Annotated in this window: 99 protein-coding genes; 65 read left to right on the forward strand and 34 right to left on the reverse strand. The window is 48.5% G+C overall.

The features are described 5' to 3' along the window. The 10 genes from ACO0K3_RS07055 to ACO0K3_RS07100 all read left to right on the forward strand — a co-directional run. Positions 1-129: ExbD/TolR family protein (locus tag ACO0K3_RS07055; protein ID WP_422956290.1), on the forward strand; the 129-nt coding region annotated here is incomplete at its 5' end. A gap of 255 nt (positions 130-384) precedes the next feature. Then, complete coding sequence (locus tag ACO0K3_RS07060; RefSeq protein WP_422983201.1) at positions 385-1,320, forward strand: BadF/BadG/BcrA/BcrD ATPase family protein; 936 nt, start codon at positions 385-387, stop codon at positions 1,318-1,320. A 10-nt stretch (positions 1,321-1,330) separates the two neighbouring features. Next, complete coding sequence (locus tag ACO0K3_RS07065) at positions 1,331-2,065, forward strand: GntR family transcriptional regulator (protein WP_422956269.1); 735 nt, start codon at positions 1,331-1,333, stop codon at positions 2,063-2,065. After that, positions 2,062-3,174, forward strand: coding sequence for an N-acetylglucosamine-6-phosphate deacetylase (gene nagA, locus ACO0K3_RS07070; RefSeq protein WP_422983203.1), 1,113 nt, complete (start codon positions 2,062-2,064; stop codon positions 3,172-3,174). The genes ACO0K3_RS07065 and nagA overlap by 4 nt, the downstream gene beginning before the upstream one ends. After that, on the forward strand, positions 3,167-4,177 hold the full coding sequence (locus ACO0K3_RS07075) for an SIS domain-containing protein (protein WP_422984027.1): 1,011 nt from the start codon (positions 3,167-3,169) through the stop codon (positions 4,175-4,177). The genes nagA and ACO0K3_RS07075 overlap by 8 nt, the downstream gene beginning before the upstream one ends. 324 nt (positions 4,178-4,501) lie before the next feature. Beyond that, the gene (locus ACO0K3_RS07080; protein WP_422983205.1) at positions 4,502-5,785 is read left to right on the forward strand and encodes an ABC transporter substrate-binding protein; all 1,284 of its coding nucleotides are present in this window, start codon (positions 4,502-4,504) and stop codon (positions 5,783-5,785) included. 2 nt (positions 5,786-5,787) lie between these two features. Then, on the forward strand, positions 5,788-6,657 hold the full coding sequence (locus ACO0K3_RS07085) for a carbohydrate ABC transporter permease (RefSeq protein ID WP_422983207.1): 870 nt from the start codon (positions 5,788-5,790) through the stop codon (positions 6,655-6,657). Then, on the forward strand, positions 6,657-7,484 hold the full coding sequence (locus ACO0K3_RS07090; protein WP_422983209.1) for a carbohydrate ABC transporter permease: 828 nt from the start codon (positions 6,657-6,659) through the stop codon (positions 7,482-7,484). The genes ACO0K3_RS07085 and ACO0K3_RS07090 overlap by 1 nt, the downstream gene beginning before the upstream one ends. Continuing rightward, positions 7,481-9,055, forward strand: a complete 1,575-nt coding sequence (locus ACO0K3_RS07095; RefSeq protein WP_422983211.1) for a glycoside hydrolase family 3 protein — start codon at positions 7,481-7,483, stop codon at positions 9,053-9,055. Before ACO0K3_RS07090 ends, ACO0K3_RS07095 begins: the two co-directional genes overlap by 4 nt. A 183-nt stretch (positions 9,056-9,238) precedes the next feature. After that, on the forward strand, positions 9,239-10,366 hold the full coding sequence (locus tag ACO0K3_RS07100) for an ABC transporter ATP-binding protein (protein WP_422983213.1): 1,128 nt from the start codon (positions 9,239-9,241) through the stop codon (positions 10,364-10,366). A 113-nt stretch (positions 10,367-10,479) separates the two neighbouring features. Here the strand turns inward: ACO0K3_RS07100 and ACO0K3_RS07105 are convergent, their stop codons facing one another. The 3 genes from ACO0K3_RS07105 to sodB form a co-directional block, all read right to left on the reverse strand. Then, positions 10,480-11,760 carry an MFS transporter gene (locus ACO0K3_RS07105; protein WP_422983215.1) on the reverse strand — a complete coding sequence of 427 codons (1,281 nt, stop codon included), beginning with the start codon at positions 11,758-11,760 and terminating at the stop codon, positions 10,480-10,482. 677 nt (positions 11,761-12,437) lie between these two features. Continuing rightward, complete coding sequence (locus tag ACO0K3_RS07110; protein WP_422983217.1) at positions 12,438-13,313, reverse strand: DMT family transporter; 876 nt, start codon at positions 13,311-13,313, stop codon at positions 12,438-12,440. A gap of 281 nt (positions 13,314-13,594) precedes the next feature. After that, positions 13,595-14,173, reverse strand: coding sequence for a superoxide dismutase [Fe] (sodB, locus tag ACO0K3_RS07115; protein ID WP_422983219.1), 579 nt, complete (start codon positions 14,171-14,173; stop codon positions 13,595-13,597). Positions 14,174-14,436: 263 nt separating this feature from the next. On the opposite strand from sodB, the gene ACO0K3_RS07120 reads away from it, so the two are divergent. Beyond that, positions 14,437-14,967 (forward strand): DUF3455 domain-containing protein, encoded by a 531-nt coding sequence (locus tag ACO0K3_RS07120; protein ID WP_422983221.1) that lies wholly within the window; start codon positions 14,437-14,439, stop codon positions 14,965-14,967. A 100-nt stretch (positions 14,968-15,067) separates the two neighbouring features. On the opposite strand, the gene xseA is transcribed toward ACO0K3_RS07120, so the two are convergent. Then, on the reverse strand, positions 15,068-16,429 hold the full coding sequence (gene xseA, locus ACO0K3_RS07125; protein ID WP_422983223.1) for an exodeoxyribonuclease VII large subunit: 1,362 nt from the start codon (positions 16,427-16,429) through the stop codon (positions 15,068-15,070). A 1,244-nt stretch (positions 16,430-17,673) separates the two neighbouring features. Here xseA and ACO0K3_RS07130 point away from each other — a divergent pair. From ACO0K3_RS07130 to ACO0K3_RS07200, 15 genes are all read left to right on the forward strand, one after another. Further along, positions 17,674-18,279: a MotA/TolQ/ExbB proton channel family protein gene (locus ACO0K3_RS07130; RefSeq protein ID WP_422956257.1), complete on the forward strand. Its 606-nt coding sequence runs from the start codon at positions 17,674-17,676 to the stop codon at positions 18,277-18,279. Continuing rightward, a complete protein-coding gene (locus tag ACO0K3_RS07135) occupies positions 18,279-18,728 on the forward strand; it encodes an ExbD/TolR family protein (protein ID WP_422959890.1) in 450 nt (149 codons plus the stop codon). The genes ACO0K3_RS07130 and ACO0K3_RS07135 overlap by 1 nt, the downstream gene beginning before the upstream one ends. 173 nt (positions 18,729-18,901) lie before the next feature. Next, complete coding sequence (gene lpxK, locus ACO0K3_RS07140; RefSeq protein WP_422983225.1) at positions 18,902-19,972, forward strand: tetraacyldisaccharide 4'-kinase; 1,071 nt, start codon at positions 18,902-18,904, stop codon at positions 19,970-19,972. Then, positions 19,953-20,123 (forward strand): Trm112 family protein, encoded by a 171-nt coding sequence (locus ACO0K3_RS07145; protein ID WP_262838570.1) that lies wholly within the window; start codon positions 19,953-19,955, stop codon positions 20,121-20,123. Before lpxK ends, ACO0K3_RS07145 begins: the two co-directional genes overlap by 20 nt. A gap of 23 nt (positions 20,124-20,146) precedes the next feature. Beyond that, positions 20,147-20,893 (forward strand): 3-deoxy-manno-octulosonate cytidylyltransferase, encoded by a 747-nt coding sequence (gene kdsB, locus ACO0K3_RS07150; RefSeq protein ID WP_422983227.1) that lies wholly within the window; start codon positions 20,147-20,149, stop codon positions 20,891-20,893. A gap of 308 nt (positions 20,894-21,201) precedes the next feature. Further along, positions 21,202-21,858, forward strand: a complete 657-nt coding sequence (adk, locus tag ACO0K3_RS07155; protein WP_422956253.1) for an adenylate kinase — start codon at positions 21,202-21,204, stop codon at positions 21,856-21,858. A 241-nt stretch (positions 21,859-22,099) separates the two neighbouring features. Further along, positions 22,100-24,355, forward strand: a complete 2,256-nt coding sequence (locus ACO0K3_RS07160; RefSeq protein WP_422983229.1) for a sodium-translocating pyrophosphatase — start codon at positions 22,100-22,102, stop codon at positions 24,353-24,355. A gap of 252 nt (positions 24,356-24,607) precedes the next feature. Next, on the forward strand, positions 24,608-25,366 hold the full coding sequence (locus tag ACO0K3_RS07165; protein ID WP_422983231.1) for a 3-hydroxyacyl-CoA dehydrogenase: 759 nt from the start codon (positions 24,608-24,610) through the stop codon (positions 25,364-25,366). A 159-nt stretch (positions 25,367-25,525) separates the two neighbouring features. Further along, positions 25,526-26,734, forward strand: a complete 1,209-nt coding sequence (locus ACO0K3_RS07170) for a patatin-like phospholipase family protein (RefSeq protein WP_422983233.1) — start codon at positions 25,526-25,528, stop codon at positions 26,732-26,734. Positions 26,735-26,820: 86 nt separating this feature from the next. Continuing rightward, complete coding sequence (locus ACO0K3_RS07175) at positions 26,821-27,207, forward strand: ribonuclease (RefSeq protein WP_422983235.1); 387 nt, start codon at positions 26,821-26,823, stop codon at positions 27,205-27,207. After that, on the forward strand, positions 27,207-27,671 hold the full coding sequence (locus ACO0K3_RS07180) for a barstar family protein (protein WP_422984029.1): 465 nt from the start codon (positions 27,207-27,209) through the stop codon (positions 27,669-27,671). The genes ACO0K3_RS07175 and ACO0K3_RS07180 overlap by 1 nt, the downstream gene beginning before the upstream one ends. A 153-nt stretch (positions 27,672-27,824) precedes the next feature. Next, entirely contained in the window at positions 27,825-28,433 is a 609-nt protein-coding gene (gene purN, locus ACO0K3_RS07185; protein WP_422983237.1) for a phosphoribosylglycinamide formyltransferase, read from the forward strand. An 85-nt stretch (positions 28,434-28,518) separates the two neighbouring features. Then, a complete protein-coding gene (locus ACO0K3_RS07190) occupies positions 28,519-29,775 on the forward strand; it encodes an RsmB/NOP family class I SAM-dependent RNA methyltransferase (RefSeq protein ID WP_422983239.1) in 1,257 nt (418 codons plus the stop codon). Positions 29,776-29,804: 29 nt separating this feature from the next. After that, on the forward strand, positions 29,805-31,112 hold the full coding sequence (locus ACO0K3_RS07195; RefSeq protein WP_422983241.1) for a mechanosensitive ion channel family protein: 1,308 nt from the start codon (positions 29,805-29,807) through the stop codon (positions 31,110-31,112). Positions 31,113-31,211: 99 nt separating this feature from the next. Next, entirely contained in the window at positions 31,212-32,414 is a 1,203-nt protein-coding gene (locus tag ACO0K3_RS07200) for a DesA family fatty acid desaturase (RefSeq protein WP_422983243.1), read from the forward strand. 170 nt (positions 32,415-32,584) lie between these two features. On the opposite strand, the gene rpmG is transcribed toward ACO0K3_RS07200, so the two are convergent. From rpmG to radC, 3 genes are all read right to left on the reverse strand, one after another. Next, complete coding sequence (gene rpmG, locus ACO0K3_RS07205; protein WP_110257750.1) at positions 32,585-32,752, reverse strand: 50S ribosomal protein L33; 168 nt, start codon at positions 32,750-32,752, stop codon at positions 32,585-32,587. Between the two features lie 26 nt (positions 32,753-32,778). Continuing rightward, the gene (gene rpmB / locus ACO0K3_RS07210) at positions 32,779-33,015 is read right to left on the reverse strand and encodes a 50S ribosomal protein L28 (protein ID WP_186947587.1); all 237 of its coding nucleotides are present in this window, start codon (positions 33,013-33,015) and stop codon (positions 32,779-32,781) included. A 160-nt stretch (positions 33,016-33,175) separates the two neighbouring features. After that, positions 33,176-33,850, reverse strand: coding sequence for a RadC family protein (radC, locus tag ACO0K3_RS07215; protein ID WP_422983245.1), 675 nt, complete (start codon positions 33,848-33,850; stop codon positions 33,176-33,178). An 85-nt stretch (positions 33,851-33,935) separates the two neighbouring features. On the opposite strand from radC, the gene ACO0K3_RS07220 reads away from it, so the two are divergent. The 6 genes from ACO0K3_RS07220 to ACO0K3_RS07245 all read left to right on the forward strand — a co-directional run bounded on the left by ACO0K3_RS07220 (position 33,936) and on the right by ACO0K3_RS07245 (position 39,504). Continuing rightward, positions 33,936-34,391, forward strand: a complete 456-nt coding sequence (locus tag ACO0K3_RS07220) for an FKBP-type peptidyl-prolyl cis-trans isomerase (protein ID WP_422983247.1) — start codon at positions 33,936-33,938, stop codon at positions 34,389-34,391. Then, a complete protein-coding gene (gene ispH / locus ACO0K3_RS07225) occupies positions 34,388-35,323 on the forward strand; it encodes a 4-hydroxy-3-methylbut-2-enyl diphosphate reductase (RefSeq protein WP_422983249.1) in 936 nt (311 codons plus the stop codon). Before ACO0K3_RS07220 ends, ispH begins: the two co-directional genes overlap by 4 nt. A gap of 539 nt (positions 35,324-35,862) precedes the next feature. Then, the gene (locus tag ACO0K3_RS07230; protein ID WP_422983251.1) at positions 35,863-36,792 is read left to right on the forward strand and encodes a branched-chain amino acid ABC transporter permease; all 930 of its coding nucleotides are present in this window, start codon (positions 35,863-35,865) and stop codon (positions 36,790-36,792) included. An 11-nt stretch (positions 36,793-36,803) separates the two neighbouring features. Then, positions 36,804-38,000, forward strand: a complete 1,197-nt coding sequence (locus tag ACO0K3_RS07235) for an ABC transporter permease subunit (RefSeq protein WP_422956239.1) — start codon at positions 36,804-36,806, stop codon at positions 37,998-38,000. Between the two features lie 11 nt (positions 38,001-38,011). Then, on the forward strand, positions 38,012-38,782 hold the full coding sequence (locus tag ACO0K3_RS07240; protein WP_422983253.1) for an ABC transporter ATP-binding protein: 771 nt from the start codon (positions 38,012-38,014) through the stop codon (positions 38,780-38,782). Continuing rightward, positions 38,782-39,504, forward strand: coding sequence for an ABC transporter ATP-binding protein (locus ACO0K3_RS07245; protein ID WP_422956237.1), 723 nt, complete (start codon positions 38,782-38,784; stop codon positions 39,502-39,504). The genes ACO0K3_RS07240 and ACO0K3_RS07245 overlap by 1 nt, the downstream gene beginning before the upstream one ends. Before the next feature lie 102 nt (positions 39,505-39,606). Here the strand turns inward: ACO0K3_RS07245 and ACO0K3_RS07250 are convergent, their stop codons facing one another. Continuing rightward, positions 39,607-40,170, reverse strand: a complete 564-nt coding sequence (locus ACO0K3_RS07250) for a phasin family protein (RefSeq protein ID WP_422959872.1) — start codon at positions 40,168-40,170, stop codon at positions 39,607-39,609. Positions 40,171-40,703: 533 nt separating this feature from the next. On the opposite strand from ACO0K3_RS07250, the gene ACO0K3_RS07255 reads away from it, so the two are divergent. The 3 genes from ACO0K3_RS07255 (at position 40,704) to pbpG (ending at position 43,165) form a co-directional block, all read left to right on the forward strand. Further along, positions 40,704-41,141 carry an acyl-CoA thioesterase gene (locus tag ACO0K3_RS07255; RefSeq protein WP_422983255.1) on the forward strand — a complete coding sequence of 146 codons (438 nt, stop codon included), beginning with the start codon at positions 40,704-40,706 and terminating at the stop codon, positions 41,139-41,141. Next, a complete protein-coding gene (locus ACO0K3_RS07260) occupies positions 41,141-41,836 on the forward strand; it encodes a nitroreductase (RefSeq protein ID WP_422983257.1) in 696 nt (231 codons plus the stop codon). Before ACO0K3_RS07255 ends, ACO0K3_RS07260 begins: the two co-directional genes overlap by 1 nt. A 318-nt stretch (positions 41,837-42,154) precedes the next feature. Beyond that, a complete protein-coding gene (pbpG, locus tag ACO0K3_RS07265; protein WP_422983258.1) occupies positions 42,155-43,165 on the forward strand; it encodes a D-alanyl-D-alanine endopeptidase in 1,011 nt (336 codons plus the stop codon). 95 nt (positions 43,166-43,260) lie between these two features. Here the strand turns inward: pbpG and glnE are convergent, their stop codons facing one another. Then, the gene (glnE, locus tag ACO0K3_RS07270) at positions 43,261-46,005 is read right to left on the reverse strand and encodes a bifunctional [glutamate--ammonia ligase]-adenylyl-L-tyrosine phosphorylase/[glutamate--ammonia-ligase] adenylyltransferase (protein ID WP_422983259.1); all 2,745 of its coding nucleotides are present in this window, start codon (positions 46,003-46,005) and stop codon (positions 43,261-43,263) included. Between the two features lie 318 nt (positions 46,006-46,323). On the opposite strand from glnE, the gene ACO0K3_RS07275 reads away from it, so the two are divergent. The 11 genes from ACO0K3_RS07275 (at position 46,324) to aroG (ending at position 67,205) form a co-directional block, all read left to right on the forward strand. Continuing rightward, positions 46,324-50,658, forward strand: coding sequence for a YhdP family protein (locus ACO0K3_RS07275; protein ID WP_422983261.1), 4,335 nt, complete (start codon positions 46,324-46,326; stop codon positions 50,656-50,658). Positions 50,659-50,702: 44 nt separating this feature from the next. Next, the gene (locus tag ACO0K3_RS07280; protein ID WP_422983263.1) at positions 50,703-51,500 is read left to right on the forward strand and encodes a carbon-nitrogen hydrolase family protein; all 798 of its coding nucleotides are present in this window, start codon (positions 50,703-50,705) and stop codon (positions 51,498-51,500) included. A 202-nt stretch (positions 51,501-51,702) separates the two neighbouring features. Continuing rightward, positions 51,703-53,163: a metalloprotease TldD gene (gene tldD / locus ACO0K3_RS07285; protein ID WP_422983265.1), complete on the forward strand. Its 1,461-nt coding sequence runs from the start codon at positions 51,703-51,705 to the stop codon at positions 53,161-53,163. Positions 53,164-53,218: 55 nt separating this feature from the next. Beyond that, the gene (gene bcsQ / locus ACO0K3_RS07290) at positions 53,219-53,992 is read left to right on the forward strand and encodes a cellulose biosynthesis protein BcsQ (protein WP_422983267.1); all 774 of its coding nucleotides are present in this window, start codon (positions 53,219-53,221) and stop codon (positions 53,990-53,992) included. 423 nt (positions 53,993-54,415) lie between these two features. After that, positions 54,416-54,913 carry a cellulose biosynthesis protein BcsD gene (gene bcsD / locus ACO0K3_RS07295; protein ID WP_422983269.1) on the forward strand — a complete coding sequence of 166 codons (498 nt, stop codon included), beginning with the start codon at positions 54,416-54,418 and terminating at the stop codon, positions 54,911-54,913. Positions 54,914-54,953: 40 nt separating this feature from the next. After that, positions 54,954-55,463, forward strand: coding sequence for a cellulose biosynthesis protein BcsP (gene bcsP / locus ACO0K3_RS07300; RefSeq protein WP_422983271.1), 510 nt, complete (start codon positions 54,954-54,956; stop codon positions 55,461-55,463). Beyond that, a complete protein-coding gene (bcsQ, locus tag ACO0K3_RS07305; protein ID WP_422983273.1) occupies positions 55,460-56,227 on the forward strand; it encodes a cellulose biosynthesis protein BcsQ in 768 nt (255 codons plus the stop codon). The genes bcsP and bcsQ (ACO0K3_RS07305) overlap by 4 nt, the downstream gene beginning before the upstream one ends. Beyond that, positions 56,227-60,759 (forward strand): UDP-forming cellulose synthase catalytic subunit, encoded by a 4,533-nt coding sequence (bcsA, locus tag ACO0K3_RS07310; protein WP_422983275.1) that lies wholly within the window; start codon positions 56,227-56,229, stop codon positions 60,757-60,759. The genes bcsQ (ACO0K3_RS07305) and bcsA overlap by 1 nt, the downstream gene beginning before the upstream one ends. 213 nt (positions 60,760-60,972) lie before the next feature. Then, positions 60,973-65,295, forward strand: coding sequence for a cellulose synthase subunit BcsC-related outer membrane protein (locus ACO0K3_RS07315; protein ID WP_422983277.1), 4,323 nt, complete (start codon positions 60,973-60,975; stop codon positions 65,293-65,295). 12 nt (positions 65,296-65,307) lie between these two features. Next, positions 65,308-65,715: a tetratricopeptide repeat protein gene (locus ACO0K3_RS07320; RefSeq protein ID WP_422959907.1), complete on the forward strand. Its 408-nt coding sequence runs from the start codon at positions 65,308-65,310 to the stop codon at positions 65,713-65,715. Between the two features lie 428 nt (positions 65,716-66,143). Next, positions 66,144-67,205: a 3-deoxy-7-phosphoheptulonate synthase AroG gene (gene aroG / locus ACO0K3_RS07325; protein ID WP_422983279.1), complete on the forward strand. Its 1,062-nt coding sequence runs from the start codon at positions 66,144-66,146 to the stop codon at positions 67,203-67,205. A 129-nt stretch (positions 67,206-67,334) separates the two neighbouring features. On the opposite strand, the gene ACO0K3_RS07330 is transcribed toward aroG, so the two are convergent. Further along, the gene (locus tag ACO0K3_RS07330; RefSeq protein WP_422983281.1) at positions 67,335-67,985 is read right to left on the reverse strand and encodes a retropepsin-like aspartic protease family protein; all 651 of its coding nucleotides are present in this window, start codon (positions 67,983-67,985) and stop codon (positions 67,335-67,337) included. A gap of 76 nt (positions 67,986-68,061) precedes the next feature. Next, entirely contained in the window at positions 68,062-68,547 is a 486-nt protein-coding gene (locus ACO0K3_RS07335; RefSeq protein ID WP_422956220.1) for a YajQ family cyclic di-GMP-binding protein, read from the reverse strand. Between the two features lie 85 nt (positions 68,548-68,632). On the opposite strand from ACO0K3_RS07335, the gene murB reads away from it, so the two are divergent. Next, the gene (murB, locus tag ACO0K3_RS07340) at positions 68,633-69,661 is read left to right on the forward strand and encodes a UDP-N-acetylmuramate dehydrogenase (RefSeq protein WP_422983283.1); all 1,029 of its coding nucleotides are present in this window, start codon (positions 68,633-68,635) and stop codon (positions 69,659-69,661) included. Between the two features lie 202 nt (positions 69,662-69,863). Here the strand turns inward: murB and ACO0K3_RS07345 are convergent, their stop codons facing one another. From ACO0K3_RS07345 to argF, 3 genes are all read right to left on the reverse strand, one after another. Further along, positions 69,864-70,181: a pyrimidine/purine nucleoside phosphorylase gene (locus tag ACO0K3_RS07345; protein ID WP_422983285.1), complete on the reverse strand. Its 318-nt coding sequence runs from the start codon at positions 70,179-70,181 to the stop codon at positions 69,864-69,866. Positions 70,182-70,254: 73 nt separating this feature from the next. Next, positions 70,255-71,487, reverse strand: a complete 1,233-nt coding sequence (locus ACO0K3_RS07350; protein WP_422959854.1) for an argininosuccinate synthase — start codon at positions 71,485-71,487, stop codon at positions 70,255-70,257. Positions 71,488-71,830: 343 nt separating this feature from the next. Then, on the reverse strand, positions 71,831-72,745 hold the full coding sequence (argF, locus tag ACO0K3_RS07355) for an ornithine carbamoyltransferase (protein ID WP_422983287.1): 915 nt from the start codon (positions 72,743-72,745) through the stop codon (positions 71,831-71,833). Between the two features lie 455 nt (positions 72,746-73,200). Between argF and ACO0K3_RS07360 the strand changes: the two genes are divergently transcribed. From ACO0K3_RS07360 to ACO0K3_RS07375, 4 genes are read left to right on the forward strand one after another with little or no spacing between them, the layout of a single operon-like run. Next, on the forward strand, positions 73,201-73,860 hold the full coding sequence (locus ACO0K3_RS07360; protein ID WP_422983289.1) for an SGNH/GDSL hydrolase family protein: 660 nt from the start codon (positions 73,201-73,203) through the stop codon (positions 73,858-73,860). 57 nt (positions 73,861-73,917) lie between these two features. Beyond that, positions 73,918-74,574 (forward strand): alginate O-acetyltransferase AlgF, encoded by a 657-nt coding sequence (locus ACO0K3_RS07365; protein ID WP_422983291.1) that lies wholly within the window; start codon positions 73,918-73,920, stop codon positions 74,572-74,574. Between the two features lie 38 nt (positions 74,575-74,612). Continuing rightward, positions 74,613-75,986 carry an MBOAT family O-acyltransferase gene (locus ACO0K3_RS07370; protein ID WP_422983292.1) on the forward strand — a complete coding sequence of 458 codons (1,374 nt, stop codon included), beginning with the start codon at positions 74,613-74,615 and terminating at the stop codon, positions 75,984-75,986. A 9-nt stretch (positions 75,987-75,995) separates the two neighbouring features. After that, positions 75,996-77,174 (forward strand): alginate O-acetyltransferase AlgX-related protein, encoded by a 1,179-nt coding sequence (locus ACO0K3_RS07375; protein ID WP_422983294.1) that lies wholly within the window; start codon positions 75,996-75,998, stop codon positions 77,172-77,174. 95 nt (positions 77,175-77,269) lie between these two features. Here ACO0K3_RS07375 and ACO0K3_RS07380 read toward each other — a convergent pair whose 3' ends face one another. The 6 genes from ACO0K3_RS07380 to ACO0K3_RS07405 all read right to left on the reverse strand — a co-directional run bounded on the left by ACO0K3_RS07380 (position 77,270) and on the right by ACO0K3_RS07405 (position 81,638). Next, positions 77,270-77,647, reverse strand: coding sequence for a DUF5329 domain-containing protein (locus ACO0K3_RS07380; protein ID WP_422983296.1), 378 nt, complete (start codon positions 77,645-77,647; stop codon positions 77,270-77,272). A gap of 12 nt (positions 77,648-77,659) precedes the next feature. Next, positions 77,660-78,121, reverse strand: coding sequence for a GNAT family N-acetyltransferase (locus ACO0K3_RS07385; RefSeq protein ID WP_422983298.1), 462 nt, complete (start codon positions 78,119-78,121; stop codon positions 77,660-77,662). A 90-nt stretch (positions 78,122-78,211) separates the two neighbouring features. Then, positions 78,212-79,036, reverse strand: coding sequence for a phosphonate ABC transporter, permease protein PhnE (gene phnE / locus ACO0K3_RS07390; protein WP_422983300.1), 825 nt, complete (start codon positions 79,034-79,036; stop codon positions 78,212-78,214). Then, entirely contained in the window at positions 79,033-79,890 is an 858-nt protein-coding gene (locus ACO0K3_RS07395; protein ID WP_422983302.1) for a PhnE/PtxC family ABC transporter permease, read from the reverse strand. The genes phnE and ACO0K3_RS07395 overlap by 4 nt, the downstream gene beginning before the upstream one ends. A gap of 13 nt (positions 79,891-79,903) precedes the next feature. After that, positions 79,904-80,755 carry a phosphonate ABC transporter ATP-binding protein gene (locus tag ACO0K3_RS07400; RefSeq protein ID WP_422983304.1) on the reverse strand — a complete coding sequence of 284 codons (852 nt, stop codon included), beginning with the start codon at positions 80,753-80,755 and terminating at the stop codon, positions 79,904-79,906. Positions 80,756-80,771: 16 nt separating this feature from the next. Beyond that, complete coding sequence (locus ACO0K3_RS07405; RefSeq protein ID WP_422983306.1) at positions 80,772-81,638, reverse strand: putative selenate ABC transporter substrate-binding protein; 867 nt, start codon at positions 81,636-81,638, stop codon at positions 80,772-80,774. A 200-nt stretch (positions 81,639-81,838) separates the two neighbouring features. On the opposite strand from ACO0K3_RS07405, the gene ACO0K3_RS07410 reads away from it, so the two are divergent. Beyond that, positions 81,839-83,296 carry an esterase/lipase family protein gene (locus ACO0K3_RS07410; protein ID WP_422983308.1) on the forward strand — a complete coding sequence of 486 codons (1,458 nt, stop codon included), beginning with the start codon at positions 81,839-81,841 and terminating at the stop codon, positions 83,294-83,296. A gap of 54 nt (positions 83,297-83,350) precedes the next feature. Here ACO0K3_RS07410 and ACO0K3_RS07415 read toward each other — a convergent pair whose 3' ends face one another. Genes ACO0K3_RS07415 through prpR form a run of 4 tightly spaced genes read right to left on the reverse strand, consistent with a single transcriptional unit; the run spans position 83,351 to position 87,042 of the window. After that, positions 83,351-84,349, reverse strand: a complete 999-nt coding sequence (locus ACO0K3_RS07415) for a diguanylate cyclase (RefSeq protein ID WP_422983310.1) — start codon at positions 84,347-84,349, stop codon at positions 83,351-83,353. Next, positions 84,349-84,960, reverse strand: coding sequence for a chemotaxis protein CheX (locus ACO0K3_RS07420; protein WP_422983312.1), 612 nt, complete (start codon positions 84,958-84,960; stop codon positions 84,349-84,351). Before ACO0K3_RS07420 ends, ACO0K3_RS07415 begins: the two co-directional genes overlap by 1 nt. After that, on the reverse strand, positions 84,961-85,341 hold the full coding sequence (locus ACO0K3_RS07425; protein WP_422983314.1) for a response regulator transcription factor: 381 nt from the start codon (positions 85,339-85,341) through the stop codon (positions 84,961-84,963). Positions 85,342-85,395: 54 nt separating this feature from the next. Next, positions 85,396-87,042, reverse strand: a complete 1,647-nt coding sequence (gene prpR, locus ACO0K3_RS07430) for a propionate catabolism operon regulatory protein PrpR (protein WP_422983316.1) — start codon at positions 87,040-87,042, stop codon at positions 85,396-85,398. Positions 87,043-87,369: 327 nt separating this feature from the next. On the opposite strand from prpR, the gene prpB reads away from it, so the two are divergent. The 6 genes from prpB to ACO0K3_RS07460 all read left to right on the forward strand — a co-directional run bounded on the left by prpB (position 87,370) and on the right by ACO0K3_RS07460 (position 96,643). Continuing rightward, complete coding sequence (gene prpB, locus ACO0K3_RS07435; RefSeq protein WP_422983318.1) at positions 87,370-88,260, forward strand: methylisocitrate lyase; 891 nt, start codon at positions 87,370-87,372, stop codon at positions 88,258-88,260. Between the two features lie 153 nt (positions 88,261-88,413). Then, positions 88,414-89,565 (forward strand): bifunctional 2-methylcitrate synthase/citrate synthase, encoded by a 1,152-nt coding sequence (gene prpC / locus ACO0K3_RS07440; RefSeq protein WP_422983320.1) that lies wholly within the window; start codon positions 88,414-88,416, stop codon positions 89,563-89,565. 281 nt (positions 89,566-89,846) lie between these two features. Continuing rightward, positions 89,847-92,438 carry a Fe/S-dependent 2-methylisocitrate dehydratase AcnD gene (gene acnD / locus ACO0K3_RS07445; RefSeq protein ID WP_422983322.1) on the forward strand — a complete coding sequence of 864 codons (2,592 nt, stop codon included), beginning with the start codon at positions 89,847-89,849 and terminating at the stop codon, positions 92,436-92,438. A gap of 65 nt (positions 92,439-92,503) precedes the next feature. Next, the gene (gene prpF, locus ACO0K3_RS07450; RefSeq protein ID WP_422983324.1) at positions 92,504-93,694 is read left to right on the forward strand and encodes a 2-methylaconitate cis-trans isomerase PrpF; all 1,191 of its coding nucleotides are present in this window, start codon (positions 92,504-92,506) and stop codon (positions 93,692-93,694) included. Between the two features lie 433 nt (positions 93,695-94,127). Further along, positions 94,128-96,017 carry a propionate--CoA ligase gene (locus ACO0K3_RS07455; protein ID WP_422983326.1) on the forward strand — a complete coding sequence of 630 codons (1,890 nt, stop codon included), beginning with the start codon at positions 94,128-94,130 and terminating at the stop codon, positions 96,015-96,017. Between the two features lie 152 nt (positions 96,018-96,169). Further along, positions 96,170-96,643, forward strand: a complete 474-nt coding sequence (locus tag ACO0K3_RS07460) for a cache domain-containing protein (RefSeq protein WP_422983328.1) — start codon at positions 96,170-96,172, stop codon at positions 96,641-96,643. Between the two features lie 110 nt (positions 96,644-96,753). Here ACO0K3_RS07460 and ACO0K3_RS07465 read toward each other — a convergent pair whose 3' ends face one another. From ACO0K3_RS07465 to ACO0K3_RS07475, 3 genes are all read right to left on the reverse strand, one after another. Next, the gene (locus tag ACO0K3_RS07465) at positions 96,754-97,632 is read right to left on the reverse strand and encodes an HDOD domain-containing protein (RefSeq protein ID WP_422984031.1); all 879 of its coding nucleotides are present in this window, start codon (positions 97,630-97,632) and stop codon (positions 96,754-96,756) included. A gap of 286 nt (positions 97,633-97,918) precedes the next feature. Then, complete coding sequence (locus ACO0K3_RS07470) at positions 97,919-99,745, reverse strand: DUF885 domain-containing protein (protein WP_422983330.1); 1,827 nt, start codon at positions 99,743-99,745, stop codon at positions 97,919-97,921. A 98-nt stretch (positions 99,746-99,843) separates the two neighbouring features. Then, complete coding sequence (locus ACO0K3_RS07475) at positions 99,844-100,251, reverse strand: VOC family protein (protein ID WP_422983332.1); 408 nt, start codon at positions 100,249-100,251, stop codon at positions 99,844-99,846. Between the two features lie 316 nt (positions 100,252-100,567). Here ACO0K3_RS07475 and ACO0K3_RS07480 point away from each other — a divergent pair, with 316 nt between their 5' ends. Further along, positions 100,568-101,704 (forward strand): hypothetical protein, encoded by a 1,137-nt coding sequence (locus ACO0K3_RS07480; protein ID WP_422983334.1) that lies wholly within the window; start codon positions 100,568-100,570, stop codon positions 101,702-101,704. Between the two features lie 37 nt (positions 101,705-101,741). On the opposite strand, the gene ACO0K3_RS07485 is transcribed toward ACO0K3_RS07480, so the two are convergent. Then, a complete protein-coding gene (locus tag ACO0K3_RS07485; RefSeq protein WP_422983336.1) occupies positions 101,742-102,398 on the reverse strand; it encodes a DUF2726 domain-containing protein in 657 nt (218 codons plus the stop codon). Positions 102,399-102,546: 148 nt separating this feature from the next. Here ACO0K3_RS07485 and ACO0K3_RS07490 point away from each other — a divergent pair, with 148 nt between their 5' ends. After that, a complete protein-coding gene (locus ACO0K3_RS07490; RefSeq protein ID WP_422959827.1) occupies positions 102,547-102,828 on the forward strand; it encodes a hypothetical protein in 282 nt (93 codons plus the stop codon). Between the two features lie 87 nt (positions 102,829-102,915). On the opposite strand, the gene ACO0K3_RS07495 is transcribed toward ACO0K3_RS07490, so the two are convergent. Together ACO0K3_RS07495 and ACO0K3_RS07500 are read right to left on the reverse strand one after the other, a co-directional pair. After that, complete coding sequence (locus ACO0K3_RS07495; RefSeq protein ID WP_422983338.1) at positions 102,916-104,049, reverse strand: ABC transporter substrate-binding protein; 1,134 nt, start codon at positions 104,047-104,049, stop codon at positions 102,916-102,918. Positions 104,050-104,274: 225 nt separating this feature from the next. Next, positions 104,275-105,513: an MFS transporter gene (locus ACO0K3_RS07500; protein WP_422983340.1), complete on the reverse strand. Its 1,239-nt coding sequence runs from the start codon at positions 105,511-105,513 to the stop codon at positions 104,275-104,277. Between the two features lie 265 nt (positions 105,514-105,778). Between ACO0K3_RS07500 and ACO0K3_RS07505 the strand changes: the two genes are divergently transcribed. Then, a complete protein-coding gene (locus ACO0K3_RS07505) occupies positions 105,779-106,162 on the forward strand; it encodes a hypothetical protein (RefSeq protein WP_422983342.1) in 384 nt (127 codons plus the stop codon). Between the two features lie 22 nt (positions 106,163-106,184). Here ACO0K3_RS07505 and ACO0K3_RS07510 read toward each other — a convergent pair whose 3' ends face one another. Further along, on the reverse strand, positions 106,185-107,300 hold the full coding sequence (locus ACO0K3_RS07510) for a threonine aldolase family protein (protein ID WP_422983344.1): 1,116 nt from the start codon (positions 107,298-107,300) through the stop codon (positions 106,185-106,187). Between the two features lie 283 nt (positions 107,301-107,583). Here ACO0K3_RS07510 and ACO0K3_RS07515 point away from each other — a divergent pair, with 283 nt between their 5' ends. The 3 genes from ACO0K3_RS07515 to ACO0K3_RS07525 all read left to right on the forward strand — a co-directional run bounded on the left by ACO0K3_RS07515 (position 107,584) and on the right by ACO0K3_RS07525 (position 110,936). Further along, positions 107,584-109,275, forward strand: coding sequence for a M14 family zinc carboxypeptidase (locus ACO0K3_RS07515; RefSeq protein WP_422983346.1), 1,692 nt, complete (start codon positions 107,584-107,586; stop codon positions 109,273-109,275). A 193-nt stretch (positions 109,276-109,468) separates the two neighbouring features. Continuing rightward, entirely contained in the window at positions 109,469-109,864 is a 396-nt protein-coding gene (locus tag ACO0K3_RS07520; RefSeq protein ID WP_422956185.1) for a hypothetical protein, read from the forward strand. A 775-nt stretch (positions 109,865-110,639) separates the two neighbouring features. Continuing rightward, positions 110,640-110,936 (forward strand): hypothetical protein, encoded by a 297-nt coding sequence (locus ACO0K3_RS07525; protein WP_422956184.1) that lies wholly within the window; start codon positions 110,640-110,642, stop codon positions 110,934-110,936. Between the two features lie 102 nt (positions 110,937-111,038). Here ACO0K3_RS07525 and ACO0K3_RS07530 read toward each other — a convergent pair whose 3' ends face one another. The 3 genes from ACO0K3_RS07530 to hutC form a co-directional block, all read right to left on the reverse strand. Further along, entirely contained in the window at positions 111,039-111,548 is a 510-nt protein-coding gene (locus ACO0K3_RS07530; RefSeq protein WP_422983348.1) for a DUF1579 domain-containing protein, read from the reverse strand. A 33-nt stretch (positions 111,549-111,581) separates the two neighbouring features. Then, positions 111,582-112,265 (reverse strand): DUF2242 domain-containing protein, encoded by a 684-nt coding sequence (locus ACO0K3_RS07535; protein ID WP_422983350.1) that lies wholly within the window; start codon positions 112,263-112,265, stop codon positions 111,582-111,584. 72 nt (positions 112,266-112,337) lie between these two features. Continuing rightward, positions 112,338-113,048 (reverse strand): histidine utilization repressor, encoded by a 711-nt coding sequence (hutC, locus tag ACO0K3_RS07540; RefSeq protein WP_422983352.1) that lies wholly within the window; start codon positions 113,046-113,048, stop codon positions 112,338-112,340. A gap of 189 nt (positions 113,049-113,237) precedes the next feature. On the opposite strand from hutC, the gene hutU reads away from it, so the two are divergent. Beyond that, positions 113,238-114,938: a urocanate hydratase gene (gene hutU / locus ACO0K3_RS07545; protein WP_422983354.1), complete on the forward strand. Its 1,701-nt coding sequence runs from the start codon at positions 113,238-113,240 to the stop codon at positions 114,936-114,938. The last annotated feature ends 405 nt before the right edge of the window (positions 114,939-115,343 follow it).

The following is a 115,343-nucleotide window of genomic DNA, read 5'->3' on the forward strand; positions in this document are numbered from 1 at the left end:
CAGCCGGAAGTGCATCTGCGGCCCAACAAGCTGGTGGCGTACAAGTCGGTGGCTCATGTGATGGCAACGGCTCAGCGTCTTGGCGTCACTAAGATCGGTATGGTCGGTAATGAGCAGTTCTTGAAGTGATACCAGTGCTGAGTGGATGGCGTCTGAATGATGTTGGATGGAGCAGGGCGGCAGTCTGTGAGTGAGCTAAGCGAAGGCGTTGCAAGAGAAATAGTGTAGGGTCAGGTCAAAAGATTTTTAGATACCACTTAAATACCTATTGACAACCACTGTAGATAAGACCTACGATGAGACCTATGCTGGATTATCCACTGAAAATTGCGTTTAAACACGAATTTTTCAGAGAGAAATCGGCGACATTGAACAGAATGATCTATGGCAGAAATGAACGTGAGTAAACAATACCAATACCTGATCGGCGTTGATGGCGGTGGCACCGGAACCCGTGTGCGCCTGATCGCCCGTCAAGGCGCGCGAGCTAATGGCACTGCCGCTGATACTGTATCTGCCTTATCGGCTGTTGGTACTGCGGGACCTTCCGGTCTGATGCATGGCGCAGAGGCGGCGTGGAATTCGATACTCGCAGCGACCAGACAAGCGTTTTTTGAAGCGGGCCTCAGCATGCCTGCCTTGGGTGAAATCGCGGCAGGTTGCGGTCTGGCAGGGATTAATAATCGCCAATGGGCGGCTGAGTTTGTCTCCGCGAATCCGGGTTTTGGCCTGCTCGTGATCGAGACTGATGCCGGGACTACCTTGCTCGGTGCACATCAAGGTAAGGCCGGGGCGATTATTGCACTTGGTACCGGTAGCGTTGGCGAGGTCATGATGAGTGACGGTTCACGTCGTGAAGTGGGAGGCTGGGGATTTCCTTCCAGCGATGAAGCCAGCGGTGCCTGGTTAGGTTTGCGAGCAATGAATCACGCGCAGCACGTGCTAGATGGCCGTAGTCCTGCAGATGCTTTTTCAGCGGCGGTAATTGCGCATTGCGGTGGCAATAAAGATGCGGTATTTCGCTGGCTGGCACAAGCGAATCAGACACGTTACGCGCAACTCGCACCGATGGTGATTGCGCATGCTGGCAGCGTTGCCAGTGCTCGCACAATTATGTCTGCAGCGGGATACGAGGTTGGCAAGATGGCGATGGCACTTGATCCGTCTGCTACCTTACCGATTGCTTTATGCGGTGGACTGGCGGAGCCGATGAGCGAATTTTTGCCAGCGGAGTTATGTCCCCGTATTGTCAGGCCGCATGCTGATTCTGCTGCTGGCGCATTACTACTGATTCAGAACCGATTGTTGAGCATTCAATAGAAAGAACACTATGCAAGCGCAATTAAGTGATTTCAAGCCGGATAGCGATAGCTCTACGCCGCTGTATTTGCAGCTCGCTAACAAGCTAGCGACCGGCATTCATAGCGGCATCTGGCAGCCTGACGAAGCACTACCTTCTGAGCGTTTGTTATCTGAGGCGCTGGACATCTCGCGTGTCACTGCGCGCAAAGCGATCGACATGCTGTGCGAGCGCGGACTGCTGACCCGCAAGCATGGTTCCGGTACTTACATCACGCCCAAACTGGAGCAGCCTTTATCACGACTGACCAACTTTAGTGAGGAGTTGCGCCAGCGTGGTTTTGCTCCGGGATCGCAATGGATTTCACGTGAGACAGGGATCGCTGCACCGGAAGAAATTTTGTCATTAGGCCTGTCGCCGAATACCGTCGTATCGCGTCTGAAACGTCTGCGTACCGCCGATAACGTCGTGATGGCGATTGAGAGCACGACGATTCCGGCGATCTATTTGCCGAATCCTAAATTGGTGACCGACAGTCTGTACGGTTATCTCGAATCAAATAACGTTACCCCGACGCGCGCCTTGCAGCATATTCGTGCCGTCAATGCGACCGCCGAACAGGCGAAACTCGCGGGCATTAAACAGGGAGCGGCGATGTTGTTTATTACCCGTGTCGGCTACCTGCCGACCGGTGCTGCCGTGGAACTGACGCATTCTTATTGCCGCAGTGATTATTATGATTTTGTCGCGGAGTTGTTCAGATGAGTGGAAGCTTGCAAGGTAATGTCCTGACGTCAGCAGGTTGGGTCAATGGCTCTATTGATTTTGCTGAACGCGTCACCGCCATTCATGGCGAGAAAAATGATCCAGTGGATAACTCGCAGCTATATATCTTGCCTGGTTTTGTTGATCTGCACGTACACGGTGCCGGTGGCAAAGACACGATGGAGGCGGGAGATGCTGCGGAGGTCATCGCGCGCATGCATGCGCAACATGGCACGACGAGTTTACTCGCAACCACCATGACAGCACCGATGGCTGACCTGGAGGCAGCATTGTCCGCGTTGAAATCGATATGCGAGACTAGAACCAAAGGTGCAGCGCGGGTACTTGGCGTACATCTGGAAGGCCCGTATATCAATCCTGGCAAGCTAGGTGCACAACCGGATTTTGCCCGGATTGCATCACTGGAGCAGGTCAAGCATTTGCATGCGATTGCACCGATCAGACTGATTACCGTTGCGCCGGAAATGGAAGGTCATTTACAGCTGGTGCGCGACCTGACAGAGATGGGGATGGTCGTACAGCTTGGCCACACATTAGGTACCTATGAAGAGGGCGTTGCTGCTTTAGACAACGGTGCCAAAGGATTTACCCATTTATATAACGCCATGTCGCGGCTTGATCATCGTGCTCCGGGCATGGTCGGGGCGGCGCTCGCGCATGCGCAATTTTCTGAAATTATTCCCGATCTCTTGCATGTACATCCCGGTGCGATCAAGGCGGCAATGCGGGCCATACCGCATCTGTATTGTGTGACGGACTCGACGGCAGCATCCGGCATGCCGGATGGTCAGTACATGCTCGGTCGCCAGGTAGTGCATAAATGCCTGGGGGGTGTGCGTCTGGCAGATGGCACGCTGGCTGGCAGCACGCTGACGATGGATCAGGCATTGCGTAATCTGGTCAGTATCGGTCTCACTATCGCGGACGCGTCCAAGCGCGTATCCACATATGCCGCCGATTATCTCGGCTTACCAGATCGTGGTCGTTTGCACGTAGATAGTTACGCCGATATCGTCGTACTTGATCGCAAACTGAACCTGGTCGCTGTTTACGTAGAAGGAGAAAAGATTGACCTCGCAAATGCTTAAAGAAGCCTGTTCGTCCGCCGAGTTTGTGGCACATCAACTGACGCAGGATAGAGAACGTTATATCGCTCTGGGAAGTCATCTCAGAGACAATCCACCGTCATCGGTATTGACGGTGGCGCGCGGCAGTTCCGATCATGCTGCCAATTATGCCGCCTACCTGATCATGTCACGTCTGGGACGCATCGTTGCCTCTTTGCCGATGTCGCTGGTCACACTGAACAAATCCCCTTTGCATGCCCGTGATGCGCTGGCAATTGCGATCTCGCAGTCGGGACAAAGCCCGGATGTGATTGAGCCGATTCGTTATTTCCGTGAAGGCGGAGCCTCCACGGTTGCGCTGGTCAATGATGCTGCGTCACCGCTGGCGCAGAGTGCCGAATGGACTTTGCCTTTGCATGCAGGTCCGGAGCTCAGTGTCGCTGCAACGAAAAGTTTTATTACCTCGCTGGTTGCAGGCGCACGGGTCGCGGGCAATTGGCAAAATGATGCGGACTTCTTAAGTGCGATTGAGATGCTGCCAGAAGCCTTGGATGCAGCAACGCGTTGTGACTGGTCGAATGCTTTAGAGGTATTGACACCAGCGTCGCGCATCATGACCGTCGGGCGTGGTATCAGCTTCCCGGTTGCGCTGGAATCCGCGCTGAAATTTAAAGAGACTTCCGTAATTCAGGCAGAGGCATTTAGTGGTGCTGAAATCAAGCATGGTCCGATGGCGCTGATTGATGACGGCTATCCTTTATTGATTTTTGCAACGCGTGGTCCTGCCCAGGCTGGCCTGATCAAACTCGCCGAAGAAATGCGCGGTCGCGGTGCGAACGTACTGCTGGCGGCGCCGGTTGATATAAAAGAACGGAATCTGACTTTGCCTACTGCGGCGACACCAGACCTGGATCCGATTGTTGCGATCCAGGCGTTTTATGTGATGGCTGCGCACTTGTCTATTGCACGAGGATTAGACCCTGATAAGCCGCGTCATTTAAGCAAGGTGACCAAGACGAATTGAGCTTAATACGAATTGAGCTTAATACGAATTGAGTTTAATGCGATTTGAGCGTATTACGACTTGCATCAGTGCGAAACGATTGAGTTTATTTGTGAATTTATAGCAGCGTTTTTTTAAAAACCTCTCGCTCTCGCGGGAGGATATTTCAAACAGACTAATCACATACTCCTATCCAGTATTTTTTAAATCACTAATAGAAATATGCGGATTTGGCTAGTTTTTATAAAAAAATAGGGGAGTATTGCTCCAGTGGGCAGGATTCGATTTTCGGTAACGGGCGCAATCCAGCGCTTATCCGCTATAAGCTCAAGCGCCATATCCACGATGCAATCCATCATGCTGGCATTGCTATTGATTTGCGCACATGGCAATGCCAGCGCGGCGGAAAAAATCGAATTCTGGACCATGAGCTTAAAGCCAAAGTTCATTCCGTATTTTCAAACGTTGGTTAAAACGTATGAAGCACAACATCCTGGTGTTAAAGTCGAGTGGGTCGATTTCCCCTGGGATATTTTGCAACTGAAACTCATCACCTCTATTGCAGCAGGTACACCGCCGTCACTGGTCAATCTCAGTGTGCCGTGGGCAGAAGAATTTGCGCGTGACGGTTTGATCGAACCGGTTGACGGTCTGATGAAGAACAAAGCGGTTTATACCAAAGGCGCGCTTGATGATCTGACCTTTCGTGGCAAGCTCTACGGCTTTCCGCATTACAGCAACGTCAATGTGATTGCCTACAACCGTAAAATTCTGAGTGCTGCTGGGATCACGCAAGCACCGAAAAATATGGACGAACTGCTCGCCTATGCACGCCAGATTGCGGCCAAAACGGGCAAAGCTGGCTACGCGCCTGCTCTAGGCAAGATCGATGGTTTTTTGATGCAGCAAGGTCTGCCGCTCATCAAAGATGGCAAGGCTGTATTTAACTCGCCCGCCCATATCGTCCTAATCAAAAAACTCGCTGACACCTATAAGGCGAACGGTTTTTTGAAGGATAAATTATTCGCCGAAGATAATTTCCCCGCTGTGGTAGATGCCTATTTGGGCGGTCGCCTCGGCATGATGGTCAGCGCACCGACCGCCTTAAAACGTATTCAGGCGGACTCCGCCGAAATCTATGCGAATACCGCGATTTTTCCAGCACCTGTTGGTCCGACGGGTATTGCCGATGGTGGTTGGATGTTCAACTTCGCTGTACCAAAAGGCGTCAATCCCCGATCGCTTCCCGCGATTGCTGAGTTTGCCCAATTTCTGACGAACGACGAGAATCAATTAGCCTTTGCTAAGATTGCCAAAGTCATGCCGACCACGGTCAAAGCACTTGCTCATCCTTACTTTGCACAGATACCGGATCATGCGGGTGCCGCAGAAGTTGCGCAGACCGTTGCTGCCGGATCGATGCAGTATTCACGCAGTTTGTACGTGGATGGCATCACTGATTACGATGAGTTGCGGCGGTTTCTGGTGCAGGCAGTTGAGGCGGGGATGACCGGTAAAAAAGAGATTAAGCTGGCACTCGATGAGGCAGTGGCGATCTGGAACAAAAAGCTGGCTACTGATGTTAATGCACAAATGCATGCCAGAACGATGGCGAAGGAGGATCACTGACTATGTCCGCTTTCCGACGACATAATGTAATTGCCTATGTATTCCTAGCGCCGGCTTTGTTGTTGCTCGCATTGTTCTCGTTCTGGCCAGTGTTATATGGCTCCTATCTGAGCTTTACCGATTTCAGTTTAGTCCGCACGACGCATTGGGTTGGTTGGGATAATTATCGCTACATCTTTGGAAATGCGATGTTTGTTAGCGGTCTTAAAAACTCTCTACTATTTTTATCCATCGTCCCTTTTATCCAGATTGGCGCAATCGTATTGGCAACGCTGGTCAATACCCAATTACCGGCAATATGCTGGTTCCGTGCGGCTTATTATGTTCCGGTGGTGACAACGGTTGCGGTAGTCGGGATTATGTGGGGATTTATGTTCCATGATCAGGGCGCGTTGAATTATGTGCTTCTGAAACTGCATGCTATCAATCAACCGCTGGGTTGGTTATCTGATGACAGCCTGGCGATTTTTTCAATTATGTTTGTCTCGCTCTGGCGCGGGCTCGGCTGGTATATGGTGATGTATCTGGCAGCGTTGCAATCCATTCCCGCTGAGATGCAAGAAGCCGCTGTACTCGATGGTGCAAATCGATGGCAACGATTTTGGAAGATCACCGTACCCATGCTATTTCCAACCATCATGGTCTGCACCATCATGTCTGTTTTAGCTGCGCTAAAGGCCTATCAGGAGGTCGATGTCCTGACTCAGGGCGGTCCGATGAATTCAACTTTCACTGCGCTCTACTATGCCTACGATCAGGGGTTAAAGCATCTGAAATTGCCGCGCGGTCTTGCCGCCAGTTTTGTGATGTCATTGTCTTGTATTGCCATCGCACTGGCCTGTCTGCGCTATCTGAAGCCGAGGCACCGGTGATGTCCTATTCCGTTGAGCGTCTGTTTAAAATTGTTGTGCAATATACGGTGCTAATGGCATTGGCAGTGCTATGCGTATTCCCGTTCTGGTGGACGCTGGTAGTGGCCGTCTCGACTGAGGGCAATATTTTTGAATTCCCGCCCAGCTTTATGCCACAAGCGGTATCACTGGACAATTTTATTGAAGTATTTCGCGTCATCCCGATGATCGCGTTTTATAAAAATTCCTTATTGATTACTGTAGCAACCGTGTGCTGGAAATTACTACTATGCTCGCTGGCTGCCTATCCGCTGTCACGTATGCGCTTTAGCGGTAGCAAGTTAGTTTTTGGACTGATACTAGCAACCATGATTTTGCCGTCAGAAGTGAATTTTCTGGTCAACTTTATCACCCTGACCAAGATAGGCCTAGTCAATACTTATACCGGTGTGATCTTGCCGAATGTAGTGACTGCCGTGTCAATACTGCTGTTGAAACAAGCCTTTGATGAAGTACCACAAGACCTGATTGATGCCGCCAGAGTGGATGGTGCACCGGAGTGGATTATTTTCTGGAAAATTGTGCTGCCATTGATCTCGCCGTGGCTGGCAACCGTCGGTATTTTGACTGCGGTGGAGGCATGGAATGACTACATCTGGCCTTCCATCGTGATTAGTAAGCCCGATGATTTTCCTTTATCGGCAGGTGTGCTGTATCTGCGCGGTACTTACGGCAGCAGCACACGGGTGATTGCTGCCGGCACTATTTTGACGATCGCGCCGATACTCGTCGCCTTTTTATTTACCCAGCGCTTTTTTATGCGCGGCATGGATGGAGCAGTGAAATGACTTTAGCAGTGAAGCAAACGAATGCAAGCTCAGATGCGATGGTATCGACCAGCGCAATGACGAACATAATGACAAGCGCAGCGGCAAAAAAAATCGCGGGCCAACTGATCATGATACGCATGCCGGGTACCTCGCTTGATGCGGAGATGGCGCAATTTTTACGTGATAATCATATCCGCGCAGTTTGCCTGTTTCGCCAGAATATGATCGATGCTCAGCAGCTATCTAAGTTTACGGCGGATTTGCGAGAAGTCATGGGGCCGGATGCCTTGATTGGTATTGATCAAGAGGGCGGAGCGGTTGTCCGTGCGACCTGGGTGCCGCAGCCGCCCGCTGCAATGTCGTTGGGCGCCAGCGATGATCCGGAGCTATGTCGGGCAGTGGGGGCGGCGGTAGCGCGTGCTGTGAAGTCTCTGGGTTTTAACTGGAACTTCGCTCCGGTACTTGACCTCAATAATAACCTCGATAACCCTGTTATCTCTGAACGTTCTTTTGGTTCTGATCCGCAGAAGGCTAGTCGTTTAGCAATGGCATGGATGGAAGGCAGTTTGTCCGAGGGTGTGGCTTGTTGTGTGAAGCATTTCCCCGGGCATGGCGACACCAATGTCGACTCGCATCGTGATTTGCCGACGGTGAATAAGTCGCGTGCAGAACTGGATGCAATGGAGTTTGCACCTTTTCATCTGGCCAAAGAGGCTGCGCCAGCGATGATGACAGCACACATTGTGTATCCCGCGCTGGATGCCGATTTTCCTGCGACGATGTCGAAAAAAATTCTGACTGGCATCTTGCGTGACGAGTGGAATTATCAGGGTGTCGTCATTACTGATGGCATGGACATGCACGCGATTGCCGGTCGCTATGGCGCAGGCAAAGCCGCCGTGATTGCCTTGGATGCGGGCGCTGATCTGGTGATGGCATTAGGCACTAGGGAAACCCAGATCGAGACACTGGCAGCCTTGGCTGATGCCATACAAACCGGGCAGATTGACGCGGCAGGCTTGCAGCAACGTCTGGCACGCGTCACCAGACTAACGCAACAGTATCCATGTCAGCAAACGGGGTTTCAAATCGCCTATCAAACCGAAGCACAAGACTTGCAGTTAATGGCAGACGGCTGGAAGCGCGGATTGACGCCTTACCATAATCCAAAAGCGCCGGTACCCGGTAGTAAAGTCCGCTTGGTGATCAGTGCCAATGTCGTTAGCGATGGCGTCTCGGAAGCAGGCATTCGCTCCGAAAAAGTCAGCGCGATGTTGAGCGACATTTATGATGTCGATACCGTAGAATTTGATCGGGTAAACGAATTTGACTGGAGTGCATTACCCGATGATGGCCGATTCACGATACTCGCCTCCACAATCCGTTTGCGTTACAGTGAAAAAATACGTCAGGAGTGGAAGCCCGATTTACATCTGGTGTTATGGAATCCATTCCAGTCGCTGGACATTCAATCGCCTGCATTGATTACCTATGGTTTTGCTGCGCCAGCGATAGCTGCTGTAGCAGCCTGGTTCCGTGGAGATATTGTTGCTGAGGGTAAGTTACCAGTGGCTGGTTTTGATGTTTGAGAAATTTGGTGGAGGGAGTGGTAAGCATGGCGCCCTCCTACTTATCTCATCGGAGCTTCTAGAGCCTCTTTAGGTTTTGGATGTATTTGTTGGTGGAGGTATTTCGGACGCCGCGGGGTCGTCACTTCCGGCCTGTCGCTATGAAATGTAAAAATGTTAGTTCGAGAGAACATCGGAACAAAAATGGCTCAAGTCCAACTACGCAATATCACCAAACACTACGGCGACACCAAAGTTATCCAAGGTATCAATCTCGATATCCAGGACGGTGAATTCATTGTTTTTGTCGGTCCCTCAGGCTGTGGAAAATCGACTTTACTACGCATGATCGCCGGATTAGAAGACATCACCGATGGCGAGCTATTCATCGATGGAGAAATAGCCAATGATATCCCGCCAGCCAAGCGCGGTCTGGCGATGGTGTTCCAGTCCTATGCTTTGTATCCGCATATGACTGTCTATGAAAATATGGCGTTCAGCTTGAAAATGGCAGGACAAAAAAAGCAGCAAGTTGACGATGCCGTTCAGCAGGCTGCTGGCATATTGCAGATCAGCCATCTGTTGCAACGTAAGCCAAAAGATCTGTCCGGCGGTCAGCGTCAGCGGGTCGCGATTGGTCGTGCGATTGTGCGTCAGCCTAAGCTATTTTTATTTGATGAACCACTCTCTAACCTCGATGCTAGTCTGCGTGTGCAGATGCGGATTGAGTTGAGCCGATTGCATCAGGATTTAAAAACGACAATGATTTATGTGACCCATGATCAGGTGGAGGCGATGACCTTGGGTCAACGCATTGTCGTCTTCAATGCTGGAAAAATTGAGCAGCTTGGCACGCCATTAGAGTTATACGAGCGTCCCGCCAATCTGTTTGTTGCAGGATTTTTAGGCGCGCCGAAAATGAATTTGCTGAGTGCAGAAGTGACCGCACTCAATGGCACGGATGCGGAGTTCAGGTTAAAAGATGGAACTAGCTTGACCTTGCCTGTGATTGCATCACAAGTCGCCATCGGTGATGTTGTTACGCTGGGCGTGCGTGCAGAGCAACTAGCTTTGCCGCATACAATAAGTGGCTCACCGGAAGCGCCTTTATTGCAGATTTCCATCGATTTTGTTGAACATCTGGGTGACGCCTCTGTGATTTACGGACACCTCGCCAATGCTAAGAATGATCAGCAAAGCCTTTCGATTAAATTGAATGCGGATCTGTGTGCGACCTTGCCCGCGTTAAAGGCGGGTAGCCAGATCGATGTCGCGATCCCTTTATCGCGCTGCCATTTGTTTGATGCCACAGGCAAGGTTTGTGGTGCCTAGATGATTTGTGCAGTCGGCCCGGAAGAACTAAAAAACGCATTTTGTTTTTTTGAGAATGCGCTTCAGGGTAGTTGATGGTTGCTAGTCTTAAGTAGCACTCTGCAACAGGCTGATCAGGCTATTTCAGCTACTTTCTGTTCATCCTTGATTTTTAAAAATCGCGATAAAATCAAGACCGGTACTGCAGAAATCAGTGCCCAGATAAAGAAATTTTTATACCCCAAGGCAATCTGGATATCGCCACTGATCATTTTAAAAATAATGAAACCCAACTGCATAATACCAGAGCCCAATGCGTAATGTGCGGTCTGGTATTTGCCAACCGCCACCACCTGCATGATGAATAAAATAATGCCGACAAAGCCAAAACCATAACCAAACATTTCTATACACAATGCAGCAGTAATGATGCCGAGATTGTCAGGCAAACTGCTGCTCAGGAAAACAAATACCAAAATAGGCAGGTTCATCGCGATAATGAGATAAGGTAGTGCGCGCTTTAGTCCCAGCCATGAGGTGAAATAACCGCCGAGGACACTACCTGTTAAAAATGCGATGGTTCCCGCAGTGCCGTACACGATACCGACTTCATCGGTGGTTAAACCCAAACCACCAAGCTCTTTGGCCTCCCGCAAAAATAGCGGCCCTATGGTTTGTACCTGGCCTTCTCCAGCACGGAACAAGATGATGAAAATGATGGCAATCCAGATGCCTGGCTTTTGAAAAAAATCAATGATGACGTCTTTCAAAATCCAGAATGCACCTTTGAGTGAGGTTTCCATCGGCGCATTTTTTGTCCCCGGCAGTGCCCACAAATTGTAGAGCGCAAGCACGATCAGCATCACGCTGAGAATCCCGAAAATGATCATCCATGCATGTGCCGGGTCCATATGTTTTTCGAGATAGCCAGCTAAATAAACTAAGCCGCCTAAAGAAAAAAATCGGGCCGCGTTAAAAAATGCGCCTTGCCATCCTGCGTAGGCGGCCTGCTGTTTATTGCTGAGACTTGCCATGTACAAACCGTCGCAGGCAATGTCGTGAGTTGCAGAGGCAAACGCCACCACCGCGAGTAAGGCAATACTGACCGCGAAATACATGGGTAATTGCAGCGAGAGTGCGACCAGACCCAAGCTTACGCCACCGATGAGCTGAAAAATAACCACGACGGATTTTTTACTACTGGCCAGCTCCAGAAGTGGACTCCATAAGGATTTGAATACCCAGGCAGCACCGATTAGTCCGGTCCATCGTGCGATCTGATCGTTGGGCATCCCCATACTTTTGTACATCAGGCCCGCGACCAATGCGACGGCATAAAATGGTAAGCCTTGCGCAAAATACAGCGTGGGAATCCAGCGCATAGGATGTCGGCGAGTGGTCTGTTCAGTGGTCATCGTGATGGTCCCTCAAGGTGTGGGGCGGGTAGTCAAGCTAACGTGGTTTTGTTTGATTCAATGCTTTGCGTAAGCAGTAGAAGAATCAAAGCAAAATTGTTTCAGCGCACAACATACAAGGCACACAAAAACAGGTCAACTGGTTTTGTTTGATTAATGCCACTTTAATTCCACTGATGCGATATTTGGTCGATGAATTGATTAACTTCACTTAAATTTGCATTAAATCCTTTTATATCAGTTAAATAAATTTTTTTGTATTTCCTTAGATGTTGTGACTTTGCTGCAAAAAATATCAAATTGGGGAACTGGTATGGTGATTTTTTTTTGCTGAAAAATGCAGCAGTCTGAACTAGGTGAGCGTGCTGCGAATATTTTTTGCATTCTGAATCAGCATATGTTTGATCGGTCTGAGGGCGGATTGTTGCAAACACTGGTATTTGCACAGCCTTGCCGGAGGGCTCCGTTTAACGACGCTGTAGCATCCTTGACCTAGTTATTGATTATGGCTTGCCGCTTGAGTACTCATAGCCTGAAAAATGAGTGAGATTGGTCTGCAAGTGAGACGTGTCAATAAAATGTACAAATAAGATGAGCAAATAAGATGCGCCGATGCTGGTCAGCGCATCCTTACTTTCTCGATGAATAAATCTGCAGAGCAGTTTTTGATTGACCACCTACACTTTTGTCGGTTTGACGACCAGGGCGACGCCGAGCAGGGCGATCATCATGCCGATAGCGGCTGTCATGGTAAATTTTTCGCCAAACATTAACCAGGCCATGACGGCGGTGACCGGTGGAACCAGGTACATATAGCTGGTGACTTTGGTGGCTTCACCGTGACGTATCAGGATAAACAAGACCGAGATGCCGACGCCGGATAGTACAAAGACGGACCATGCCATTGCAGCAAAAAATTGTGGTGTCCATTGAATAGTTTGTGTTTCCAGCAGCAGGGCGAATGGCAATGTCAGCAATAGCGACGCAGCGAACTGGATCACCTGGCCGGTGCGCACGTCAAACGAGGGGCAGGTTTTCTTTTGGTAGAGTGTTCCTATCGTCATTGATAGCAATGCCATGACGGCTAGCGCAATGCTGCCGCCAGATAGACCGACAACTGAAATTTTATTGGCGACGACCAGGCCAACGCCGAGCAGACCAAAGCCCAGACCTAGCCATTGCTTGCCTTGCGTTTTTTCACCAATCGCGGGGCCGAGTATCGCGGTCAGAATAGGTTGGGTATTGACAATCAGGGCAGCGAGACCTGCGGGCATGCCGAGTTTGACAGCACACCAGACGCCACCAAGATAGCCCGCCTGCATGAGTATGCCCGCCACGGCGATATGCGGCCAGGCCTGACGTGCAGGCCAGGGAGCACGCATGCTTATCCCAAGCACGCCCATGAACAAAATAACGCCGAGATAGCGCAGGCAGAGGAAAGTCAATGGCTCAGCGTACGGCAAGCCATATTTAGCAACAACATAACCAGAAGCCCAGATGAAAATAAAAATAACAGGAGCGAAGCGAAGCAGGGGAGATTTGTGTGAAGTCATTGAACAGGATACAAGCCAGCAGGATGAAAAAATACTGACGAAGCTAATTGAAAAAACCTGCCGTATTTTCACATGAAACGCTTCTGTCTTGGACAAAGCAGGACGAATTAACAGATGAAAAAAACCTGCATTTATGCGAGATAAGTGCAGGTTTTTTCATGTACCTTGAATGTGTTTTTTGTGCGTTTTTGTGTATTGCTCAGCACCAGTGTGCGCTGGTCAGGTCAACAATACATCACGATCCAATCAAAGTCGGGTCAGCTCACCCAGCTTAAGTTAGCTTAGCCCAGATTGGCCGCAGCAAAATCCCAGTTGACCAAAGCCCAGAATGCTTCCAGGTATTTTGGACGTGCATTGCGGTAGTCGATGTAGTAAGCGTGTTCCCACAGATCACAAGTCACGAGTGGCTTGTCTGTCGTAGTCAGCGGCGTTGCTGCGTTCGATGTGTTGACGATATCTAAGCTGCCGTCCGCTTTTTTTACCAGCCATGTCCATGAAGAACCGAAATTACCGATACAGGATTTGGTGAAGGCGTCTTTGAAAGCATCGAATGAGCCCCATTTTGCGTTGATGGCGTCAGCCAGTGCACCGCTTGGTGTGCCGCCGCCATTTGGCTTCAAACCGTTCCAGTAGAACGTGTGATTCCAGATCTGAGCAGAATTATTGAATACGCCACCGGAGGATTTTTTTACGATTTCTTCCAGAGAAGAGTTTTCAAACTCTGTCCCTTTGATCAGGTTGTTCAGATTGGTCACATAGGTCTGGTGGTGTTTGCCGTAGTGATATTCCAAAGTTTCTTTGGAGATATGTGGTGCCAAAGCGTCCAGTGCATAGGGCAATGCCGGTAGGGTATGTTCCATTGTGCTTCCTTTGTTGTTCGTGGTTCGGGGAAAACCTTCATTGTAATAGCTTAATGCCATGCTTGCAGCTATGTGATGATTTTCAAGGCGGAATCTGTTTTTTTTGACTCAGAAAAAAAGTAAAAAATACTTGAATCCATTTCCCGATAGCTTACGTAAATTCATTTGACTAACACAGTCTCAGGTCGGCAAGCGGTGTCAACGCTGGTCGTTGCCATATCGCGATGCACGACCTTCTACCTCACACTTATCAGGAGATTTGAATGAAAACAGCCCTTCGCTTACTTTCCGGCGCATCGATCATTGCTGCTATGGCTGCTTGCAGTTCCGCGATGAAAGCACCAGACGCTCCCGCCGCTGTTACGGTGCCCGCCGGTAATAAATTAGTGCTGAGCCTGCGTGGTGCGGGTGACCTGACTTATGAGTGCCGAGTCAAGGCTGCGATGCCAGGCGCATATGAGTGGGTTTTTGCTGGCCCGACTGCGGTGTTGTCCGATCAGAACGGTAAGGTGCTTGGTAAATATTATGCTGGCCCGACCTGGGAATCCAATGACGGTAGCAAAGTCACTGGCAAGCAATTAGCTACTGCACCAGGCGCTGCGAATGCGATTCCACTGCAACTAGTCAAAGCGAATCCCTCAACGGGGAGCGGTGTGATGACGGATATTACCTACATTCAGCGCTTGAATACCATGGGTGGTGTTGCGCCGTCGGACAGCTGTGCTGCGGATAATGTCGGGGCTAAAAAACTGGTCAAATATCAAGCGGACTATTTGTTTTACAAGGCGAATTAACTTCAGGCTGACTGACATTCAAACCCGTGCTGTATGTCAGTCAGTGATATGCCAGTGAATAGTATCAGTGAATGAGGTCAAGAATCTGCATCATTCCGTGTTAATCCAAACTGGTTTGTACGCTGCTAATGCCAATTTCCGCTGCGCCGTCGGCAAGACGTACAGAGACTAGGCTATGTGCTTGCAGATGTTTACTTGAACGTATCAGCTTACCTTTGTGGTCGCTGAGAATCGCATAGCCCCGCTCAAGAGTTCTTTGAGGATTCAGCATTTCCAGCTGGGCGCTGAGATGCGTTAATGTCTGTCTTTGCGTGTCTGTCTGAAGCTGAATAGCGGAGGCAAATCGTCTTTGCTGTTCTAGCAGCCGCTGGCGTTCCTGGTCGAAATCGGGGCGTTGTGCAGTGAGCCTGGTGCGCAAATTGGCGAGTCGTGAATGCGCATGCTGACGCGGCATGGCACTTGCATAACGCAGGCTCTGAGCAGCGCTTTCCAAAGCCAGACGTTTGGCCTGAATAGCATTGATCGGGCTGACCAGGCGTCGTGTCAGCCAATCGAGAGTCTGATTGTGAGCGGCTAGTTGCCTTTGCATGGCACGCTCAGCATGCCGGCGATATTGCAGCAGATGATCCAGCCAGTCGGCTCGCGGCGTTGCAGCTAATTCTGCGGCGGCGGTTGGTGTTGCGGCCCGCACATCGGCCACGAAATCGGCAATCGTAAAATCGGTTTCATGCCCTACACCGCTAATTACAGGCATCGCGCAGTTCACGATGGTTCTGGCGACGATTTCTTCATTAAACGCCCATAAATCTTCAATGCTGCCACCACCTCGGCAGACTAATAAGACATCACATTCCTCTCTTGCTGAGGCCGTGGCGATGGCTTGTGCAATTTTATTTGCGGCACCTTCACCTTGCACTGGAGTCGGATACAAAATCACGCGGACATGCGGTGCGCGCCTTTGCAAGGTAGTCAGGATGTCACGTAGTGCAGCGGCCTGCGGGCTGCTCACGATACCGATGGTCTTCACAAAAACCGGAATAGGGCGTTTACGTTCTGTATCGAATAACCCCTCCTCATTCAGTCGGGCTTTCAATTGCAGAAATGCCTCGTATAAATTGCCCATACCGGCACGTCGTATCGCTTCGACGTTAATCTGATAATCGCCGCGAGGGGCATATAAGCTGACCAGGGCACGGACTTCTACCTTGTCACCTTCGCGTGGCATGAAATCGGCGTATTGGGCGCGGCCGCGAAACATCACGGCGCGCACCTGCGCTCCGGCATCCTTCAGGGTGAAATACCAATGTCCAGATGCGGCGCGGGTGAAATTCGATATTTCGCCGGAAACCCACGTCAATGGGATGTTTCGCTCCAATAATTGCGCCACTGCTTGATTCAGCGCCGACACTGTGATCACGGAGGGCGTGGTTATTGGGCTTGGGGAATGAAATTCAAAGGTCATAAAGCGCTTGAGGGTAAAAGCTGTCCACAGAAAGTGGCGGCGGTCATCAGAATGTCATTAAGTGTTGCGTATGTCAAAAGCAATCGAGAATCTAGACTTAAGTAGTTGATTTTTAAAGGAATAAACTTTTGCCCGTTTTTTGGGCAAAAAGGGAAAGTCCTTATAAATCAAGGGCTTTAGCGATTATTCTTGAGCTTGTTCACAAAGTTATCCACAGTATTCGTGAACAATGATGAGCCATTTTGCGAATTTTTGAAGCTGTAAGGCAATCGTTTGCTTTGCCTAAATTATTTGCACTAAACCAATGTTTAATAAAAACAAAGACTTAGCGACAATCACCATGCTTTTACACAATCTTGTCCACAATTTATGTGCAAAAGTATGCAGTGTTTGTGGACAAATCGCAGAAACGCCGATATTTTGCTGTCAAAATAATATTATTTCATGGAATTATGCCATATGCTTAATTTACAGGCACGTAGTGTAAAGTGATATAAATCAATTACTTAGTATTATCTACAGTGCTTCTTCACAGTCTTATCCACAAAAAATGTGTAGAAACGCGAACTTATGCACATACCGTTCACTTTGCTTAAAAAAATGGGGATAAGTAAGAATAAACGCCTGTATTCCGGTCAAAACTCTGGATTTGCCTGTTATTTAGGCATACGTATAATCGCTTTGAAATCAGCGACTTAAACTCTTGTGCTTGCCTTGTTCACAATGTTGTCCACATAAACTGTGCAGAACTTCGGCGGAGTGATCACTGTTTTGCTGGTAAAAGTGAGGTATGAGTAGCTATATGCATGCTGCCTAAATCTGTGGCAGCGATATTAAGTTGAATGAAATCAAATGCTTAGCTAGTTCATTCATACTTATCCACAATCTTGCACACAGAATTTGTGCAGAACTCGGTAAAAATGCTGACTTGTTCAACTTGTCCACGTACGCAACACATGCGCAACACACGCGTAAAAATCTAATTGCAGATTTTTATCTTGTGTACTTGCTCACACGCACGCAACGCGCTACATTGCGGGGTTGAATCGTATTTGTTTTCATGGCGTGCATGAAGCCTGAACCGGATTGCTGCACCTCATACTTTCAGCTTAGTAACATGGGTGTGATCCGCATCGTGTTAGCTTGGCGAAAGTAAAGCTGCCGGGCGCATGTTGTATAGCGCCTGATACCCGAGCGAAATGCGCGAACCCATCTTCGCACTACCAAGGACTAAGGAGTCACTTTTGTTTGCCATTATTCAAGCGGCTGGTTGGCCAATCTATCTTCTACTGGTTGCATCGATTATTGCACTGGCATTAATCATTGAGCGTAGCTTATCGCTGCGTCGCCAGCGTATATTGCCGCGCACTTTGCTCGACGAGGTGATTCGCGTTTATCACGCGGGTAAAATCAAACAAGAAGTCATCGATCAGTTATCGAACAATTCCCCGTTGGGTAAAGTGCTCGCCGCAGGTTTACGCAATGTCAATGCGCCACGTGAGGTGATGAAAGAATCGATCGAAGAAGCGGGGCGCGGTGTTGCGCACGAGCTGGAACGTTTCTTGACTACCTTGGGTACGATTGCGTCCCTGGCGCCATTGATGGGGCTGTTCGGTACCGTGGTTGGTATGATTGAAATCTTTGGCTCACAAAACGCATCAGGAGCAAATCCTGCGCAACTCGCGCACGGTATTTCTGTCGCTCTGTACAACACGGGTTTCGGCTTGCTGATCGCGATGCCTGCCCTGATTTTTTATCGCCATTTCCGTGCGCTGGTAGATAGCCTGGTGGTGGACATGGAACAGCAGGCAGTGAAATTTGTTGATACTGTCCACAGCGCGAGAAAATAATGAATTTTCGTAAAGGACAGGGGCGTGAAGACCCTGAGATTAATCTAATTCCTTTCATTGACGTTTTGTTGGTGATCTTGATCTTTTTGATGGTGACAACGACGTATAGCCGTTTTACCGAATTGCAGATCACGCTGCCGACTGCCGATGCTGAGAAGGCGCAAGATAAGCCGAATCAGATCGATATCGGGATTGATGCGCAAGGTCGCTACAAGATCAATAATCAGGCGGTGTCGTTTCTCGATACGGCGACTCTGGCGCAGGATCTGAAGCAGGCGGCAACGGCTTTAGAAGCGGGCAAAGAAGGTGCTCAGCGTGATCCTATTGTGATTATCAATGCCGATCGCGCCGCAACGCATCAGTCCGTGATCGATGTTCTGGAAGCCGCGCGTATCGCTGGCCTGGCAAAAGTGACATTCGCAGCGCAAGCCTCTGGGAAATCGAAATAGCGTTGATACGCTTTGTAGTAAGCTGCTTTCGAGAGCTGGTGGCAAAATACAAAAAAATGTAAAAAAATAGAATAAATCGGGAGTATCTTCATTCAATGGCCTGTTCCGCACAATCTACGTGCGCAATAGGCCATTTAATCTTGATACTCCCGTAGAGTATGGTTGAGGATATCTTGCAGTCATTTCGTTCAATGGTAGAAGCTGGATTGATGCGCGCATGGCTGCGGCGCGGTGTGCTGGCGTGCCTGCTGTGGCCGCTCGCTATAGTATTTCAGTTGCTGATTGGCTTCCGGCTCGGCTTAATTTTGCTCGGCTACAAAGCACAGACGCAACTCGCAGTCCCGGTCATCGTGGTCGGCAATATTTTTGTCGGTGGCACTGGCAAGACGCCGCTGGTGATTTATCTGGTGCAGCAATTGCGGGCTGCGGGCTGGACGCCTGGCGTTATCTCGCGCGGCTATGCGGCCGACGCCAGCGCTGTCGTGCTGGTGGATGCGAATTCGCTGGCGCAAATCGTCGGTGATGAGCCTCTGCTGATACATACACGCACCAACACCCCGGTGGCTGTCGGGCGGCAGCGGGTGGCTGCGGCACAGATGCTGTTGCTCGCACATCCTGAAGTGAATGTGATTATCTCTGATGACGGCCTTCAGCACTATGCGTTGGCGCGCGATGTAGAAATCGTCTTGTTTGATCAGCGCGGTGTCGGTAATGGCTGGTTGTTGCCCGCCGGCCCCTTGCGCGAACCAGTACAGCGGCGCCGCGATTTTACGGTAGTCAACGCGCCTGCTGACGCGGCGTTGCCTGAGCTTGGCAGCGAACCCAATACCCCAATCTCACGCATGCAATTGTTGCCGGGAGCCGCATATCAGCTATGTGATCCGAGCAATACACAAATATTAGCGCAGCTTGCAAACGATCCCCTGACAATGCGCACAGTCACGGCGGTTGCGGGTATCGGCAATCCACAACGGTTCTTTACCATGCTCGCCAGGGCGGGAGTGCAGTGCGAAGGCCTGCCTATGCCAGATCACTATCCATTTAATGTCGCAAGTTTTGCGCAGATTCGGTCTGACATCATTCTGATTACCGAAAAGGATGCAGTAAAATGTCGGCAGATAGCGGCATTGCAACAAGATGCACGCGTATGGGTAGTACCAGTGGATGCGCAACTGGATGCCCGTTTCGCACAACAAATAATTGAACTGATTTCGGAGAAACAACATGGACGCACGCTTGCTTGATGTCTTGGTCTGCCCTTTGTGCAAAAGTCCTCTGGTGTACGATAAAGCGGCACAAGAATTAATTTGTAATGCCGATAAACTGGCTTTTCCGATTCGGGATGATATTCCTATCATGTGGGTAGATCAGGCTCGTCAATTGCCCGCAGCGTAAGTCTCAGAATTGAAGATCAGTCTATGAGCTTTACCGTCATTATTCCAGCGCGTCTGGCATCGAGTCGTTTGCCAAATAAGCCTTTAGCCGATCTGGGAGGCAAACCGATGGTGGTGCGCACCGCTGAGCGGGCTTTATTGTCTGGCGCCTCGCAGATCATGGTGGCAACCGATCATGCAGATATTCTGGCCGCTTGCCGCGAACACGGTATTCCGGCTTGTATGACACGAGCGGATCATCCGTCTGGCACAGACCGGATTGCCGAGGTCTCTGCTTTGATGGCGTTACCAGCCGATGCGGTGGTCGTCAATGTGCAAGGTGATGAGCCATTGATCGATCCGGTATTGATTGCTGCGACTGCTGGTCTGGTCAGTGCGACCGTACCGATGGCGACAGCCGCACATCCGTTGCATGACCTACAGGACGTGTTTAATCCGAATGTCGTCAAAGTGGTGCTCGATAAATTCGGTCGCGCTTTGACTTTTTCGCGTGCGACGATTCCCTGGCACCGGGACGGATTTGCTGTCACGCGTGACACTTTGCCAGCGGGATATGCGCCGCTCAGACATATTGGCTTATACGCCTACCGGAATGATTTTTTATTGTCTTACCCTACGCTCGATTTATCACCTCTGGAGCAGATTGAGGCTCTGGAGCAATTGCGGGTGTTGTGGAACGGTCACGCTATTGCAGTTCATGTCACACATGCCAGCCCGGCACCCGGCGTGGATACGCCGGAAGACCTGGAGAGGGTACGGACATTTTATTAAGGCAATTGAAAGAACAACTAAAGCAAAGTGAAGGCAAGCTTAAGGCAATAGCAGGAGCGTCGCGAAATTCACATGAAAAATCTTGATGAAGCACATGATTTCATGGCAAAGCATCAATAATATAAAAAATTGTGGTAAGTTTCGTGAAAAGATACTGTGATATTACTAGTGCGTCATTTCTATAAAAATAATAAGCACCAAGAACAAAATCACGGTTTCGCAGAAAAATATGGCATCGCGGCCTCAGGCTGTCATGCACAAAGATACAAACAATTCACACTATTCAAACTCGTCTTTTAGGAAATAACATGCGTCTTATTTTGTTGGGAGCGCCTGGTGCTGGCAAAGGCACACAAGCTAATTACATCAAAGAAAAATTCAATATTCCACAAATCTCTACCGGCGACATGCTCAGAGCTGCTGTGAAAGCGGGCACGCCTCTGGGTCTGGCTGCCAAAGCGGTGATGGATGCGGGTGGCCTGGTGTCGGACGACATCATCATCGGTCTGGTGAAAGATCGTTTGCAGCAAGCGGATTGTGCAAATGGCTACTTGTTTGACGGATTCCCTCGCACGACGCCTCAGGCAGATGCGATGAAAGACGCTGGCGTTACGATTGATTATGTATTGGAAATCGATGTTCCAGATGCGGCCATCATTGACCGTATGAGCGGCCGTCGTGTGCACCCGGGTTCTGGTCGCGTATATCACGTCAAATACAATCCCCCCAAAGTCGAGGGCAAAGACGATGTTACGGGTGAGGAATTGATACAGCGTGACGACGACAAAGAAGAAACCGTCAAAAAACGTCTGAGTGTCTACCACGAACAAACGGAAGTGCTGGTTGGCTACTACGGTGATTGGGCAAAATCCGGCAAGCCAGGTGCACCGAAATATCGCAAGATTGCCGGTGTCGGACCGGTAGAAACAATCAGAGACAGTGCCTTCGCCGCACTCTCGGAATAAACGAAAAGCGGACCTGGTGGTCCGCTTTTTTCTTGCTAGCCCTGGCAAATGCTTCTCCAATAAACATGGGCAACGGTTCAGTTGTGCAGTACGCAGGATTCATGATTTCACCTTGGTCATACAAGTGTGGAATAGATGAAAAGTCGTGGTTGTTTCACTTGGTCGCCGTTTTATATTGTCACAAAAAGGCAAGTTTGCATTACCCATGCAAAGGAAGCCCATAACAATTGGAGGAGTCAACATGGCAGCAGGTCTATGGTTTGTGATTGCGTGCGGAGTCATCGCCGTGCTCTACGGTTTGGTGTCGCGAAACTGGATTTTAAAACAGGATGCAGGTAACGCTCGAATGCAGGAAATTGCCGCGGCGATACAGCAAGGCGCGGCTGCGTACCTGGCCAGGCAGTATAGAACGATTGCGATTGTCGGCGTCGTCTTATTTGTTGCAATTGCCTTGGTGCCGGGCTTGGGATTAACGACGGCGATGGGGTTTTTGGTTGGTGCGGTTTTATCCGGAGCATGCGGATTTATCGGGATGAATGTCTCGGTACGGGCCAACGTCAGGACTGCACAGGCGGCGACCCGCGGCATGAATGAGGCGCTCGATGTGGCTTTTAAAGGTGGCGCTATTACCGGTATGCTGGTCGTCGGCCTTGGCTTATTGGGCGTGACGATTTTTTACTGGATACTGATGCTGTCCGCGCTGCATAGCCCGGGCTCTGCCTCTGCCTTGAGTCAGCATGACGTGATCAAGCCTCTGATCGGCCTGGCTTTCGGGGCGTCACTGATTTCGATTTTTGCGCGTCTTGGCGGTGGTATTTTTACTAAGGGCGCAGACGTCGGCGCGGATCTGGTCGGCAAGGTTGAAGCGGGTATCCCGGAGGATGATCCGCGTAATCCTGCCGTGATTGCTGATAACGTCGGTGATAACGTCGGCGATTGTGCCGGTATGGCGGCTGATTTGTTTGAAACCTATGTAGTGACCCTGATTGCGACGATGTTGCTTGGTGCTCTGGTCATCACAAATGCTACAACTCAGGCAATCGTCTATCCCTTGATGCTCGGTGCGGTATCTATTCTGGCATCGATTGTCGGCTGTTCTATGGTGAAGGCAAAGCCGGGTAAAAAAATCATGTCTGCGCTATATACCGGACTCTGGTGGGCCGCGGGCCTGTCGCTGATCGGTTTTGCGATCGTCACCTGGACGGTGATGCCAGAAGATATGCGCATGCCAATGATGGGTTCAACGGTCGTGGGAATTGTGTTGACCGGATTGATGGTCTATATCACCGAGTACTACACCGGGACGGATTTCAAACCGGTACAGCATGTGGCGCAGGCATCAACGACTGGCCACGGCACCAATATTATTGCGGGTCTCGGAGTATCGATGAAGTCGACTGCCTATCCCGTTCTGGCAGTCTGTGCGGCTATTCTGGTGTCTTACTGGCTTGCCGGTTTGTACGGTATTGCGATTGCAGCAACATCGATGTTGTCGATGGCGGGAATCATCGTGGCGCTCGATGCATATGGGCCGATTACCGATAATGCCGGCGGGATTGCTGAAATGTCTGAAATGCCCGCTTCGGTGCGTGCCATTACGGATCCTCTGGATGCGGTAGGGAACACCACCAAGGCAGTGACCAAAGGCTATGCAATCGGTTCGGCTGGTTTGGCGGCTCTGGTTTTATTTGCTGATTACACCCATGCGCTCGATTCCGTCGGTAAAAGTACGTCGTTTGATCTGTCTAACCCGCAAGTGATTGTCGGCTTGTTTATCGGTGGTTTGATTCCCTACTTATTTGGCGCAATGGCGATGGAAGCGGTTGGGCGCGCCGCTGGCGCTGTGGTAGTCGAGGTACGTCGCCAGTTCAAAGAGATCAAAGGCATTATGGATGGCAGTGGCAAGCCTGAATATGATAAAGCCGTCGATATGCTGACCACCTCGGCCATCAAGGAAATGATTGTGCCGTCTTTGTTGCCGGTTATTGTGCCTGTCCTGGTGGGGCTGTTACTAGGACCGGCAGCGCTAGGTGGTTTGCTGATGGGAACCATCGTGACGGGTCTGTTTGTGGCGATTTCGATGACCACAGGTGGTGGTGCCTGGGATAACGCGAAGAAATATATCGAGGATGGTCACCACGGCGGTAAAGGCTCAGAAGCGCATAAGGCCGCAGTAACAGGCGACACCGTCGGCGATCCCTATAAGGACACTGCCGGTCCTGCGATTAATCCTTTAATCAAAATTATCAATATCGTCGCTTTACTGTTAGTACCTCTATTGCCGGGAACGGGAACGAGCATGGCAACGACGCATCCGGCAGAGCCGCCGCCATCGATATCGGCGAGTGCCAGCGCTGTCGTTGCCGCTAGCATCCCTGCTGTGCCTGCCACACTTCCAGCAGCGATCGAGACTGTGAGCGATCCAGCAGTACTTTCATCCCCGGCGTCAGTCTCAGCATCAGAGTCGTCTGCGGCAGCAAGCGCGCCAGCAAAATAAGCAGACATTCAAAACCAGAAAGGGCGGCGCGAGTCGCCTTTTTTTATTTTGAATGAATAATTTTCGGTACAATATACGCATAGTGACGTTTACGTAAACGTAAATTGAGCATCAAAGTAGTCGTAAATATCAGTATTGTAAGCGTCACATCGATTAGCCTTGTATCGCCGGATGCAATACCCCGACGGCACAACTCCACAGTAACTCCATAGCAATAATTGGAAGAAACAGAAAGACAAAGGAAGAGACAAGATGGATATTCAAAATAGCGTATTTATTATTACTGGCGGTGCTTCAGGTCTGGGAGCCGCAACGGCCCGTATGTTGGTTGCGAATGGCGGGAAAGTTGTTCTCGCGGACGTACAAGTCGAGGCCGGTGAAAAACTGGCAGCAGAACTGAACGGCACATTCGTGAAATGTGATGTCACCTCTGAAGCCGATGGTCTGGCGGTTGTTGCGGCTGCAACAGCGATGGGAACTCTGCGCGGACTGGTGAATTGCGCCGGCGTTGCTCCCGCCATCAAAACAGTGGGAAAAGACGGTCCGCATCCTCTCGACGTATTTCAGCGCGTAGTCAACATCAACCTGATCGGTACTTTCAATATGTGCCGTTTAGCCGCTGACGCTATGGGTAAAACCGATGCGACTGTACAAGGTGAGCGTGGCGTGATTATTAATACGGCCTCAGTTGCTGCATATGACGGACAAATCGGGCAGGCGGCCTATGCATCGTCTAAAGCAGCGGTAGTTGGCCTGACTTTGCCGATGGCACGTGATTTATCGCGCAGCGGCATCCGAGTGATGACGATTGCTCCAGGTATTTTTGAGACGCCGATGTTGTTAGGTATGCCGCAAGAAGTACAGGACGCGCTGGGTAAAATGGTACCTTTCCCACCGCGGCTGGGCAAGCCTGATGAATATGCGCACCTTGCTAAGTCCATCATCGAAAACGTGATGTTGAACGGCGAAACAATTCGTCTCGATGGCGCAATTCGTATGCAACCGAAATAAGCATGTTGTTATTTGTCAGTTCACGACGGAATACATTGCGTGCAACATGACTTTTCGACAGTCAGCTAATACACTAAGGCAAGCTTTCGGCTTGCCTTTTTTATTTGGGGCATGGAGACAAAAAAGTGTTCTTGCGAACGCTTCAATTAAAAGAAACTCATGAATAGTAATGCCACTACAGGATTGATTTTGACGGGCGGCGGTGCCCGCGCAGCCTATCAGGTCGGCGTGCTCAAGGCGATTTCCGATATTTTGTTGGAGGCAGGGTGGGCGCGTGAGCGCAATCCCTTTGGCATTATTTGCGGTACCTCTGCCGGTGCTATTAATGCTACGGCATTAGCCTGCCGTGCCGACAATTTTCGCGAATCGGTGTCCAGTATTTTGCATGTCTGGGAGAATTTTCAGGCCGCTCAAGTGTACCGGGCTGATTCTTTAGGTGTAATTCGTTCGGGTGCCCGCTGGTTGTCGCTGATGTCATTTGGCTGGCTGCTCAACAAATGGCGTAAATCACCGCCCAATTCGCTGCTCGACAATTCGCCTCTCGAAGATTTATTGAATCGTATGCTGGACCTGACGCGATTGGATCAGGCGCTGGTAAGTGGCGTACTGAGGGCATTGGCAGTTACCGCCTCGTCTTATACGGCGGGACAGCATTTAACCTTTTATCAGACACTGGCGGATATTGAGCCCTGGATCCGCAGTCAGCGTCTTGCGCAGAGGGATTTTATCGGGGTTCAGCATCTTCTGGCGTCATCGGCCATTCCATTTATTTTTCCGTCGGTTCCGTTGAACTGGGGCGGTCGTCTGGAGTATTGCGGTGACGGCTCTATGCGCCAATTGGCACCTATTTCGCCAGCCATCCATCTCGGTGCAAAGAAGGTGCTGATCGTCGGTGCCGGTCGCTTATCTGAGCCTCCACGTGAGTCAAATGAGGTCGCTCAGTATCCGAGTCTGGCGCAAATCGCAGGCCATGCGATGTCAAGTATCTTTCTCGATAGTCTGGCGGTTGATATAGAACGGCTGATGCGCATTAACAAAACATTGTCCATGCTACCGCCGGAGGCTTTGCAAAACACGCCGTTGAAGCCAGTGGACTTGCTGGTGATTGCGCCATCGCAGCGACTCGACGAAATTGCCAGTCGTCATACCAACAGTTTGCCGCTCCCCGTCAGAACCATGCTGGGTGGCATAGGTGCAACTGAGGTGCGCGGATCTGCCTTGGCATCTTACTTATTGTTTGAATCGAGTTATACCAGGGAGCTGATTGAGTTAGGTAAAAAAGATACCTGGGCCAGACAGGCTGATGTGTTGAAGTTTTTCTCAGATGATGCTGAAAAGCTGAGCTCAGAAATAGCAAAGCCACAATAGTTATATTGTATTTTGAATAATAAAGATTGATTCGCTTTACACAAAACGTTAATCTATGACATTGAATTACATCGTTGCCTGACAAAATGTTAAACAATTTCAACGCAACATTTTTAAAAAAATATCTGATTTTGCTGGCGATGTTGCTGTTGTCGTCTGTTGTCTCTGCCAAAGATTTCTATGGATTACAGAGTATTTCTGTATCGGATTTACCTAAAGAGGCGCAAGTAACACTGGTGTTGATTAAGCAGGGCGGCCCGTTTCCGTATGACAAAGACGGTGTCGTCTTCGGGAATTATGAAGCCAGATTGCCTAAGCAAAAACGTGGTTATTACCACGAGTTCACCGTCAAGACACCCCGGTCGAGAAGTCGCGGTGCACGTCGCATTATTGCGGGCGGTGATTCTAGGACGTCGGGAGAATACTATTATACCGACGATCATTACGAGAGTTTTAGACGAGTAAAAGAGTAATCTCTTTGAAGATAGACCTTAGCAAGCCGGAACCTATGACAATAATCTCACCAGCAGAGGGAGAAATGAGTTTGCTCAAAACAGTAGCACCGAATGTTGTGCAATCCATTCGTGCTTTCCGGGTGCCTGATTTACAAAAAGAAGCGGCTAGCCTTGGTCAGCATTTTTTATATGCGTATTGCCTGGAAGCTACGACTAAACAACAGGTTCTGGGAAAAATTGCGACGTCATTTGGCTTTCCCAAGCATTTTGGTAAAAATTTTGACGCCCTGTCGGATTGCCTGACGGACCTCATTCATCAATCGGGTTCTCAGCCAGGTTTTGTGGTCGTGCTGGAGCAATTACCTAATACACCTAAGTTTGATAAGGAAGCGCGGGAAACCTTATTGGATGTTTTTAGGGATGCCGCTGATTTTTGGGCGGACAGGAAAGTTGCTTTTAGAGTTTTTTATTCGTTCGAATAAGCAATAACATGATACTTTGCCATCAAATATAGGTCTTGCTCCCGGCAGATCACATGTATTTGACATGTATTTCTTGTTCATAGCGGCAATGTCGCCTGGTACCTATGATCGAATTATTTGAGGCTCAGGGCCTTACAGCGGTACAATGCCGCCATGAAAAAGATTGTGATTTTAATTTCTGGACGCGGCAGCAACATGCAAGCGATCGTTCAGGCAGCTAAAACAGAGCAATGGGCAGCGCAAATTGCGGCGGTAATCAGTAATCGGGCAGATGCTAGCGGACTTGAATACGCCGCCACTATGGGTATTCCGGCTGTCGTCGTTCCAAGTAAGAATTTCACCTCACGTGATGCATTCGATGCAGAGTTGAAAATGGTCATTGATCAATTCTCCCCAGATCTGGTTGTGCTGGCGGGATTCATGCGCATTCTGACTACACCATTTGTCGAACATTACATGGGGCGTATGATCAATATTCATCCGTCTTTATTGCCTAGTTTCGTTGGTCTTGCCACCCACCAGCAAGCGCTGGACGCCGGTGTCAAGATCCACGGAGTTACTGTGCATTTTGTTACGCCAGAACTTGATCATGGGCCGATTATTGATCAGGCTGCGATACCGGTATTCCATGACGATACAGTAGACAGTCTTTCTCATCGTGCTCTTGAGCAGGAACACATCATCTATCCCAGAGCGGTGAAATGGTTTATCGACGATAAACTAAGCATTGTTGATCAGCGCGTTCGCGTAGAGCTACACTGATTTGCTCGTATTACCGTTCGCCCGGACTCTTTTTTGTGATGAGTCAGGTGCTGCCGTCAACTAAAGAATTGAAAAAGGAAACCAAATGAGATTACCTCCGGCCATTGTTGGTCATGCAGAAGAAGTGTTGCGTGAAATTTTGCGCTTTACAGGTCCCGCAGACGTGACCTTGTCGCGCTATTTCCGCGAGCATCCTCGCCTCGGGTCGCGCGAACGTGGCGTTGTTGCGGAGGGTATTTACGGTCTTCTGCGTAATAAAAGTGTTTACACAAGTTTTTCTGAGTCCGGCAGCGGCCCGGCGATGCGTCGCCTGACCTTATTGGGGCTGGCAGATGCGGTAGGAGTTGATTCTTTGGGTGGTCTAAGTGAAGAAGAGACGGAATGGTTGCAGCGCGTCATGCTGATCGACCGTAACCATTTGCCCCCTGCATTGAAATCGAATTTGCCAGGGTGGTTGTGGGAAAAATTCTTGGCTAAATTCGGTGAGCCAGAAGCTTTGGCTTTGGCCGATGCCTTAAATACGCCAGCCTCACTGGACTTACGTGTCAATACGCTGAAGGGGAATCGCGACGATGTGATTGCCGCTTTAGCCCAGGCGCCGATTATCGCGGAGCCTACGCCTTATTCTGCGCTGGGATTGCGCATCAAGAAAAAACCAACCATCCAAAATTTGCCTTTGTTTAAAGACGGCACAATCGAAGTGCAGGATGAGGGTAGTCAGATTCTTGCCCAACTGCTGGGTGCGAAACGCGGTGAGATGGTGGCCGATTTCTGTGCCGGTGCTGGAGGTAAAACTCTGGCGCTGGGCGCCAGTATGCGTAACACAGGCCGTTTATACGCCTTCGATATCTCTGAAAAACGTCTGGCAAAACTAAAGCCGCGCCTCGCGAGAAGTGGTTTGTCAAACGTGCACCCAGTTGTCATCGCGCACGAAAAAGACGCCAAAATCAAGCGTCTTGCCGGTAAGTTAGACCGTGTTCTGGTCGACGCACCCTGCAGCGGTTTGGGTACTTTGCGTCGTAATCCGGATGTGAAGTGGCGCCAGACGCAAGTCGGTGTTGCTGAGTTGAACGTCAAACAAGCATCAATACTTGATAGCGCAGCAAGACTAGTTAAGGCAGGTGGTCGCCTAGTCTATGCAACATGTAGCGTTCTTGATGAAGAGAATGAAGCGATTGTTCAGGCTTTCATTGCTGCGCATCCTGATTTCAGCTTGCTACCTGTATCCCAAGTGTTGGCTGAGCAAAAAATTGATTTGGAAATGGGTGACTATTTAAAGCTGATGCCACATGTGCACCAGACGGACGGTTTTTTTGCCGCTGTCTTAGAACGCAATAAATAATTGATCAAGCCTTTTTGTTCGCTGCATTGATGAGTACACCTTTACTAGCTAGCCTGCTGTCCGATTTATCGGACGATCTGCACGATACCAACTTCTTATGGCAGGTAGGAACGGTATTGTTCTGCTTTTTCCTGGCATGGTATCTGGCAGGATTGCTGCGAAAAAGCTTTTCCAGTTCGGAGAGTGCTTCCGGAATGATGAAGATGGGAGTCGAGAGCTTCCATCGCGTCTTGTTTCCCAGTTTATCTCTGATATTCATCCTGATCGCCAAAGGTATTTTAGGCCGCTGGCAACATACTCATTTGCTGAGCCTGCTTTTTCCTATCATCGGTTCACTGGCATTAATCCGCTTCGGTTTTTATGTAGTCAGAAGAACTTTTGTTAAGGAAGGCAAGATCGGCGCTTTTCTGACGATTTTTGAAAAATTATTTGCAGGATTAGTCTGGCTCGGTGTGGTGTTGCACTTCACCGGCTTGTGGCAGGAATTATTGACGAGCCTGGATGAAGCGGTTTTGCCAATTGGACATAACAAGGTATCGATATTATCCATATTACAGGCGCTTGTTTCGGTTGCGGTGACGCTGATCGTGGCGTTATGGGCGAGTGCTGCGCTAGAGGCGCGCCTGATGCTATTACCGACGATGCATACCTCCTTAAAGGTAGTGTTATCGCGATTTGGCCGTGCCGTACTCATTTTGCTGGCGATTCTGATCAGTCTGACCATTGTTGGTATCGATTTGACTGTTTTATCCGTATTCGGCGGTGCATTGGGTGTTGGTCTTGGTTTTGGTTTGCAAAAAATTACCAGTAGCTATGTGTCTGGTTTTATCATTTTGCTCGACCGGAGTTTGTCCATAGGCGACATGATTGCGGTCGATAAGTTTAACGGTCGTGTGACACAAATTAACACTCGGTATACGGTATTAAAGGGCCTCGATGGTGGAGAATCTGTCATACCGAATGAAATGCTGGTGTCGAATCCGGTGCAGAATTTTTCTTTAAGCGACAGTTCTGTGGCGATGGGAACGGATATTACGGTAGCTTATCAGACCGACATTGAAGCTTTGCTACCGCTGCTTGCGCAAACCGCTGCTGATGTGCCCCGTGTATCGAAAGATACCCCGCCTTCTGCTTACTTAATGAGATTCGGTGCCGATGGACTGGAATTGCGTGTCGGATTCTGGATATCCGACCCTGAAAATGGACGCTCTAATGTGTTATCTGAAGTAAATCGTGCAATATGGAAATTATTGCAGGAACGTAAAATCGAAGTGCCATACCCTCAACGGGTTCTGACCTTCATCAATACGCCAGAGAAAGTTTCAGGGCAGACTTAAAAAGAGCGTACAATACAAAAAATTTTAGAAAATTTTTGATGCTTTGCTTTTGTCAATAGACGACAAGATAGTGTCATTAACCATGGAGTACATGTCATTTTGAGCACTTTTATCGATACCGCAATTGATTTTTTGTCTAACGGCATTACTCGTGCCACAAGTTGGCAAGTATTCATCTTCACGATGGTCGTTACCCATATTACGATTGCCAGCGTCACGATCTTTTTGCATCGTTGCCAGGCACATCGTGCTCTGGAACTACATGCGATTCCAAGTCATTTCTTCCGCTTCTGGCTATGGCTTACTACTGGCCAAGTGACCAAGGAGTGGGCGGCAATTCACCGTAAGCATCATGCAAAATGCGAAACTGAGGAAGATCCTCACAGCCCGGTGACGCGCGGTATTAAAAAAGTGTTTTGGCAAGGAGCTGAGTTATATCGCGCCGAGTCAAAAAATCTGGAAACCATGCAAAAGTATGGGCACGGCACACCTGATGACTGGATTGAACGTAATTTATATACTCGATTCAGTTGGCAGGGCGTTGCGTTAATGCTGATCATCGATCTTATTCTATTCGGTGTAATTGGTATTACGGTGTGGGCTGTTCAAATGTTGTGGATCCCTGTAACAGCGGCTGGCATTATCAATGGTATCGGCCACTACTGGGGATATCGCAATTACGATTGTGTAGATGCATCTCGTAACATCGTGCCTTTTGGTATTTTGATTGGCGGCGAAGAGCTGCACAACAACCACCACACCTTCGGTACTTCAGCTAAGTTGTCATCCAAATGGTATGAATTCGATATCGGTTGGTTATATATCCGCACAATGGAGATTGTCGGTCTGGCTACCGTGAAAAAAGTTGCTCCTGAACCGAAGTTTGCCGAGATTAAATCCGTGATTGATATGGACACTCTGCAAGCGGTTATTACAAATCGCTACGACGTAATGGCAAAATATACAAAATCCTTGCGCCGTGCTTGGAGAGATGAAGTTGCTCAGCTGCGCGAAAAAGCGCAGTTTGAAGCGAGCTTGCTTAAATCGACAAAAACCCTTTTACAGCGTGAGCCTACTAAATTAGAAGCACCGCAAAAGCAACAATTATCAGAAGTGTTGGCACACAGCAGTGCTCTGAAAACAATGCACGATATGCGTGTGGAATTGGGCTTAATCTGGGAGCGCTCTACAGTGAGCCGCGAGCAATTGGTGCATCAATTGCAAGACTGGTGCGTACGTGCTGAGGCCTCAGGTATTCAGACTTTGCATGACTTCTCGCTCAGATTACGTACTTACGCTTAAGTTATTGAGCTTGATCTAAAAAGCACCTTCGGGTGCTTTTTTATTAAGCCTGAATCTCTGGTAGAGGTGAGCTATGGTAATAGTGGGCGCTAATCCAAAAATACTGCCGCAATAGAAAATAACGGCGAAAAAAAACCTGCAAATTGCAGGTTTTTTTGAGATAACTAAAATTATTTAATCTTAGTTTCTTTGTAGATTACATGCTTACGTGCCTTGGGATCAAATTTCATGATCTCCATTTTTTCAGGCATTGTGCGCTTGTTTTTTGATGTGGTATAGAAATGACCTGTACCAGCAGTCGATTCCAGTTTGATTTTGTCGCGACCAGATTTAGCCATGATATTTTCCTAACAGTGATTTTCGCTTAAACTTTTTCGCCGCGAGCACGCAGGTCAGTCAAAACCGCATCAATGCCGATTTTGTCAATGACGCGCAGACCAGCGTTAGACAAACGCAGGGAAACCCAGCGATTTTCTGATTCTACGAAAAAGCGACGATTTTGCAGGTTAGGCAAAAAGCGACGTTTAGTTTTGTTGTTCGCATGGGATACGTTGTTGCCAACCATTGGCCCCTTCCCAGTTACTTGGCAAACACGTGCCATGTTTAACTCCTTAAATGTTTCCGAATTTGGAAAAAATGGAAGTATAACGAAAATTCCACTAAATATCAACGACTTGCGAAAAACAATTGTGTCTTTTATTTTTATTTAATTTAACAATTGTAAATTTCAAGGCTTTTGGACGTATTCATGTATTTGCAGTCTAGATTTGTCCATGTTCAGCGAATGAATAGACATGAGGATTGGCTACAATGAAATGATCCAGTACTCTGACATCAACCAATGCCAGAGTTTGTTTTAAGGTTTTGGTCAGAGTAATGTCCGCATCGCTCGGTTCTGCGCTGCCAGAGGGATGATTGTGCGCCAAAATGATACTTGCTGCGTTATGTTGCAATGCTGCTTTGACTACCTCTCTTGGATATACGCTGGCTTGACTAAGACTACCCCGGAACAGCTCGGATGAGGTAATGAGTCGATTTTTGATGTCGAGAAATAATACGGCAAATGATTCGTAAGGTTTGCTACCTATCATCAGCTGTAAATAGCTTTTGACCGCTTGCGGTGAGGACAGTAGCGGAGCGGCCTGTAATTCTTCAGAAATAGCGCGTTTAGCCAGTTCCAGGACGGCATGTAATTGCGCATATTTAGCATTACCTAGACCGTGCATCGCAGAAAAATTTTTGATATCCGCAGCGAATAACCCTGTCAATGAGCCAAATTGACTCAGCATGTCGCGGCCTAAATCTACAGCGCTTTTACCGCTGACGCCTACTCGCAAAAAAACTGCTAATAACTCAGCATCAGATAATGCCTGAGCGCCAAATTTAATTAATCGTTCACGGGGACGTTGATCTTCGGGCCAGTCGGTAATCGCCATCAAAAGTCCTTCACAAAATGAGAGAATAATCAGTACTTCATCGAGCTGACATACAATAGAGGCTTGATCGAACTTCACCTTAATTATGTCAAACCACGCTATCCCTGTCGTTACACCCGATGCTTATCTGACTTTGCATTATCGCCTTGCCACGCTGGATGGTGAGGATATTATCAGTACTTTTAAGGAAAGTCCGGCGACTTTGCAAATGGGAAATGGTCAGCTCGCTCCTGAGCTGGAGAGGGCGTTGTTGAATCTTGAGGAAGGCTCTCATACGACACAGGAGCTTGCGCCGGAGCAGGCATTCGGTCCGCGCAATCCCGCGCTGATACAGCGTGTTTCCCGCGCAACGTTAAAAGAAAATTCCGCTTTTGGTGAGCAGTATGTCATTGGTGATTTGGTTGAATTTGCCGCTCCGTCTGGAGGGCGTTTTGCCGGGATTCTCAGGGCAATTGATGAGGACGGCGCCTTATTTGATTTTAACCACCCTCTGGCAGGCCAGACTGTCCTGTTTGAAACAAAAATCATCGGTATTTTATGACTATGGACAAAGAAATTGTATTGGCGCAGCCGCGTGGGTTTTGTGCAGGGGTTGATCGTGCTATTGAAATCGTAGAGCGGGCTCTGCGGCAGTTTGGTGCGCCTATCTATGTCCGTCACGAAATTGTACACAACGCTTATGTAGTCAATGACCTGCGTCAGAAGGGGGCTATTTTTATAGAGGAATTAGCGGATGTTCCCGCAGGTAATACAGTGATTTTTTCTGCACATGGCGTTTCTCAATCGGTTCGTAAAGAAGCTAGCAAAAGAGGTCTGACGGTTTTTGATGCAACTTGCCCTCTAGTTACTAAGGTCCATATTGAAGTTGCGAAAATGCGTAAAGAAGGTCGTGAAATCATCATGATCGGCCATCAAGGACACCCGGAAGTTGAGGGAACAATGGGGCAGACGGAAGGCGGGATGCATCTCGTTGAGACCGTCGATGATGTGGCCAATTTGAAGGTGTCCAACCCTGATTTACTTGCTTATGTGTCTCAGACCACTTTGTCGGTTGATGACACGATTGAAATTATCGCTGCACTCAAAACTAAATTTCCCCAAATTAGTGAGCCAAAAAAGGGCGATATTTGTTATGCCACAACCAATCGCCAGGAGGCTGTTAAGTTTATGGCGCCACAAGTTGACCTGGTGATTGTTGTCGGCAGCGCGAATAGTTCGAACTCCAATCGCCTGCGTGAAGTGGCTGAGAAAAAAGGTGCGGCATCCTACATGGTTGATAACGCTTCCCAGATTCAGGCAGACTGGTTGAAAGATTCCCGCCGCATCGGTGTCACCGCGGGTGCATCTGCACCTGAGGTTTTGGTACAACAAGTTATTGATCGACTGAAGCAATTAGGTGCGCAAAGTGTGCGTGCTTTGGATGGTGCCGAAGAAAACGTAACGTTCCCTATGCCAAAGGGGCTGACTGGGTAATGCAAAATGCGCTCTGACTAAGCGCATTTTGATCTTGCGTAAATAATAATTTGCTACATGCCGTTTATTCAGTATTTTATTTCGCGAATTCATCGCTAACATTGCTGAACTTTGATTGACCAAGAGTCATTTTTTACACTGTGCAGTATCAGACCGGTATAGTAGTATGGGTTCGGGCTTAATATGGTGGTAGTATTTTTGTTCATGACTTCCCAGTCAATCTCTGTATAATCCCGCCGAATTTCACGACCTTCCTTTCGATTAAGCAGGCAGGCGTGGAATAGGTTACATAAAAATATTACAAAAGCTTTTTGCCAAAAGTTGTTGAGGAGAGTTTTACTATGCGTCATTCCACTATTTCAATTGCTCCACATTGCATGAAGCGTCTTTTCGGATAACAGGCGCTTAAATTGAGCGGCACACAAGAATTACTTGGTGCCGTTTTTGTTATCAGGAATGATTTTTGCTGAGTAATCTTAAAGTGAGATATTCAGGTATCTCGGTAAAAATTCCCATCCGTTCATAAAGAGAGAAGCAATATGGATACATTTATCCAACAAATAATAAATGGCCTGGTATTAGGGTCTATGTATGCTTTGGTCGCGCTGGGGTACACCATGGTTTATGGTGTACTGAATCTGATCAACTTCGCTCATGGCGATGTACTCATGGTCGGTGCTATGGCGGGACTGAGTATCTTGAAATTACTCGGTATTATTGCACCGGATCTACCCGGTATTGTTCAATTACTGATTGCGATTATCGGCGCCATTCCCGTTTGTATCATCGTGAACGTAGTGATTGAGCGTGTTGCATATCGCAGATTGCGTAACGCACCGCGTCTGGCTCCATTGATTACCGCGATTGGTATTTCTCAATTGGTTCAGGTGTTCGCCATGATTATCTGGGGCCGCAGTCCGATTTCTTTCCCAAGTGTGATGCCGTCAACGCCGATTCCCGTCGGTGGCGCAGTGATTTCGCAAACACAGGTTTTATTGCTGGTTCTGGCGACTCTTGCGATGGTCGGCTTAGTTTTGCTGGTAGAGAAAACCAAGATGGGACGAGCCATGCGCGCCACTGCAGAGAATCCACGTGTAGCAGGTTTGATGGGAGTTGATTCTAATAAAGTTATTGTGGCGACCTTTGCCATCGGCGCCTCACTTGCGGCAATTGCGGGTGTGATGTGGGCGGCTAACTATTCGTCTGCACAGTTCGCAATGGGCTTCTTGCCAGGCCTGAAAGCCTTCTCTGCTGCTGTCTTGGGAGGTATCGGTAATATTTATGGTGCGATGGTCGGTGGCATTATTCTTGGCCTGATCGAGAGCCTGGGAGCGGGTTATATCGGTGAATTGACTGGCGGCCTGCTCGGCAGCCAATACCAGGATATTTTCGCGTTTGTTGTATTGATTATCGTGTTGACTCTGCGCCCATCCGGCATCATGGGTGAACGTGTTGCTGACCGTGCATAAGGAGAGCATGAATGTCGAATTTTTTTGATATAAAAGCGAATCCAAGCAAGGCCTACACGAGCTTTGCTGTCTTGGGTGTCGTCTTGGTGTTGTTCCCATTTATTGCTGCCAATTTTGGCAACTCATGGGTTCGTATTATTGATTTTGCCTTGCTCTACATTATGTTAGCGCTGGGGTTAAATATTGTAGTCGGCTTTGCCGGTTTGCTGGATCTGGGTTATATCGCGTTTTATGCTGTCGGTGCTTACATGGCAGGTTTGCTGGCATCACCGCAGTTTGCTGTTGTACTCGAATCTTTTGTTAATAATTATCCGGCAGTTGGTAATTTTCTGATGTGGGTGTTTGGACCTGAGATCGCACAGACAGGTCTGCATTTATCTGTCTGGGTTATTGTGCCGCTGGCAGCTGCGCTGGCTGGTCTGTTTGGTGCATTGTTAGGCGCACCAACCTTAAAGCTGCGCGGCGATTATCTGGCAATTGTGACTTTGGGTTTTGGTGAAATTATTCGTATTTTTATGAATAACATGAACTCGCCGGTAAATATCACTAATGGCCCTCAGGGTATCAATATGATTGATCCTATCCGCATCTTTGGTGTATCGCTGTCAGGTGAGGCCGGCTCTAATGCGACAGTCCACTTCGGTTTCATCAGTATGCCGTCCGTGAATGCCTACTACTTCCTGTTTCTGGCTCTGTGCATCGGTATTATTTTTGTTTCTTTGCGCTTGCAAGATTCTCGCTTAGGTCGTGCTTGGGTCGCGATTCGTGAAGACGAAATTGCTGCTAAGGCGATGGGCATTAATACGCGTAATATCAAATTGCTCGCGTTCTCCATGGGCGCATCTTTTGGTGGCGTTTCTGGTGCAATGTTCGCATCATTCCAAGGCTTTGTCTCACCTGAATCCTTCTCTCTGACCGAGTCAATCGTGGTGCTGGCAATGGTTGTTTTGGGCGGAATTGGTCATATACCCGGAGTGATTCTTGGATCGATACTGCTTGCCGCATTGCCTGAGATTCTGCGTCATAGCGTCGAGCCTATTCAGAACCTGTTATTTGGCAAAATTTTGATTGAGGCTGAAGTCTTGCGCCAATTGCTATACGGTCTGGCTATGGTATTGATTATGTTGAACAGACCAGCCGGTTTGTGGCCAGCACCTAAGCATGAAGACAGAATAACCAGCAGCAACGATACGCCAGCTGCGGCTTAAGGGATACCGACATGACTGAAAAAACTATATTAAAAATCGAGGGAGCAAATAAGCGCTTCGGCGGTTTGCAAGCTTTGTCGAATGTTGGGATCAATATTAAACAGGGTCAGATTTACGGCCTGATTGGTCCTAACGGTGCCGGTAAAACGACATTCTTCAACGTCATTACAGGCTTATACCAGCCAGACACAGGGACATTTGAACTAGATGGCAAGCCGTACTCACCATCAGCTCCTCACGAGGTAGCAAAAGCGGGTATTGCACGTACATTTCAAAATATCCGCTTGTTCGGTGAGATGACTGCACTGGAAAATGTCATGGTTGGCCGGCACATCCGTACTCATCAGGGTGTCTTGGGCGCGGTCTTTCGCGGTAAGGCAGCTCGTAAAGAGGAAGCCGATATCAAAGCTCGTGCCCAGGAGTTGCTCGATTTTGTCGGAATCGGACAGTTTGCAGATCGTACTTCCAAATATTTGTCCTATGGCGATCAGCGTCGTCTCGAAATCGCTCGTGCATTAGCAACAGATCCAAAATTGTTAGCACTCGATGAACCGGCTGCAGGTATGAATGCGACTGAGAAATTGGCTCTGCGCGAGTTGCTGGTTAAGATCAAAGCGGAAGGCAAGACAATTTTGCTGATCGAACATGACGTCAAATTGATGATGGGCTTATGCGACAGAATCACGGTGTTAGATTACGGCAAGCCAATTGCTGAAGGCGTACCTGCGGACATTCAGAAAAATCCAGCAGTGATTGAAGCGTATTTGGGAGGTTCTCACTAATGGTTGATAACGTATTAAAGATTAGTAACCTCAAGGTTGCTTACGGTGGCATTAAAGCGGTTAAGGGCATTGATTTAGAGGTCAATAAAGGTGAGCTGATTACCTTGATTGGTGCCAATGGCGCAGGTAAAACCACGACGCTCAAAGCTATTACAGGTACTTTGCCAAGCTGCAAGGTAGAAGGAGAAATCCTCTATGACGGCAAATCTATCCGTGGCATTAACTCATTTGAGCTGGTGAATAATCATCTGGCGATGGTACCGGAAGGACGGGGTGTTTTTACTCGTATGACTATTCTGGAAAATCTCATGATGGGTGCATTCACTCGCAACGACAAAGCAGGCATCAATCAGGATATCGAAAAATGGTTCGCCGTTTTTCCACGTCTGAAAGAGCGTGCCGCGCAGTTGGCTGGTACTTTGTCAGGCGGTGAGCAGCAGATGCTGGCAATGGCCCGTGCGTTGATGAGTCACCCAAAATTACTGCTGCTAGATGAACCGTCCATGGGCTTGTCGCCTATCATGGTTGAAAAAATCTTTGAAGTTGTGCGGAATGTTTCTGCGCAAGGCGTGACTATTTTATTGGTCGAGCAAAATGCGAAGCTCGCGCTGCAAGCCGCGCATCGTGGCTACGTGATGGATTCTGGCGCGATCACAATGACGGGCAAAGGTAAAGATATGTTGAATGATCCTAAAGTGCAGGCAGCCTACCTGGGCGAATAAACTAAATGGAATACAAAAAAGCCTCGATTTATATCGAGGCTTTTTTATTTCAAACAACGCCAGAAGACCTTGTTTGAAGAAATGATAAGGAGGACGCTGAAATTATTTCTTAGAGCGAGTCGTTGCTTTTTCGGTCGCTGTAGAGATCTGGGTTACCGCATTATTCAGATTGGCTTCCAATGCCTCTACCGCCTGTTTGCTCGATTTAGTGAATTGATCGTAGCTTGCATTGGCATTATTGAATGCCGTCTTCACAAATGCGACGACGTTTTCTGTACCGGCTGGTGCATTTTTTGAGACTTCGTCAAACAATGCCAGAACTTTACGGTTTGTTTCAGCGATTTGAGTTTCTGCAGCACGTGTAAATTCGGCTTGTGTGCTGGAAGCGATGTTCGACAGATGACGACCGTAAGCCAAGGCTTTTTCAGCATTCGGTTGAGCTTGTGCTGCGGACAGGCTGAAAAATTCTTGTGGATCTTTTGCCGCCAATAATTGTTTTGTGGCTGCTGTTGATTCTTCCAGTGATGTTTTTGCAACGGTCAGATTTAGTTCGACAAATTTCTCTACACCTTCAAATGCTTTGCCAGTCAAGGCAGTGATCAGCGCCAGTTGGGCATCGAAGTTTGCTTTAGTCGCAGCAGAAAACTGTTCAGGTACGGAAAACATAGATTTCTCCTAAAAGGAATGAGTCAGTTTGATCAAGTATCGGGTTTGCTACAGTGAATTATATTGCATTGATGCCGCGTTTTGTGCACTGCAATATGGTGCATTTTATTGATTAATAGAGGAAAGTCAAGAAAAATTGTGCAATGCAATAAAAGTGTCTTTTTTAAAACAAACTAGATTCCCAATAAAATCTATCACCAGCTTTCTTGGGGTGAATTATTGTTAATCATTCATGATTATCTGTAGGAATTGTGACTGGTTCATGAAACGACGCGGTTAAAAGTAAATCGCTGTGTAAGTTGCCAAAAGCAATTATTACGTCTTAAATTGCTCGGTAAAAACGTTGCGAATGCAAAATGATGAAAATTTTTAAATGGAACTGATCCGCCGCTCTGTAATAAGCTTGGTACTTCAGGCGGTGGCATTAAAGATTTTTGACCGATGTTGACCCGAAGTGATCAATACGCAGAACAGGTAAAGTCGTAGCGCCAACAGCTAACTTTAAAAGCAGTGACCTATTTTTTGAGGAAAAAATGGCGATAGAAGCAAAAAGCCGAGCGCAATTTCAGCATTTTCATAAGATACAGACACGTTGGATGGATAACGATGCTTATGGACATGTGAATAACGTCATCTACTACAGTTGGTTTGATACCGTGGTCAATCAGTTTCTGATCGTCAATCAGGCGCTAGACATAGAGAAAAGTCAGGAAATCGGTCTCGTGATCGAGACGCAATGTAATTACCTGGCTTCAGTCGCTTTTCCCGATGTGATATCCGCAGGCGTGACAGTGAGCAAACTTGGTAACTCCAGCGTTCGTTATGAGATCGGTATTTTTAAAAATGATGAAGATATGGCGGCGGCTCAAGGCCATTTTGTGCATGTCTATGTGGATAGGGAGAGCCGTCGGCCTGTACCCATTCCGGAAAAAATTCGCAGTTTGTTATCCACTTTAGAGGTACCTGTCTGATGATCCAGTCACCAACCCAGCAATGTGTCGATGAAGTAATAACTTCTCGCCGTTCGATCCGTGCTTTTTTACCGACTGCGGTAGAGCGTGAAGACATTCAGGCGATATTGGAAGTTGCTGCACGTGCACCCTCCGGCAGTAATACACAGCCATGGAAGGTCTATGTCTTAACGGGTAACACGTTGACGCAGTTAAGTTCCGCAATTCTGGCCGCGCATAACGATAGTGAGCAGGCGCAAGCCCATAAAGAGGAATATAACTATTACCCTGTCAAATGGATTGCCCCTTACCTTGAGCGCCGGCGCAAAGTAGGCTGGGATCTGTACGCATTGTTAGGCTTGGGACGAGAGAATAAAGTCGGTATGCATGCGCAGCACGGACGTAACTATGCTTTTTTTGATGCGCCGGTTGGTCTGATATTGACGATTGATCGCGTGATGGAGCAAGGCTCGTGGCTGGATTACGGCATGTTCTTGCAAAATATTATGCTAGCAGCGCGCGCCAGAGGACTGGACACTTGTCCGCAAGCTGCATTTACTCAGTATCATAAAATTATCCATGATGTTTTGGCATTGCCAGAAAACGAAATGCTGGTCTGCGGCATGTCGCTGGGGTATGCCGATATGAGCAAAATTGAAAACAGCCTGGTTACTGAGCGTGATGAGATCACAAAATTTACGCAATTCCTTGATTAAGAGACATCAGGAGATCTTAAAAGAGGTTGGAAGTTTACGAAGATTTTTCCAAACTAATGAGCGTTACGTGATCTCCTATGAAATGTTTTATTGATAAGCATAATGCTGCTCAGTTGGGTGAGGAAAATAAATAAAGTGACATAGTTCGTCGCAGAACTTCGGCTCCTTGCTCCGCTTAAACTAAATTCCGTGATTGTTTCCAATTGATGACACTAGATTTTTGTTCAAGTAAATAGCATAAGCCTTTAATTCTCTTGCGAATTTTCACAATTTTGCTACACTGCACTAAATTTTTTTCATTTGCATGAGGAGCGATTGATGGTGAAATTTACCCGTCAAGCACTAATAGTTATTGCCGCGATGCTGCCAGCATCCCTCGTGTTTGCTGAAGCCACGCATCACAAAAAGCATATCGTTCATAAGAAAGTCGTTACCAAGCTTGCTGCCGGTAAATTGGTGAAACGCACGATTATCGTCAACGGTAAACGTAAAATCATCACGGAACGTGTCGCTGTCGCACATATCGTCCCTGAAAAACCAACGGCGGGTGATATTGCCGGTCTTAAGCACTCAGAAGATCCCCTGACACTGCAATCGAATGTCGCTTTTGTCGTTGATCAGGCGAGTTCCAAAGTGTTATTCGATAAAAATTCTAACGTGTCTTTGCCGATTGCCTCCATTACCAAGCTGATGACCAGCCTTGTTGTGGTTGAAGCGAATCAGGATATGAACGAAGAAATCGAGATCACGAATGACGATCTGGATAAAGAAAAAGGTACAGGCTCACGCCTCAAAGTCGGCGCAAAATTATCGCGTGCCGATTTGCTGCACATTGCCTTGATGAGTTCTGAAAACCGTGCGGCATCCGCTTTGGGTCGCAATTATATCGGTGGCTTGCCAGCGTTTGTCGCCGCGATGAATGCCAAGGCAAAACAACTCGGTATGACAGAAACGCATTATGTCGACTCATCCGGTCTGTCTAGCCAGAATGTGGCCAGTGCGCAGGATCTGGTAAAGCTCATCAATGCGGCGTATCAGCATCCGCTGATCCGTCAATACTCTACTGATTCCAGCTATGTTGTTGCCCCAGGCGGTGGTCGTCCATTGCAGTATTCAACCACGAATAAACTGGTAGCAAATCCAACCTGGGATATCGGTTTGCAAAAGACAGGCTATATCTCTGAAGCAGGTCGCTGCCTAGTCATGCAGGCGATGATACAAGGCCGTGCAATCGTCATGGTTTTCCTGGACTCTAAGGGTAAATATTCTCGTTTGGCTGACGCAGGACGCATTCGTAAATGGCTGGAGACGGTCAAGCCGCAGGCATAACGCAGACATGGCAAAGGTATGGAGCCGAGTCAGTAAATAAGCGTCTGAACATAAACATACAAAGCCTGTTGATATGAAGATCAACAGGCTTTTTTTTATTCCAGCAAACTGTGCCAGAGAGTTTTCGTACTCTGAATTTCAGTCGCGACCTGTTCCCGTTCGACGCGTGCTTTTTCTACCCCTTGCAAGCGTTGATTGTGTTGGAGCTTGCGGAATAACCGATAAGCGTCGGCGTTCCCGGCAGCCAGGCTGGCATCAATTAAGCCGAGCTCTCCGCATAATTTCAACAGCGCGATATTGCCAATATTTGCGGTCAGTTGCGGATAAGTGTGAGCATGCTGCAGGACCAAAAATTGGACGATGAATTCAATATCGATCATTCCGCCCACATCCTGTTTTAGATCAAACAGGTCCGTCCGGTTGGGGTGAGCATCATGCATTTTTTTACGCATGTTGACGACTTCCTGCTTCAGCTTGCCGGTATCGCGAGCTTGTCTCAATACTTTATCTCTGATCTGATCAAACATCGGCGCGATGCGGAGATCGCCTGCGCAAAAGCGTGCGCGGGTCAGCGCCTGATGTTCCCATAGCCAGGCAGACTGCTCCTGATAGCGCGCGAAGGCATTGACTGACGAGACCAGCAAGCCACTCGCGCCATCAGGACGCAGGGCAATGTCGATATCAAACAAAATACCTGCTGGTGTATGTGACGTCATCCAGGTAATGAAACGCTGTGCCAGCTTTGCGTAGTTTGCCGGAGCCTCCTGATCGTCGTCGTCGTATAAAAAAATCACATCAAGGTCGGACGCGTAGCCCAGTTCTTTACCACCTAATTTACCGTAAGCGATTACCGCAAATTGCGGTTGCTCACGATGGCGGCTGGCGATAGTTTGCCATGCTGCCTGTAGTGTTGCGGCGACCACCAGATCGGCCAGTTGCGACAGTTCATCCGCCAGATGTTCGACGCTGACTTGTCCTTCCAGATCTTGTGCGAGCAAGCGGAATTGCAAAGCGTGATGCATCTCCCGCAGGGTTTCTAACTGACGTTCCGTGTCTTCGGTGTGCTGGTCGAGTTGTTGTTGAAGTTCTGCGCTAAAGCTGGACCAGTCCGGATCTTGCCGCAGCGCTGTTTCGTCAAGTAATTCATCGAGCAGGATGGGATGGCGCGTTAAAAATTTAGCTGCCCAGTCACTGGCGCCCATCATTCGGACAACCCGTTCCAGCGTATGAGGATATTCAGTGAGCAAAGCGAGGTAGGCGGTTCTGCGGGCGATTGCTTCGATAAAGTCGAGCAAACGATTCAGTGTTGCCAGGTGGCCGTGTGCCTGTTTCGCAATTTGCGGTAAGGCGCTGTTGACAATGGCAACCAGCTTAATGCGACTGATCTCGCTGAGCGATTGCAGGCGAGGAGATTGCCATGTGCTTATCAGACGTTGAACGGCGTCAGTCACATTCTGAAAATGTAAGGCGCTTAAATGTGCCTCCAGCATTTCATCGCTATCCGCTGCGGCCAGTGTCGCTGCCAGGGCGTGGTCATCGGTATGTTTTTGCGATGTTTTTTTCTCTTTAAAAATGGCGTCGAATTGCTCGGCGACGAATTGCCGGTGTGGTGCGAGCTGGTTGAGCAATTCTTCTGTCGTTGCACAGCCCATCATGTGTGCAATTGTGGTCTGGTCTTCTTCTTTCACCGGAAAGGTATGGGTCTGCGCGTCATCCAGATATTGCAGGCGATGTTCAAGATTGCGTAAAAAATGATAGGAGCTTAATAATTGCTCAACGACCCCAGGTTCCAGAATGTTTTTTTCTGCCAGTGTGAGCAGGGTAGTTCTGGTCGATCGATCGCGTAAATTCGCTTCACGTCCTCCGCGTATTAACTGAAAAACCTGACTCAGAAACTCAACTTCACGGATGCCACCGCGGCCGAGTTTGACGTTATTGCTGCGCTCGGGATGCTTAGTTTCCTGACGGATGACTTCGGCGCGAATCTGCCCGTGCATCGAACGTAGCGAGTCGATCACACCATAGTCCAGATAGCGGCGATATACAAAGGGCCGGATGATTTTGTCGAGCGCCACGATATCGTCGGGTTTGCCAGTGATTGCCCGCGCCTTTACCCAGGCATAGCGCTCCCACTCACGGCCTTGTATTAAAAAATATTCTTCGACCATCGCGAAGCTCGCCACTAAGGGTCCTGAGTTACCGTTAGGGCGCAAGGCCATATCAACCCGAAAACTAAAGCCATCTTCGGTCACCTCTGAGATCGCAGCGATCAGTTTTTTTCCGAGCCGGCTGAAGAACTCATGGTTGGAAAGACTGCGTTGCTCGGCGTTGTGCGTGTGGGTGTCGCCATCCTCGGCGTAGCAAAAGATCAAATCGATATCGGAAGAAACGTTTAGCTCCATTCCGCCCAACTTACCCATACCCAGTACGATCAATTCTTGCGGTGCACCGGAGTCCTCGCCTGTCGGCGTGCCATACAGGGCAATCGCTTCCTGCATTAACGCAGACAAATGCTGTTGCACCGCAAAATCGGCAAACTGACTAATTGTCGTGACAACTTCATCCATGTCTGCCGCGCCTGTCAGGTCTCGGGCAATTAAGCTTGATACGACCAGGTTGCGCAAGCGGCGCATTACTTTGTTAAGAGGAATACCATCCTGTATTTCTTTTTGTAAAATCTGAGCAAAAATCTGCGGGCTCAAGGATAATCTGCTGTGTTCTTTCAGTAAGCTGATACGTGCGGGATCCGCCTGTAACCAACGTTTGACGAAGCGTGAGAGTTGCGCAGTGCTGATGAGGTCGGATGGGGTTGCCAGTGCTGGTGTCATGGAAGACTTCATGAATGATCGTGGCATCGATTTTAAAGGCAAACAGATAAGGCTGGAGCTGTCGCGGTGGATAAGTTTACGCGCTGTCATCAATTCGAATGTAACGGACTGGCTAGATTGACCGATGTGTTAGATGTCGTCAAAGCGTGTTGATTTCTTATGGAATTTTGACATACTCCAGGGGAGTAATTATATTTGTCATGGTAAAACGTGCGGATTGGGCTTGTTTTTATAAAATATCGGGGGAGTATATTGTTTTTCGCGTTTTTTCAGGAAATGTTGTCAAGCTGTTTTGCTGCCGCAAGAGAGTGCTAAACCATTGTGTCAGTGATGAATAAAACGCCAGTGCCACCATCAGATGAAGTAGCCTCAGCTCCTGTGCCCGGCCTTGGGTCTGACCACGCGCCAGTCACGGCCTTGCGACAACGTCGCGGTGTGATGGACAACTGTCGTTCTGCGACGGCATTTTGTGGCCGCGGTGTTCGCATCCTAGTGAAACTCCTGGTGCTCTGTTATTTCCTCTTCTGCGTTTTGTTCCTAGTGTTGCGCTATGGCGTCCTGCCGAATGTTGAGCGTTATAAAACTGATGTAGAGCAACTCGCCAGCCGGTCCATTGGCCGTCAGGTCGAAATCGCCAGTCTGCAGGCGAGGTGGCAAAGCCTTAATCCCGTTCTGGCATTGAAAGACGTGGTTGTACGTGATCAGAAAGGGCAAGCCGCTCTAGTATTGCCCGAGGTTTCTGCCACTATTTCCTGGTGGTCAGTCCTGTTATTTGAACTACGTCTGGATAAACTTGATATCGCGCATCCCTCCTTAACGATACAAAAACAAGCGGATGGCAAATTACTGGTCGGCGGGTTTTTTATCGACCCGGCGCAGGCGGGGGATGGCAAAGGTCTGGACTGGATGCTGGCGCAACGCGACATCGTGATCCGCGACGGCAACCTGCGCTGGATTGACCAATACCGCAACGCCCCTGAACTCCATCTCGCTTCAGTCAATTTCATACTGAATAATCAATGGCGTCATCATAAATTTGCGTTGAAAGCAACGCCGCCGGCAGAGCTGGCGGCTCCGGTCGATATTCGCGGCGACTTTCAGCACGCAGTATTTAATCGCCGTACTACGGAGCTTAGCAGCTGGAGCGGGGATCTCTATGCCGATCTGGCGCAGTCGGATATCAGCATGCTTAAAGCGTATGTGGATTTACCTGCCGATGTAAAAAAAGCGCATGGTGCAATACGAGCCTGGTTGCATCTGGATAAAGGCCGGGTGGCCGAACTGACCGCCGATGTCAGGTTGACCGATGTGATCGGGACTTTTCGCAAGGATTTGCCGGTTCTCGATATGGCGCAGGTCAGTGGCAGGCTGATTGCCAGTGAGCGCGCGGCGTTTGGCCGTCAGTATTTGCGAGGTCTTTTTGGGCAGGCCGGACATCAAATTTCTCTGATCAATTTCTCCATGCAGGCGCGTGACGGTCAGGTCTTACCTGCAACGACCATCAGCGAAAGCTATATTCCTGCACAAAAAGGGCAGCCGGAAAAAGTCGAACTATTTGCCAGACAACTGGACTTGCATACCCTGGCGAATTTTGCAGAACATTTGCCTTTGCCGCCGGATCAGCGCCGCATGTTGGTCGATTTTGCGCCTAAAGGCCAGCTCAAGGATTTCAGTGCAAAATGGCAGGGTACTTATCCGGAGACGGTCTCCTACAGCCTGAAAGGACAATTTCTTAATCTGTCGCTAAAGGCTCAACCCGCACAATTGGCGCTCGCCAAGACCAGTACGACGCCTGCCAGAGCGGCAGTGCCTGCTATACCCGGGTTTGAGAATTTGTCCGGTACCGTAGATGCCAGTGATAAGGGCGGCAGTTTTATGCTCGACTCGCAGGATTTATTGCTGCAATTGTCCAGTTATTTTGTCGATCCTGTCATGCCGTTTAAGCGATTGCAGATGCTGGCGCGCTGGCAATTTGAAGCCGATGATAAGCTTGCTTTGCAGATTAGCAAAATGGAGTTTGAACAAGACAATATGATCGCTTCCATTTCAGGAAAGCACACCATGTCGATGCGGGCAAATAAAGTAGCAGGGCAAGAGGTGCATCCTGGCGAAGTTGATCTGGTCGGTAAATTCAGCGGATTTGACCTCAAACAGATTGATCGTTTTATCCCGGCGAATGCACCAGAGGATTTGCGCCACTGGCTGGTTGGCGCTTTGCTCGACGGTCGTGCAGATGATGTCAGTTTACGCATCAAGGGCGACCTCGCCCATTTTCCTTTTGCCGGGCATGACGGCAAACCTAATCCCAAAGGCGAGTTCTGGGTCAAAGGTACGATTGTTGATGGCAAGCTGGATTTTGCTCCGGGTCATTTCGCCGACGATGGCAAAGCACCGCTATGGCCGGTTATTGATAGTATCAACGGTAGTTTTGTATTTGACCGCGCGCGTATGGAAATTCGCGGCGAGACGGCAAAGACCCTCGGTGCAGATCTAAGCAAAGTCAAAGCGATTATTCCGGACCTGATGACTCACAACAGCGTTTTGTCGATTGACGGTACCGCCAGCGGTAATTTACAAACGATGTTGCAGTATGTGGTGGCGAGTCCGGTGGATGGCTGGCTCGGACATTTTTTGAAAGATAGCAAAGCCAGTGCGAACGCACAACTGGGCCTGAAGTTGCAATTACCTCTGCAGCATATTATCGATTCCAAAGTTCAGGGGACATTGCAATTTGCTGGCAATGACGTGCTGTTGCAGGGCGGGATCCCTCCTGTCAGTGCAGTCAATGGCAAACTTGAGTTCACGGAAAAAGGCGTGAATCTCAATATACTGAAAGGCAGTTTGCTCGGCGGCGCTGTACAGGCAACGGGTGGTTCGCAAAAAGATGGCAGTATCCGGATCCGTCTTGACGGGGTGGCGACCGCAGATGGCTTGCGTAAAAATTTCCCTGTGTTAGCGAACGAACGCTTAAGCGATAAGCTGACGGGTGCTGCCCGCTATGGCGCAAATATCAACGTGAAAAAGCGCCAATTAGAATTGCAGATTGATTCCAGCCTGCAAGGTCTGGCTTTGGGTTTTCCTGCACCGTTGCGCAAGGTCGCGAATGATAATCTGCCCCTGCATTTTGAACTCATCCCGCAAGTATCAGCCGACACGACTCAATTGCGCGACGAGATTAAAGTGACATTGGGTAGTGCGGTCAATGCGCGTTATCAAAGGCAGAAATCGACGGAGACAAATGCTAGCTGGCAGGTAGTGCGCGGCGGGATCGGTGTGAATGCACTGGCACCGGAGCCGGATAGCGGCCTGAATGCGAATATTGATTTCAAGGCAGTCAATGTAGATGAATGGCGACGGCTGGTTGCAACCGGGACTAGTTCCGTTACGAGTGCGGGTAATAATAGTGTCAATAGTGTTAACGGTACCCAATCAAACACACTTGTAAATAACGCTGCCGCTGTTGCCGCTGTTGCCGCTACTGTCGCTGCTATTAATGGTAATCCCAGCGACCTGGATATTGCCGCTTATATCGAGCCAAATGTGATCGCAGCACGCACAGCAGAGCTGACCGTGATGGGGAAGAAATTAGACAATGTCGTGGTCGGTGCTTCTCGTCAAAAAGGTCTATGGCAAGCGAATATCGATTCAAACCAGGCATCCGGTTATCTGACCTGGAGTGATTCTGGCGCTGGCGGACAGAGTTTGGGTAATGTCTCCGCCCGCCTGAGCAAGCTGATCATTCCGCAGTCAGCTGCTTCTGACGTGTCCGATTTACTCGAGGGTAAAAACAGCGATACGCAGATCCCTAGTCTGGATATTGCAGCAGACAACTTTGAATTATTTAATAAAAAATTTGGCCGCCTGGAGCTGATGGCAAGCAATGCGATGACCACGGCAGGGCGCGAATGGCGCATCCATAAAGTATCCTTGAAAAATGAGGATGCTGAGCTCAAAGGTACGGGGAAGTGGAGTAATCGCAACGGTGAGAGCATGACTAGTCTGAACTATGTGCTGGACATTAATAGTGCGGGTAAATTGCTTGACAGGGTCGGGTTTGCGAATGTCATGCGCGGCGGGCGTGGCAAGCTACAAGGCGAGGTTACTTGGAACGGTTTGCCGTTTGCCATGGATGTGCCCAGCATGTCGGGACAAATTCAGTTAGAGCTGGCGGCAGGTCAGTTTTTAAAAGTCGATCCGGGTGCCGCAAAGTTGCTGGGCGTGCTGAGTATGCAGTCGCTGCCCAGACGATTGACGCTCGATTTTCGCGACGTGTTTTCAGACGGCTTTGCTTTTGACTCCATTACCGGAACTGCCCAGATTCAGAAGGGTATAGCGAAGACCGAGAATCTGAAGATGCGCAGTGTCAATGCTGCGGTATTAATGGATGGTACGGCGGATATCGTGAACGAATCTCAACATCTGCATGTGGCAGTTATTCCTGAAATTAATGCCGGCACGGCGTCTGTCGTGTATGGATTAGCGGTGAATCCTGTGATTGGCTTGGGTACCTTTTTAGCGCAATTGTTTTTGCGTGAACCTCTGGCGCGCGCCTTCACCTACGAGTATATGATTACAGGCGGATGGAAAGAGCCAACTGTCACTAAGATTGATCATAAAGAGGCAGAAATTGTGCCACCCAAAAGAGAAGCAAGCGCTGCTAAGTAGTCAGTCCGGGCGCGCAGTCTCAATTTATGTAGAAGGGTAAAACAATGAAGATCGCTGCGATACAAATGGTATCCACTCCCGTGCTGCAAGATAATATGGCGACGGTAGAGCGCTTACTACAGCAGGCGGCAAGTAGCGGTGCGCAACTCCTGCTCCTGCCTGAATACTGGCCGGTAATGGGTGTGCACGAAAGAGATAAGTTTCTGGTTGCGGAACAGCACGGTACTGGACCGATACAGGCGTTCCTTACAGAACAGGCCCGCCAGCTTGGCGTCTGGATTATCGGCGGCACTATACCGTTGCTATCTACAGAGCCAGACAAAGTATTGAATACGACCCTGGTGTTTAATCCACAAGGCGAGTTAGTTGCGCGTTATGACAAGATTCACTTATTTGGTTTTACCAAAGGTGATGAATCGTATGAGGAGTCCCGCACGATTACGCCTGGTCAGCAGGTGGTGACATTTGATGTTGGCTTGGTAAAAGTGGGATTGTCGGTCTGTTACGATTTACGTTTTCCAGAACTGTATCGGGCGATGGGCGAGTGTAGTTTGCTCGTTGTTCCCGCTGCTTTCACTCACACGACAGGACAGGCGCACTGGGAAATTCTCTTGCGTGCCAGAGCCATCGAAAATCAGTGTTACGTTCTGGCCTCGGCGCAAGGTGGCATCCATGTGAATGGTCGCCGTACCTGGGGACACAGTATGCTGATTGATCCTTGGGGCAAGATCATCGACGAATTGGCCGAGGGTGAGGGCGTGGTTGGCGGTGAACTTGATCTGGCAAACATTGGTGCGGTAAGGATGAGCTTGCCTGCATTAAAGCACCGCAAATTAGCCTAGATTCTGCTGCTAACTCAAGTTAATTTAATTCAATCCGGATATGCCGTTCAGAAAGATCGTATGACTGAGTTTGTTGTCAATAGACATTGAATAATCTGGGCCTCCTTTTGCCAAAATGATTTTAAAAAAACGATGACGCGTGCAGATGACCGACTTGCTCTACAATTCATACATCAATCACCTATAGCATTGTTAGAAAAATATGATTCCAATTGACTCAAATCTGCGCCATTTAGCTATCGCCCGCGACATTTTGTTAACGCCGTTCGGACTGGATGAGGCTAAGTTGGGTAAGGTGCTTGGCTCTATGTTTACGCATAAGGTGGATTACGCGGATCTTTATTTTCAGTTCACGAAAAGCGAGGGCTGGAGCCTGGAAGAGGGCATCGTCAAGACGGGGAGTTTTTCCATTGATCAGGGGGTTGGTGTTCGTGCGATTTCCGGCGATAAGACCGCATTTTCCTATTCGGACGAAATTTCAGAAAAAGCCTTGCAAGATGCGGTTCAGGCGACCCGTACTATCGCCAGACAAGGTGCAGGGAAAATCAAAGTCGCCTCCAGCATGCAAAATGTTGGCAGCCGCTCACTGTATCTGCAACAAGATCCTCTCGCCTCATTGGATGCGACGCAAAAAGTGAGTTTATTGGAGCGTCTGGAAAAAATCGCGAGAGCCAAAGACCCGCGTGTGGTGCAGGTCATGGCGAATCTGGTCGGTGAATATGACGTCGTATTAGTCGCGCGCAGTGATGGCGTTATTGCTGCGGATATCCGCCCTTTAGTAAGGGTATCTCTGACGGTGATTGTAGAGCAAAACGGTCGTCGTGAGATGGCGTCAAGTGGTGGTGGCGGACGCTACGATTATGCTTATTTTTCTGATGCTTTGTTAGAGAAATATGCCGATGAAGCGGTCAAGTCAGCCTTGGTCAATCTGGATGCCCGGCCTGCGCCAGCGGGACCGATGACGGTAGTGTTAGGACCTGGATGGCCGGGTGTGTTACTGCATGAAGCGATAGGCCATGGTCTGGAGGGTGATTTTAATCGGAAGGGCTCCAGCACTTTTTCTGGACGCATCGGTGACAGGGTAGCGGCTAAAGGTGTGACGGTGGTCGATGACGGTACCATGAAGGACCGCCGCGGCTCATTGAATATGGACGATGAAGGTAATCCGACGCAGTGTACGACTTTGATCGAAGACGGTATTTTGAAGGGCTATATGCAAGATACGATGAATGCGCGCCTGATGAAGATGCCGGTCACCGGTAACGCACGTCGTGAATCCTTCGCCCATTTACCGATGCCGAGAATGACAAATACGTATATGTTGGCTGGCGATAAAGATCCGGCTGAGATTCTGGCTTCTGTAAAAAATGGACTATATGCCGTGAATTTTGGCGGTGGTCAGGTTGATATTACGAATGGCAAATTTGTATTTTCCGCCAGCGAAGCCTATATGATAGAAAACGGCAAAGTCACCTATCCGGTAAAAGGCGCAACTCTGATCGGTAACGGTCCTGAAGTTTTAAACCGTGTCTCAATGATCGGTAACGATTTGCAGCTAGATTCCGGTATCGGCGTATGCGGTAAGGAAGGACAAAGTTTGCCTGTTGGCGTTGGACAGCCGACATTGCGCATTGATGGATTGACCGTTGGCGGTACTGCCTGATCCTTACATTGATAGACTTGGCGATGATTGAATTTTCTCTTCCTAGGCAGCGACTATGCCGGTAATCGCGGTCGTCTCAGCCAAAGGCGGCGTTGGCAAAACAACGGTGACTGCAAACCTCAGTCTGGGTTTTGTGCTGCGTGGTTTCCCTGTGCTGGTGCTGGATCTTGATCCGCAAAACGCGATTCAGTGGCATATGGGGGGATTGCCGCCTGAGGTTGCAGGTGGGCTCAGCGTGATTGCCGGCGACAGAGCTCCCAAGCTCTGGGAAGTTGCTTTCTCAAGCGCGTCTGGTATAGATTTTGTCCCTTACGGTAGTGCAGGCGAGCAACAACGTATCGATTTTGAGCAAGTGCTGGAGCAGCAAGAAGGGTGGCTGCTGAAATTGTTGAAGCGGGCTAAGTTGCCGAAAAATACAATAGTCTTGCTTGATACTCCTCCCGGGCCGTCTGCTTACTTAACGCAGGCGATACATGCTGCCGACTTTTTACTGACGGTGGTATTGGCGGATGCAGCTTCTTACGCCACTATTCCAGAAATGGAATCCCTCATTGCAGCGCACCCTAATGAGGCAGGATCGCTAGTTGACTCTGCTTATCTGGTGAATCAAGTGTCAAGTAGTCAGCTATCCCAGGACGTGGTCTCTTTGTACCGGGAGCAGTTAGGTGCCAGAGTCGTCCCCATTCTTATTCCCGAAAGTGCTCAGATTGAGGAGGCGCTCGCTTACGAGCGATCGGTTCTTGATTACGAGCCTGAGAGTCTCGCTGCTACAGCCTTGCAGGAGGTAGTCGACTGGTTATTGCTACAGTTGCAACTACAGGCTAAATAATCAATACAAGCGAATACGCGCCAGCATCAATTTAACTACTTAATTGATAAATTAAGAGGGAAGCGGGCACTTTTCTTGCATCCACTTTGTTAAACCTGGCGTATAGACTTTTGTGCGCTCTGTTTTTCCAAGCATAATCTCAAGATAGAAGAAAATCTGACGTCAATATAGGAACTCAGTGAAATCTGAGTGACAATAAAGTGATGTTGCATCTTGTTTATTTGGTTTGATATCGAGCAGATAACAAATGTTGAAATTGAATGATTTTGACGGTAAATAAGGTGTTGTTAGCTTATGAATAGTTAACATTTATTCAGCGCTATTCGCTAGACTTACATATTGATGAAATGCTAAAGTCGAAAATAATAACAATGTCAGTTCAGGCTGCTACAGGCAGCCGGATTGAGACTGCAAAGGTGCATAGTGAGTAATGTTTCAGGCAATATAAATTATTACGAAGAACAGCAATGTTCCACCCAATGGCGCGCGTTTCTTGGCGCATTTTCTACAGAGTTCAGTGCTCAGGGAGATGTACAGGATTTGCGTGCTTTTATGTTCAAACTTGGACTTAGGATGGCCGCTAGTTTCAAGCTTGAAGGTGGCGCGACGATGCGCACCCTTGAAGCCAGCATGAATAAAATCTGGTGTGACCTGAACTGGGGCTGGGTTCAGCTTAATGAAGAAGCGGATAGTTTAATCATTGAGCACAATGCGAGTCCGATCAAGCTTGCGTTTGGTGAGCAGGCATTGGAATGGTCGCCTGCCTTGCTGGAAGGTGTTTATACCCATTGGTTTGAGTCGTTGGGGGTCGATAAAGCTTTGCGGCTTACCCAAAAAGGGGCGGCCTTGGAGCAAGGGCGTGTCATCGTTTTTCAATTGAAAAAACACACAGAAGAACACGCACATTTTACTCGTCGCTAAGCTGGTGTGACCGCTAGACGGAGTGCAAAAGGTTTAAATTATGGACAACGACATCAAAAATCTCTTTAAGAAAATCGACGGCTCTGCGGACTCGTATAAAGAGATTCATCGTGATGGCATGAATGAACAGGCCAAACAGCGCTGGCCTTTACTCAGAGATGTTCACGTAAATACGGCGAAACCAGTGGCTGCTCGTGCAGTGCCTAAAGTTGAATCAGCGTTGCCAATGGATGGTTTGCCATCGACAGCATCCGGAAGAATAGTTTCAGATCAACAGGTACCAGCGGTATTAGCCCCGGTAGAAAGTTCTTTTCTACGTCGAGCTGAATATGCCTCCGGAGCTGCGGGACATTCCTCACGTGCCGAACCAGTACCAAAAGAATCCTCTTTGTTCGCGCGTGCGGCCAATGAGCCGCTTGCTTCTTCGACCGAGGAACGTGGCGATCCTACGCTTGCAAGCTTGTTTAGCCGTTTGTCTGGCGCACGTGTAGCAGATCAATCACCAGAACCTGCAGTTAACTCCTTCTTTAAAAAAATATTTAAACCATGAGGGTAATTGCGGTCATCTCTCCTAAAGGTGGCGTTGGAAAAACAACGGTAACAGCAAATCTTGCTGCAGCGATTGCTGCATTAGGAGCGAAAGTCACCATACTGGATCTTGATCCACAAAATGCGTTGCGTCTGCATTGCGGCATGCAGCATGAGGACCCTGCAGGCGTTGTGCGGCAAACGATGTCGGGGTTACCTTGGTCAGATGCTTTGTATGAAAGCTCTTATGGCGTGCATTTTTTACCTTATGGTGTCGTTGATGAGCCGGACAGAGTCGCCTTTGAGCATTTTATTAAGAGCAAGCCGGGTTGGTTGGCAACGCAATTAAGTTCGCTCAACCTGGCGGACGAAGAAATTGTATTGATTGATACACCTCCGGGACCAACTGTATATTTGCAGCAGGTATTACATTGCGCGAATATTGCATTGATTGTGATTAAACCGGATGCCGCCTCGTATTCAACGATTCCTTCAATCGAGTCTTTATTGCATTATTACTGTAGTGACCGGCAAGATTTTTTTGGATCTAGCTATATCGTGAATCAAATGGATGCAAACAAACAATTGCATCGGGATATATTACAAATGTTGAGAGCCAACATGGGAGCGCAACTGGTGCCAATTACGATTCATAAGGATGAAGCCGTTAGTGAGGCGCTGGCTTGCCAATCTCCGGTTTCTCTCTACGCGAAACACTGCTCGGCTACCCACGATTTATTGCAAATTACGACATGGTTGCAGGATCGTTATAAGTTAATTGCCTGATGCGCTCAATACTTAACTCACGATATCTGTATGGCCGTCTGAACGAATTTGGCCGCACCCTGGTTAACTGGCCCGGCTGGGAACTAAAAACGACCCGGGCGGTTGCTCTGGTAATTGCCGCAGGTTTGTATTGGACCAGTATCAGTATTCCTCTGGAATTGATTTGGCAGACTTTGTTTTCGATTGTCGTGTTCTGGACTGCTATGTATTTGCGTCGCTATACCGGTACGTTGGTATCGCTAGTGATGATCATGTTCTCTGTCAGTGCAACCAGTCGTTATATTTATTGGCGTATCAATTACACGATTGATGCTGAGAATCTGGTTGATCTGATTTTTGCGTTAGTTCTTGTTTTTGCCGAGGTGTATGCCTGGCTGGTGTTGTTGCTCGGTTATTTGCAGACGGCGTGGCCATTGAAGCGTAAACCGGTTCTGATGCCGGAGGACACGAGCTTGTGGCCTGTCGTTGATTTATTTATCCCGTCTTACAACGAAGACCTTAGTGTAGTGAAGCCCACTGTGCTGGCAGCAATGGGAATCGACTGGCCAAAAGATAAACTCAATATTTATATTCTGGATGACGGACGCCGCCCTCAGTTCCAGGAATTTGCCAAGTCTGTTGGAGTTAATTGCTATATACGTAGCGACAACAAGCATGCGAAGGCCGGTAATATTAATGCCGCTCTGGCCAGAACCACCGGAGAATTCGTCGCGATTTTTGATTGCGATCACATGCCGACACGCTCCTTTTTACAATATGCGATGGGCTGGTTCTTAGTAGACGAAAAATTGGCGATGGTGCAGACACCCCATCATTTTTTATCTCCCGATCCGTTCGAGCGTAACCTGAACACTTTCCGCAATGTTCCCAATGAAGGCGAATTGTTTTATGGCCTGATACAGGACGGAAACGATTTATGGAATGCGACCTTCTTCTGTGGTTCGTGTGCAATTCTGCGTCGCAAATATCTGATGGAAGTTGGCGGGATTGCGGTAGAAACCGTGACGGAAGATGCGCATACCGCGCTGAAGATGCAGCGCCTGGGCTACAACACGGCCTATCTCGCTTTACCTCAGGCCGCTGGTTTGGCGACAGAAAGTTTATCAGCTCACGTCGGACAGCGTATTCGCTGGGCTCGGGGAATGGCGCAGATTTTCCGTACGGATAATCCCTTGTTGGGCAAAGGACTGTCGTTCGGACAAAGACTTTGCTATAGCAATGCGATGCTTCATTTTTTCTATGGATTTCCGCGCATGGTATTTTTGCTTGCGCCTATTTCGTATTTGTTTTTTGAAGTCCATATCATTAAAGCATCCGCTTTGGCGATCGCGGCGTATTCTTTGCCGCATTTATTGCATGCCAACTTAACGAACTCCAGGATACAAGGCGCGCATCGTCACTCGTTCTGGGCGGAGGTTTATGAGGCGACGCTAGCCTGGTATATTTTCCGGCCAACGCTGGTCGCCCTGATCAACCCTAAGCTGGGTACTTTCAACGTGACTGCGAAAGGTGGTCTGGTTGAAAAAGAACACTTTGATTGGGTAATTTCCAAACCTTATCTGGTGATGCTGGGGTTGAATATCCTCGGCTTCATTGTCGGTATCGGTCGCGCACTCTGGTGGAATACTTATGAATTAGACACAGTGATTTTAAATATGCTGTGGACGATTTATAACCTGATCATCCTTGGAGCGACTCTTGCGGTGGCTACCGAATCGAAGCAGGTACGCAGAACGCATCGTGTCAGGGCGAAGCTGAGTGCGATCTTGCGTATGCCCGGCGGCCATTCTCTGGTGTGTGAGACGGAAGATTTTTCTTTAGGGGGAATGTCTTTAAAACTACCTGAGGATGTCATGCTCGATAAAGATGCTGAGGTACAGGTGTCTTTGTATGGTACGGCCGGTGAGCATATTTTCCCGGCTACTGTGGTATTTTCAAAACAAGGTTTAATCAGCGTGCAGTTCAAGACCTTATCTCTTGAACAGGAAATTAATCTGGTGAATTGCACGGTTGGTCGTGCTGACGTCTGGCTTAACTGGTCACAAGAACGTGATTTTGATCATCCATTAAATGGTTTGAAGGAAATTACGATGCACAGTATGGTTGGATTTTCACGATTTGGTTCAAGTATCATGCAGTACTTAGGAAATAAAACAATGCCTTTCAACAAAATAACGAACTCCACTATGGTGAAAATGATCAAGACAAAGCTGGTGCGCAAGCGAAGCACCACCGCACTGGCGCTCCTGTTTGGTTTGTTATTGCTCGGGCATGATAATGTAGATGCAAAATCCAAGCATGCGAAAGCCTCTGCTTCAGAGGCAGCCAGTGAGTCCGCAGCGTCAGTCTCAGCCGTGCCTGATAAAGAGCCTGTAGTGAAGTCAGCCTTATCGCAGAGAACAATCAATATCTCTTTGAAGCAGATGGGCTCTGGTTCTAATATCGAATTGCGCGGTGTTGAAGGTGAGAGATCCTTTCCCTTTACCGTGCGCAGCGATGAGCTGATTACTGCGGCAAAAGTCCGGTATGGCGTCGCTTATTCGCCAGCTATGTTGCCAGAACTGTCGCATATGAAAGTCTTGGTAAATAACGAGCTGGTGACGGTCGTGCCTTTGCCGAAAGAAACTGCGAGTGGCTTTGTCCGCGAAACGAACATCGATCCGCGTTTGTTCGCTGATTTTAACCAGCTTGGCTTCAAGCTGATAGGCCATTACACCAGAGAGTGCGAAGATCCCTATCACTCCAGTTTGTGGGCGAATGTCAGTAATACGTCGAATCTGGAATTGACGATTACTTCGATTCCTTTGCAAAATGATTTGGCACTATTGCCAACGCCATTTTTTGATAAACGTGACAACAAGATGCTGGAGTTGCCATTTGTCATGCCGGCTGCGCCATCGCTGGATATTTTACGTAATGCCGGTATTGTTGCCTCATGGTTTGGTCACCTGGCAGCGTATCGCGGCGCTAAATTTCCGGTAGCAATCCAGTCGCTGCCCGAGGGGAATGCTGTCGTCTTTGCAACGTCGAATGAAGTCCCCGCTGGCCTGAAGTTGCCAGCCATTTCTGGGCCGACTTTAAGCATCATGACTAATCCTTCTAATCAAAATACTAAATTATTGCTGGTGATGGGACGTAATGCGGCTGAGTTGCGTATCGCTGCTCAGTCATTGGTATTAGGGCAGATTGCTTTGTCTGGTGATCGCGCTTTTATCAAAAATTTCAAAGAAGCGAATCCACGCGCACCTTATGATGCGCCGAACTGGCTGCCAACGAATCGTCCCGTCAAGTTCGGTGAACTGGTTGCGCATCAGGATTTGCAGGTGAAAGGTCTGACACCGGACCTGATCCGCGTGAATATGCGTGTTGCGCCGGATTTATTTACATGGCAAAGAGATGGTGTTCCCATTGATTTACGGTACCGGTTTACACCAAGGATTAACGTGGACCGGTCGACGTTAAATATCGGTATAAATGGTGAATTTATCCGTTCTTTGTCCCTGTCTGGTGGACAGGTAGAAAAAGGCAAAATTAAAGAATCCGTGATGTTGCTGTTTAAGGATGGTCATCGTTACGCACAAGAAGAAATTCAAGTGCCAACCTTCCAGATCGGTGCAGAAAACCAATTGCAGTTTCACTTTTTCTACGACTATGTGAAGCAGGGGCCATGTAAAGATGTGTATTTGGATAATGTCAGGTCTGCGATTGATCCCGACTCGACGATTGATTTTTCAGACATGCCGCACTACACCGCAATGCCGAATCTGGCACACGTAGCGAATGCAGGTTTTCCATTTACCCGCATGGCAGATTTGTCAGAGACGGCGATCGTGATGCCGGATCGTCCGACCGCGCAAGAGACAGAAGTGTTTCTGAATCTAATGGGACGTATGGGCGAATCGACGGGCTATCCTGTGACTAATAATAATGTCGTGCGCGGTAGTGATCTGGATAAACTCAGTGATAAAGATATTTTGGTTATTGGAACAAATGGCAATGTCTCATTGCTAAAGCAATGGGCGAAATACCTGCCTTTGGTGATGGACGAAGGTGGTAACAAGCTGCAATTACCTACCGGCTTTATGCGTATTCTTGCTCGCTGGTCGGGGCGTGACATTGACAAAATTGAACGTCACACAGGCGAAATGCTGGCGAGTACGGGTAATGCTTTTGGCGCGATGATGCAATTTGAATCACCGCTGAGCAGTGGTCGCAGTGTGGTGGTATTGACCGCCGGTGATGGTGATAATTTATTGGGACTGACCAGAGCCTTACTCAAACCAGACCTGAGAAGCAAATACCAAGGTGATCTGGTGCTAGTCAAAGGTGACAAAATGGAGAATGTACAGATCGGCGATACCTATTATGTCGGTAGCCTGCCGTTCTGGACATGGGTGAAATGGCATTTGTCAAACCACCCAATGATTTTGATCGCGTTCCTGATGCTGGCATCGCTGATTGTTGCCACTGTGATGTTCCGTTTCTTACGGAAAAAAGCAGCATCCCGATTGACAGTCGATGAAAAGAAGTAAAAGTTAAGTAGTCGCCATATTGACAGATAGGTCTGGTTTTTTAGCAGCTATTCTGAGTTGCATAAGAGACTATGATCTACGAAAATCCGAATGCAAATGTTCTGACGCAATGCGTGTTCAGACATTTGCATTTGTGTTAAAAAGAGCTGTGACTGGCTATACATAGAAGAATATGTTCTTTAGGGGAATTGAATGGTTTTAAAGAAAAAAGCGATGGCACTAGCGCTTTTGTCGATGGTCTTCGAGAGCGAAGTCGCGCTCGCCAATTCTTCTTCTCCTTTAAATCAGAAACTGATCGAACAAGCCCAGTACTGGTCGCAACGTGGTCGTGATGATAACGCCGCAGACGCCTGGCGCAAATTATTAAAAATTGACCCGGATCATGTCGATGCACTGGTAGCACTGACCCTATTTGAAAGCCAGAGCGGTAATGCCGAACTGGCCAAAAGCTACTTGGCGAAGCTCAAGCAGTTGAAGGCCGGGAGCTCGCAGATTCGTGTAGCGGAAGAGGCGGTACGTCGCGGCGTTGCAGGTAAAGGTCAGCTTGATGATGCACGGCGTCTCGCGCAGCAAGGCGACTCTGATGCTGCGGTAGAGAGTTATCGCTTACTGGGCGACCCCAGCAAGCTGAAAGGCGACGCTGCACTGGAATACTACCAGGTGCTGGCAGGTACTCTGGCGGGTTATAACGAAGCAAAACGTGGCATAGAAAAGCTCAGTAAAGAAAATCCGGCAAACACCAAATATGCATTGGCGCTCGCGCAGATATTGACCTATCGCGAATCGACCCGTAAAGAGGGGTTAGCAATGCTGGAAAATCTGACGACTAAGCCAGAGGTAGCGGCGCAAGCAAATGCGTCCTGGAGGCAAACGTTGAGCTGGATGGGTTTGAAAAATGGCAATGCTAAATATTTCCATGAATATTTAGAAAAGCATCCAGGCGACAAAACAATTCAAGATCGCCTCACAAATCTGAGCCGGGCAACAAGCGCAACTGCGGCTAATGCGGAAACGGGCACACAACGTCCGGCCAATAAGCCTAAGGTCATAGTTGAGAATCCTTTGGTAAAGAGCCAAGCGGCCGGTTTTAAAGCGCTGGAAGAGGGAGATATTCAAACCGCTGAAACGGAGTTTAAAAAAATCCTGAAAGCGAAGCCTAAAGATCCGACCGCGCTCGGTGGATATGGTTTAGTAAAAATGCGTCAGGAAGCATTTATCGAAGCCCGTGATTTGATTAAAAAAGCAATTGATTTGTTACCGAAAAAGAATCAAGATCAATGGAAACAGGCTTACGAAAGCTCGGCATACTGGGCAATGATAGAAGAAGCCAGAACAGCTTTTGAGGACAGTGACAGCGCGAAAGGTATTGCCTTGTTACGTAAGGCCGTGCAACTGAACAGCAAGGAACCTTCAGGAATTTTGCAGTTGGGCGACGCACTGCTTGCTGAAAATGATCTGGCGGGGGCAGAGGAAAATTATCGTCTGGTTCTCAAAGATGATAAAGATAATAGAACTGCATTGAATAGCTTAGTCGGCGTACTGTCGCTGCAAAAGCGTATCAAGGATTTAGAGGCGCTGAGCAGCGTGATGTCACCGGCACAGTTGACCGCCCTGGCTGATATGAAGGCCAATGATTTGATGGAGAAAGCCAAAGCGGCAGAGGCTGCCGGCGATGTGAATGGTGCTCAATTAGCGCTCGAAGATGCGATCCTGATTGCGCCGGATAATGTGTGGCTACGTCTGTATCTGGCGCAGTTATATCTGAAGCGTGATATGCCGGGACAGGCGCGCTCTTTACTGGATGCATTGACCAGTATAGAGAATCCTCAGCCGGATGCTTTTTATGTCAGCGCTTTACTCAGCGCAGCCCAGCAATTGTGGTGGGAGGGATTGACGACGATGGAAAAAATCCCTGCCAAGTCGCGCAAACCAGAAATGTTCGCTTTGCAAAAACGTCTGTGGATTTATGTCCAGCTTGATCGTATCAATTTTTTGCTTAAGCAGGGAGAGTTGGGATTAGCTAAAGAGCTGCTGAATTCGGTCGAAAGTGCGGCTGCAAATGAGCCGGAGTTTATCGGTGCAATCGCCACCTTGTATATCAACAACGGTGACCCGGCACGTGGTCTGGCGATGATCCGTCAAGCAGTTCAAAAAACAGCATCGCCTTCGGCGGGCTTATTGTTGCAGTATGCCGATGCCTTGTTACGTCTTAATCAGGATGCCGAGCTGGAAGCGGTTATCCGGCAAATTGCTGCCTTGCCTAAATTGGCGGATACCGAGGCAACCTCATTTAAAAATCTGCAGCGCGTGATTGCTATGCGCCGTGCAGAGCGAGCCAGAGAAGCGGGTGATTTGGCTTTGGCATATGAATATATTCAGCCTTACTTGATTGCGGATCCTGATGACAGTTTGCTGTTGCTCTCTCTGGCACGTATGTATGCGGCGGCAGGAGAGACAGACGCTGCTAAAGAGTTGTACACGCGGGTCTTGCAGACAGAGCCGGAAAATATCGAAGTAAGGCAAGGTCTGGTCTATGCCGCAATTCAGATCAAGGATTTTCCGAATGCAGAAATTCATCTCGCAGCCTTGTTGAAATTGCAGCCTGATAATCCGCGCTTTATTGCTCTGGCAGGGCGGGTAGCGCGAGCTCAGGGAAACAACAGCAAAGCGCTGAGTTTGTTTAAGCAGGCGTTGGCACTGGAGCAGGCGCAACACACGATGGCAGGAATGGGGGCTAACGGTTTACGCTTAGTCGGACCGGAACCTGTTGCGGTGCCAGCCGATTTTAAGGTGAATCCATTTGCCGAACGTAAAAATGCCAGCCCTGAGATCAGAACTATCCCCGGTCCGGTACTGAAAGAAGTTGCTCCGTCATCCAGAACTCCTGGCGTAATGCCTCCTTTGCCAGCAAAAGCGCCGGTAACATCATCGACCTTGCCCGTCACTGCTGCTCCATCTGCTGTCACGCAGGCTGCGTCTGTGGTTGCTGCCACGGTATCGTCCTCCGCTGCCGGACTGCCACCTTTGAGCGGCTCTACCACAGCGATGAATGCATCCTCGGCACCTGCGATGAGTGCGAATTTGCCTCAAATTACCCCGGGATTGCTACCGGCAACATCGTCAGCATCCGTGTCAGCGCAGACTGCACGTGGATTGCCTGACGCGTCTAAGTCTGCTCAGCTTAAGCCCGCCTTACCTGCAATACGTACGACACAAGCCGCCTCTGTTGGCGATAGTGCTGGTGGTAATGCGAGGTCCGCATTAACTCGCGCGCCTGCCAGTGCAGAAGAGGCTTCATTGCTTGAAGAAATCGATGCGCTGAATTCTCTGAACCGTTCTCAGGTGTCCGTAGGGTTTGCAGCGCGTGCGCGCAGCGGTGAAAAAGGTTTATCCCAGTTAAAAGATATAGAAATGCCAATTGAGCTTTATCTGAGTTCTCTTGGAATGGGACAAATGGGCTTAAAGATTATTCCTGTATCCGTTGATGCCGGAACTTTATATTTGAATGATCCCGCTATCTCCGGTCAGTTTGGTAAGAATGCTGGGATCAACGAACGTGCGAAATTTGCCAAGCAGACATTTAGCAGTGTGGCTGCAAAAGCAGGATTATCAAGTGTCTCTCAATTATCTGAGCAGGCTAAAGGTGTGGCTTTAAGTCTGACCTATGAGCTCAGTGGCTTTAAACTCGACGCTGGCACGAGTCCTACAGATTTTCCTGTACGAAATGTTGTCGGCGGTCTGCGCTGGTCCACTCGCGTTGACGACGTGAACTTGAGCGTTGAGTTGTCACGCCGCTCCGTCACGGACAGCTACCTTTCTTACGCTGGAACCAATGACAGTTTATATGGACTGACCTGGGGTGGTGTAACCCGCACGGGTATTCATCTTGATGCCTCTTATGACACAGATGATGGCGGTGTTTATGCCAGCGCTGGTTACGCTGGCGTCAATGGCAAAAACGTGGCAAGCAACAGTATGTTTGAGCTAGGTGGCGGTGCTTATTGGCGTTTCTTACGTAACCGGGATATGGTCGCCACCGCCGGTCTCAGCATGACTTCGATGTTTTATAAAAAGAATTTGCGCTATTTTAGTTATGGACAGGGCGGTTATTTTAGTCCTAAAAATTATGTCGCATTAGGTGTCCCCCTGGAGTTGAGCGGACGCAAAGGCAATCTCGCCTATCAAGTCGGTGCTTCTGTCGGTATTCAGCGTTTTACCGAAGAAAGCAGTTTGTATTATCCGAACTCTAGAGCGGATCAGGCCGAGTTAGAAGCATTTTCAGCTGCAAATCCTAGTCTGAATATAGCAACATCCTATCCGGGACAGACTCGTAGCGGAGTGCAGTACAAATTTTTAGGTGGCGTTGAATACCAATTGGCGCCGAAGTTTTTTATCGGTAGTCGCTTCTCGATTGATAACTCCGGTGACTTCACTGATGCATCCGGTGCTGTTTATCTGAAATACACATTTGAAGCGCAGAGACGACCAATACCGTTTCCTCCGTTTGCGCCCAAACCTTATTATCTCGGGAATTAAATCGTGACAACAATGTTGAAATTTTTATTGAAATGCCTGCTGGCGAGCATGCCAATGCTGGCGTGGGCAGAAGATCCGCAGGCGGAGGGGCGCGCTTATCTGGCGCAAGGCGATAATGCTGCCGCGATCAAAAAATTCGCAGAAGCTGCAAAAACCAATCCATTTGATGCCTCTGCATTGAATAATCAGGCGGTTGCCTATGCGGCGCAGGGCGATCATGAAAAAGCGTTGAACTTGCTTGAGCGTGCGACCAGGCTGAGTCCGAATCGTACCGATATCGCCGCGAATTTAACAGAATTGCGTAATTGGATGAGTCGCAATACTCCCCAGTTACTCACTGCAAAAAAAGAGCCGATTATGGATGTTTATCCAAATCAAAATAATTTGCCGCCAGAGCCGCCCGCACTTTGGAAAAAATAAGCATCATTCTCTGGCCTAAGGCTTGCTAAATGCTACTTTTTGATGCACTATAGGTTTCGCTTATGATGTATGCCACGGAATAACAGGCCTGCATCCCAATTACTGATCGCAGATAAAGCCCCGATAAAGCCCCGAATTTGAATTGCCAATACAGATGAAATTTACACGTTTCTTTTTCTTTTTTTACTTTAGCTATTCCCAGCCAACGGCGGTGGAAAAACGGTAAGCGCACGGAAAAAGAGCCAACCAAATTTCTAAAAAACCGCCAGTGATGGCGGTTTTTTTTTTGATCAGCTTCAGCATTTATTTAGTACTTATTCAGCATTGATTAAGTTTTGTATTAACCAAATTTTGTATTAATTAAGCTTTGTATTCAACCAGACGTCATTTTTACCAATACCTATTTTTGCACATTGAACGGAGAGACTATGTTACGCACTGATGATCTACGCATTCGGGAGATGAAAGAATTAATCCCGCCTTCACACCTGATCCGTGAGTTTGCCTGTTCTGAAAAAGCCGCCGATACTGCTGCCAATGCGCGTACTGCTTTGCACCGGATTTTGCATGCGCAAGATGACAGAGTTATGGTGGTGATTGGCCCATGCTCGATCCATGACACCAAGGCCGCGATGGAATATGCGCATAAGCTTGCTAAAGAGCGTGAGCGTTTCGCTGGCGAACTGGAGATTGTAATGCGCGTGTATTTCGAAAAGCCACGCACGACGGTCGGCTGGAAGGGACTGATCAATGATCCGTATATGGATAACAGTTTCCGTATCAATGACGGCTTACGGATTGCGCGTGAACTACTGTTGAATATCAATGAACTCGGGTTGCCTGCGGGAACGGAATATCTCGATGTGATCAGTCCGCAATACATTGCTGACCTGATTAGCTGGGGCGCAATTGGTGCACGTACGACGGAATCTCAGGTTCACCGCGAGCTTGCATCCGGCCTCTCTTGTCCGGTAGGTTTTAAGAATGGCACTGACGGTAATGTGAAAATCGCAGTGGATGCAATTAAAGCGGCATCGCAGCCGCATCATTTTTTATCCGTGACCAAAGGCGGACATTCTGCCATTGTGTCCACTAACGGCAATGAAGATTGCCATATTATTTTACGGGGTGGCAAGACGCCGAATTATGATGCAGTCAGCGTTGACGCGGCATGCAAGGACATTGCGAGTAATGTACTGGCATCGCGTCTGATGATTGATGCTTCGCATGCAAACAGCTCTAAAAATCCTGCCAACCAGATTCCTGTATGTGCTGATATCGCAAGCCAGATCGCTGCGGGCGATACGCGGATAGTCGGTGTGATGATTGAATCGCATCTGGTCGCAGGTCGTCAGGATCTGGTGCCAGGCAAAGAATTGGTGTATGGACAGTCGGTGACCGATGGCTGTATCGCTTGGGATGACAGTGTGAAAGTGCTGGAAGGTCTGGCCGATGCGGTCAAGTTGCGCCGCCTAAAATTGCGAGAATAGTCCCCTCTCATTGCTAAGTTGTGATTAAGAAAAAGCCTGACAACTGTGAAGTACGTCAGGCTTTTTTTGCAGAGCTTCATTGTGTTTTTACATATCAGGCCATGATGCCAGTCTCTGCTATTCCAGTTGCTAATATCGTTTCGTCAGTGTCAATCGTTCGCCATCGCGTAACATTTCTACGCGCTTTAAAAATGACATGCCGAGCAGGGTGAAGGGAAGGCCACTTTCGTTGACTGATGCATCCACCTGCTGTAATTCAATATCCCCGATTTTGACGGTATCCAAACGAACCCGGTATACGTTAATGACACCATTTGCCGTGCTCGAACGACCTAACTGACCTGCTTTGTAATTGATCCCCAGTTTGGTTGCATCTGCTGCCGGTATCGAGATTAAACTAGCTCCCGTGTCGACCAGCATATTCAGGCTGCTACCACCGTTGATCTGGGCTTTCGTGAAAAAATGTCCCTGTGCATCGGCTTGTAATACCACGCTATTCCCGCTACTCGGCGCAGCGCGATGCACATACTGACCAATCGTCAAAACCTGACGTTTGCCATTGACTTCAATGGTGGCGGTTTCATTATCGGCTGATAATAATTTCATGCCATCGCCAATAGTGCTGCCGACCGAATAGGTTTTTGGCTCATTCCCGTCGATGACCAATACGGCCTTGCCTGGAAATAATCCTACTACGCCGACATCTGTCTTTGCTGCTGCATAGACGCATCCAGTTGCGCTCAGCATCAGTGTCCAGAGCAGGAGAGAAATCTTTTTCATAGCGAAGATGTACCAGGCATGTTGTAGTGGAGTTGCAGTCTCAGGATTGGCACACGCAAAAAACTGATGCGTAGCATCAATCTCTGAAGTTATTGAATTCCAGCGGCAGATCTTTAATCTCTTTACGCAGCATTGCCATCGCGGCTTGCAAGTCGTCGCGCTTGGTGCCGGTCACGCGTACGGCGTCACCCTGAATGCTGGCTTGCACTTTCATTTTGCTGTCTTTGACGGCTTTAACGATTTTCTTTGCATCTTCGGTTTCGATGCCATTTTTGATCTTGATAACTTGTTTGACTTTATCGCCACCGATTTTATCGATTTTGCCAAGATCCATGAAACGTACATCGACATTGCGTTTGCCCATGGTCATCGTGAGTTCGAGGCGGACCTGATCGAGGTGAAACTCCGAATCGCCATAGATAGTCAGTTCGCGGTCTTTTTGCTCGACTTTGGCGCTGCTGCCTTTCAGATCGAAGCGATTGGTCACGACCTTATTGGTCTGATCCACCGCATTCTTGACATCAACCATATTGGCTTCTGAGACGGTATCAAATGAGGGCATGGTAATCCTTAGTGAAAATGTGAGTAAGCATCATTTTAGCAAATGCGCGCCGACGCTATGAGCTTAAGGCTATAATTCTGCGCTTATGACGAACAAATTTTCCCTTTTTTACGATTATCCGCTGCAAAAGCTCAATACCTTCGGAATTGCTGCCTGCGCCAGACGTTTTATGCAAATTACTCAGCCAGAGCAGCTATCTGCCTTGCGCGATGATCCTGATTTGTCTGCGTTGCCGCGCTTGATTTTGGGTGGCGGCAGTAATCTGGTGCTATCAGACCAAGTTGATACCCTTGTTCTGCACATGTCCTGCCTTGGTAAATACATTGTCGGTGAGGATAGCAACAATGTGCTGGTACAGGCAGAGGCAGGCGAGAGCTGGCACGAGTTTGTATTGTGGACGCTAAAGCAGGGTTTGGGTGGACTGGAGAATCTCTCACTCATTCCCGGTACTGTTGGTGCCGCACCGATACAAAACATCGGTGCCTATGGTGTTGAAATGCAGGATTTATTTCATAGCCTGAAGGCATTTGATTTTGCCACCGGTGACATCATCATCATGGATAAAGCCGCCTGTCAGTTCGCTTATCGCGACAGTATTTTTAAACATGCCTGTAAAGATCGCATGGTGATACTCAGCGTCACTTTTGCTTTACCCAAATTATGGCAAGCACGTTTGAATTACGCCGATGTTGCCCGCTATATTGCGACCAAAGGGATAGTGAGCCCGGATGCCGGTGATGTCAGCGATGCCATCATCGCCATCCGGCAGGCAAAATTACCGGACCCGCAAGTAATCGGTAACGCAGGCAGTTTTTTTAAAAATCCTGTCGTCAGTGCGGCGACCCGTGATCGCCTGATGGCAGAATATCCTGCGCTAGTGAGTTATCTGCAAGAGACAGGTCATTACAAGCTGGCAGCAGGCTGGTTGATTGAGCAGTCTGGCTGGAAAGGTCAGGCACTTGGCAGGGCTGGCGTGTATGACAAACAGGCATTGGTATTGGTGAATCTTGGCGGCGCAACTGGAGTCGAGGTCAGAGCATTGGCATCCCGGATACAGGCAGATGTGAGAGCCAGATTTGATGTGGATTTAGAAGTCGAGCCTGTGTTTGTATAGATATAAAACTATATACTCCCCTATTTTATAAGAAAAATAGCCGAGTTCCACACGTTACATGTGGTGGTTCGAAATATACTGTATCGGAGTATATAAATTCTCTGTGTGCTAAGGTTTTTTGCGTATGGCGTCGTAGTCACCGCACTACGACGCTCTATTGACGAATAAGATCGATGGACAAAGATCGATGGACAAAGACCGATTAGGCGACGAAGTGGCAGACGTAGTCCAGTGTTTCCAGTGTTTCTATAGTAAAGCTCGAATTAGCCGGAACATTAAATTGTTGTCCGCCATGATAAGTCGTCCAGTTTTCTTCACCCTGCAAACGAATCCGGCAAGAGCCCGCATTCAGTTCCATGATTTCAGCCGCGCCGGTAGTAAACACCAGGTTGGAGGGAAAAATCACACCGATGGTTTTTTTGCTGCCATCGGCGAACAGGATGGTGTGTGAAACACATTTGCCATCGAAATAGAGATTAGCTTTTTTGATGACGCTGACTTGATCGAATTGTGTGCTCATAGAATGCTCATAAAAAAACAGCCCGCTATGTGAGGTTGCGGGCTGAGGATATTAAAAATAGCGACTGAAATTCTTATTGTCCGCGTTTGGCACGGGCATTTGCGGCAATGCGCATACGCAAGGCATTGAGCTTGATAAAGCCGCCAGCATCAGCCTGATTGTAAGCGCCGCCATCTTCGTCAAACGTAGCGATGTTCATGTCAAACAAAGAGTCTGTTTTGGAGTCGCGTGAGACCGTGATGACGTTGCCTTTATAGAGCTTGACGCGAACCCAGCCGTTGACGGTCTGTTGAGTGTGATCAATCAGCGTCTGCAATGCCAGACGTTCTGGTGCCCACCAGTAGCCGTTATAGATCAGACTCGCATAACGTGGCATCAGATCGTCTTTCAGATGGGCGACTTCGCGATCCAGGGTGATCGACTCGATTGCACGATGCGCGCGCAGCATGATAGTGCCGCCCGGTGTTTCGTAGCAACCACGTGATTTCATGCCGACGTAACGGTTTTCTACCAGATCCAGACGACCGATACCGTGCTTGCCACCGAGGCGATTGAGTTCGGTCAGTACGGTTGCCGGAGACATCCTCACACCGTTTAATGCGACGATATCACCGCGTTCATATTCGATGTCCAGATATTCTGGCGCATCGGGTGCGGCTTCCGGGCTGACGGTCCAGCGCCACATGGATTCTTCTGCTTCGGCGCTTGGATTCTCGAGATGACGTCCTTCAAAACTGATGTGCAACAGATTCGCATCCATGGAGTAGGGCGCGCCACCGTTTTTATGTTTCTGATCAATCGCTATACCGGCATCTTCAGCGTATTTCATCAGTTTTTCACGCGACAGCAAATCCCATTCACGCCATGGAGCGATCACTTTGACGCCTGGCATCAGGGCATAAGCTCCGAGCTCAAAACGAACCTGATCGTTGCCTTTGCCTGTGGCACCATGGGAGATTGCATCCGCACCGGTCTCTTTGGCGATTTCGATCAGACGTTTGGCGATTAGCGGGCGCGCAATCGAGGTGCCTAACAGATATTCGCCTTCATAGACGGTGTTGGCACGGAACATCGGAAACACAAAATCACGCACGAATTCTTCGCGCACATCATCGATATAAATATTCTCGGGTTTGATGCCGAACTTGATCGCTTTCGCGCGAGCCGGTTCCAGTTCTTCGCCCTGACCCAGATCGGCTGTGAAAGTGACGATTTCACATTGATAATTATCTTGCAGCCATTTCAGGATGACTGAGGTGTCCAGACCGCCTGAATAGGCGAGGACGACTTTTTTAATATCGCTCATGATATGCTTTCAAAAATAAATAACAGGTAAAACCTAAAAGCTCGCCAAAGAGGCAAAGGCACACAGAAAAAAGCTTGAGAGAACACATCATTCATTTGCCTGCTTCTTTACTTCGACGACAGAGATTTATTTGACCTTACCTTTCCAATACAAATACGATTAAGCAGATGTCACATTTCATACGCAGATTTAGCTGAGTAATAAGTAACCAAATAAAGAGTAACTAATTAAAAATAGCTAAAGGGTAATCGTCTTTCAACAAGATTTTCTCCGGTTTCTCCTCGGCGCTTGCTCGGTGTCTCAGTGCCTCTGTGTTGAGAGGTCTTTCCCAAAAAATACCGTATCAGCGAATCTCGCCGACTACCAAATATTCCAGTAAGGCTTTTTGGATGTGCAACCGATTTTCGGCCTCATCCCAAACAACGGATTGCGGACCGTCAATCACGCCTGCCGACACTTCTTCGCCGCGATGGGCTGGCAGGCAATGCATGAACAGGGCGTCGGGTTTGGCACGCGCCATTTTGGCCTCGTCGACGATCCAGCCGTCAAAGGCTTTCAGGCGGGCCTGATTTTCTTCTTCGTAACCCATACTAGTCCACACGTCGGTATTCACCAGGTCAACCTGGACGCAAGCATCGGAGGGATTGTCGAACAGGGTGAAGTGGGTATTTCCCGCCTCGACCAACGACAGATCAATGTCGTAGCCTTTAGGCGTCGAGATGTTCAAATGAAAATCAAAAATCTGGGCTGCCTGCAACCAGGAGTACAGCATATTATTGGCATCACCAATCCAGGCAACAGTCTTGCCTTGAATCGAGCCGCGATGTTCGATGTAAGTGAATACATCGGCAAACACTTGACACGGATGATGCTGATTTGTCAGGCCGTTAATGACCGGCACACGTGAATTGGCGGCGAAACGTTCGATCATTTCCTGCTCAAAGGTGCGGATCATGATGATGTCACACATGCGCGACATTACCTGTCCGGCATCTTCGACTGGTTCGCCGCGACCAAGCTGGCTGTCGCGTGTATTCAAATAAATCGCCGCGCCGCCGAGCTGATGCATGCCTGCTTCGAAAGACAGGCGGGTACGCGTGGAATTTTTTTCAAATACCATGACCAGCGTGCGGTCGAGCAGAGGATGATAAGTTTCGTAAGTCTTGAACTTGCGTTTGATGATGCGGGCGCGCTCCATCACATAATTAAATTCAGCAAGTGTGAAGTCTGAGAACTGCAGGAAATGTTTGATAGCCATAAATAGAATCGGCGGCAAGAGGAAATTTTGCCGCCGCTTGTTATAACTAGTTCATTATAAGGTATTTACTCATTCTTACCGTAGATATTCTGGAATTCTCGTTTGCACTTTCATTTAAGCAGTTTTGGCAAAAAATGCAGGTGCTTATTTTTGTAGTGTTTCTTGATGTTGGCGATGCTGACCTAGGACCAGCGATGCATGCGTGTATGCCTCGATATTTTGCTGTTCTAAAGACAATATATGAAGCTGAACCGTATTTCTTTTGTGAAATTGTGTGAATTATTATCGTGATTTGTCGTAAATTTCAACTTTTTTACTTGTATTACTGTAACAAATTGGAACATCAAATTTATAATCCATCACTAACATTCTTTCCGCGTGATTGACGCCGTCTAGTCTCGGCTTCTGAGGCGGAAAGTACTCCTGAACATCCCATTGAATTGATAGGAATAAAAATGAGCGCACTTCTTGCTGGCCTGACCGTCCTGATCATTGGCGATAGCCATATGTCGACACCGGATTATCTGATCACCACATTACACGATGATCTGATGAATAAAGGTGCTGTCGTTTATTCCTTCGGCGCATGCGGTGTAGCGGCGGGTGAGTGGATGGTAAAAACCCAGTCTTCATGCGGCGGCGCAGTTCGTCTCAAGGATGGTCCGGTTGAACAAAAAACAGGCCCGGAGGCAGCGACCCGTCCTTTTAACGAATTAATTAAGACTTACAAGCCAAATTTAGTTGTCGTGGTCAACGCCGACACCATGGCAGCCTACACACAGCCTGAATTGCCAAAAACATGGATCTGGCAGCAGGTGTCGCGCTTGACTAAAGGCGTGAAAAATAACGGTGTTGCCTGCGTCTGGGTCGGTCCGGCCTGGGGTACCGAAGGTGGTCCGTTCAATAAAACCTATGCACGCGCTAAAGAGATGTCTACTTACATGGCGGATATCGTCGCACCTTGCACTTATATCGATTCGCAAACCATGTCCAAGCAAGGCGAATGGTCAACCACCGATGGTCAGCATTTCACCTCATCTGGTTATAAATCATGGGGCTCTGCAATCGGTAATGCGATCGTTGCTCCTGCGGTATTGAATACGATCAAGCGTTAAATTTGAGTATTGATCTAGTATTTTATCGCTGACTTCTCACCTTATTTTCTTGAAAATATGAAAAAAATTATTGTCGCTTGCATCGCTACTCTGGTTTCTGTTGCTGCTCATGCAGATATACAGCTTTATGAGACCGGCCCCGGCGAAGATTCGTCTTTTGTACGTTTTCTGAATGCAAGTGACGATAAAGCCAGCGTCGTCAATGGCGCTGCAAAAATCGCGTTGGGCAGTCAGGGCGATGCGCGCGTGTCGCGGTTTTATCCTGTAAAAGCGGGGAGCAAATTATCCGCAACAGTGCAGATTGGCAATCAAAAATTGCCAGTCGAAGTGACAGCGAAACCTGGTGAATTTATTACGATCGCCGTCGTCGGTAAAGATGCCGCGGCCAAAACGCTGATCGTCAGGGAAACCCCGACAGATTTTAATGCGATGCGCTCTTCCGTATCGCTATCAAATCTCGATGAAAAATGTAGTGCTGCCAGTTTAACTGGCGGTGCCAAAAATGCGGCCATCGTAGAAGCCGTCAAACCGGCAACATTGCAACGTCGTCTGATTAACCCGGTCAAGCTGTCGGTGCAGGCGAATTGCGACGGACAGGCGGTCGGCGCTGCCATCGATATGTCTCAATTGCAAGCGGGTGAGCGCTACAGCGTTTTCTTGCTGTCCTTGAAAGCCGGGCGTCAGGCGTTCTTTGTCCGTGACAATAATTCCTGACCGAAAGTCGATCCATGGTATTCGCGTCTCTGGAGTTTTTGACACTCTTCCTGCCGATTTTTTTTGCCTTCTATTTAATTACACCCCAGCGCTTTCGTAACCATACCTTGCTGGTTGGAAGCTGGTTGTTTTATGCATGGTGGACGCCCAAGTTTTTGTTGCTGATTATTGCGCTGACGATACTCGCCTGGGGTGCTGCGATCCTGATTGATAAGACCGGTGATGAGCGCTCAAAGACGCGAATCATGGCTATTACCATTGTTCTGAACCTGGCATCACTAGTCTGGTACAAGTATACCAATATGGTAGTGCAGTCACTGAACAGCCTGCTGACCGGACACGACCTACCCTTGATTCCTTGGGAAAACGTGATGCTGCCGATTGGCCTCTCGTTTACCGTATTGCATGCGATTTCGTATGTGGTCGATGTGCGCCGTAAAACAGTACCTGCGCAGTACAGCATTATTTCCTTCAGTGCTTACATGGCGATGTTCGGGCATCTGATTGCAGGTCCGATTGTGCGTTACAAAGTCATTGATAAAGAGCTTCGTGAGCGAGTTTTTTCCAGCGCAGAATTTGCAGCGGGTGTGCGTCGCTTCATGATCGGTTTTTCGATGAAGGTATTGATCGCCGATACGCTCTCGCCATTTGTCGCCTTAACTTTTGGTTTGCATAACCCTAGCTTTGTTGATGCCTGGACGGGATGCGCCGCCTATACACTGCAACTCTATTTTGATTTTGCCGGTTATAGCGCAATGGCGATCGGGCTGGGCCTGATGCTGGGGTTCCGCTTTGAAGAGAATTTTAATAATCCCTATCTTGCGGTGTCTATCCAGGACTTCTGGCGGCGCTGGCACATGACCTTGTCATCATGGCTGCGTGACTATCTTTACATCGCATTGGGTGGCAATCGCAACGGTGCAGCGCGTACTTACGTCAATCTGATGCTGACTATGGCGATCGGCGGTTTGTGGCATGGTGGTGATAACTGGAATTTTTTAATCTGGGGAATTATCCAGGGTAGCGCATTATGTTGTGATCGCGCATTCACCATGCGCGGATATTCAATGCCGAATTTCGCGTCCCGTACCTTGACTATGATTGTAGTGATGCTGGCCTGGACGGTATTTCGTACCGACGGTTTTTTATCGGCAATGGGAATGCTTGCGGGTCAGTTCGGTGTGAACGGTTTTGCGATGGGAGATACTGTTGCACTGGCTCTGCGACCAAGTATTTTGCTGGCCTTTGCAATTGGTGTGCTGTGCGTGGTTTATCCTGCGACAAGGATTGCTGCACGTGGTGGTTTGGGGTCTGTGACCTGGAGCGCAATCTGGCCAATTATTACTTTTGTCTACGGTGTGGTTGTGCTGGCTGGACAAAAAGCAATCCCATTTTTGTATTTTCAGTTTTAAGGACGCGCCATGACTGAACTGAAAACAGCAACAATACCTGGCACATCAAAGCCATCTGCCTGGATCACTTATGTACCTGCCTTAGCGTTCGTGCTTGTCATGCTTACCGGTTTTTGCGTTACTGTGATTTCCTTGAGTAAGGTGCCTGCAGAGTCGTGGAAAGGTATAGGCGAACCTCAGCAATTGTTTGGCGGAGAATCCACCAGACGGTTCTCTGCACAACTCAATGCCCACTTCATCTGGAGTAAAGTATTTAGCCAGATTGAGCGTGCCGTGACCTGGACTGTTGCTGGTGATACCGGGACTGCGGTGCGCACGGGTTGTCAGGACTGGTTTTTTCTTAGCGATGAATTAGAGGTATTTCCAGATGCGGAAAAATCGGCATTGGCCAGAGCCGGTATCGTCAGCAACCTGGCGAAAGATTTGAAAGCGCGCGGGATCCAGTTAGTCGTTGCTGTTGTACCTGATAAGTCTAGAATTGAGCAAGCGCATTTGTGCGGATTGCACCGCCCAGCCAGTTTTGCACCACGTCTGGATAGTTGGATTGATCAACTGAAAAAAACGGGTGTCGATACGATCAGTCTGGCGCCGACCTTAATGGCAACGACAGGTGAGCGCTACTACCGGACGGATTCGCACTGGAATGAAATCGGTTCCAACGCATCAGCAGCAGCCATTGCCGCTCACTTGCATGCGGAGAAGCTACATGCCGCCCCTGTGGTTGCGCCTGATCCTGCTGCGCTTAAGAGCAAAGTGATTGACCGTTCCGGCGACCTGTTGCGTGTAGCTAATCTCGACGGTTTACCCGCAGTATTGCGTCCCAAAGCTGAGGCAGCGCAGTTAACTACGATAGTTGCCAGCACCAGCGCGACAGATCCTGCGGATCCTGCCGGCGATGATTTATTTGGTGATATTGGTTTGCCTACAGTGGCCTTGGTCGGCACGTCATTTTCGCGGGCATCGAATTTTGTACCATTTTTAAGTTATCACCTGGGCGCACCAGTCGCTAATTTTGCCAAGGACGGTGGAAATTTTGAGGGAGCGGCTATGGCCTACCTAAGCGGTAAGACCTTTCAGCAAAGCCCGCCAAAAGTCGTATTGTGGGAAGTGCCGGAGCGTATGCTGCCAAAACCGCTAACGCCATCTGAGCAAAAATGGATTGCTTATTTTTCGGCTAAGAAAAAATAATGACACCTACCGCATCTAAACAGTTGTATCGATATGCGGACATATACGTGATATCTGTATCGTCACAATTAATAGTGACACTTAAATAGTGACACTTAATGAGATGCCTGACGATATCGGAGTAACTCGGTCTTTAACCAGCTAGCGCTCTCTATGGGAGCGTTAGCCTGGCATTTCACTAGATAAGCCTTGCCACTCATACTGCTTTCGGTGGCCGCTTTAGCAATAAACGATTCGGTGGTCGAGATCAGATCTTTATCCAGCAAGTATTGATATTTCTTGTTCAAGTGCGCAGTCGCTTCTTGCGACGTGTACCAGCTCCCATTTCGGTTTAACTGACATCCTGATTGCTCTACATACGTGAGCAGATGGGTAATCTCATGTTTGCTTGTCGGATTCGGAGGGGCTGCCTGAGACCAGCAAGATAGCGAGAGCAAGATTGAACTTATGGATGAGAGGTAGAGGGTTTTCATATCGACTTGGATTCAGGATTGGTTATTGCGAGGTCGTACAACCATCACATAATTTTTATATTTGACGCCATCCAGCACAAAGTCGGTATCACCCTCATGCCTGTATCCGAGTTGATTGTAGAACGCAATGGCATTTTGATTTTTTGCGTTCACGGTGAGCCATACCGATGAACTCGCACAATAGCCATATGCCGTGAGTTGCGCTGATGCGAGTAAATCCTTGCCTATCCCTTGGCCGGTAAAATATTCCTGAACATAGAGTTTTTCAATTTCGACATGAACATTCGTAAACGTATTACCTAGGCCGATTATCACGTAACCCACGAGATATCCATCGACTTCAGCAATCATCAATTGTTTTTTTGTGTCTGCAATCAACTGACGGTAACGATCCTCGGTGAATTCCCTTAGTACATAATTCGCGATGGATGTTGATATTCCCGTAGTTGCATAGGTGCGCAGCCACACTTGCATACCTAGTGCTGCAATGCACGAAGCATCGTCACTTGACGCAAGCCTGATAGAAAAATGTGTAGACATAAGGCCGAAATTTGATGGACTTCATTAATGCACCAGCCAACGCCTGAGAGAAAAACTCAGTGCATCGACCATGGCGACTAACAATAGCATGGCGATGATGACAGTAGCCGCAGTTTGCATCTGAAACAGAGATAAATGATATTTCAACATTTGCCCGAGACCACCGGCGCCGACCACCCCTAAGATCGCCGCAGCGCGAATGTTATTTTCCCAGCGGTATAAGGTGTAAGACAGCATTTGAGGCAATGCCTGGGGCAGGGTTGCGTATAAAAAACTACTGAGTGTGCTTGCCCCATTCATTCTGAGAGTCAGTGCAGCGTGATTTGGGGCATTCTCCAGCGCCTCTGCGAAGAGCCTGCCGAGCACACCTGTTGTGTGTGCCGTGAGCGCGATTGTGCCAGCAAACGGTCCCAAGCCCGCTGCAATCAGCATGATTGATGCCCAGACTAATTCAGGAATCGCTCTTGCAATATTCAATAGCAAGCGAGTACAGCGCATCGCAAGTACACCAAAGCGCCCGCTGGCCGGGATCGCCAGACAGAGTCCTGCCATAGCGGCAAGGAACGTTCCCAGAGCGGACATGGCCAGTGTTTCAAATGCTGCAAAAAAGGTCTTAGTCAATAGTGCCGGCGATAAGTCCGGGGGCGCAAATCCTTGCAGGAATTCCCAGGACGTTTTGACCGCGCTATCTGAAAATAGGGCTGACCATTTCATATTCAGCGTATAAAAACTGCTCACGATTAGGAGCGCCAATACAACGATAAAAATGAGCATAGGTAAGCCTATGCGCTTCGGTGCCGGTGGCAGTTCGGCTTGTGTTGCTAAGGGAGATGACCGTGATGCACTCATTGCAGGCGCTCCCTGAATAATTTGCTGACGACATCGGCGACGGCAACCAGCAGAACAAAGACCATCAGCATTGTTGATACCTCCGCGCCGGACAGCATTTTCATGGACTCATCCATGCGTTGGCCCAGACCACCAGCGCCGACAAAGCCCATCACCACCGAGCCGCGTATTGCGCATTCCCAGCGATAGATCGTATAGGACATCAGCTCTGCTGCCGCATTCGGCAAGGCACCATAGAAGAACGCAGAGAGTCTGCCAGCACCATTTTGCAATAGCGTATTGCTCGTATGCGCGTCGCTGGCCTCCAGGATTTCTGCATACACTTTACCCAACATACCGCAATAGGTCAGTGTAATTGCCAGCACACCTGCCGTGGCGCCAAGGCCGACTATCCTGACGAGTAACAATGCCCAGACCAGTTCCGGCACGCTACGCAGCAATACAAGTAGCCAGCGTACGATTTGTCGTATCAGTACCGCCAGCAGACCCATGCGTCCTGTGCCGATACGTGAAATCGACAGGTGTTCTGTGACGATCAGTGTCATTGGAACCGCGAGAACAAATGCCAGTGTCATTCCCGCAGTTGCCATGGCGACAGTTTGCCAGCTTGCTTCAAGAACCATCCAAAGAAATTCAGCACTATGAGCAGGTGGAAAAAATCCTGCCAAAAAACGCCCGGTGGCATCCAGACTTTGCGTATCCGCCAGCAACCATGGTTTAAATTCAGTGGCGACCAGGATGGGCCAGAGCAGGACCAAAGCAAGTAAAGAGAATGTTAAACGCTGACGCCAGGCAGGATCATGCCCGGGCATACTATCAGACTGATTTTGTAGACCGGGTTGCGATCGCCTCATACGTTTCATGCGCTTAGATGCAACGAGGATCATGAATAATGGCAGCGACGGCTGCTGTATTGGCGATAAAGGCATCTGTTGAGAGGGAGCTTGCAACCGTGTCGGTATGGGCATCACTCCTGATATTGGCATAAAGCGCAGCGATCATGTCATCAGTGACATGATCGCTGTCAAATACGATTTTTCCATCTCGCAAGCCAATAATACGTTTGAAATGTTTGCGTGCCAGATCGACCTGATGCAGGCTACAAATCAGGGCCGCATTACGCTCGCTCGCTTCCTGTTGCAGAGTGTGCAGCGTGTGAATTGCCAGAGTGGGATCGAGTGCAGATAATGGCTCATCAACCAGCAGCAGATTCGCATCAGACAATAGCAAGCGCGCCAGGCCGCAGCGCTGACGCTCACCACCTGACAGCCGGTCAACACGCTCGTACAGCTTGTGTTGCAGGTGGAAACGGGCAAGTGCATCGAATGCGATTTCCGGTTCCATCGGCTTGATTAAATTTCGCAAGGCATGCCATAAAGACCAAGATGGCAAACGTCCTGCCAGCACGGTTGTAACAACGCGTTGACGTGGTGGCAGTGGTGGTGTTTGTGGCGCGAGAAACAGACGACGACGCAACGCATGCCTTGCGTGCTCAGACAGAGACCAGGGCTGCTGATCGAATAACCGATAGCTGCCCTGCGACGGTTTGTACGCACATGCCAGCGTATGTAGCAATGTCGTCTTGCCCGCGCCTGAAGGGCCGATCAGCGCAATTTGCTCACCAGCATGAACGCTAAGAGTCAGATCGCTTAATGCAGCCTCATGTCCTGCGGCGGACGCGGGATGAGATACGGATACATTTTGTAGTTGCAACAGCATGTGGATGAAAGTCGCCTTATTTCAACAAGCCTGCATTGTGTGCAGCAGCCTCAATCGCTTTGTAGTTATCTGCCTTGGTGGTAATGAAGCGACTAGTACGTTGCAGATCCAGGATCTCTTTGTCTTCAGGCTTGCTGGCATCCAGTGACAGGAAGGCATCAGTAATTTTTTTCCGTAATTCCGCAGGCATATCAGCGCGTACTGTCCAGTTGTAATCAAAGTAGCCAGGCGTGGTATAGAACACGCGGACTTGCTTCGTGTCGACTTTGTTTTGCGCGACCAGTTTTTCCCAGACAGAGATATTCAACGCACCGGCATCGACTTTGCCCCCCGCTACCGCAGCCACGGTAGCGTCATGCGCGCCTGAGAAGGCGATGCGTTTTAAATCGGTATCAGGATTGATTTTTGCTGAGAGCAAATAGGAGCGCGGCATCAGATGACCGGAGGTTGATGATTCAGAACCGAAGGTAAATGTCTTACCTTTTAAATCATCCAATTTATTGATGTCCGTTTTCGTCGTGATGAATACCGATTTAAATTTTTCGTCTTCTTCCCGCTGCACCAGAGGGATTACCTGATCTTTGCTACGCACCTTAGCCTGAATAAAAGTAAAACCGCCGAACCACACCATATCGAGTTTGTTGTTGATTAATCCTTCAACCGATGCCGCGTAATCTGTGACCGGCGTGAATTCGACCTTCATTCCTAATTTTTTTTCCAGATAAACACCTAAAGGTTTGAATTTACGCTGCAATTCTGTCGGTGCCTCATCGGGAATCGCCGAGACGCGCAACACCTGTTGAGCAAGACTGAGGCTGGAGAGTGACAGTAATCCGGCAGTAGCTAAAGTATGAAATAAACGGCGGGCAGGGGAGAAGCGCATGGTGATGTTCCTGATAGGGGAAGAGAACGCGTATTTTGACTGGAAAGACAGTGAATGCAAAGACAAATACTTCTGGGTCATTCTGAACGAGCTGGGTGAAAGTAGACGGGAATAAAGGAATCTTAAAAAAGTTAAACAAAAGTCATGCAAATTGACTATTATGTTTGAATCAGATAACTATTTAAAACAGGAGAGCTTTCATGCCTGCAAACCTCGTTAACACTGCCCAACGTCAGGTACTCATTATTCACGGCTGGAGCGATACGTCCAAGTCTTTTCATACTCTTGCAGAATTCCTCGAAAAAAATAACTATCAGGCCAAACAGCTCTGGCTCGGGGACTATATTTCTATGGATGACGATGTGCGTGTCGCAGACGTTGGTAAGCGTATGGCCGAAGTGATTGACGAGTTGATGCGAACCGGTGAGCTGGCAGCGAGTTTTGATGTGATTGTGCATAGTACCGGCGGGCTGGTCGCCCGCGAGTGGCTGACGACTCATTACAAAGGGCGCGCTGAACAGTGTCCGATGAAACGCCTGGTCATGCTAGCACCGGCGAATTACGGTTCTAAGCTTGCGGCAACTGGCAAGAGTTTTTTAGGGCGGGTAGTGAAGGGATATAACAACTGGTTTCAGACTGGTAAGTCGATGTTAAATGATCTTGAACTGGCCTCACCCTACCAGTGGGAGCTGGCGCAACGCGATATTCTGGTTGGTCCGGAGGCACTGGATGCGGCTAATCCCGTGCAATTTTATGGGGACGATAAGGTCTGGCCATTTGTGATTGTCGGTACCCACCCTTATGCGAGCCTGTTGCGCCAGATTGTGAACGAGAACGGTGCCGATGGCACCGTCAGAGCATGTGCCGCGAACTTGAATGCGCAAGGTGTGACGATTGATTTTCGTGAGCAGGATTCAACAAGGGCGATCACTAACTGGGTAAGCCGCTTACAGAGCGATATTCCATTAGCTGTTCTGCCGACGCGTACACATGGCTCGATTATCGATCCTGATCGCGCAGAGACATCGAATCATGAGGATATTGCGGAGACGCCGGAACAACTGGCGCAATTGGGACAAGTGATCTTGCAGGCATTGGGATGTGACAGTTTTCCGGCCTACCAGTTATTACAAACGCAATGGCACGATCTTAGTGAGGCAACTGCGGCGCTGAGTAAAACTACGACGGAGGAACCGGAGTTTTTTCATCAATACCTGCAAGTAAACTGCAATGTCGTCGATGATCAGGGTAAGCCAGTAACGGATTATTTTCTGGAATTTTTTGCCGATACTAAACGCAATAACACAGATGCTAATGTCTACCTGCATGCCAATGTCATTGAGGATGTAAAAACTAATTCGCAAAATCCGGCATTAAGGAATTTGTATTTTGACCGTACAGACCTGATGGAAGGCTACTACCCCTTGCTGCCAAAAGGAACTGAGCAGGTATTGTATATGTCGATCTCGGCAGCATCGCCGGGTAACAATATCAATTATTTTGAGCGGGAGAAAGTGGGGTCTGCGATGCAGATTCCGCTGCATTTCTTAAGCGAGAATCAGCAGCGATGGCTGAAGCGGAATTCAACACATTTCTTGCAAATTATTATTCCGCGTATTCCCAATACTAATGTCTTCAAGCTGACTAAACTTGCTTAGATCACTCATGAGCATGATTCGGTCATGATTTGATCATACTGGGGGTGGCTGGCCTCAGGCTTTGTTTAATGTTGCCAGATCAGCGATGGACTTTGCGTTCAGGTAACAGCAGCCGTTACGGCCATTTTGCTTTGCTTTGTACAGCGCTGTATCTGCAGCTTCTAACAAATGATGGATAGCGATATCTTCTTCTAACAGATAGGTACTGACTCCTATGCTGACACTGATTTGCTCGCTGATTCGGGATTTAAGATGAGGTATTGCGGTTTCCCAGACTGCTGCGCGTAATTTTTCGGCGAACTGCATAGCGAGATCTTCCGGCATATTTGGCAGCATCAGAATGAACTCTTCACCGCCATAACGGGCAACGATGTCAGTTGCTCTGACTAATTGCGCTTTCAGAGTCTGCGCTACTTTAACTAGGGTTTTATCGCCAGCAACATGACCGTAATAATCGTTGTATTGCTTGAAAAAATCGATGTCTACCATAAAGACCGAGAGCGGGAGTTTTTGCCGCTTTGAGTGGCCCATCGCCATCTTGAAATGTTCATCAAAAAATCGGCGATTATAAATGCCGGTCAGACTGTCGGTAGTCGCTTCTTTTTTCAGAATTTCTGAATGAGACCGCAACATTTTTTCACGTTTGATTGACGCGCTTGAATCCATGATCTGAATCAGACAATGCGTTTCATCGGGACTGGCAGAGATTGGTGTGATCGTGATCGACTGATGCATCCGGCCCCGATCCTCGCTCAATTCACTGGGGTCGAAGAGTGGTAAAGGTGAACGATGTAAGGCATTGGAGAGGACTGCAGGTAAGCCGTAATTGATCGTATTGCGTAGCGAGGTCATAAACGCCGTGGTGGGCTTGTCGCTAAATACATCTGAGATTTTTTTCTGTAATGCAGTCCCGGTATCGATCATGCTGTGTTTGACCATCCAGTCATTCCACATCAAGATGTGTTCATTTGCATCAATCAGTATGAGCCCCATATTGATGGCGTTAAAGATTTGGCCAGCCTTCTCGCTGGTCAATTTCTCTGGATGCTTCATTAAATATTGCCTAAAAAACGATCAATTTGTTGTACAAGATTTTTCAACGACGCAGAGCTCAGTAAAAAGATCAGATGACCTTCAGAGTGACGTTTTTCTATTGCCAGGTCGATATGTAACACTAAGATATATGGATGGTCAGACGTCTGTCCTATGCGTTTAAATAATTCGTCTGCTGATGCGACGGTGTAATTTGGCAATGAACTATTAAATGAAATATCCAGCATATCTGCCACGGCAGACAGGCAGGCATTCAAAATAATATTGCCTAATTCGCACATGGCTTCCTGCTCGAATTCGGCCAGCTCTTCAATACTCATTTGCGAACTCATCATGTCTCTTACAATTTCAAGCGCATGATCTTCGGTAAATAATAGTAAGGCTTCGGCATCGAAAGGGCCGGTGAACTGTTGCATGACTGCGCCAAACCGGTCACCTTCAAATGATAAAACCGAGGCGCTGATTTCGGAGGTTTTTCTGACTTCGACTTTAGGAACCGACAACTTCACTTCATCGCCAACGATTTCACTCAGGCTGGCCGCCGCTCGTCCAGCGCCGATATTAAAAACTTCGCTGAGAGCGTCGAGATGTAATTCGGTAAGAGAGTTCACTTAGTTTCCTAAGAAATGCGCCAGCGCCAGGGCGATCGATTTTTCGGTAACCGGTTTCGCAACAAAAGTGGCTCCGAGTTTATTCGAACGATTTTGAAAAGTTTCTTGAATATTGGCTGAAAAAATCACGATGCGTATGTCCGGGTGTTTGCCCAATATGATTTCAGCAGCGTCGGTTCCCAGCATGCCTGGCATGTTGATATCCATTGTGCAAAAATCGGGACTTTCTTTATCCGCAAGACCGATTGCCTCGTCGCCATTCGACGCCTCGAGAATCTCCCAGTCATCGTGTTTGCTTTTGATGTGAGCGCGTATAACCATGCGAGAGACTTTGCTGTCATCGACGATCAGGAGTTTTTTTTGTATTTGATCTTGGCTCATTGCGATTTCATCTTGGTTGTTTTTATGTTGATTGATTTTAACTGAAAGGAATTTCTAAAACACCTTGTTTACATTCTTTAACTTCCGCCACAACGTGGTTCGGCTAATACCTAAATGCCGGGCGACATCATCGCGATTGTGTTTAAATTGCTCCATAACTTGCCATAAGGAAATATCAGCTGCATCAGCTTTTAGATTCCGTTCACCGATATCTGGATTCTTTTTTCCTGGCAAATTCGTATTTTCTTGTTTGCTTGTTAAGATTTCTGGTGCAATTTTTATTAGTAGGCTGGTGGTCAGTGCCTGCAGTGGTTCAGCCGCCAGGAATAAGGCTAAGCGTTCCATCATATTGCGCAATTCTCTGACGTTGCCGGGCCAGTGATATTGCGCCAGCAGTGTGCCGCAGGCGAGAACCTCGGCATGCAGATTGGCATGGGGACGGCTTCCCAAAGATGCCAGCGCATGCTTGATGCACCATTCTGCTAATGGCATCAAGTCCTCTTTGCGCTCACGTAACGGCGGTAGCTGTAAGCGTAGTACAGCCAGCCGATAAAACAAGTCTGACCTGAAGCGATTCTCGCCGATACGTGCATCGAGGTCGCAGTGCGTCGCACTGATAATCCTGACATCAACAGGAATAGGGCGGACTCCACCAACCCTTACGACTTCTCTTTCTTCCAGGACGCGTAGTAGCCGGGTTTGCAGGCTTAAAGGCATTTCGCCGATTTCATCCAGAAATAAGGTGCCACGATGCGCTGCCTCGAATAAGCCGGCATGACCGCCACGCCGGGATCCGGTGAACGCGCCGTCCTCATAACCAAATAACTCCGATTCCAGCAACGATTCGGCAATCGCACCGCAGTTAACGGCGACAAAAGGGTGACGTGCGCGTGGACTTTCTTTATGCATGGCTTGTGCCGCCAGTTCCTTGCCGGTACCGGTTTCACCTTGTATCAGCACCGTCGCCGGGGAACGGGCGAACAGCATGATTGATTGCCGCATGCTTTGCATGGCAGGGGACTCACCCCGTAAATCAGCCAGACCATGCCGCGCCCGTAGCGATTCAGCGGCGGGATGATGGCGCCCGCGTGCGGACTCCAGGCGTGTTAAGCGGGCGATTTCCATCGCATCTTCAAATGATTGACGTATCGATTCTGCGGAATACATGAAAATACCCGTCAACCCGGCTTCCTCTGCCAGATCGGTAATCAAGCCTGCACCAACGATGGCTTTAATACCCTTAGCCTTGAGTTCACTGATTTGCGCGCGGGCATCTTCTTCCGTGACATAAGTCCGTTGCTCGAGCTTGAAGCCAAAGGTATTTTTAAAGTCGACCAGTTCCGGCATTGTCTCCTGATACGTGATCAGGCCAATGTCTGGCGAGACCCGGCGCGCTCTGGCGAGTGCCTGCATGACATCGAAGCCGCTGGCCTTCGCGATCACGACAGGGACGGGCAAACGGTTTTTGAGATACGCGCCATTGGATCCCGCAGCAATCACCGCATCGCAGCGTTCGGTTTGCAGGCGTTCGCGCAGATGTTGTGCAGCTTCTTCAAAGCCCATGTGAATGGGTTCAATCGTCGCACTGGCGTCATATTCGACCATGATGTCGCGAAATAAGTCGAATAATCGCGAGATGGATACCGTCCAGATGACGGGTTTGTCATTGGCGTCGCGAGGGATCGGTGCTTGAGGTCGCATGATTGGTCTGAGGTGAAGTGTTTTTTGGGAGGTGAGGCTAAAGATGCTTGCGATGGTTAAAGCGAACTTCTCTGGCAAAGTGAGGTTGAGAATGTTTCAAATTTCTATGTTGATCGTTTCATTGTTTCAAAAAATGTTTCGAACTAAACGTCATTATGAAACAAAAGTCAGTCAATAGCGAACTGTTTTCCCTCAGTATCATCCAGATGACGTGCTTAAGTCCTTGATCCACCTCATATTTTTACAGCAGTGATGATGTCTTTGTAAAACTGGCACGCTGATTGCAACAGGCTTACGCAGCAAAACCCTATTTTGAAAGGTAAGAATATGAGTCAACTCTCCGCAGGTGCTGCGTTCCGTAAAGCCATGCAAGAAGAATCGCCCTTGCAATTGGTTGGTGCGATCAATGCGAATCACGCTTTGCTGGCAAAACGTGCCGGTTTTAAAGCGATCTACTTGTCCGGTGGTGGCGTCGCTGCCGGTTCTCTGGGTTTGCCAGATCTGGGTATTTCTAATCTCGACGATGTGTTGACCGATGTACGACGGATTACCGATGTGTGCGATCTGCCTTTGCTGGTCGATGTGGACACCGGTTTCGGTTCTTCTGCCTTTAACGTGGCACGTACGGTTAAATCCATGATCAAGTTTGGCGCCGCGGCGATGCACATCGAAGATCAGGTTGGCGCAAAGCGCTGCGGTCATCGTCCTGGCAAAGAAATCGTCAGCAAGTCAGAAATGGTCGATCGCATCAAAGCTGCCGTTGATGCGCGTACCGACGACAGCTTCGTGATTATGGCGCGCACTGACGCTTTGGCAGTCGAAGGGCTGGATGCGGCGATTGAACGTGCGCAAATGTGTGTCGAGGCCGGTGCGGACATGATTTTTCCGGAGGCGATTACAGAGCTTGCGATGTACAAGCAATTCGCAAACGCGGTCAAAGTCCCTATCCTGGCGAACATTACTGAATTCGGTGCAACACCTTTGTACAGCGTGGAAGAACTGGCTGCAGTCGATGTCGGTCTGGTGTTATATCCATTGTCTGCTTTCCGTGCCATGAATAAGGCGGCAGAAAATGTATACACCGCGATTCGTCGTGACGGCTCGCAAAAAGCGGTCGTCGATACGATGCAGACACGCATGGAATTGTATGAGCGCATCAATTATCACGATTTTGAGCAAAAGCTGGATGCTCTATTTGCTCAGCAAAAATCTAAATAAAACGCATCATAGAATTTAATTATTTACTAAAAATAACATACTCCCCATTTTTTTATTAAAAACTAGCCAATTCCGCACGCATTGATTGGTGTTTTGAAAAATACTGGGTAAGAGTATGTTCTTAATCGAACAAGTCTCACAAAGGAGAATCACATGACTGAAGCTGCCGTTCCTTTTAAACCAAAAAAATCCGTTGCCTTGTCAGGTGTTGCTGCCGGTAACACCGCGCTGTGTAGCGTTGGCAAAACTGGTAACGATTTGCACTATCGTGGTTATGACATTCTGGACGTTGCAGATGCCTGCGAATTTGAAGAAATCGCGCATCTGCTGGTGCACGGCAAATTGCCTAATATCGCTGAACTTAAAGCGTATAAAAACAAGCTGAAATCCTTGCGCGGTTTGCCCGCCAATATGAAAGCAGCGCTGGAAGCTTTGCCAGCGTCCGCTCATCCTATGGATGTGATGCGCACGGGCGTCTCGGTTTTGGGTTGCACCTTGCCAGAAAAAGAGGATCACAATACGCCAGGCGCGCGTGATATCGCCGACCAGTTAATGGCATCTCTTGGCTCCATACTGCTGTACTGGTACCACTTCAGCCACAATGGTAAACGGATTGATGTCGAGACGGATGATGATTCTATCGGTGGACATTTCCTGCATCTGTTGCATGGTCAAAAGCCAAGCGCATCATGGGAAAAAGCCATGCATACCTCGCTGATTTTATATGCAGAACACGAGTTCAACGCGTCCACATTTACCTGCCGCGTGATCGCTGGTACAGGCTCTGATATCCATTCCGCTATCACAGGCGGCATTGGTGCTTTGCGCGGACCAAAACACGGCGGTGCAAATGAAGTCGCGTTTGAAATTCAGAAGCGTTACGACAATCCGGATGAAGCAGAAGCGGACATCAAAAAGCGGGTAGAAAATAAAGAAGTGGTGATTGGTTTTGGACATCCGGTCTATACCGTGTCTGATCCCCGTAACAAGGTCATCAAAGAAGTCGCACGTCAGTTGTCAGTTGAAGCAGGCTCTACCAAAATGTTTGATATTGCTGAACGCTTAGAAACAGTGATGTGGGATATCAAAAAAATGTTCCCGAATCTGGACTGGTTCTCTGCCGTGTCGTATCACATGATGGGCGTGCCAACTGCCATGTTTACACCCTTGTTCGTCATTGCTCGCACTTCCGGCTGGGCAGCACACATCATTGAACAGCGTATCGACAACAAGATCATTCGTCCAAGTGCGAATTATGTCGGGCCTGAAGATTTGCAATTTGTGGTGCTGAAAGACCGTAAGTAAATTGTGAATGTATTCAAAACCTCTCACCACAGAGTCACGGAGACACAGAGGAACAACAAAAGCAGAGAAAAGGACTGATTTACTGTTGCTCTGAGGCGGGGGCTTGAGCTTTTTTATCCGGCCTTCCAATTCAATATGAGTGGCAGTAAATAGCTCTTCATTTTGCGCAAGTCCTAATTTAAAAAGATCGTTCTAGAAGTAAGTGGATTTTCTTTTGCTCTTCCTTTGTGTCTCTGTGCCTCTGTGTTGAGAGGTCTTGATTGATTAATTTGGACAATATAATGAATACCCAATTCCGCAAACAACTCCCAGGCACTGCGCTGGATTATTTTGATACCCGTGCCGCAGTCGATGCGATTACGCCTGGTGCGTATGATAAGTTGCCATACACGTCTCGTGTCCTCGCCGAGAATCTAGTGCGTCGTTGCGATCCGGCGACTCTGACCGACTCATTGAAGCAATTCATTGAGCGTAAACGTGATCTGGATTTTCCGTGGTTTCCGGCACGTGTGGTGTGTCACGATATTCTCGGACAAACAGCATTGGTTGACCTGGCTGGTTTGCGTGACGCGATTGCGGATCAGGGTGGTGATCCAGCTCAGGTCAACCCTGTGGTACCAGTGCAATTGATCGTTGATCATTCGCTGGCAGTGGAGTGTGGCGGTTTTGATCCCGATGCTTTCAATAAAAATCGTGCGATTGAAGACCGTCGTAATGAAGATCGTTTCGACTTCATCAACTGGACAAAAAAAGCGTTCAAGAATGTCGATGTGATCCCACCGGGTAATGGCATCATGCATCAGATCAATCTGGAGCGCATGTCGCCGGTGATTCAGATCAAAGATGGCGTGGCTTTCCCCGACACGCTAGTCGGTACTGACAGTCACACACCACACGTGGACGCCTTGGGTGTACTGGCGATCGGTGTTGGCGGTTTAGAAGCAGAAAACGTTATGCTTGGCCGTGCATCGTGGATGCGTTTACCAGACATTATCGGCGTAGAACTGTCTGGTCGTCCGCAGCCCAATATTACTGCGACCGACGTCGTGCTGGCGATGACGGAGTTTTTGCGTAAACAAAAAGTGGTTGGCGCGTATCTCGAATTTTATGGCGAAGGCGCTGCTGCATTAACTCTCGGTGATCGTGCAACGATTTCCAACATGGCACCGGAATATGGCGCGACTGCAGCGATGTTTTCTATCGACCAACAAACGATCGATTATCTGAAACTGACTGGCCGTGAAGATGCGCAAGTCAAACTGGTAGAGACGTATGCCAAGCACACCGGCTTGTGGGCAGATAGCTTGAAGACCGCTGAGTATGAGCGGGTACTGAAATTTGATCTGTCTTCCGTAGTACGTAATATGGCCGGTCCCTCCAATCCGCATGCACGCGTTGCCACTGCTGATCTGGCAAGCAAAGGTATCGCAGGTAAATGGGATGATGTACCAGGACAGATGCCGGATGGCGCAGTCATCATCGCTGCAATTACCAGTTGCACCAATACTAGTAACCCACGTAATGTGATCGCAGCTGCTTTACTGGCGCGCAATGCCAACAAGCTTGGATTAACGCGTAAGCCTTGGGTCAAATCTTCGCTCGCGCCGGGTTCTAAAGCAGTGACTTTGTATCTGGAAGAAGCCGGCTTGATGGGTGACTTGGAGAGACTCGGTTTTGGCGTTGTGGCCTATGCCTGTACTTCTTGCAATGGTATGTCGGGTGCTCTGGATCCTGTCATTCAACAAGAGATTATTGACCGCGATTTATATGCGACTGCGGTATTGTCGGGTAATCGTAATTTTGATGGACGTATCCATCCATATGCAAAGCAAGCCTTCCTTGCTTCACCTCCTTTAGTTGTGGCATATGCAATTGCCGGTACCGTGCGTTTTGATATTGAAAAAGATGTGTTGACTGTGGTCGATGGCAAAGAAATTCGTTTGAAAGATATCTGGCCGAGCGATGAAGAAATTGACGCTATCGTCAAATCCAGTGTCAAGCCCGAGCAGTTCCGTAAAGTCTATGAGCCCATGTTTGCGATTCAGGCAGACAATGGTGAAAAGCTTACTCCGCTGTATGACTGGCGTCCACAAACTACCTATATCCGCCGTCCGCCGTATTGGGAAGGTGCGCTCGCTGCACCGCGCACCATGAGGGCGATGCGTGCATTGGCCGTCTTGGGCGACAATATTACGACCGATCATTTGTCACCATCGAACGCCATTATGCTGGACAGCGCCGCTGGCGCTTATCTCGCAAAAATGGGTTTGCCGGAAGAGGATTTCAATTCCTATGCAACGCACCGCGGCGATCATCTGACAGCACAGCGCGCCACCTTTGCGAACCCGACATTGAAGAATGAAATGGTGCTGGAAGACGGCAAGGTCAAAGCCGGTTCATTAGCACGCATTGAACCAGAAGGCAAAGTCACCCGCATGTGGGAGGCGATAGAAACCTACATGGAGCGTAAGCAGCCACTGATCATCGTCGCAGGGGCGGATTATGGACAAGGTTCCTCACGTGACTGGGCGGCGAAAGGCGTGCGTCTGGCCGGTGTAGAAGCGATTGCGGCAGAAGGTTTCGAACGTATTCATCGAACTAATCTGGTTGGGATGGGTGTATTGCCATTGGAATTTAAACCGGGTGTCAATCGCCTGACTTTGCAAATTGATGGCACTGAAACCTTCGATGTCATTGGTCAGCGTACACCTCGTGCGACCTTGACGTTGGTGATCAACCGTAAAAATGGCGAACGTGTCGAAGTACCGATGACTTGTCGCCTGGATACAGCGGAAGAAGTATCGATTTACGAAGCGGGCGGTGTATTGCAACGCTTTGCTCAGGACTTTCTAGAATCAACAAAGGCGATCTAAGAAGCTTAGGGTATGCCATGCGCACCCCTCCGTATTAAATGTCGTAAAGATCAATAGGAATCAGCATGACCCACGTTCCACAAATCAAAATCCCCGCGACCTATATTCGTGGCGGCACCAGCAAGGGTGTCTTTTTTCGTTTGCAGGATTTGCCCGCAGTAGCGCAAGTCCCCGGTGCAGCGCGTGATGCTTTACTCTTACGCGTCATCGGTAGTCCTGATCCTTACGGCAAGCAAATTGACGGGATGGGCGGTGCGACATCGAGTACCAGCAAGACAGTCATCCTCTCCAAAAGTACCAAAGCGGATCACGATGTAGATTACCTGTTCGGTCAGGTCGCGATCGATAAAGCCTTTGTTGACTGGAGTGGCAACTGCGGCAATCTGTCTGCGGCGGTTGGTTCCTTTGCGATTAGTGCAGGATTGGTCGACGTAAGTCGCATTCCACAAAACGGTGTTGCTGTGATCCGTATTTGGCAAGCGAATATCGCCAAGACTATCATCGCGCATGTACCGATTACCAATGGTGAAGTGCAAGAGACCGGCGATTTTGAACTTGACGGTGTGACCTTTCCGGCAGCAGAAGTACAGCTAGAATTTATGGATCCGGCGGCGGATGAGGACGGCGCTGGTGGTTCTATGTTCCCGACGGGGAATCTGGTCGATGATCTGGATGTGCCAGGTGTCGGCATCCTCAAAGCGACGATGATCAATGCCGGTATTCCGACTATCTTCGTGAACGCAGAAGCTATCGGTTACACCGGAGCCGAGTTGCAAGATGCGATCAATAGCGATCCTGTCGCAATAGCAAAATTTGAAACCATACGTGCCTACGGCGCAGTCCGTATGGGACTCATCAAACATATCGACGAAGCGGCGAGTCGCCAGCACACACCGAAGGTCGCCTTTGTCGCTCAGCCTGCTGACTATGTGTCATCTAGCGGCAAACAAGTCGCGGCTGCCGATATCGATTTGTTAGTACGAGCGATGTCGATGGGCAAATTACATCACGCGATGATGGGTACCGCCGCAGTGGCGATTGGTACTGCCGCTGCTATACCTGGCACGTTAGTCAATCTTGCTGCTGGTGGTGGCGACCGGACGGCCGTGCGTTTCGGCCATCCATCAGGCACTTTACGCGTCGGTGCTGAAGCAACTCAGGTCAATGGAGACTGGGTGGTGAAGAAGGCCATCATGAGCCGCAGTGCGCGTATCTTGATGGAGGGTTGGGTACGTATACCCGGTGATGTATTTTGATGTGACTTGGCTGCTATGACGGTTTATCAAAACAGAGCAAGTCTCTGAACTGTTGACCGTCTTATGGAAGCTCTTGGCCAATAATGGCAATACTACATAACAGACGCCAGCTTTTTTAATCCGCTCCGAACGATGCAGAATTTGATACACCGCAATGTGAGTGCACTGCGGTGAGGGAATTGCTGTGCCTCGAATTTTGTTTACCCTACACTGCAGGTGGCGGATGGCAGTAATGATTGAAGAATTTCTTTGCTGAGGTCATTCATTTTTGAAATTAAAAAATAAAGCCTTAGTAGTCTTAGTAGCCTTAGTAGACGAGGGCGAGAAAAATAAGAAATAAAGTCGTTTCAATTTTTTGCATCAATTTGGACATTAATTTGATAATCCCAGTTTTGACGCACATTTGACGTACACATCCTCAGTTGGAGACACTATGAATTTCGCAGACTTCTATAAAAAATCGATCAACAATCCCTATACCTTTTGGGATAAAGAAGCGCAACTGATCGACTGGGCGGAGCCGTACACGCAAGTCCTTGATTACACTCGTCCACCTTTTGCAAAATGGTTCGTCGGTGGCAAGACCAATCTTTGTCACAATGCAGTTGATCGCTGGGTTGCAACGCAAGCGGATAAACCGGCATTGATTGCCATTTCCACAGAAACCAATTCCGAGAAAGTATTTAGCTTCGCTGAATTACAAGCAGAAGTGCAGCGCATGGCGGCGATGATGTTGTCGTTAGGTGTAAAGCAGGGTGACCGGGTCTTGATCTATATGCCGATGATTGCGGAGGCCGCATTTGCCATGCTCGCTTGTGCCAGAATTGGCGCTGTACATTCCGTTGTGTTCGGTGGTTTTGCAGCGAAGAGCCTGGCAACCCGGATCGATGATGCGCAACCCGTTCTGATCGTGTCGGCGGATGCTGGTATGCGAGGCGGCAAGGCCGTACCATATAAGCCTTTGCTGGACGAGGCGATTACGACTGCAGTGCATCAGCCACAACATGTCTTGCTCGTGAACCGTGGCCTGGATCCGATGAATCTGGTGGTGGGACGGGACGTCGATTACGCGAGTTTACGCGAACAGTATTTGCATGCGGTGGTACCGGTTACTTGGCTGGAATCGAATGCGATTTCATATATCTTGTACACCTCGGGCACAACCGGCAAACCAAAAGGAGTGCAGCGAGATGTCGGAGGCTATGCGGTTGCTTTGGCATCGTCAATGAAGCATATTTATTGCGGCAATCCCGGGGAAACCTATTTCGCTACCTCTGATATCGGATGGGTTGTCGGGCACTCTTACATCGTGTACGGACCACTGATTGCCGGTATGGCGACGATCATGTATGAAGGAACGCCGGTTCGTCCTGACGCTGGAATTTGGTGGAGCATCGTTGAGAAATATCAAGTGACACGTATGTTTTCTGCGCCTACGGCGATTCGCGTTCTTAAAAAACACCCGCCAGAGCTGATGAAAAAATATGATTTATCTTCGTTGAAGGCCTTATATCTTGCGGGCGAGCCGCTTGATGAGACTACGTCCAGCTGGATTGCGACTGAGCTTGGCGTGCCGATTATTGATAATTACTGGCAGACAGAAACAGGCTGGCCAATTTTATCCATTGCTCGCGGTATTGAGGACAAAGCTACCCGCTTGGGTAGTCCGGGTGTGGCGATGTATGGCTATGACGTCCAGATTATCAATGAATCGACAGGTGAAGAGTGTGCTGCCAATGAAAAAGGTGTCGTCGCAATCAAAGGACCGTTACCGCCGGGATGTATGCAAACAGTCTACGGTGATGATCAGCGCTTTGTACAAACGTACTGGAGCAATTTCGCGCATGCACAGTTGTATTCGACGTTTGACTGGGGCATCAAAGATGCCGATGGTTATTATTTTATTCTTGGACGTACCGATGACGTGATTAATGTTGCTGGTCACCGACTTGGTACCCGCGAGATTGAAGAAAGTATCTCAAGTCATCCACAAGTATCGGAGGTAGCTGTGGTAGGCGTCGAGGACAAACTGAAGGGGCAGGTTGCGGTTGCCTTTGCTATTTTGAAGCATCCTGATTTACTTAATAATGATGAAGCGAAACGCGCGCTAGAAGCGGAAGTCATGGCCGTCGTGGATAAGCAATTAGGCGCAGTAGCGCGTCCGTCACGCGTTCATTTTGTGAGTACCTTGCCTAAAACACGGTCCGGGAAATTGTTACGTCGTTCGATTCAGGCGATTTGCGAAGGACGTGATGCAGGTGACTTGACCACGATTGAAGATCCGGGTTCTTTACAGCAAATTAAGCTGGCACTGCAATGTTGATTAACTGTGCCCTGGTATTTTGTGCATTGCAGAAATATCGCAGGATATGAGGGACTATGTTTGCAAATTGACAGAATTTAACATTAGTTCTCTTGATTACTAGCAACTGAAAGTCAATACTTAGACACCATTCATATACTAAAGAGGTAGACATGAAAACTTTGTCCAAAGTAGTTGCATGCATTGCACTTAATGTCTTGTTCGCTAGTTCAGTTATGGCAGCAGACCGCGGCTCTGAACCCGAAGCTGAGGCGATGGTAAAAAAGGCCGTGGCATTGATCAAGTCCGCGGGCGCTGAGAAGGCTTATGCGACGTTTACAGAACATCCGGGCGGTGCATTTAAAGACAGGGATTTGTATATTTTCGTCTATGACTTTAAGGGTAACTGTTTAGCTCAGGGTGCCAATCCCAAGATGGTTGGAAAAAATCTCGTTGGTTTGAAAGATGTTGACGGCAACGCCTTCATCCAAGGAATGATCAACGTGGTAAAGGACAAGCAAAAGGGTTGGTATGGGCCATACAAATTCACTAATCCCAATACTACTGAATACGAGCTGAAAAAGTCATATTGCGAAAAAGGTGAGGGTGAGACTATGGTTTGTGTCGGAACTTATCTGGTTAAATAACCTGACTGAATAACCGAATCAGATCGTCGTGTGACATAAAAAAACCTCCAGGCGCTGGAGGTTTTTTTTCGAGAAAACGTAAATAATATCCGTCATTACCAGTAAAAATGTCAGGCTAACAAGGCAGCAGTCAAGGATCTGACCTCTTCTTCCGATTCTTCTAGAATGCTGTTTAACGTACCATCGCCGACGACGAAATCGATTTCTGACGCATATTGATTTGGCTCAGTTTCAAAGCGCATTTCGAGTGGTGAGCGGATGGAAGCGAGTTCATTTGCCAGTAACAGGGTATCACCGAGTGTCTCTGGTGGCATAGCGCGTAGGCCGAACCAGAGCGCTTCTACCGCATCCAATACCGGTTGTGGCAACATCAGGTTCTTTAAAACAACTCGACCGATGATGGTCTCAGGCGTTTCTTCTGTCGATTCAATAATCGTATCTGAAAAAGCAGGCAGGTCGCTAGCTAAAGGATCTGGTTTGTTATCGAGTAAGCAGGGAAATTCTTCGACTCTTGATAACAAATAAAAGCCACCAACTTCATGCACAATACCGGCGAACATGGCGGTGTCCGGATCGAGTTTGGTAATGCGACGGGCAATGACTTGCGAGAGTGCGGCGACCTGAGCGGTATGTTCCCAAAGCTGATTGGCCTTGGCGCGGGTTTCCGGATTCTTGCTGGCACCGGCGAGCTGGCGTACGACCAGGGTCGCGACAATTGAGCGCAACGTGCGGAAACCAAGTCTGGCAATTGCCGATTTGACGTTCGTGACATCATTGCCGCGGTTGTAGGCAACCGAATTGGCGATGGCGACGACACGGGCTGACAGCAAAGGCTCATTCATGACTAGCTTGGCTGCGGTATCGGTGCTGCAATCAGGCGCATCTAATGCCTGCTGAATTTTAAGGGACGCCGTCACATTGGTGGAGAATACCAACTCTCCCCGATTGGCCTCGGCAACGATACTATTGAGAGCTTCCGTTTTATCCATGGCAGAATTCATATTGGCATTGATAGACATATACACCGGCATGGCCGGACCTGTTATTCCACTGAGAATTCAAACGCGCATTTATGACATCTTGCGTTGTTTCATCAATAAAATTACGCCATCACATTTCGAGCTAACTGACCAGCTACTAGGCTGTCAGGTGCGTAGTTGATTATTCAACTAATTGTGCAACTGACTCATCACCATCTCATTCTGAGCGACTTGTAGTTGCAGGTCAATGAGTATGGTGATTATTGCTATTTGTTGTAACTTATTGCAAAACATTCTACAACTTCTGCTGTTCTGTGATCCATTTGTCGATTTTGGCTTCCAGCAAAGCGAGTGGTAGCGTTCCATCACTTAAAATCGCGTCATGAAACTGGCGTAAATTGAATTTTGTCCCCAGCTGGGTCATGGCACGTTGCCTGAGTTCCATTATTTTCAGTGAACCTATCTTATATCCCAATGCCTGACCTGGCCAGGCCATATAACGTTCGGTTGCGTTGCGAGCAGTTGCTTCATCATACCCCAATGTTGCTTGAAGGTATTTAATTGTTTCTTCACGTGTCCAGCCCTTGGCGTGGAGGCCAGTATCTACTACCAGTCTGGAGGCGCGCAGTAGCTCATCTGTCAAATGACCGAGATACGCGTTCGGATCGTCAAATACTCCCATTTCTTTACCCAATGTCTCTGCGTAGAGAGCCCATCCCTCGGTGTAGGCGTTATTACCGCCAAATTTGCGAAACTTCGGAATATCGAGCTCTTGTAAAAACGCCAGATGGAAATGATGACCCGGCTGTCCCTCATGCAGGAATAATGTCGTCATTCCAGTCGTTGCGTATTGCGCTGGATCATTGATGACTGCCCAGAATACACCGGGACGTGAGCCGTCGATAGCTGGTGCCGAGTAGTGATCTGAGGCAGTCTGCCTGCTGATTTCGGGTTCTGGACGTATATCCAGTGGTGCCTTGGGAATCTTACCGAAGAGCTCTGGTAATTTGCCTCGAATCACAGTGTCGATGCGACGATATTCAGCTAGTATTTCCGCCTCGGTTTTAAACGGGCGATATTGGCTTTGTGTATCGATCCATGCAGGTAAACCTTTCGGATCGCCGCTATAGCCTAATCTTGGTCCAAGCAAAACAAATTCATTTTGAATACGGGCGACTTCTTTAAGTCCTATCGCGTGAATGGTTTCGGGATCGAGGGAGGTTGTTGTCTGATCGCGTACCAGTGCCTGATACCATTTTGTTCCATTTGGTAAGACTCCGAGTCCAGAGCTATTGCGGCTGGCGGCAAGATAGTCTGTCTGCATAAAGGTATTGAGCTTGCGCAAAGCAGGCAAAGCTTTTTGTGTAATCGTGTCACGATATGCTGCCGTTAAACGAGCTTTATCTGCCTCACGAAAGTCAGCCGGGAAATTTTTGACCGGAGTGTAATACGCATGATCCTCAGCATGCGCAGTAACTAGCGCATTTAACTGAGGTAGGGTCGACAGGACTAGCGACCGCGGCAACACAATCCCTTGTCGCATTCCTTCACGCATATTGATGATGGCTTGATTTATCCAGGCCGGTAATTGAGCGACCCGTTTTAGATACATGTCGTATTGCACTGGTGTTTGTAACGCCTGAGAACTTTGTCCACTCGCAAAATTAGCTAAGATGACCGGCACACTATCCATCTGATTCAGTGGCATCAAGCGCTCATTAAAAGCGAACATCGCTAACGCCGATTGAACGTCGTAATTGAGGCAGTCGTAAGTAACCTGGTCCGCGGTGCTAAGTGCAGTGCGGTTAATGTGAAGGAGTTCTTTTGCGACCTTGTTATACATCGTTATTTCACGTGCTCTGACGGCAGGTACTAGTGTCATCGGCAACTGATCGTCAAAGCGATTATCGCCATTCCCGGTTGCCATCAGAGGCTCAAAACGGGCGACCTGATTGTAATAATTTTCGGCCAGAACGCTAAGTTGTTTGCCTGCCACTTTAACGCTGACTGAACTATTGCCCAGCTCATTTACAGCAGCGAAAACAAGGGGCGTTACTGCAAATGCACTACTAAATAAACCCAGTGAAAAAACGAGTGTCGTCAGTGATACAGACTTGCGCATGAAATACATCCTGGTTAAAAAATATGAATAAAAATACGAACAAAAATTGAAGAGCAAGGATTGAAAAAAACAGGTGAAGAGAACAAGAAAAAATAGATTTATTCGCAGTTAACCATCCACGGTGTACCGAACTGATCGACTAGCATTCCAAACCGCTGAGCCCAGAATGTTTTTTCAAGCGGCATGATGATCTTTATAGCCTGCTCTGATAATGCGGCAAATAGCCGCTCTGCTTCCGCTACATCTTTGGTATTCAGTGACAAAGAAAATCCTTTCATGCCTTCATACGGATGGCCTGGCATATTGTCGGAGCCCATCAGGGTCCGGCCATTGATAAACATGCTGACATGCATGATCAGTTGCGCTGCCTCAGGCGGACATTGGTCTGCCATCGGTGAGTCACCAAAACGATGAAATGCCTCGATTTTTCCACCAAGACGTTGTTCATAAAAACGAAATGCAGCTTCGCAATTATTGTTAAAAGTCAGATAGGTATTGAGTTCCATCGTGGTCTCTTTAGTTTGTATGAGAGGGAGTTGCCGTCACGCCTGAAAGTTTTCAGATGACGGCATTTCATCATATCATTAGCCTATGCAAAGATGACCGTACAGCTTGTAATTTGGGTAAATTCCAACAAGTAATGTAGTCTCAGCGAGGCGTTGGAATGACTTGTCCTGCAAAACGATAATGAGCCAGGAAGCTTATAAATAGTACGTTTTAACAAGATAGAACTGCCGGAGAGTTCTAAAAAACGGATTAAGTTTTTTTGAAAATTGGTCGATATAAAGATGTTCTGTATTTCTTCTGGCATGGGAGTCCACCATGATCATTACATCATCCGATATTTTGCTGGCATCCAGCTCTGCGAGTTCCTCTCAGCTCGATGTTCATGAGAGCACCCGTGCCTGGGTTGGGCGCCAGCGGCCTAATTTTGATAATCCAAGAACTCCCTTGGACTTCAATGAATCAGGCAGCACCGTACAACTTTCTGATGCTGGCCGTATAGCGCTGGCGAAAGACCAGACTTCCTTCTCCTCAGTTAAGCATGGCGATGCTGCCGACGAGGCGCAAGCGATTGAACAAGCAAATGCTGCCGTAGAGAATGATCCAAAATTACGATTGATCATTAGCCTGATCGAGCGTTTGACAGGCCGGAAAATTAATTTATTCCATGCTTCGGATCTGGCGTCCTCAGAGAACACAAGCAAGGTGCCGTCGATTATCTCCGATGATGCCTCTGATGGTGCGTTTGGCAGTGCTCATGTTCCATCTTCAGCACCATCCCGGAATGCAGGATGGGGTCTGGAGTACCAGCGTCAGAGCTCCTACACCGAGACAGAACAAACCTCGTTTCAAGCCACAGGCCTCATTCATACTGCGGATAATCAGGAAATTAAATTTAAGCTCAGCATTCAATTACAACGCAGTTATCACGAGGAGAGTAATGTCAGCGTGCAGGCTGGCGACGGTAAAAAAATTGATCCGCTTGTCATTAATTTTTCTGCTAATTCGGCACAACTGACTTCGCAGAAATTTTCGTTTGACTTGAATGCCGACGGTATCAAAGAGTCGATTTCGTTTGTTCAGGGAGCTGGTTTTCTGGCGCTGGATAAAAACGGTGATGGCAAAATTAACGATGGCAGTGAGTTATTTGGCCCCGCGACCGGGAGCGGATTCAATGAGCTTAAAGCTTTAGATAGCGACGGCAATGGCTGGATTGATGAGGCGGATCCTGCATTTCAGCAGCTTCGCGTATGGACTAAAGACGCCAGTGGTAAGGATAAGCTGAGCACGCTCAAGCAGGCCGATGTCGGCGCACTCTTCCTTGGTAATGCCAGCACACCGTTTTCGATTAAAAATGCGCAAAATCACTCTCAGGGGCAGTTGGTATCATCTGGATTATGGCTGTCGGAAGAAGGTAAAATCGGTAGTTTGCAGCAGATTGATCTGATCGCCTGAGTTTCGCAATTTTTAATATTCCCAGTATTCTCAATATTTAGGCATCCTCTGATAAAGACATTGGTGCGGGCGATTCATGTCGTGCATGGGATGACGTGGCATAACTTGGCAGTGACTCACGTGAAGGCGATTGCCTTGGCCTGTCTTGCCGCGCTCGTGATGACGGGCGAGGCTTGCGTTCTATCGGTTGCAGTGGATTATTCACCATGTGAGGTAATTGATTCACCGCCTGAAAAATTTCCAGTTCTGACGGTTTGGCGCGAGATTGCCAGCGCAAGGTAGATACGCCCGCGCTGCGCGTCAGTTGATCCCGCTCCTTATCTTTTTCCGCATTATGCATACGATCATCCAGCTCGATAATGCAGATCAATTCCATCGTTTTGCTATAGATTGCATAATCAACCCGTTTTTCATTGATTTTCCAATATGCGTAGCGGTTTTCCTGAAAGCTGTCGACCGGTGCGATCAGTGCCGCCATGGCGACTTGAGGGAATACGTGCACACCAGGCAGCGAGCGGCAAAGACGGCCAAAGAATTCCACTTCGTTCGGCGTCATCAGTGCAACGGGTTTATAGTGCGAACGCCTTCTTTTCGGCTTAGATTTCGTGGCTTTGAGTGCAATGCCGATAAGCAACAAAGCAACAACAAAAAGTACGAAAACCTTGCCTGGAACGTCGAAAAATTGGTTAATCATGTGAAGCACAAAAGTGTTTTTAGATAGATGCTTAAATGCTAACACGTCTTTGCGTGAAAAACGCGGATAATGTTAGTAAATTCACAGCAATCATTTATTTTTCAATAATTATTCATTTATCAATTATCTGTAACAATCTGGAGCACTCTTGAAAACCGCACTCATCCCTGGCAAAGCCGTCGCGAAAATCGACAAACAAATTATTGGCAATCTCTTACTCACGCAAGTCAGTGTGGATATTGTCAAAGAAGAGAAAATGATTATTGGTATCCGTAACGAAGCTGGTGATATCTATCGCTTGATAGGGGCGACGCGAGTCAATAGTTATATGAATGCGATCGAAGAATTGTTCGATCTTGAAATGAGTGACGAGCTCGACGGGATAGAAGAGACAAGAGAGGGCTGTGATGCGATTTTCAGTTTTGCCTGATGAAGTAAATCATATGTAGACAGATGTAAAAAAACCGGCTTTACCGTATGGGTCAAGCCGGTTTTTTTACATCTGCTGCATCAGCGCTTAGCGCATGAATTTGCCATCTTTGCCAATCACCGTTAGGTCAACAAAGTGGGACCCGTTGTGATTCGACGGACTGTACTTCACCTGAAAGCCGCCGGCATCATAATTCGACATTGATTCCAGACTGCGTACAAAACTTTCACGCGTCAGATTACTGCCAGCGCGTTTTAAGCCTTCCACAAAGACTTTCGCGGCGATAAAGCCTTCGAGACTGACAAAGCCTACTTCGCGTCCAGGTTTGCTTAGGTAAAGGCTTTTGTATTCCTTGATGATAGGGTGAATGTCATCCCATGGTGCCGGTACGACTTGCGAGATCATGACGCCCCGGCCATCCTTGCCAAGTTCTTTGGATAAAGCTTGACTGCCAACGAAAGAAATATTCCAGAAAATCGGTGCGCCGACCGTATCTTTCAGCATGTCTTTGATAAAGGCAGCGCAGGATTTGTACGCCGAGATCATGATCACTGCTTGAGGTTTGGCGAGTTTGATCTGTGCGACTGCTTGCGCCACATCAACGCTGTTGCGTTCTACCGTGGCGATACCGATGACTTCAATATTGCGCTTTTTCATGGCGCGTGTAACACCTTCCAAGCCCGCTTTACCATAAGCGTCGTTTTGATAAAACACGGCGATACGAGAGATCGACAGTGTCGTGATGTGCTGCACGATTTTTTCTGTTTCTTCAAAATAGCTGGCGCGTATGTTGAATACATTCCGATTCAGTGGCTCACGCAATGATTGCGCGCCGGTAAAGGCTGCAAAAAATGGAATCTCTGCTTTGGTCACCAGTGGTAACGCTGCATTGGAGGTGGGCGTGCCGACATAGCCGAATAAAGAAAACACGCCTTCAACATCAATTAATTGTCTGGTGTTCGACGTTGCACGATCTGCTTCGTAACCGTCATCGAGTGTTTTTAAAACGATTTGACGACCTGCCACACCGCCTTGCGCATTGATGTGGTCAAAATAGGCTTGCGCACCATCGCGCATTTCTGTTCCAAGTTGTTGCGCCGGACCTGTTAGTGCTGCGGATTGTCCGATCAAAATAGACTTGCTGCTCACGCCTGTTTCGGCATGCACGATTGTGCTGAGAAGCAAACAGAAGCTGGTGAGCAATAGGGATATAGATTTCATTGTGGTGTTGTGTAATTGAAAATAAGGTAAAACATTGGTGCCGGCACTTCGACTGGCAAAGCAAGGATTGGTTGCAGAAAAATTCTGCAATGCAACAATTCGGACTGATTCTAGGGCCAATATGTGACCTACAGGTGACTTACCTATGGTCTGTATGTGACGCAAACGTGAATGGCTATTGATAAATAATAAGGTTGATAGAAGTATTGTAGTTCGTATAATTATTTATGCTCGACGATATAGATTGGGAATTTTATTTTTACTGAGTATCATCATCCATAAGCTGCCCGCACTTAATAGCAGCCAGTTAAGAGAGGGCATATGCAGTGTTTGTGCTAGATCGAATAAGACACCGCCTGCCAGACTACCGATCATCGTTCCCATGCTTTGATAAAAAATTTGTTGCGACATCAGCTTGCCCGTATCTTCCGATGATTGATTCGCATGGCGGGCAATCAGTACATCAAATGATGGACCGTAAAATACCTGACCAAATGAGAGCAAGATGGCGGATGCGATGACCGCGACCCCATGATTGCCTGCGACGACCATTAACACAAAGCTAACGAACAGACAGGCGTAGCCGATTTGTAGAAAACGAAAATGTTCCAGTGTCCGAACGGCTCGTTTTGATACCGGAATCTGGAAAAAAATGATGACCAGTGCGGCCAACCAGAACGGCGTCGATACCGGAATTTCAGGCGTGTATTTCGGGATGTGCAAGCTAAACCCGATCATCGGTTGTACGGCAAAGCACCAGAACACCGCGTTCGACACGAAAAACAAGGTGGGCAAACTGACGGGTGGTGTTTGCCCTGTCATTGCGCGATCCTCGCTTGTTGTCGTGTTTTCGGTTAATTGCTGCATAGCCAGTGCGGCATTGCTGTCGGTTTCATGGCGAGCGATTGCCCGCATTGCGTAGAGCATGAAGATCGCATACGCGATAAAACTGATGAGCACGATCAGGAATACAATTTTTAAACTGTGATTAGGTACCCAGCCAGCAATCAGATAACCTAATACTAGTCCCATGCGGATTGCGAAAGCCAAGCGACTGAACAGAGAGGCCTGATCGAGTTCTTTTAGTTTGAGTAAATAATTTTTGAGCCCGGGAAAAGATAAGCCACTTCCCAGTCCAGCCAGTAAGGCGAACAACGCCAGTGCCCATGCTTGTTGCAGGTAAGCCATGCAATACAAGGCGATGCCCTCAAGCAGAATATTGCCTGTCACGGCGAACGGGTGATTTGCCAGGCCAGGGTAACGGCTACCCAGATGTGAACCAATGACGCGTCCCAGATTTAAACCAAATAATATCGATGCAGCCCAGGTTCCTGAAAAAGCTTTACCGGTTTCTGAGACGATCAATGGTGTATATAAGGCCACACCTGCCGATGCCAGCGCCACACCGACATAGATCAGATAAGAATTAAAAACGGAATTGAACGATCTGGCTTTGGTTTGCATGTAAAAACAACGAATGAGGCCTGAATACCGGCACTATGGCACGCCGATTTTTGGGAGCATGAGGACAATCAAAAAAATACTTAACTGCTTAAGTTGATTTGCTTCATCAGACACAGGGCGGTGTAAAGTAGCGACACTGGTACCGATACCGTCAGACAGTTATAGCAAAAACAGTAGTAACAATAAACAAAGCGGTAGTGCTAGCAGGTGCAACATCGCAATTGCCATAGAAGCGGATAAACAGATAACCAGAGGGGACAACACCATGATTGCACGCTATATCAACGCCATACTCATTACCGGTGGCGGCATCATGCTGCTGGTAGGCCTACAGTTTATCGCACCACAGCAACTATTGCATATACAAAACTTAGTTGTGAGCGACAGTGCCGGACTATTATTTGCGCGGCACTGGGGTTTGCTGGTCGCCTGCCTTGGTGGATTGACCGTGTATTCCGCATATCATCCGCCGCTTCGCATCCCCGTCATCATTGCCGTGACGATAGAAAAAGTATGTCTCGTCGGTGTGCTGCTCGCCAGCATGGATGATCCTGCGCTCAAACCGATGTTGCCCGTCATTGCGCTGGATGGTCTATTTATAGTTTTGTTTTTGCTGTACTTGTCAGGCAAACGCAATGCGGCGGAGTGAGTTGCAATCCGTCACTTGCGGCTTATTGTTGGGGTTTTTCTTTCGTAGTTTCGAGTGCCGCTACAAACACGTCCAATGCGCGCCGCAGTTGTTCATCCGGGAGTTGCAATAACTGATCACCGACATACCATTCACACATACACTGATCGGGCAGAGCGGTATGCACTGCATTACCGAATAGCCAGATACCATGTTTTTTCGCGATATCGTTGCGTATCTCGGTTGCCTGTTCCCTCGTCACAGGCAAATAAAGGTGGAGCATATTCGCCTGCGGCTGCGCCGGATTGACACGCAGTTGCGGATAATTTTCCAGTAACTGATACAAGCTTTGTGTGCGCTGGAATAAGGCGGGCATATCGGCAATGCGCTGATCGAATTGCATCGCCGCAGCGACGACATAAGGAGTGCGGCGAAATACGTTGCCGCCTTGCCGCCGCATCCACAGACCCGCTTTCGCGATCATCTTCTCACTGCCCAGTAGCATTGCGCCTCCCAGCCCGCCTATACCTTTATAAAACGAGACATAGACTGTATCAAAACCGTCGGCGATTTCATGCAAGGGGCGTCCGTAGAAGCTCTGCGCTTCCCACAAACGTGCACCGTCCATATGCAGATGAATATTCTCTTGCTTGCAGTAGGCTTTGATCGCGTCGAGCTGTTCCCAGGTAGGCAACTGGCCACCGATTTCGCGCATCGGCAATTCGTATTGCACGGCGCCGATTTTTTCCGGAAAGGCTTGTAAGTCATCGACAGTCCATGGGCGATGTGCATTACCAAGCTGGCATGAATTGAAGTGCTGGAGTACCTGATGGTTGCTATTTTCATGTACCAGAATATGAGAGGTCGCATGCAATCCGACCAGATTACTACCACGCTCAGCACAAGCCAGACGCAATGCGGTCACCTGTGTCATGGTGCCGGTGATACAAAATAAGGCAGCTTCTTTACCTAAAAGCGTCGCAATTTTTTTCTCGAAGCTCTGGACCAATTCTCCCTCACCATACGTGTCGTGAGTTACCTGATTCGCTTCGCACCACTGCGCCATTGCTGCAAACTGTTCAGCAGGTTGCAGCAGCTTATGCCCGGGCAAAATCGTATGACAACTCAGACGCAGCGCGGCGATTTCGGCATTCGTCAATTGATAACTCCTTGAGGCAGAATGGTGATGTGACAGATTCAATGATTCATTGTAACGGATGTGAGCGTTGCGCCAATCTGAGTGAGTATGACGGTAGATAGTTCCCCGTTGATTTTAAATAGTCGCTAGCGAAAGCGTAATTCAGGCAAAATTATGATAATACCGATACGATCTTTTATTAGGATCATTCTGTCTAGTCAGTGCAGACTATCATTGCACTGTATTTTTGCTAGCACGTTTTTTTCTAGCCTTATTTTTGCAACCCAATTTCAATAAAGCCATCATGTCAGCAGACCTGCAAACACCCTATGAATCAGGTAATCACAATCAAACTACGACCTGGGAGCAGTGCATCGCTTTTTACCAGCGACTGGCAGAACGTTTTCCGGCGATTTTGCATTTTAGTCAGATTGGCGTATCAGATGCCGGTGTGCCGATTCATGCCGGTGTGGTGAGTGCGGATGGTGTATTCGATCGTGAGCAGATTGCGCTGGAAAAGCGTCCGGTATTTTTTAATAATAATGGTATTCATCCCGGCGAGCCTGAGGGGATTGACGCCTGTATGGCTCTGGTGCGTGACTTTTGTATTGAACCTGGCAGGTTGGCACGTCTGGGACGCACGGTATTTTTATTCATCCCGATATATAACGTGGATGGTTGTCATAACCGTCAGGATACCTCTCGTGTGAATCAGGATGGGCCTGTGATGTTTGGCTTTCGCGGAAATAGCCTGCATCTTGACCTGAATCGTGATTTCATCAAATGCGATAGCTTGAATGCGCAGGTATTCAATCAGTTTTTTACGGCCTGGGATCCTGATGTGATGGTGGATACGCATACCTCGAATGGTGCGGATTATCCCTATACGATGACCTTGATTCATACACAAGCGGATAAGCTGGGTGCTGGTCCCGGACAGTTTTTGCGTCAGACTATGTTGCCAGCGATCTATCAGAATATGGCACAGCGCGGCTGGCCGACGTGTCCGTATGTGAATCCCATCCTCGAGAGTCCGGATCAGGGTATCGAAGAGTTTTTAGAAACAGCGCGTTTCTCGACAGGTTATGCCGCCTTGCATCACACCATTGGCTTTATGCCAGAGACGCATATGCTGAAGCCGTTTGCCGATCGCTACGCGTCGATGCGCGCACTGGTCGAAGTTGTACTCGACTTTACGGTCAGTCATGCGGCGCAGATTCAGCAGTTACGTGATGCGGCGCGACAGTTTGGCAAGACCCGCAGCCACTGGCCAGTCAGCTGGCAACGCGATGATGAGCGTGCATCCACGGTCAATTTTAAGGGCTATGCCGCCTGTCACCGTCCTAGTATCTTGGGTGACTACAGTCGCTTGTATTACGACAAGAATCAGACATGGGAAAAACCGATCCCTTACTACAATCATTTCAAAGAAGCAGTGGTGGTGCGCTCTCCGGTCGCCTATGTGGTGCCGCAGCAATGGCGTGCGGCGATTGAGCGTCTGCAATGGAATGGTGTTGAATTTGAACGACTCAGCGCGAATAAAACCGTACAGGCGCAGAGCTACCAGATTCGTTCTGTTCAATCGCGTGCTCATCCGTATGAGGGGCATATGTTTCATGACGAGATGGTACTGGATGCTGTCATCGGTCAGCATCAGTTGCGTGAGGGCGATGTCTGGATTCCACTGAATCAGGAGCAGGCGCGCTATGTCGTCGAAACGCTGGAGCCGCAGGCGCATGACAGCTTCTTTCGCTGGGGATTTTTTAATAGCGTACTGGAGAAAAAAGAAGCCTACTCCGACTATGTGTTTGAAGACCTGGCGGCAGAATTGTTGCAAACCGAGCCGGAACTCAACGCGCAATTTAACGCATGGAAGCTGGTGCACCCTGAGTTACTGACCGACCAGAGTGCTGTCCTGGATTTTATCTTCACGCATTGCCAGCGCTTTGCTGAACCTGAATGGCGACGTTACCCCGTTCTGGCAATATTTGAATAAATAATATAAATAAAAACAAAGAGATGGCATGATGCAAAGATAAATTGTGAGCAAAAGAACAGCTTTATTCAAAAATCGTCTGTTTTTGGAAAAAAGTTGATCCACGGATACAAATTTAGACTTTGAATTTAATCTAAATTTAATTAAAATCAAATCAGCCTCGTCAGGCTATTCAATTCACTCAGGAGTCGCCATGAAGAAATTTGTCTCACAAGCAGTTATGGGTTTGGTATTGGTTTCAGGCATTGCCTCAGTCGCACAAGCAGCGAACGTTGATACCTCCGTCGATGGCATCTTTACTGCGCTGACAAGCAGCAAAGATTTGCAAGCGACTGTCGATACATTGATCGCGAACGGCGCCGGTGCCGGTTCAGTCGTGTCTGTCGCAGCGGCAGCAGGTATTTCTCTCGATACAGTCAAAGATTTGTCTATCTGCACAAATGACATCTCCGCTGATTCACGCGTTCTGAGCGCTACTTGCCTCAAGCCACGTACAGTCGCAACCGCGTATGTTGCTGGTATGAATGATCCTTTGAAATATCTGCCAGCAACAGCGGCAGGCGTACGCAAAGACAAAACAACGAAATAATCCTTGCTGTGTAAGGGCGATTGCTTCATACGCATTCGCACTCATTGCAGTATGGTTTCAAAGAGCGGCACAGATCTGATCTGTGCCGTTTTTTTGTTGAAGCAATTTTTACTGGTGACGCTGAGTCATCAAATTTTCAGATGCTTCCCGCACTATCCATGCGCCTTCTGGCATGAAATTGCCCTGCGAGGCGCATGAATAAAGCGGATTCCATTTTTTACTTAATTTAAAGCGAACAATTACGTTTGCTGGTCGTCCCTACACACGACTTTCCAGTCTGTTACTTGTCTGTTGGTGTATGCATTGCGATATTTCCTTGCCATGCAGAAAATCTTCCGCATTTTGAAAATATTTCCTTGATGAAATTTTCAGGAATTGTTTCGTCCTAACAAATTATTTCAATAAATTTAAATTTATTTACCACTCGTCATGTATAAATTAACAACTTTACGTCATATAATAAGTTAGTAATTAAAAATACGATGCTGGCTGTATCCGATGCTGCACTCATATTTGCACTAAGAGTCGTGCAAAGTGGTCTCATCCATCATTCTGAAACGGATGAATGATTTGCATACAAATTTCTTATTGAATTTGAACTGATCAAACCCACGTAGTTACAACGACCGATCTGACGTGGTTAGTTACTCAGTAAATTACTTGGTCAATTATTTAGTCAATTACTTAGTCAGTAAGTCAGCAAATCAACAAGTTAGCGGTAGTACACAGCAGTGTAAATAAACTCAAAAAATGTCAACCTACAATTGGAGTCAACATGGCAAACCTATTAGAGCTGGACGGTATATCAGATAACATCAATTATGATCCCAATAATTTATTGGATATCATCATCAAACAATTGCATCTGAAAAATGATGCAGCTCTCTCCAGAGCACTTGAAGTCGCACCGCCAGTCATTAGTAAAATCCGTCATCGTCGCCTGCCAGTCGGTGCCTCGTTGCTGATACGGATGCACGAAATCAGCGACCTGAGCATCAAGGAATTACGTGGACTGATGGGCGATCGCCGTGATAAATTCAGAATCAGTGACGTGCAATTCAAGCCAAAATAAATGGTGATAAGCAGAGGGCAAAAAAGCGATGCAGATTAATTCTGGATCGCTTTTTTATTGGTGCGCATAGATATATTGCGGACGGAAAACAGGCTGACGTTTTTAAGATCCAAGCGGTTCTGTTGCAGAGAGACGGATAAACGTCATCTTCCAGTTGACTTCCCATGATGCGCCTGCGTCCATAGAAAATGCTTGCTCCCAACGTGGGTTTTCACCGGGTGTCGCAGTCCAGGTAAAACGGATTTTGATCGCTTGTCCATTCAAAATATCATCGGCAAAAAATAATCCGACGTGATCGCTAAACCTCCCGACTACGGGGGTATCAAGCTGGGTCGGATTGCGGCCGTCCAGCCACCAGATAGACCAGTTGCCAGAGTCGATGCAGTAAGAACGCATTGCGACTGCGCGAAATGAGCCTTCAGGAAATTCAAGCAAATTATCTTCCAGATTACCGAAGCCACCGAGAATTTTTCTGGTCGATGATAATCCCGTGAACGCAGTCCATTCGTCGGATTGTGCAAAGCGGGCATTCAGTCTTTGATGTTCAACGCGCCAGTCCCCGATCATAAAATCAAAGTCTTTTGGTGCAGCGATGTCTGGTGGCAGTGACATAGAATAAATAGGCAAATAACGGGTTAGTGATTTTTACTGATTTGATTCGGATAATTTCTTTGCACCCGGCTGCACTGATGCTTCTTTCTTTTCAATGTCCTCATCACTATTAACGGAAGAGTCGTCGAGGTAACGTTCGACTAGTTCAAAAAATTTTCCGTAAAAATCGCCCGTAGGAATGGTTTCGCTGGCGACTTTTACTAGCGAGTCGTCGCTCGCGCCGAATGGCAAGGATACGGATCCCAGTGCGCCTACGCCGATGCTGGCGGAATTGCTGCTTTTTTTCAGTGAGTAACGGTCACGTACGGCATTGGCAAATACGGTTGTGCTGTTACTTCCTTTACTATCTGCAGCGCACACCACGGTGAATTCAATTTCTGCGTGGATATCGCTGTCATGCTGGAATTTTCTGCGACCTTTGACAAAGGACAATCTGGAGTCGCTGATGACATAACCCTGACTGAGCAAGGCACGACGCGCAGCTTCGCAAGAATTTCTTTCTGTTCCGGGAAAGCTATGGGTGAAGACATCGGTGGAGCCGAATTCTTCATCTTTTAAATGGACTTTGGTACTGCCCAGGCCACCACCAAAACTGCCGCAGCCAGTCAGCATGACTACGTAAGCAAATATGCCGGACAAATACAGTGAGCGACGTGATGTTGACGAGGCTAAGCCTGTAAATAAAAGTGAAAATAAGCGTGAAAATAGCGATTGCATTGGATCCGTATTTCTAAAGAGATAAAGCGGTGTCGTTTTGTGCGGTCTGTGCGTCTGAGAGCCTGAGAGCGATTAAAAACTACCGGCAAACTGATAGCGCATACCAGGGTGCCACATGGTGACAATCGTAGCGATTTTACCTTTGGACAGCGTTTGACGGTGTAACAGTAAGCAAGGTTCTTTGTGAGTAATCTGTAACATCGAGGCGATATGTTTGGACGGTAACAGGGCTTCAATCCGGTAGCTCACGCTTTGCAGCGGCGCGACGACCATCAGATATTCATTGGGTGTCATGATAGAGAAATCTTGCTTCAGATATTCTGGCGCAATATCGGAGTTGACCCAGCGGTCTTCGACCTGAATCGCGACGTCATTTTCGAAATGCACAATCACGGAATGAAACAGGGGATGACCTATTTTCACTTTGAATTGTTGCGCCAGTATGTCAGTCGCTTTGACCGCGTCGAGCTGATGAAGTTCGCTGCGATGTGTATGACCACGTGCGCGGACTTCTTCGGCAATACTTTTGATCTCGACTAGCGTCGCCTGATATTTATGCTGGGCGACATAGGTGCCGGAACCCTGAATACGCGTCAGTATCTGCTCGCTGGTCAGTTCGCGCACAGCACGATTGACCGTCATGCGTGAGACGCTGAATTGCTCTGCCAACGCTGCCTCGGAGGGGATGGCATCGCCTTCTTTCCAGGTGCCGGACTGGATCTCTTTGAGTAAATAATCTTTGATACGCTGGAAGACCGGAGCGTTTTCTGCTGGTGTGGACACGTCGTTCCTGAATAAATAAGTTGCCGTATTGTCTCATACAAAAATCCGCTTGCAAAAGTTGTATATACAACTTAAACTAATTCCATCGATCTGGCATCGTCTGGATCGTCGTCTGAACCGGCTCTGTATGAATAGCGCTTTGCGTGCATGACGATCGGGCCACACCTTAAAAACGAGATGGGAGCAATCATGAATAACGATCCACGCTGGGACGCAAGCCGCGTCATCCACGCACCGCGCGGTGCAGAAAAAACCTGCAAGACCTGGGTAGCCGAAGCCGCCTACCGGATGATTCAGAACAATCTTGATCCTGCTGTGGCTGAAAATCCTCAACATCTTGTGGTGTATGGCGGGATCGGACGCGCTGCCCGCAACTGGGCATGCTATGACCAGATACTGGCATCCTTAAAAGAGTTGGGTGAAGACGAAACCTTGTTGATTCAGTCTGGTAAGCCGGTCGGTGTATTTAAGACGCATGAGGACGCACCGCGTGTCCTGATCGCGAACTCCAATCTGGTGCCGAAGTGGGCAAACTGGGAACATTTTAATGAACTCGACCGCAAAGGTCTGTTCATGTATGGCCAGATGACGGCAGGTAGCTGGATCTATATCGGTACTCAAGGCATTGTGCAGGGTACCTATGAAACCTTTGCCGAAGCCGGGCGCCAGCATTTTGGCGGTGACTGGGGAGGACGCTGGATTCTGACGGCAGGCCTTGGCGGTATGGGCGGTGCGCAGCCACTTGCAGCGAGTTTTGCCGGTGCTGTTTCATTGAATATCGAATGCCAGCAATCGAGTATCGATTTCCGCTTGCGCACTCGTTATGTCGATAAACAGGCAAAAGATCTCGATGATGCGCTGGCACTGATCAAACATCACTGTGGTCGTAAAGAAGCTGTCTCAATTGCCTTGCTTGGTAACGCCGCAGAAATATTGCCTGAGCTGGTGAAGCGCGCCAAAGCCGGTGGCATGAAACCGGACCTGGTCACGGATCAAACCTCGGCACATGATCTGATTAACGGATATTTACCGGTAGGCTGGACGGTTGAACAATGGAAGGCCGCACAACATGATGCGGGTCAACACGCCAGACTGACTGCCGATGCCGCTCAGGCGTGTGCCGTGCACGTGCAGGCCATGCTGGATTTTCATGCGATGGGCATACCGACGGTGGATTACGGCAATAACATTCGTCAAGTCGCGTTTGATACCGGCGTTAAAAATGCTTTCGATTTCCCAGGCTTTGTTCCTGCGTATATCCGTCCGCTGTTCTGTGATGGCAAAGGTCCGTTCCGCTGGGTTGCTTTGTCCGGCGATCCGGAAGATATCCGTAAAACGGATGCCAAAATCAAAGAACTTTTTCCGGACAATAAGGGCGTGCATAAATGGCTGGATATGGCGGGCGAGCGTATTGCCTTTCAGGGTTTGCCAGCACGTATCTGCTGGCTGGGTCTGGGTGAGCGTCATATCGCTGGTCTGGCATTTAACGAGATGGTTAAAAACGGCGAACTAAAAGCACCGATCGTGATCGGTCGTGATCACCTCGACACGGGTTCCGTCGCTAGTCCAAATCGCGAGACAGAATCGATGATGGACGGCACCGATGCCGTCTCCGACTGGCCTTTGCTGAATGCCTTGCTGAACACGGCGGGCGGCGCGAGCTGGGTGTCCTTGCATCATGGCGGTGGTGTTGGTATGGGCTATTCGCAGCATTCTGGTATGGTGATTGTGGCTGATGGCACCGATGCCGCAGCGAAGCGCCTGGCACGCGTCTTGGTCAACGATTGCGGTTCTGGCGTGATGCGCCATGCTGATGCCGGTTATCCGCAAGCGGTTGCCTGCGCTGAACGCAATGGCTTGAATTTGCCGATGATTCATCATTCGAAGTAATGAGTTGAGGTAGTAAATCCAGACCGTAAGTTGATAAAGATAGGCAGGTCAAAAAACTCCCTCTCCCGCACGCAGGAGAGGGAGTAACAGCAACATAGTGTGCGAGTATTGTGCGAGAAGATAATCGGGTAAAACGATCTGTCGCAGCAGCTAATTAGGGTGAGTTGAGATAAATTAAAAATGTAATCCGCACTATTCATCAGTCTCTTGGAGCATAAATGGCTCAGAAGGCGCATGGATATTGCGGTATCTGTTGTGGAAATTCTAAAAAACCATATTCGAACGCATCACGTCGTGGGTGCTGTTAGGTATTGTTAGGTATTGCTAGATGTTGCTACATATCGCTAGGCATTGCTACGTATTGCGCCTGGCGCTGCATCTCGACTAAAGGGTTTTTAGAAATTC

It is taken from the genome of Undibacterium sp. Rencai35W (genome assembly GCF_049340185.1).
In the GTDB taxonomy this organism is placed as follows: Bacteria; Pseudomonadota; Gammaproteobacteria; order Burkholderiales; family Burkholderiaceae_D; genus Undibacterium.

Excerpts from the sequence above, each read along its gene's own strand:
- ACO0K3_RS07060 (WP_422983201.1), top strand. The coding sequence starts at position 385 with ATGGCAGAAATGAACGTGAGTAAACAATACCAATACCTGATCGGCGTT.
- ACO0K3_RS07065 (WP_422956269.1), top strand. The coding sequence starts at position 1,331 with ATGCAAGCGCAATTAAGTGATTTCAAGCCGGATAGCGATAGCTCTACG.
- nagA (WP_422983203.1), top strand. The coding sequence starts at position 2,062 with ATGAGTGGAAGCTTGCAAGGTAATGTCCTGACGTCAGCAGGTTGGGTC.
- ACO0K3_RS07075 (WP_422984027.1), top strand. The coding sequence starts at position 3,167 with ATGCTTAAAGAAGCCTGTTCGTCCGCCGAGTTTGTGGCACATCAACTG.
- ACO0K3_RS07080 (WP_422983205.1), top strand. The coding sequence starts at position 4,502 with ATGCAATCCATCATGCTGGCATTGCTATTGATTTGCGCACATGGCAAT.
- ACO0K3_RS07085 (WP_422983207.1), top strand. The coding sequence starts at position 5,788 with ATGTCCGCTTTCCGACGACATAATGTAATTGCCTATGTATTCCTAGCG.
- ACO0K3_RS07090 (WP_422983209.1), top strand. The coding sequence starts at position 6,657 with ATGTCCTATTCCGTTGAGCGTCTGTTTAAAATTGTTGTGCAATATACG.
- ACO0K3_RS07095 (WP_422983211.1), top strand. The coding sequence starts at position 7,481 with ATGACTTTAGCAGTGAAGCAAACGAATGCAAGCTCAGATGCGATGGTA.
- ACO0K3_RS07100 (WP_422983213.1), top strand. The coding sequence starts at position 9,239 with ATGGCTCAAGTCCAACTACGCAATATCACCAAACACTACGGCGACACC.
- ACO0K3_RS07105 (WP_422983215.1), bottom strand. The coding sequence starts at position 11,760 with ATGACCACTGAACAGACCACTCGCCGACATCCTATGCGCTGGATTCCC.
- ACO0K3_RS07110 (WP_422983217.1), bottom strand. The coding sequence starts at position 13,313 with ATGACTTCACACAAATCTCCCCTGCTTCGCTTCGCTCCTGTTATTTTT.
- sodB (WP_422983219.1), bottom strand. The coding sequence starts at position 14,173 with ATGGAACATACCCTACCGGCATTGCCCTATGCACTGGACGCTTTGGCA.
- ACO0K3_RS07120 (WP_422983221.1), top strand. The coding sequence starts at position 14,437 with ATGAAAACAGCCCTTCGCTTACTTTCCGGCGCATCGATCATTGCTGCT.
- xseA (WP_422983223.1), bottom strand. The coding sequence starts at position 16,429 with ATGACCTTTGAATTTCATTCCCCAAGCCCAATAACCACGCCCTCCGTG.
- ACO0K3_RS07135 (WP_422959890.1), top strand. The coding sequence starts at position 18,279 with ATGAATTTTCGTAAAGGACAGGGGCGTGAAGACCCTGAGATTAATCTA.
- ACO0K3_RS07145 (WP_262838570.1), top strand. The coding sequence starts at position 19,953 with ATGGACGCACGCTTGCTTGATGTCTTGGTCTGCCCTTTGTGCAAAAGT.
- kdsB (WP_422983227.1), top strand. The coding sequence starts at position 20,147 with ATGAGCTTTACCGTCATTATTCCAGCGCGTCTGGCATCGAGTCGTTTG.
- adk (WP_422956253.1), top strand. The coding sequence starts at position 21,202 with ATGCGTCTTATTTTGTTGGGAGCGCCTGGTGCTGGCAAAGGCACACAA.
- ACO0K3_RS07160 (WP_422983229.1), top strand. The coding sequence starts at position 22,100 with ATGGCAGCAGGTCTATGGTTTGTGATTGCGTGCGGAGTCATCGCCGTG.
- ACO0K3_RS07165 (WP_422983231.1), top strand. The coding sequence starts at position 24,608 with ATGGATATTCAAAATAGCGTATTTATTATTACTGGCGGTGCTTCAGGT.
- ACO0K3_RS07170 (WP_422983233.1), top strand. The coding sequence starts at position 25,526 with ATGAATAGTAATGCCACTACAGGATTGATTTTGACGGGCGGCGGTGCC.
- ACO0K3_RS07175 (WP_422983235.1), top strand. The coding sequence starts at position 26,821 with ATGTTAAACAATTTCAACGCAACATTTTTAAAAAAATATCTGATTTTG.
- purN (WP_422983237.1), top strand. The coding sequence starts at position 27,825 with ATGAAAAAGATTGTGATTTTAATTTCTGGACGCGGCAGCAACATGCAA.
- ACO0K3_RS07190 (WP_422983239.1), top strand. The coding sequence starts at position 28,519 with ATGAGATTACCTCCGGCCATTGTTGGTCATGCAGAAGAAGTGTTGCGT.
- ACO0K3_RS07195 (WP_422983241.1), top strand. The coding sequence starts at position 29,805 with ATGAGTACACCTTTACTAGCTAGCCTGCTGTCCGATTTATCGGACGAT.
- rpmG (WP_110257750.1), bottom strand. The coding sequence starts at position 32,752 with ATGGCTAAATCTGGTCGCGACAAAATCAAACTGGAATCGACTGCTGGT.
- rpmB (WP_186947587.1), bottom strand. The coding sequence starts at position 33,015 with ATGGCACGTGTTTGCCAAGTAACTGGGAAGGGGCCAATGGTTGGCAAC.
- radC (WP_422983245.1), bottom strand. The coding sequence starts at position 33,850 with ATGGCGATTACCGACTGGCCCGAAGATCAACGTCCCCGTGAACGATTA.
- ACO0K3_RS07220 (WP_422983247.1), top strand. The coding sequence starts at position 33,936 with ATGTCAAACCACGCTATCCCTGTCGTTACACCCGATGCTTATCTGACT.
- ispH (WP_422983249.1), top strand. The coding sequence starts at position 34,388 with ATGACTATGGACAAAGAAATTGTATTGGCGCAGCCGCGTGGGTTTTGT.
- ACO0K3_RS07230 (WP_422983251.1), top strand. The coding sequence starts at position 35,863 with ATGGATACATTTATCCAACAAATAATAAATGGCCTGGTATTAGGGTCT.
- ACO0K3_RS07235 (WP_422956239.1), top strand. The coding sequence starts at position 36,804 with ATGTCGAATTTTTTTGATATAAAAGCGAATCCAAGCAAGGCCTACACG.
- ACO0K3_RS07240 (WP_422983253.1), top strand. The coding sequence starts at position 38,012 with ATGACTGAAAAAACTATATTAAAAATCGAGGGAGCAAATAAGCGCTTC.
- ACO0K3_RS07245 (WP_422956237.1), top strand. The coding sequence starts at position 38,782 with ATGGTTGATAACGTATTAAAGATTAGTAACCTCAAGGTTGCTTACGGT.
- ACO0K3_RS07250 (WP_422959872.1), bottom strand. The coding sequence starts at position 40,170 with ATGTTTTCCGTACCTGAACAGTTTTCTGCTGCGACTAAAGCAAACTTC.
- ACO0K3_RS07255 (WP_422983255.1), top strand. The coding sequence starts at position 40,704 with ATGGCGATAGAAGCAAAAAGCCGAGCGCAATTTCAGCATTTTCATAAG.
- ACO0K3_RS07260 (WP_422983257.1), top strand. The coding sequence starts at position 41,141 with ATGATCCAGTCACCAACCCAGCAATGTGTCGATGAAGTAATAACTTCT.
- pbpG (WP_422983258.1), top strand. The coding sequence starts at position 42,155 with ATGGTGAAATTTACCCGTCAAGCACTAATAGTTATTGCCGCGATGCTG.
- glnE (WP_422983259.1), bottom strand. The coding sequence starts at position 46,005 with ATGAAGTCTTCCATGACACCAGCACTGGCAACCCCATCCGACCTCATC.
- ACO0K3_RS07275 (WP_422983261.1), top strand. The coding sequence starts at position 46,324 with ATGAATAAAACGCCAGTGCCACCATCAGATGAAGTAGCCTCAGCTCCT.
- ACO0K3_RS07280 (WP_422983263.1), top strand. The coding sequence starts at position 50,703 with ATGAAGATCGCTGCGATACAAATGGTATCCACTCCCGTGCTGCAAGAT.
- tldD (WP_422983265.1), top strand. The coding sequence starts at position 51,703 with ATGATTCCAATTGACTCAAATCTGCGCCATTTAGCTATCGCCCGCGAC.
- bcsQ (WP_422983267.1), top strand. The coding sequence starts at position 53,219 with ATGCCGGTAATCGCGGTCGTCTCAGCCAAAGGCGGCGTTGGCAAAACA.
- bcsP (WP_422983271.1), top strand. The coding sequence starts at position 54,954 with ATGGACAACGACATCAAAAATCTCTTTAAGAAAATCGACGGCTCTGCG.
- bcsQ (WP_422983273.1), top strand. The coding sequence starts at position 55,460 with ATGAGGGTAATTGCGGTCATCTCTCCTAAAGGTGGCGTTGGAAAAACA.
- bcsA (WP_422983275.1), top strand. The coding sequence starts at position 56,227 with ATGCGCTCAATACTTAACTCACGATATCTGTATGGCCGTCTGAACGAA.
- ACO0K3_RS07315 (WP_422983277.1), top strand. The coding sequence starts at position 60,973 with ATGGCACTAGCGCTTTTGTCGATGGTCTTCGAGAGCGAAGTCGCGCTC.
- ACO0K3_RS07320 (WP_422959907.1), top strand. The coding sequence starts at position 65,308 with ATGTTGAAATTTTTATTGAAATGCCTGCTGGCGAGCATGCCAATGCTG.
- aroG (WP_422983279.1), top strand. The coding sequence starts at position 66,144 with ATGTTACGCACTGATGATCTACGCATTCGGGAGATGAAAGAATTAATC.
- ACO0K3_RS07330 (WP_422983281.1), bottom strand. The coding sequence starts at position 67,985 with ATGAAAAAGATTTCTCTCCTGCTCTGGACACTGATGCTGAGCGCAACT.
- ACO0K3_RS07335 (WP_422956220.1), bottom strand. The coding sequence starts at position 68,547 with ATGCCCTCATTTGATACCGTCTCAGAAGCCAATATGGTTGATGTCAAG.
- murB (WP_422983283.1), top strand. The coding sequence starts at position 68,633 with ATGACGAACAAATTTTCCCTTTTTTACGATTATCCGCTGCAAAAGCTC.
- ACO0K3_RS07345 (WP_422983285.1), bottom strand. The coding sequence starts at position 70,181 with ATGAGCACACAATTCGATCAAGTCAGCGTCATCAAAAAAGCTAATCTC.
- ACO0K3_RS07350 (WP_422959854.1), bottom strand. The coding sequence starts at position 71,487 with ATGAGCGATATTAAAAAAGTCGTCCTCGCCTATTCAGGCGGTCTGGAC.
- argF (WP_422983287.1), bottom strand. The coding sequence starts at position 72,745 with ATGGCTATCAAACATTTCCTGCAGTTCTCAGACTTCACACTTGCTGAA.
- ACO0K3_RS07360 (WP_422983289.1), top strand. The coding sequence starts at position 73,201 with ATGAGCGCACTTCTTGCTGGCCTGACCGTCCTGATCATTGGCGATAGC.
- ACO0K3_RS07365 (WP_422983291.1), top strand. The coding sequence starts at position 73,918 with ATGAAAAAAATTATTGTCGCTTGCATCGCTACTCTGGTTTCTGTTGCT.
- ACO0K3_RS07375 (WP_422983294.1), top strand. The coding sequence starts at position 75,996 with ATGACTGAACTGAAAACAGCAACAATACCTGGCACATCAAAGCCATCT.
- ACO0K3_RS07380 (WP_422983296.1), bottom strand. The coding sequence starts at position 77,647 with ATGAAAACCCTCTACCTCTCATCCATAAGTTCAATCTTGCTCTCGCTA.
- ACO0K3_RS07385 (WP_422983298.1), bottom strand. The coding sequence starts at position 78,121 with ATGCAAGTGTGGCTGCGCACCTATGCAACTACGGGAATATCAACATCC.
- phnE (WP_422983300.1), bottom strand. The coding sequence starts at position 79,036 with ATGAGTGCATCACGGTCATCTCCCTTAGCAACACAAGCCGAACTGCCA.
- ACO0K3_RS07395 (WP_422983302.1), bottom strand. The coding sequence starts at position 79,890 with ATGAGGCGATCGCAACCCGGTCTACAAAATCAGTCTGATAGTATGCCC.
- ACO0K3_RS07400 (WP_422983304.1), bottom strand. The coding sequence starts at position 80,755 with ATGCTGTTGCAACTACAAAATGTATCCGTATCTCATCCCGCGTCCGCC.
- ACO0K3_RS07405 (WP_422983306.1), bottom strand. The coding sequence starts at position 81,638 with ATGCGCTTCTCCCCTGCCCGCCGTTTATTTCATACTTTAGCTACTGCC.
- ACO0K3_RS07410 (WP_422983308.1), top strand. The coding sequence starts at position 81,839 with ATGCCTGCAAACCTCGTTAACACTGCCCAACGTCAGGTACTCATTATT.
- ACO0K3_RS07415 (WP_422983310.1), bottom strand. The coding sequence starts at position 84,349 with ATGAAGCATCCAGAGAAATTGACCAGCGAGAAGGCTGGCCAAATCTTT.
- ACO0K3_RS07425 (WP_422983314.1), bottom strand. The coding sequence starts at position 85,341 with ATGAGCCAAGATCAAATACAAAAAAAACTCCTGATCGTCGATGACAGC.
- prpR (WP_422983316.1), bottom strand. The coding sequence starts at position 87,042 with ATGCGACCTCAAGCACCGATCCCTCGCGACGCCAATGACAAACCCGTC.
- prpB (WP_422983318.1), top strand. The coding sequence starts at position 87,370 with ATGAGTCAACTCTCCGCAGGTGCTGCGTTCCGTAAAGCCATGCAAGAA.
- prpC (WP_422983320.1), top strand. The coding sequence starts at position 88,414 with ATGACTGAAGCTGCCGTTCCTTTTAAACCAAAAAAATCCGTTGCCTTG.
- acnD (WP_422983322.1), top strand. The coding sequence starts at position 89,847 with ATGAATACCCAATTCCGCAAACAACTCCCAGGCACTGCGCTGGATTAT.
- prpF (WP_422983324.1), top strand. The coding sequence starts at position 92,504 with ATGACCCACGTTCCACAAATCAAAATCCCCGCGACCTATATTCGTGGC.
- ACO0K3_RS07455 (WP_422983326.1), top strand. The coding sequence starts at position 94,128 with ATGAATTTCGCAGACTTCTATAAAAAATCGATCAACAATCCCTATACC.
- ACO0K3_RS07460 (WP_422983328.1), top strand. The coding sequence starts at position 96,170 with ATGAAAACTTTGTCCAAAGTAGTTGCATGCATTGCACTTAATGTCTTG.
- ACO0K3_RS07465 (WP_422984031.1), bottom strand. The coding sequence starts at position 97,632 with ATGGATAAAACGGAAGCTCTCAATAGTATCGTTGCCGAGGCCAATCGG.
- ACO0K3_RS07470 (WP_422983330.1), bottom strand. The coding sequence starts at position 99,745 with ATGCGCAAGTCTGTATCACTGACGACACTCGTTTTTTCACTGGGTTTA.
- ACO0K3_RS07475 (WP_422983332.1), bottom strand. The coding sequence starts at position 100,251 with ATGGAACTCAATACCTATCTGACTTTTAACAATAATTGCGAAGCTGCA.
- ACO0K3_RS07480 (WP_422983334.1), top strand. The coding sequence starts at position 100,568 with ATGATCATTACATCATCCGATATTTTGCTGGCATCCAGCTCTGCGAGT.
- ACO0K3_RS07485 (WP_422983336.1), bottom strand. The coding sequence starts at position 102,398 with ATGATTAACCAATTTTTCGACGTTCCAGGCAAGGTTTTCGTACTTTTT.
- ACO0K3_RS07495 (WP_422983338.1), bottom strand. The coding sequence starts at position 104,049 with ATGAAATCTATATCCCTATTGCTCACCAGCTTCTGTTTGCTTCTCAGC.
- ACO0K3_RS07500 (WP_422983340.1), bottom strand. The coding sequence starts at position 105,513 with ATGCAAACCAAAGCCAGATCGTTCAATTCCGTTTTTAATTCTTATCTG.
- ACO0K3_RS07505 (WP_422983342.1), top strand. The coding sequence starts at position 105,779 with ATGATTGCACGCTATATCAACGCCATACTCATTACCGGTGGCGGCATC.
- ACO0K3_RS07515 (WP_422983346.1), top strand. The coding sequence starts at position 107,584 with ATGTCAGCAGACCTGCAAACACCCTATGAATCAGGTAATCACAATCAA.
- ACO0K3_RS07520 (WP_422956185.1), top strand. The coding sequence starts at position 109,469 with ATGAAGAAATTTGTCTCACAAGCAGTTATGGGTTTGGTATTGGTTTCA.
- ACO0K3_RS07525 (WP_422956184.1), top strand. The coding sequence starts at position 110,640 with ATGGCAAACCTATTAGAGCTGGACGGTATATCAGATAACATCAATTAT.
- ACO0K3_RS07530 (WP_422983348.1), bottom strand. The coding sequence starts at position 111,548 with ATGTCACTGCCACCAGACATCGCTGCACCAAAAGACTTTGATTTTATG.
- ACO0K3_RS07535 (WP_422983350.1), bottom strand. The coding sequence starts at position 112,265 with ATGCAATCGCTATTTTCACGCTTATTTTCACTTTTATTTACAGGCTTA.
- hutU (WP_422983354.1), top strand. The coding sequence starts at position 113,238 with ATGAATAACGATCCACGCTGGGACGCAAGCCGCGTCATCCACGCACCG.